This is a genomic window from Pseudomonas sp. H3_D04, from assembly GCF_054669175.1.
This window is the reverse complement of the sequence record NZ_CP162801.1, coordinates 1-113,161: the sequence shown is the minus strand read 5'-3', so window position 1 is coordinate 113,161 and position 113,161 is coordinate 1. Positions and strand designations below refer to the sequence as shown.

The window sequence follows — 113,161 nt, the reverse complement described above, 5'->3', positions numbered from 1 at the left end:
AGTGCAGTTCCCGTACCACGTCGATTCCATCGGCGAAACCGGCGCGCTTAAAGTCTTCACCACCCGTCCAGACACCCTGATGGGCGCGACTTACGTCGCCGTGGCCGCCGAACACCCGCTGGCCACCCTGGCCGCGCAGAACAACCCTGAGCTGCAAGCGTTCATCGCTGAATGCAAAGGCGGCAGCGTTGCCGAAGCCGACGTCGCCACCCAAGAGAAAAAAGGCCTGCCGACCTCGCTGTTCGTCGAGCACCCGCTGACCGGTGAAAAACTCCCGGTGTGGGTCGCCAACTATGTGCTGATGCACTACGGCGATGGCGCGGTGATGGCGGTTCCGGCTCACGACGAACGTGATTTCGAGTTCGCCACCAAGTACAACCTGCCGATCAAGTCCGTGGTGCGCACCAGTGTAGGTGATACCAACCCGGCTCCATGGCAGGACGCTTACGGCGAGCACGGCACGCTGATCAACTCCGGCGAGTTCGACGGCCTCGACTTCGCTGGCGCGTTCGACGCCATTGAAGTTGCGCTGATCAAGAAAAACCTCGGCGCCTCGCGCACCCAGTTCCGCCTGCGCGACTGGGGCATCAGCCGTCAGCGCTACTGGGGCTGCCCGATCCCGATCATCCACTGCACCACCTGCGGTGATGTGCCGGTCCCGGAAGATCAACTGCCTGTGGTACTGCCGGAAGACGTGGTGCCGGACGGCGCGGGCTCGCCATTGGCGCGCATGCCTGAGTTCTACGAGTGCGCTTGCCCGAAATGTGGCGCACCGGCCAAGCGTGAAACCGACACCATGGACACCTTCGTCGAGTCCTCGTGGTACTACGCCCGTTACGCCTCGCCACACTATGAAGGCGGTCTGGTTGAAAAATCGGCGGCTGACCACTGGTTGCCGGTGGATCAGTACATCGGCGGTATCGAACATGCCATTCTTCACCTGCTGTACGCGCGTTTCTTCCACAAGTTGATGCGCGACGAAGGCCTGGTGAGCTCCAACGAGCCGTTCAAGAACCTGCTGACCCAGGGCATGGTGATCGCCGAGACTTACTACCGTCGTGAAGCCAACGGTGCTTACACCTGGTTCAACCCGGCGGACGTCGAACTCGAACGCGACAGCAAGGCCAAGGTCATCAGCGCCAAGCTGATTGCAGACGGTCTGCCGGTGGAAATCGGCGGCACCGAGAAGATGGCCAAGTCGAAGAACAACGGCGTCGACCCACAGTCGATGATCGACCAGTTCGGCGCCGACACCTGCCGTCTGTTCATGATGTTCGCCTCGCCCCCTGACATGAGCGCGGAATGGTCCGACTCTGGCGTCGAGGGTTCGCACCGTTTCCTCAAGCGCGTCTGGCGCCTGGCTCAAGCCCACGTCACTCAGGGTTTGCCGGGCAAACTGGACGTCGCCAGCCTGAACGACGAGCAGAAAGCCATTCGTCGTTCGATCCACCTGGCCATCAAGCAGGCCAGCCACGACGTCGGCCAGAACCACAAATTCAACACCGCCATCGCCCAAGTGATGACGCTGATGAACGTGCTGGAGAAAGCCGCACAAGGCACCGAACAGGATCGCGCACTGGTTCACGAAGGTCTGGAAGCCGTGACGTTGCTGCTGGCTCCGATCACCCCGCACATCAGCCACGAGCTGTGGCATCAACTGGGTCACGCTGGCCCGGTGATCGATGCCGGTTGGCCGGTGGTGGACGAAACCGCGCTGGTGCAGGACAGCCTGACGCTGGTCATCCAGGTCAACGGCAAGCTGCGCGGCCAGATCGAAATGCCGGCGACCGCGACTCGCGAAGAAGTCGAAGCCGCTGCCCGGGTCAACGAGAACGTGCTGCGCTTCGTCGACGGCCTGACTATTCGTAAAGTGATTGTAGTGCCCGGGAAACTGGTCAATATCGTCGCCAGCTAAAATTGGATCAGGCGCCAGGTGAGCCTGGCGCCGAGTAAAACCTTTCGGGCCGCACGATCGGCCCACATGGTTTCAAGGGGAGCAACAAGATGATCAAACGCAATTTGCTGGTGATGGGCCTCGCGGTCCTGTTGAGCGCCTGCGGGTTCCAGCTGCGCGGCACCGGCACCAATGAAATGGCGATCAGGGAGCTCGATCTGAGCGCCCGCAACGCCTACGGCGAAACCGTGACGCAATTGCGTCAGGTATTGCAAAGCAGCGGCGTCAAGGTTTACGCCGGAGCGCCGTACAAGCTTGTGTTGACGGATGAGCAGGAAAGCCAGCGCATCCTCAGCTACGCCGGTGCCGGCCGTACTGGCGAGTATCAGGTGAGCACCGTGCTGAGCTACGACATCCGGGGTGCGCAAGGCCTGCCGCTGCTGAGCGACAAGCTCGAAGTGCAGAAGATCTTCATCCACGACGGCAACAACCTGGTGGGTTCCGACCAGGAAGCGAATACGGCTCGCACAGAAACCCGTCGCGAGTTGGTTCAACGCATGATGCTGCGCCTGTCACAACTCACGCCGACTCAGTTGGATCAGTTGCAACAGACCGCCGACGCCAAGGCAAAAGCCGAAGCCCAGGCACTGGAAGCGGCGCAGAAAGCTGAAGCGGAAACCCCGCGTCAGTCGCCTATCGAAATCCCGCAGCAATAAGACTTACGGGGCGCCCAGGCGCCCCGTTCGCCCTTTCTTATGAAACTCGCCCCCGCCCAACTCGCCAAACACCTGCAAGGTGCCCTCGCGCCGGTCTACGTCATCAGCGGCGATGACCCGCTGCTGTGCCAGGAAGCCGCCGACGCCATTCGTGCCGCCGCTCGCCAACAGGGTTTTGACGAACGCCAGGTTTTCGCCGCCGACGCCAGTTTCGACTGGGGGACGTTGCTGCAAGCCGGTGCAAGCATGTCGCTGTTCGCTGAAAAGCGCCTGCTGGAGCTGCGCTTGCCCTCCGGTAAACCCGGCGACAAAGGTGCCGCTGCCTTCATCGAGTACTGCTCGCGCCCGGCGGAAGACACGGTGCTGCTGATCAGCCTGCCCAAACTGGATGGCAGTGCGCAGAAAACCAAGTGGGGCAAGGCGCTGGTCGAAGGGCAGCAGACGCAGTTCGTGCAGATCTGGCCGGTGGATGCCAACCAGTTGCCGAGCTGGATTCGTCAACGGCTATCCCAGGCCGGGCTTTCCGCCAGCCAGGACGCCGTGGAACTGATTGCCGCGCGGGTCGAAGGCAACCTGCTGGCCGCCGCCCAGGAAATCGAAAAGCTCAAGCTGATGGCCGAAGGTGGCCAGATCACCGTCGAAACCGTGCAAGCAGCAGTGGCCGACAGTGCGCGCTTCGATGTGTTTGGCCTGACCGACGCGATTCTCAACGGCGAAGCCGCCCATGCCCTGCGCATCCTTGAAGGGTTGCGGGGTGAAGGCGTCGAGCCACCGGTGATTCTCTGGGCGCTGGCCCGGGAGCTGCGTCTGCTGGCCAACCTTTCGCTGCAATACAGCCAGGGTGTACCGCTGGACAAAGCCTTCAGCCAGGCTCGACCGCCGGTCTGGGACAAGCGCAAACCGCTGATGAGCAAAGCCCTGCAACGCTATCCGGCACAACGCTGGGCGCAGTTGTTGCTGGAAGCGCAGCGGATTGATGCGCAGATCAAGGGTCAGGCTGCCGGGTCACCGTGGATGAGTTTGAGTCGGTTGTCGTTGTTGATGGCAGGCCAGAGATTGTCGCTACCCGCCGAGTGAGCTTTCCGAACGCATAACGGCCATTCGCGGGCAAGCCCCGCTCCTACAGGCCTCAGTCGGCCCATCATTATGTGTACGACTCCAACCTGTAGGAGCGAGGCTTGCCCGCGAACGCATCCGAAAGGTCCTACGCAATGTGGGGACTAGACAGAACCCCAACTTCAGCAGATTATTTCCCCCGCAAAACCCACTCAATCGAGAGATCTGATCATGAGCAAAAAGCCATCCAAGCATGGCCCCAACAAGGCCAAATCCATCATCGCCCAGCCACTGTTCCGCAGCCGTCAGGAACGAGCCGGCAAGGGCAAAGGCAGCTACCGCCGCGAAGCCTTCCAGTCTAATAGCTGGGAGGCTTCTTACTTTCTGGCGGCCTGAAAGGCAAGCCATCGCTCAACATGTTAAGGTCTGCACCTGATTCGTATTCCCTGGACCTGTGCATGCCCCTTTGTATTTCCCGTCGTTGGCCCCTGCGCCAACTGATCGCTGCCTCCAGCCTCATTTTGCTTGTCGCCTGCGCGGAAAAACCGACCGCCGCCGACGCCCAGCCGCTTCAGACCCTTCCCGTATCGACAGCCCCTGCGGTCATTCCGCCCGTGGTGCCGACCGGTGAAAACCTCGACCTCCAGCCCACCCAGACCTTCGCCGAATGGCAGGCGGGTTTCCGCAAAGACGCGCTAACCGCCGGCATCCGCGCCGATCTCTTCGACCGCGCCTTCGCCAATGTCAGCCTCGACACCAGCGTGATCCGCGCCGATCGCAGCCAACCCGAGTTCTCCCGCCCGGTGTGGGAATACCTCGACGGCGCCCTGTCGCCGCTGCGGGTACGCAAAGGTCAGGCGCTGGTCGGCCAATACGCTGACATTCTGCAAAGCATCGAGCAGCGCTACGGCGTTGATCGCCAGGCCTTGGTGTCGGTGTGGGGCATGGAGAGTAATTTCGGGCAGTTCCAGGGCAACAAGTCAGTGATCAACTCCCTGGCGACCCTGGCCTACGAAGGCCGGCGTCCGGGCTTTGCTCATGCGCAACTGATCGCCGCCCTGCAAATCCTGCAACAAGGCGATATCGAACCGGAGAAAATGCTCGGTTCCTGGGCCGGCGCCATGGGTCAGACCCAGTTCATCCCGACCACCTTCAACACCCACGCCGTGGATTTCGACGGTGACGGCCGCCGCGACATCTGGGGCAGCCCGGCCGATGCGCTGGCCTCGACGGCGCACTATCTGCAAAGCTCCGGCTGGCAGAAAGGTCAACCGTGGGGCTTTGAAGTGCAGCTACCAGGCAGTTTCAACTACGTCCTGGCCGACGGCACGATTCGCAAGAGCGTCGCCGAATGGCAACAGTTGGGGGTCTCGCTGCCTAATGGCGCCCAGGTTCCGGCAGGTTCCGAACACCTGTCCGCCGCCCTGCTGCTGCCGGCCGGTTATCGTGGCCCGGCGTTCCTGGTGCTCGACAACTTCCGCGCAATCCTCAAGTACAACAACTCGTCGTCTTATGCATTGGCGGTGAGCCTGTTGTCCGAGCGTTTCAGTGGCGGCGGCCTGATCAATGGCACGTGGCCAAAAGATGACTTGCCGTTGAGCCGCACTGAGCGAATCGAACTGCAAAGCCTGCTGAGTGCGCAGAATTACGATGCGGGCACGGCTGACGGGATCATCGGCGCGAACACTCGCAAAGCGATCCGCAGTGCCCAGCAGTCGTTTGGTTGGCCGGCGGATGGGTATCCGACGCACAAGTTGCTTGAAGGCCTGCGTAACCGCTAAAAAGCTTCGCGGGCAAGCCTCGCTCCTACGGGATCACACTATCCTGCAGGAGAGAGGTTTGCCCGCGAAGACTTACTGACAGGCGCTATCGCACTACCGCTTGACGACCACATCCTGTTCCAACACCAATTCCTTCTTCCCCGCATCCAGCCGAACCAGCGCGCCCATCGGCAACGTCAGGTTCGGATCGCAATGCCCGCTGCGCCACCCTGCCAATACCGGTATCCGCAACGGCTCGAACGTCTGCTTGAGCAACCGCTCCAGCGCAACCGTATCAACCCCCGCCACATCGCCCACCAGCACGCCGCGCAACTTGCCCAGCGTACCGGCCAGGCGCAGATGAGTCAGCAAGCGGTCGATGCGATACAGCGGTTCGTTGATGTCCTCAATGAAAAGAATGACGCCTTCAGCCTCCATCTCAAATGGCGTGCCCATGGTTGCGGCAATCATCGACAGATTGCCCCCCAGCAACCGCCCGTGAGCGATGCCGGGCTCGATCGTGGTCAGCGGCCAGGCCACCGGGTGCGAAAGCACACTGCCCGCCTTCACCTGCCCTCTGAGCATGTTGAAAAACGAAGACTCGGTCGGTTTTTGCTTCTCTCCCAGCAAATCGGCATTAAGCAGCGGACCATGAAAGGTCACAAAACCGGCGTAACGGCTGATCGCCACGTGCAGCGCAGTGATGTCGCTGTAGCCGATAAACGGCTTGGCGTTGTTTTGCAGCAATTCGAAATCGATGCGATCGAGCAGACGCGGCGTACCGTAACCGCCCCGCAGGCAAATGATCGCGTCGACTTCCGTGTCGGCGAACGCGGCGTGCAAGTCATTGAGCCGCACGTCGTCGCTGCCGGCCAGGTAGCCATCCTGTTCGTACACCCCGGGAAATATCCGCAGCGCATAACCGCGAGCGCGCATCCAGGCAACGGCTTTATCGGTGTCCAGCCCGGCAGGCCCGGCGGGCGCAATCACGCCGATCAGCCCTTCCGAGGGCAAGGCCGGAACGGCTGAGTGAGGAAACAGCGTGTGGGTCGGTCGAACAGTCATCCATGAATCTCCCTGCGTGAAAAGCTTCAGCACACAGTAGTCAGGAACGGGGACAAACAGAAGAGGATCAATCGCCCCGCAGGTTGCAGGAAAAGACGGTTGCGGCCGTAGGCACGGCCAACAAAAACGCCCGCAAGGCTGAAAAGCCTTACGGGCGCTTTATTACAGAGACGACATCAATTCAGCTTTGACCAGCTTCGCCTGCTCGTCGGCGTGGTACGAGGAACGCACCAACGGGCCGGAAGCGACGTTTTTGAAGCCCATTTTGTAGCCTTCCTCGGCGAACCAGGCAAAGGTATCCGGATGCACAAAACGCTCCACCGGCAAGTGACTGCGCGACGGTTGCAGGTACTGGCCGAGGGTCAGCATGTCGATGTCGTGTTCGCGCATGCGCTTCATGACTTCGATGACTTCTTCGTCGGTTTCGCCCAGGCCCAGCATCAGGCCGGACTTGGTCGGAATGTGCGGCATCATCTGCTTGAAGCGTTGCAGCAGGGTCAGCGACCACTGGTAATCCGAACCCGGACGCGCAGCCTTGTACAGGCGCGGCACGGTTTCCAGGTTGTGGTTGAACACATCCGGTGGCTCGGCGGCGGTGATTTCCAGCGCAACGTCCATACGGCCACGGTAGTCCGGGACCAGAGTTTCGAGCTGCACGTTCGGCGACAGTTTGCGGATCTCGCGGATGCAGTCGGCAAAGTGCTGGGCACCGCCGTCACGCAGGTCGTCGCGGTCGACCGAGGTGATCACCACGTACTTGAGTTTCAGGTCGGCGATGGCGATGGCCAGGCTTTCCGGCTCATTGACGTCCAGAGGCTTCGGACGACCGTGGCCAACGTCGCAGAACGGGCAGCGACGGGTGCAGATGTCGCCCATGATCATGAAGGTCGCGGTGCCGCCGGAGAAGCACTCGCCGAGGTTCGGGCAGGACGCCTCTTCGCACACGCTGTGCAGCTTGTGTTTGCGCAGCAGGGCCTTGATGCGGTCGACTTCCGGCGAAACCGGGATGCGCACGCGGATCCAGTCAGGTTTTTTCGGCAGTTCGGTGGTCGGAATGATCTTTACCGGGATACGTGCAACCTTCTCGGCGCCGCGCAGCTTGACGCCGGCTTCAACCTTGGCACGCGGGGCCGGACGCTCGGTAACATCCAGCGTCGGGATCATGGTTTGCACTGCATCAGTAGTCATATCAGTCGATTCCGCCCGTTAGGGTCGTCTGCTCAGCATAGTCGAGGTGTTTGACGAGCTGCGCGCGCAGCCGGGCACTTACCTCGGCAAATTCAATCGATCCTGCGTGATCGCTCAGCTGGGTCATCGCCAGCCCGGCGTAGCCGCAGGGATTAATCCGTCGAAACGGTTCCAGGTTCATGTCCACGTTCAGGGCCAGGCCATGAAAGGAACAACCGTGGCGGATCCGCAGACCCAGGGACGCGATTTTCGCTCCATTGACATAGACACCCGGCGCATCAGGCTTGGCCGCTGCGGTCACGCCATAGCTGGCCAGCAGCTCGATCAGGCAGTGTTCCATGCGGGTGACCAGGTCACGCACGCCGAAACCCAGTTTGCGCACGTCGAGCAACAGGTAGGCCACCAACTGGCCGGGACCGTGGTAAGTCACCTGACCACCGCGATCGACCTGCACCACCGGGATATCCCCCGGCAGCAGCAAGTGCTCGGCCTTGCCGGCCTGGCCCTGGGTGAACACCGGCGGGTGTTCGACCAGCCAGATCTCGTCCGCGGCATTGCTGCCGCGTTCGTTGGTGAAGCGTTGCATGGCATGCCAGACCGGCTCGTAAGCCATCTGGCCGAGCTCGCGAAAGCCCAGCGTGCCAGACATCACAGCACCATGTGCACGAAACCGGTAGCCCGCAGTTCGCTGTTGATGTCGTACAGCTGGTCTTGACCGGTGGCGATGATGTGCAACTGGATGGTGGTGTACTTGCCGTTGCTGCTCTGGCGTTCGTCCACCCTTTCATCGTTGATCGTTGCGTGCTTCTTAACGATATCGATGATCTTTTGCTTGATGTCCACAATGGTGTCGCCGATCACTTTGATCGGGTAATCATTGGAAGGAAATTCGATCTTTGGCGCCTTTACTTCGGTATCTGTCATGGCGTAACGGCCTCGTAAGCCGTGGCAACGGACATGGCCCCGCTCCGGATTGGAACGGGGCCATGCAAGTCCACACTAATTCAGTTGAACAAGCCGTAGAAGAATAGACGGATGCTATCCCACATGCGGCGGAAGATACCACCCTCCTCGACAGCGTCCAGGGCGATCAGGTCGGCGCTATGCACCACTTTGTCGTCCAGTTTCACTTCGACTTTACCGATTACGTCGCCCTTGGCGATAGGCGCAACCAGTTGCGGGTTCATGGTCATGCTGGCGGCGAGCTTTTTCAGCTGGCCTTTTGGCAGGGTCATGGTCAGGTCTTCAGCCAGGCCGGCCTTGACTTGATTGGTGCTGCCTTTCCAGACAGGGGCCTGAGCCAGCTCGGCGCCTTTCTGATAGAAGGTCTGGGTTTCGAAGAAGCGGAAACCGTAGGTCAGCAGCTTCTGGGTTTCAGAAGCACGGGCCACTTCGCTGTTGGTGCCGAACACCACGGCGATCAGGCGCATGCCATCACGTACAGCCGAAGACACCATGCAGTAGCCGGCTTCGTCGGTGTGACCGGTTTTCAGACCGTCGACAGTCTTGTCACGCCACAGCAGCAGGTTGCGGTTAGGCTGCTTGATGCCGTTCCAGAAGAACTCTTTCTGCGAGTAGATCGCATAGTGAGCCGGGTCTTCGTGGATGATCGCGCGAGCCAGCACCGCCATGTCGTGAGCCGACGAGTAGTGCTCAGGGTTCGGCAGACCGGTCGGGTTCATGAAGTGGCTGTTGGTCATGCCCAGATCGGCCACGGTTTTGTTCATCATGTCGGCGAATGCGTCTTCGCTGCCGGCGATGTGCTCGGCGAGCGCAACACTGGCGTCGTTACCCGACTGGATGATGATGCCGTGCAGCAGGTCGCTGACAGTGACTTGCGAACCCACCTTGATGAACATCCGCGAACCGCCGGTACGCCAGGCGTTTTCGCTGACGGTCACCGGATCGTTTTCACCGATCTGGCCACGACGGATTTCCAGGGTCGCGATGTACGCGGTCATCAGCTTGGTCAGGCTGGCCGGTGGCAGACGCTGGTCACCGTTGTTCTCGACCAGCACGTTGCCGCTGCTGGCGTCCATGAGTACGTAGGATTTAGCGGCCAGTTGTGGTGGCGACGGCATCATCTCGACCGCGAACGCGGCAGGCGAGAGGAGCAGCGGGACTAGCAGACACAGGCGTTTGGCAAAGGTGGTGATGTTCATCCGTCTCTCGAAATCGCTAATGGAAACTGCCCGAAGGCAAAACTAATCAGATGGCCTTCTAACGGGCCATCGCGTGTTCAGTTGCTCACTCAGAACCCTTGCCGGGCTTTTGTTCTTCAACGAGCCAACAACCAGGTCCACCCCCCAAACCGCAAGCGAACCGTCAATCAAGTACTACGTATTATTCGGCGGTGACCACGCTCGGCGAACCGAGATTGGCCAGGCGCACACTGTTCTGCACTTGCTGGATTTCACCCGGCGAACCGATCGGCCCCAGGCGCACCCGATGCAGCGTCTGTTGATTACGCACGATCGAGCTGATGAACACCGGAGCGCTCACCATCCCGCTGAGCTTCGATCTCAGGAGTTCTGCAGCGTCCGGGTTGGCGAACGCGCCCACCTGCAGATACTGGCCAGAGGCTGGTACAGAAGCGTTTTTTTTTGCATCAATCTGCACGGGCACCACGGCTGCCGCGTGTTGCTGCGGCGGTGGCGTCCATTGCTCGACGGTGCCCGCCGAAGCGGTAATCGTCGGCGCGGCATTTTGCGCTACCTGCGGTTCGTTGAGCATCAAAGGCGCCGGACGGCCCTTTTGTGCCCACCACTGTTGCGGATCGATACCCTCGACCTTCACCCGTGCGGTGCCGGTTTCGGCGTAACCGAGTTTTTTCGCGGCGGCGTAGGACAAGTCGATGATGCGGTCCGAGTAGAACGGCCCGCGGTCGTTGACCCGCAGGATCACGCTCTTGTGGTTGTCCAGGTTGGTCACCCGGACGTAACTCGGCAGTGGCAATGTCTTGTGGGCGGCACTCATGCCGTACAGGTCGTACACCTCGCCATTGGCGGTGTTCTGACCGTGGAATTTGGTGCCGTACCAGGACGCCGTGCCCGAGGCGACGTAGGTCTTGGATTCTTGCAGCGGAAAGTAAGTCTTGCCCAGCACGGTGTAAGGATTGGCTTTGTAAGGACCGGAGTGCAGGGTCGGCGTGGCATCCGGGATGCGCGATACGTCGACGTCCCACCATGGCGCGCCGTCTTTGTGCGCACGGTTGATGTCCAGGCCAGGCGTTGCGCGCACGGCCGTTGAAGTCTTTTGCGTCGGCGCGCGGCTGGTCGAACAACTGGCGACCAGCACCGCCAACGCGGCGAATGCCATCAGCTTCAGGGGTTTATTCATAGGCAATGCCCGCATTACTTGACGCCCCGTGCTTGGACCAGCTGTTCAGACAGTTGATGTACCGCCATGGCGTACATCACGCTGCGGTTATATCGCGTGATTGCGTAAAAATTCTTCAGGCCCATCCAGTACTCCGGGCCATTGTCACCTTCCAGGCGGAAAGCCGTGACCGGCATATCATCGCGCAGCGCATCATGACTCGACCAGCCCAAGGCTCGCAACTCCCCGACCGTTTTAGTCGGCTCGATGCCTGTCGTCAAACCTTCATCCACTTGCTCGCCACGCACATCGGCGCGACTGACCACCGGCTCGCCGGCGACCCAGCCGTGACGCTTGAAATAACTGGCGACGCTGCCGATGGCATCGTCCGGGTTGGTCCAGATATTAATGTGGCCGTCACCGTCGAAGTCCACCGCATAGGCGCGAAAGCTGCTCGGCATGAACTGCGGCAAACCCATGGCGCCTGCATAAGAGCCTTTGAGAGTCAGCGGATCGACCTGCTCCTCACGGGCCAGCAACAGGAACTCACGCAACTCCTTGCGGAAGAATTCGGCACGGGGAGGATAGTCGAAACCCAAGGTCGACAAAGCGTCGATTACCCGGAAATTGCCGGTATTGCGGCCGAAAAAGGTCTCAACCCCGATGATCGAGACGATAACCTGAGCCGGCACGCCATATTCCTGCTCGGCACGGGCCAGTACCGCTTCGTGCTGACGCCAGAAGTCCACACCACGGGCGATGCGCGCGTCGGTGATGAACATCGGGCGATATTCGTTCCACTGCTTGACCCGCTCGGCGGGTTTCGAGATCGCGTCCAGAATCGACTGCTTGCGCTCGGCTTCGCGGAACACGCCCATCAGCTGTTCACCGGCAAAACCGTAGTCGCGGGTCATTTCACCGACGAATTCGGCCACCTGGGGTGAACCTTCGTAATCGCCGGCCAACGCGTCCTGCGTTGTGCCAAGGATGCTTACCAGGCCGACCCATGGCGCGTATCGAGTCGCCCAGCCGCGCATTACTTGCATTGACATCTTCACCTTATTCAAACCTGTGCGATCCACTTACGATGGGTATGGATCGACATCAAAACCCCAAACGCTGACAGCAGCGTCACCAGCGAAGTTCCTCCGTAGCTAATGAACGGCAACGGCACCCCCACGACCGGCAACAGGCCACTGACCATACCGATGTTGACGAAAACGTAAACAAAAAACGTCATGGTCAGGCTGCCCGCGAGCAATTTGCCGAACAATGTCTGGGCCTGGGCGGTTATCACCAGCCCACGACCGATCAACAACAGGTAAATCAACAGCAGTGCGCAGATGCCCACCAGGCCGAATTCTTCGCCCATCACCGCAATAATGAAGTCGGTGTGGCTTTCCGGCAGGAAGTCCAAGTGCGACTGAGTGCCGAGCAGCCAGCCTTTGCCGAACACGCCGCCGGAACCGATGGCGGCTTTCGACTGAATGATGTTCCAGCCCGTGCCGAGCGGATCGCTCTCGGGATCAAGGAACGTCAGGACGCGCTGCTTCTGGTAGTCGTGCATCACGAAGTACCACATGGCCACAGACACCGGCACGGCGGCAGCAATCACGCTGAGAATCCAGCGCCAGCGCAACCCGCCCATGAACAAGACGAAGGCGCCACCGGCGAGAATCAACAGCGAAGTGCCGAGGTCCGGCTGACGCACGATCAGGATGAAGGGCAAGCCGATCAGGAACAGACTGACCCCCACATGCTTGAGCTGCGGCGGCAACGTGCGCTTGGACAAGTACCAGGCGATGGTCGCCGGCATCAGGATCTTCATGAACTCCGAAGGCTGGAAACGGATCACCCCCGGGATGTTGATCCAGCGCGTGGCGCCCATGGCGTTGTGGCCCATGACGTCCACCACCACCAGCAACAGCACGCCGATCACGTAACCGACCGGCACCCAACGCGCCATGAATCGCGGCTCGAACTGGGCGATGACGATCATCGACACCAGGCCGATGCCGAACGAAGTGGCTTGCTTGGCCAGCAGGTCCCAGCTCTTGCCGCTGGCCGAATACAGCACGAACAGACTGCCGGCGGCGAGGGTCAGCAGCAGGATCAGCAACGGGCCGTCGATGTGCATGCGTTGCAACAGCGTCGCACGGCGACGCATCACATCCTCACTGGAGAGAATGCGATCGAAATTACTCTTCACGGGCCGTAGCCTCCGCACTGATAGGGCTGGCGTATTCGGCCTTCAACCGACCGTCCTGGTCCAGAAGCCAGGCGTCCATGATCTGACGCACCACAGGCGCTGCGACGCCGGAACCGGACTCGCCGTTCTCGACCATCACCGACACCACGATTTGCGGGTTGTCAGCCGGTGCGAAGCCGACGAACAAGGCGTGGTCACGATGGCGCTCCTGAACCTTGGAGCGGTCGTACTTCTCGCCCTGCTTGATCGCGACCACCTGGGCCGTACCACTTTTGCCCGCGATGCGGTATTGCGCACCGATCGCCGCTTTGCGCGCCGTACCCCGGGCACCGTGCATCACCTGCTGCATGCCATGGTTGACCTTGGTCCAGTCGGACGGGTCGCGCAGGATGATGTCCGGCATCGGGTTGTCATCCTTCGGCCGCTCGCCTTCGACGGTCTTGGCCAGGTGCGGACGGTTCCAGACACCCTTGCTCGCGACCAGCGCTGTGGCTTGGGCCAATTGCAAGGGCGTTGATTGCATGTAGCCCTGACCAATCCCGAGAATCAGCGTTTCGCCCGGGAACCAGGCCTGACGCCGGGTTGCACGCTTCCACTCACGTGTTGGCATCAGCCCCGGCGACTCCTCGAACATGTCCAGCGAAACCTTCTGGCCGATACCGAACTTGCTCATATACGCCGACAGCCGATCGATCCCTAGTTTGTGAGCCAGATCGTAGAAATAGGTGTCGTTGGACCGCATGATCGCCGTGTCGAGGTCCACGTAGCCGTCACCGGTACGGTTCCAGTTACGGTATTTGTGGTCATAGTTGGGCAGCTGGTAGTAGCCGGGGTCGTACACCCGACTTGATGCAGTCACGACACCGGCATCCAGGCCGGCAATCGCCACCGCCGGCTTGATGGTCGAACCCGGCGGGTACAAACCGCGCAGCACGCGGTTGAACAGCGGCCGGTCGATGGAGTCGCGCAGCTCGGCATAGGCCTTGAAGCTGATGCCGGTGACGAACAGGTTCGGATCGAAACTCGGCGCACTGACCATCGCCAGCACCTCGCCGGTTTTCGGATCGAGAGCCACCACGGCGCCACGACGACCGCCAAGTGCGGCTTCGGCGGCTTCTTGCAATTTGATGTCCAGGCTCAGGACGATGTCCTTGCCGGGAATCGGATCGGTACGCTTGAGCACGCGCAATACGCGGCCGCGAGCGTTGGTTTCGACTTCTTCGTAGCCCACCTGACCGTGCAGCTCCGGCTCGTAGAAACGCTCGATGCCGGTTTTGCCGATGTGGTGCGTGCCGCTGTAATTGACCGGATCGAGAGACTTCAGCTCTTTCTCGTTGATCCGCCCCATGTAACCCACCGAGTGCGCAAAGTGCGGGCCCTGCGGGTAGTGACGCACCAACTGCGCGACCACTTCCACGCCCGGCAGACGGAACTGATTCACCGCGATACGGGCGATCTGTTCCTCAGACAGCTCGAACAGGATCGGCACCGGCTCGAACGGACGACGCCCCTGACGCATGCGCTTCTCGAAGATCACCCGGTCCTCGGGCGTCAGCTCCAGCACTTCGACGATCACGTCGAGCACTTGCTGCCAGTCACCGGACCGTTCGCGGGTCATGCTCAGGCTGAAGCTGGGCCGGTTATCGGCCACCACCACGCCATTGCGGTCGAAGATCAACCCGCGGGTCGGCGGAATCGGCTGTACGTGGACGCGGTTGTTTTCCGACAGGGTCGAGTGGTACTCGTACTGAATCACCTGGAGGAAATACAGCCGCGCGATCAGCACGCAGATCAGCAACACCACCGCAATAGCCCCGAACACGACGCGGCCACGCACCAGACGGGCGTCTTTTTCGTGGTCCTTGATGCGGATCGGCTGGGGCATGAGGGCAGAACTACTTGTGGTAAGGGTGGCCGGACAGAACTGTCCAGGCACGATACAGCTGTTCACCGATCAGAATCCGCACCAGCGGGTGCGGCAACGTCAACGGCGACAACGACCAGCGCTGATCGGCCCGCGCACAGACTTCCGGCGCCAGCCCTTCGGGGCCGCCGACCATGAAGTTCACCGTGCGCGAGTCCAGCCGCCAGCGATCGAGCTCGACCGCCAACTGCTCGGTGCTCCAGGGCTTGCCGTGGACTTCCAGGGTCACAACACGCTCATTCGGCCCGACCTTGGCCAGCATGGCTTCGCCTTCCTGACGGATGAAGCGCGCCACGTCGGCGTTCTTGCCACGGGTGTTGAGCGGTATTTCCACCAGTTCCAGCGCCAGCTCGGACGGAAGACGCTTGGCATATTCATGCCAGCCTTCTTCCACCCACTTGGGCATGCGGGAGCCGACGGCGATCAGTCGCAGTCGCACAGCGGTCCCTTATTGCTGGTCTTTGTTGAGCTTGACGAAGTGCTCATGGGTGTTTTCCGGGCTGTGGTGAGCCGCGTTCAGAGCACGGCTCTGCTCTGCACCGGACCACAGACGCTCGAGGTCGTAAAACTGACGAGCCGAGGCGGTCATCATGTGCACGATGACATCATCCATATCCAGCAGCACCCAGTCGCTGTCGCCCTTGCCTTCTTCACCCAGTGGCTTGACGCCCAGGGCTTTGACGGCTTCGCGAACCTTGTCCAGCATCGCGCCGATCTGGCGGTTGGAGGTACCGGTCGCGATGATCATGTAGTCAGTGATGCTCTGCTTTTCACGAACGTCGATGACCTGGATGTCCTGGCCCTTCACGTCTTCCAGGGCGGCTACGGCCACCTTGACCAGCTCGTCACCTTTCAGAGGTTCAGTGGTGAGAACCGGCTCAGGCAGCGGGGCGCTTTTGAACGTGCCTTTGCGCTTTACTTTAGTTACGTCTTTGTTCGTCATATAAAACTCGTTTTGCTCGTATGTTCGGGCGCTTCAATACACGTCATTACGTGCCTGGAAGCGTGCCCTCTTTTCAGTTCGACGCACGGTAGAGACCGTGCGCATCGATGTAGGCCAGGACCGCGTCGGGCACCAGGAAACGTACCGACTTACCGCTGGCCAGCAGTTGACGGATCTGGGTGGCGGATACCGCGAGCGGCGTCTGCCAGACGAATGCAATCTGTCCGCTCGGCCCTTTGAGGGCCAGCGGGTCGCTCACCGAGCGTGCCGCCAACAGATTGCGCAAGGCATCCGGCGGTTCGCTGTCGGCATCCGGGCGTTGCAGCACCAGGATGTGGCAATGCTGGAGCAACTCTTCCCAGCGGTGCCAAGTGGGCAGGCCGCAAAATGCGTCCCAGCCCAAAAGTAGAAAAACCTGGTCAGAGACGGCCAGTTCGGCGCGCATCAGTTCCAGGGTGTCGATGGTGTAGGACGGTTTGTCCCGCTGCAATTCGCGGGCGTCCACCACCAACGGCGCCACACCGGCCACCGCGCACTCGACCATCGCCAGACGGTCCTTTGCCGACACCTGCGGCGTACCGCGATGCGGCGGCCTGGCACTGGGTGTCAGGCGTAACTCATCGAGCGACAGCGACTCGGCGACTTCCAGCGCACCGCGCAAATGGCCGATGTGCACCGGGTCGAACGTCCCGCCCAGCACGCCAATGCGTCTTGGCGCAGGCTCGCTGGCAGTTTGCGGTGCTGACGGTTTGAGGTCGCCCAAGTCAGACCGACGCCTGGCCGCGCAACTGGCCATCACCGACCACGATGTACTTCTCGCAGGTCAGACCTTCGAGACCCACCGGGCCGCGGGCGTGCAGCTTATCAGTAGAAATGCCAATCTCGGCACCCAATCCGTATTCAAAGCCATCGGCGAAGCAGGTCGGCGTGTTGATCATCACCGATGACGAATCGACCTCCGCCACAAAACGCCGGGTGTCGGCGAGGTTTTCGCTGACGATCGAGTCGGTGTGATGCGAACCGTACTGATTGATGTGTTCGATCGCCTGGTCCAGCCCGTCAACGACGCGGATCGAAAGAATCGGCGCCAGGTATTCGGTGTTCCAGTCTTCTTCACTGGCCGCCACGGCATCGATGATCGCCCGGGTACGTTCGCAACCGCGCAGTTCGACGCCTTTTTCGCGGAACTGTGCAGCCATCGACGGCAGGAAATCCTTGGCAACGGCTTGATCCACCAGCAGCGTCTCCATCGCACCGCAGATGCCGTAACGGTAAGTCTTGGCATTGAAGGCGATGCGCTGGGCTTTCGGCAGATCGGCGTGGGCGCTGACGTAGACGTGGCAGATGCCGTCCAGGTGTTTGATCACCGGCACGCGGGCATCGCGGCTGACGCGTTCGATCAGGCCACGGCCACCACGGGGCACGATGACGTCGACGTATTCCGGCATGGTGATCAACGCGCCAACGGCCGCACGATCGGTGGTTTCGACCACTTGCACCACGGCAGCCGGCAGCTCGGCTTCGGCCAGGCCGCGCTGGATGCAGGCGGCAATGGCGCGATTGGAATTGATTGCCTCGGAACCGCCACGCAGGATCGTCGCGTTGCCCGACTTCAGGCAAAGGCTCGCGGCGTCGATGGTTACGTTCGGCCGGGATTCGTAGATGATCCCGATCACGCCCAACGGCACGCGCATCTTGCCGACCTGGATGCCCGACGGCCGATAGCTCATGTCGCGAATCGCGCCGACCGGGTCCGGCAGTGCCGCCACCTGACGCAAACCGACGATCATGCCGTCGATGCGCTCCGGGGTCAGCGCCAGACGCTCAAGCAATGCCGGCTCAAGACCATTGGCGCGGCCTGCGGCCAAATCCAGTTCATTGGCAGCCGTCAGCTCGGCGCGTGCAGCGTCCAGCGCATTGGCAGCCGCCTGCAACGCGCGGTTCTTCTGCGCAGTGCTGGCACGGCCAATGACGCGAGAAGCCTCGCGGGCGGCGCGACCCAGGCGGGTCATATAGTCAAGAACGGACTCAGTCATGGTCTGTGGGGGTCTTTGCTAAGGTCTTGGTAAAGAGTAAAGCGGCAGATTATAGCTGTCGCGTCCCGGGACTAACAGCGGTGACGGGCGGATGGTCGAAATGGAGGGCAATTTGCCGACGTTCAGCCGGGATTAAGCTGCACATTGTTATCATCACGACTCAATCAGCCTTGATAAACACCGTTCATCATGTCCAACCTGACTGTTCGAGCGTCCGCTGCACGCCTGCCCATGGGGCTCCCGGACGCATTTTTTGACCGCGATGCGCAAACCCTGGCCCGGGATTTACTGGGCAAGGTCATCCGTCACAGGGTCGGCGACCTGTGGCTGAGCGCCCGGATTATCGAAACCGAAGCCTATTACTGCGAAGAAAAAGGCAGCCACGCGTCCCTCGGCTACACAGAAAAGCGTAAGGCTTTGTTTCTGGATGGCGGGCACATCTATATGTATTACGCCCGCGGCGGTGATTCCCTGAACTTCAGCGCCCAGGGGCCGGGCAACGCGGTGCTGATCAAATCTGCCTATCCGTGGGTCGACGAGCTAAGCGGGCCAGCGAGCCTGGCGCAGATGCTGTTGAACAATCCCGACGCCCAGGGTCGTCCTCGCCCGACGCAAAAGCTCTGCGCCGGGCAGACGTTGTTGTGCAAGTCGCTGGGGTTGAAGGTGCCCGTCTGGGATGCCAAGCGTTTTGACCATGATGTGTTGCTGGTCGAAGACGTCGGCCCGGCGCCAGCTCAGATCATCCAGACCACGCGCCTGGGCATTCCCCACGGACGCGACGAACATTTGATGTATCGCTTCGTCGATGCGGCTTTCGCGCCATATTGCACGCGGAACCCGCTGCGACGGGGGCAGGTCGAAGGTCGCGATTATTTTTTGCTGACTTGAAGATGGAAAATCCCTGTGGGAGCGAGCCTGCTCGCGATAGCAAGTATCAGGCGACATCGGTTTCGAATGTCAGTCCGCTATCGCGAGCAGGTTCGCTCCTACAGGGGACTTGTGGTGCCTGGAAGGTTGCGTGCGCGCCTTTCGAGCCCAATTGAACATCAGAGGGAGTTGTTTTTATGGGCCCATGGCTCGATAGCGTGACCGGTTGGCTGGCGGCTAACCCGCAATGGCTGGCCGCGGCGGTGTTCATCGTGGCATTCGTGGAGTGCCTGGCGATTGCCGGGCTGATTGTGCCCGGCACGGTGTTGCTGTTCGCCGTGGCGGTACTGGCCGGCAGCGGGGCGCTGTCATTGAGCGAAACGCTATTGCTGGGGTTTACCGCTGGCGTGCTGGGCGACATCGTTTCGTACTTCATCGGTCGACATTTTCACCAGAATATCCGGCGCCTGCCGGGGTTACGCCACCATCCGGAATGGATCGCCGGCGCCGAGGCGTATTTCCAGCGATACGGTATTGCCAGCCTGTTGGTCGGACGTTTTATCGGCCCGCTACGCCCGATGCTGCCGATGGTTGCCGGGATGTTCGACATGCCGTTCCCGCGTTTCGCCGCTGTAAGTTTGCTGGCCGCCGCGGGCTGGAGCGTCGCTTACTTACTGCCTGGCTGGGCCACGGGCGCAGCGATTCGCTTGCCATTGCCCGACGGGTTCTGGCCTGAGGCAGGGATCGTCGCCGGCAGCATTGCGGTAATGATCGGCTTGAGCGTGACCAGCAGCCTGCGCCGCCATCGCCACGCCACCGCCTATATAGCCGGCCTCGGCCTGTTAATTCTGGCAGGGCTGTTTATCGGCTACCCGCACCTCACCGCGCTCGACCAAGGCGTGATGACCCTGGTGCAGGAACATCGCAGCCCGATGCTCGATGAACTGGCCGTCACCTTCACGCTGATCGGCGAATTCCGCAACATGCTGGTGTTCAGCGCCCTGCTGACCGGCTTGCTGTTGCTCACCCGGCAGTGGCGCCAGGCGATTTTCGCCGGTGGCACCCTGCTCTTCACCGCGCTCGGCAACACGTTCACCAAACAATTTTTCGCCCGCGTGCGCCCGGAAGTACTGAGCGATCCACTGACCAGCTACAGCATGCCCAGCGGCCATGCATCGGGCGCCTTCGCGTTGTTCCTGACCCTCGCCGTGCTGGCCGGTCGCGGTCAGCCGCCGCGGATGCGCCTGACCTGGTTGCTGCTGGGTTGTTTGCCGGCCCTGACAATCGCCCTGTCCCGGGTGTACCTGGGCGCACATTGGCCAACGGATATATTGGCCGGTGCGATGCTGGCGGCGTGCGTGTGTGCCGCCAGCTTGTGGCTGAGCCAGCGCCAGACACCGCTCAATGCCATGCCACCCAAGATCTGGTGGCTGGTATTGCCGGCGATGGTGGCGTTGTTCGGGTTCTTTGCATTGCGACATTTGCCGAATGCAATGTTGAGATATGCGTATTAGGCTGTTGCCTGATGAGGTACACGCCATCAGCTTGCAAAACTGATGGCGTTTTTTTATTTGCGCTCCTCACCCGGCTTATCAACAATCTTGATCACGAAGTTGACGGGATCATTGTTGAACGCATCATGCTTGGAGGTATTAGGATCAACATCTTTAAAATGCACTTTCCCCTTGTCGTTTGCCAGATAGAGCGGCCGACCATTAAGCTCACTCACGAGCTGCACATACCCTGGACCGGCAGCAAAATCATCAAAACTCGCTTGGTCCACCCCATGCTTACGTATCGAAAACCTGGCACCTTCCGAAGCGCTATTCATATATAGATGACGGGTTCCGACATTAACCGTCAAATGACCACCTTCATAGGCGCCTCGAATAACGGCCAGCACTTCATACTTGCCAGCCTTGGGCACAAACTTCAACAATAGAGGCTTATCATCCTCATGATCGGCGAGCGTCAGAATACTTGTGCTGTCGTCACTCGCCAATGCCACCTCCACGTCCAGGCGTTCGCGCCGGGTGATTCGCGGGTCACGCAGCCTAAGCTTCAGGCGCTGCTGGTTGAGCACCACCGGCGTGCCGTTGACGTAAAGGTTAGCGGTAAATGCACTGCTTTGATTTTCCAGGGACATCAATCACCTCAAGATGCTGTTCACTCAATTTTTTTTCAGCAAGACGCGCAAAACCCAGTCCGTTGCCGAATAGTTTATAAGTCGTGTACTAAAGAGCCGTCGGAGCGTTTGAAGTATCGACGGCAGTACCGGAGACTGGAAGTTTTACGCGCTTGCGCTTACGTCGAGCGACAACCATTGAATCGGCATAGTAAGCAGCGGCATCAATAATATTAGCCGTATTCGGATCGTTGCTCGCGTGCTTTAAAATATAGCGCCCGGCAATATCATCCCAGAACATCCATTCATCTTCATATAGCGTCATAACCACATCCATATAGTTAACCGTTATCCGCTCCATGCGAATAACTGCAAACTACTGACTGAGCTTTACGAAGACAATAGTGGCGAACCGAAGAACTTAATACAAAGTACAACTAGGCAAACAACTCACCTTGCAACTCGTCCAACAGCGCCTGGATCGCATCCAGCCGCTGCTGGGGATCATCGAGTTGCAGCAGGTCGATCTTGTCCACTTCGGCAAACGGCAGCAGATAGGCCAGCTGATTGGCCAGTGACTGTTGCCCGGTCGCTTCGGTGCCCATGTTCAAGGCTTCGACCATCGGGTGTTCGGCCAATGCCTTGAGCAGGGCGACCAGGTCCGCATCCTCATCCTGCAGCGGCTGTTCAGGTTCGTCTTCCAGCCACTCGACGTCAGCGACGGTCAATTGATCGCGCTGTACCTCGGTGCGCAACACATGAAAACGCCGTCCGCCCTGCACGCGAATGCCCAGCAGGCCATTGTCCTGTTGTTTGAAATCAGTGATCAACGCTTCGCAGCCGACCAGCGCATAGCCCGCAGGTGCGATGCCCACTTCTTCGCCGTCGAGAATGCACACAACGCCGAAGCCGACGCCCTTTTTCATGCAACTGCCGATCATGTCCAGGTAGCGCGCCTCGAAGATCTGCAAGTCGAGGATGCAGCCAGGAAACAGCACAGTGTTCAGCGGAAAAAGAGGCAAGTTCATAGACATATCCTTAAACCACCATCGACACCGCCAACGGCAGGAACACCGCCGTGGCCACGCCCATCAGACTCATCGCCAGCGCCGCGAAAGCGCCGCATTCTTCACTTTCCTGCAAGGCCACCGAGGTGCCGACCGCATGGGCGGTCATGCCCAGCGCCATGCCCCGGGCTTCAGGGCTGTGCACGCCCAGCCGGGTCAGCATACCCGGACCGAAGATCGCACCGATCACGCCGGTGATCAACACGAACACCGCGGCCAACGCCGCGACACCACCGATCTGCTCAGCCACCAACATGGCAATCGGCGACGTCACTGACTTCGGCGCCATCGTCATCAGGATCATGTGTTCGGCGCCAAACCACCAACCCAGCAACACGCCCATGCCCGTGGCAACCACGCCGCCTATCACCAGCGTAGTAAAAATCGGCCAGAACAACTGCCGAATGCGTCGCAGATTGAGATACAGCGGCACTGCCAGCGCAACGGTCGCAGGTCCGAGCAAGATGCTGAGGATCTCGGTGCTCTTGCGGTACTCGACAAACGTGATCCCACAGACCGTCAGCACACCGATCACCAACAGCATGGAGACCAGCACCGGTTGCAGAAAGATCCAGCGGGTTTTTTCAAAGGCTGCCAGCACCAGTTGATAAGCGCCCAACGTAATGCCGAGGCCGAACAACGGGTGATGAATCACCGAGTCCAGCGCACCCTGCCAATCGAGGATCATGAGCGATCTCCGCGATGGGCATGACGCTTGACCATGCGCTGCATCAGCACCCCGACAAACGCCATGGACAGCACCAGCGACAACACCAGCGCGCCGGCAATGGCCCAGAAGTCTGCGGCGATGTCCTTGGCGTAAACCATCACGCCCACGGCCGGCGGCACCAACAGCAAAGGCAAATAACGCAGCAGGCTGCTGGCGGCCAGGTTCAACGGCTCGCCGACTTGCCCGCGCGAAATCAGGTACACCAGCAACAGCAGCAGGCCGACAATCGGCCCGGGCAGTACCGGTAAAAACAAATGGTTGATGGCTGTGCCCAGCAATTGGAACAGCACCAGCCAGGTCAGGCCACGTAACAACATCCAGCATCTCCCGCACGCGCGCCCCACCAAAAAGGGGCCGGGCATTATAAGCACGTCAACGCTATGGATCGGCATTCGCCAAAAGCATGGTCAGTTGACCGGAGCAATTTGCCATGTTGATCTAAAGTGGTTCACAGGGAGGCCAAATCCCCCCACTCGAAAAACTATAAATCCGATGAAACCCAAGGAGAGTCTCAATGCCCTATGTTCCCGTTGCAGAGCTCAAAGATTATGTCGGCAAGGAACTCGGACGTTCCGAATGGCTCACCATCGATCAGGAGCGCATCAACCTGTTCGCAGAAGCCACAGGCGATTATCAGTTTATTCACGTCGACCCGGTCAAAGCCGCGCAAACGCCATTTGGCAGCACCATTGCACACGGATTCCTGTCACTGTCGCTGATCCCGAAACTGATGGAAGACATCCTGATCCTCCCTCAAGGGGCGAAGATGGTGGTCAACTATGGCCTGGACAGCGTGCGCTTCATCCAGCCAGTAAAGGTCAACTCCAGGGTTCGGCTCAAGGTCGACATGAACGAAGTCATCGAGAAAAAACCCGGCCAATGGCTGCTCAAAGCCACCGCCACGCTTGAAATCGAAGGCTCGGACAAACCGGCGTATATCGCCGAGCCGCTGTCCCTCTGTTTCGTCTGACACAGGTCTGATTGCGAAACAGCTCACGCTGTTTCGCGCCGTGTCTCTGCCGTGTCTCTATAAATGCGACACATAGCTGCGGCATACTCCGTCGCATAATTGCCCGGATCCCGCTATGCGCTCACTTGCACTCCTCGCCCTGACCCTGTTGCTCACCGCTTGCGGCGATGGCGAATCGCTGCTGCCCCCGGATGCCCGCTTGCCGGACGGCGGGCGCTATCGCGGTGATCTGGTCAACGGCTTGTTGCAAGGCCAGGGCCGCATCGACTACCCCAACGGCAGCTGGTACGCCGGCGAGTTCGACAAGGGGCAATGGCATGGCCAGGGCGAATGGCATGGCAGCAACGGCGAAGTCTATCGGGGCCAATTCAATCAAGGCCTGTTTGACGGCAAGGGCACACTGACCACCAGCGGCAGCAGCTACACCGGCGGATTCAAACTCGGCCGCCGTGACGGTGAAGGCACGCTAAAAGAAAACGCGATGACCTATCGCGGTGAATTCAAGGCCGATCAATATTCAGGGCTCGGGCGTCTCGAACTCGACGACGGCAGTTCCTACCAGGGCCAGTTCGCCAACGGCAAACCCAACGGTGAAGGCCAGCGCGGCGACGCCAGTGGCAATCAGTTCACCGGGCACTTCAAGGACGGTCAGCTGGAAGGCAACGGGACCTTCAACAGCGCCGACGGCGACATCTATGTCGGCGGCTTCAAGAACAATCAACTGCACGGCAAGGGCCGCTACGAAAACGCCGACGGCGATGTCTGGCTGGGCCAGTTCAAGGAAGGCTCGCTGAACGGCAAGGGCGAGTTGATCGGCGCTGACGGCAGTCATTACATCGGCCAGTTCAGCGACTGGCGCTTTACCGGCCAGGGTCGATTGAACCTGCCCGACGGCAGCTTCTACATCGGCCAGTTCGACAATGACAGCTACTCGGGGCGCGGCACCCTGGTGCTCACCGACGGCACAGTGCAAAGCGGAACGTGGGTCAATGGCCAGCGTGTTCGCGATGCCGACGGCAAGTTGCTGCCCGACACCCTGGAGCTCGGCTTGCTGGCCCAGGGCCGGTTACTCGATGACGCTCTGTCCAACGTGCCAGCCTCGACCCCGATGGTCGAGCTGTACACCTTGACCCTGGGCGGCGACGGCAAGCAGAGCGTGTTCCTGCGCGAGTCCGATTACGTCAGCAACATGCTCAGCAGCCGCTTCGGCGCCTTCGGCCAGATCCGCCTGGTGAACCATCGCGATCACCTCGTAGACCGGCCGATGGCCACCCGGGAAAACCTGCGCCGCGCCGCAATGACCCTGGCCGAACGCAGTGGCCCGGAAGACTTGATCTTCATCTACCTGACCAGCCATGGCAGCAGCGAACATGAACTGGTGCTCGACCAGCCGCGCATGGAACTGGCCGACCTGCCGGCCGACGAACTCGCCGCCGTGCTCACGCCCTTGAAGAACCGCGACAAGATTGTGGTGATTTCGTCCTGCTATTCCGGCGGCTTCATCCCCGCGCTCAAGGATGAACGCACGCTGATCATGACCGCCTCGCGCGCTGATCGGGTGTCCTTCGGTTGCTCGGAAGAAGCCAATTTCACCTACTTCGGCGACGCGCTGTTCGCCCAGGCGCTGAACCAGACCGACGACCTGGAACATGCCTTCAAGCTGGCCAAGGCCACGGTGGCAGAGCGTGAACTCGCTGACGGCTTCGAGGCCTCTGAACCGCAGCTCTGGGCGCCGAAAACGGTCCTCTCGCACTGGCAACTCTTGCGCAAACAGCAGGCACGAAAAGCGCTACAAAGTGTCTCTATCAGCAGCAAGGATGCAAAGAGCAACTAAGCTGAACAGTATCAAGGGGGAAACACTATGTACTTGACGCCTCAGCATGTACTGCTTGCCGGAGCTACCGGGTTGACCGGCGAACATCTGCTTGATCGCCTGCTCAATGAGCCAACGATTTCAAGGGTACTGGCCCCCTCACGCCGGCCACTGGCCGAGCATCCCCATCTGGAAAACCCGGTCGGCGACGCGGCGGCGTTTCTGCCGCAACTGAACGGTCGCGTCGACATCGCCTACTGCTGCCTCGGCACCACAATCAAGCAGGCTGGCTCCGAACAAGCCTTTCGTGCGGTCGACCTGGACATGGTGGTGGCGTTCGCCAAACGTGCACGTGAAATGGGTGCCCGGCACCTGATCGTGATCAGTGCCCTGGGGGCCGATCGCAGATCCTCGATTTTCTACAACCGGGTCAAAGGCGAGATGGAGTACGCATTGCGCGCGCAGGACTGGCCGCAGCTGACCATTTGCCGACCTTCGTTGTTGCTGGGCGATCGACTGGAACCGCGCACGGCCGAGCAACTCGTCGGGCCGTTGTCGCGCTTGATCCCTGGCAAGTACCGCGGCATCGAAGCCTGCCAACTGGCTCGCGCCATGTGGAGACTGGCGCTGGAAGAGCAGGATGGGGTACGGATTGTCGAATCGGATGAACTGCGCAAGCTAGGCAAATAATTCTTTGGTGTCTGAGAGGGCGCCTTCGCGGGCAAGCCTCGCTCCTACACAGGCAACGGAGAACCTGTAGGGCGAGGCTTGCCCGCGAAGGGCGCACACCGATTCAAAGCCGAACGCTACAACCCGCCCGTCGCCTGGAAACTCACCCCGATCACCGTCAGCAATGACAACGGCAATAACAGCGTGTCGAGCAACGCGCTGGCCGGCAGGTCGACGCCGGGGTAGCTCGGCGCTTCGGCGCCGAACCGGTCCATCGCGCAACAACCGCCATTCATGGCATACAAATCCAGGCGCGTCCCCGCGTACACCACTGGCGCCCCAGGCTTGGCCGCGTCCAGCGTACGCGCCGTGGCGCAGCCCCCCAATTGCAGGGCCAGCAGAACAATCAGCAGCTTATTCATCGCTGCTCAAATGGTGTTCGCCCCAGCGCGGCAGCATGTCTTGCGGGATGTTCAGCAGATTGAGAATCCGCGCCACGACAAAGTCGATCAAGTCATCGATCGTCTGCGGCTGATGATAAAAGCCCGGCGACGCCGGCAATATCGTCACGCCCATGTTCGACAGCTTGAGCATGTGTTCCAGATGAATGCTCGAATACGGCGCTTCACGCGGCACCAGAATCAGCTGGCGACGCTCTTTCAACGTCACGTCGGCAGCCCGCTCGATCAGGTTGTTGCAGGCACCGGTCGCGATCGCCGACAACGTCCCGGTGGAACACGGCACCACCACCATCGCCGCGGGCGCACCGGAACCCGAGGCCACTGGCGACATCCAGTCTTCCTTGCCGTACACCTTGATCTGCCCGGCGGCCGCACCGGTGTATTCAGTGAGGAAAGCCTGCATCGTCTGCGGTTTGGCCGGCAGCGTGACGTCAGTCTCGGTGGCCATCACCAGTTGCGCCGCCTTGGAGATCAGGAAATGCACCTCGCGGTCTTCGCGGATCAGGCAGTCGAGCAGACGTAAACCGTACTGGGCGCCCGAAGCGCCCGTCATCGCGAGGGTGATGCGTTCCGGGCCGTTGTTCATTGCAGCGCCTCGGCGAGTTTGCCGTGCAGGCCGCCGAAGCCGCCGTTGCTCATGATCACCACGTGGGTGCCGGGCTGGGCCTGGCTCTTCACGCGCTCGATGATGCCTTCCAGAGAGTCGCTGACGATCGACGGCACCGTGCACAACGCGGCGGTCGCGCCCAGGTCCCAACCGAGGTTGGCGGGGGCATACCAGATCACTTGATCGGCATCGACCACGCTTTCCGGCAAGCCGTCGCGGTGAGCGCCGAGCTTCATGGAGTTGGAGCGCGGCTCGATGATCGCAATCAACGGCGCATCACCGATGCGTTTGCGCAGGCCGTCGAGGGTCGTCGCAATGGCCGTCGGGTGGTGAGCGAAGTCGTCGTAGATGGTAATGCCGCGAACCTCGGCGACTTTCTCCATCCGGCGTTTCACGCTTTTAAAGGCGCTCAATGCAGCGATGCCCATCGACGGTACAACGCCGACGTGGCGAGCAGCCGCCAGGGTGGCCAGGGCGTTGGCGACGTTGTGCTGGCCGGTCATGTCCCAATCGACGACGCCTTGGGCGACGCCTTCGAACATCACTTCGAACCTGGAGCCGTCTTCGCTCAGCAGCTTGACCTGCCACTGACCGCCGGCACCGGTGGTTTGCACCGGAGTCCAGCAGCCCATCTCGATGACGCGCTGCAACGCTGGCTCGGTGGTCGGGTGAATCACCAGGCCTTCGCTCGGGATGGTTCGCACCAAGTGGTGGAACTGCCGCTCAATGGCGGGCAAATCCGGGAAGATGTCGGCGTGATCGTATTCCAGGTTGTTCAGAATGGCCGTGCGCGGGCGGTAGTGAACGAACTTGGAGCGCTTGTCGAAGAACGCGCTGTCGTACTCGTCGGCTTCGATGACGAAGAACGGTGTGTCACCCAGACGCGCCGACACCGAGAAGTTCTGCGGCACGCCGCCGATCAGGAAGCCCGGGCTCATGCCCGCGTGCTCCAGGACCCAGGCAAGCATGCTGCTGGTGGTGGTTTTACCATGGGTGCCGGCGACGGCCAGGACCCAGCGACCTTGCAGCACATGGTCGGCCAGCCATTGCGGGCCGGAGACGTAGGGCAGGCCTTTGTTCAACACGTATTCGACGGCCGGGTTGCCGCGCGACATGGCGTTGCCGATCACCACCAGATCCGGCGCCGGATCGAGCTGGGCGGGGTCGTAGCCTTGGGTCAACTCAATGCCCTGCGCTTCAAGCTGAGTGCTCATCGGCGGATAGACGTTGGCATCGGAGCCCGTCACGTGATGGCCCAGCTCTTTGGCCAGAACCGCCATCGAACCCATGAAAGTGCCGCAGATACCAAGAATATGAATATGCATAGTCGACCTCGTAAAACATGGCCGCAGGTTAGCGTAGGGTGGGAAAATTCGCACCTTTGTTTCGGGTCAACGCAAAACCCGCAGGAGCGAGGCTTGCCCGCGAAGGCCATAACACGATTCCGCCAGTACACCGCGTAATCGTTCTTCGCGGGCAAGCGTCACTCCTACAGTGTGACGGCGTGCCTAGCGGGCGATGCCGTGTTTGCGCAGTTTTCGATAGAGGGTGTTACGGCTGACGCCGAGCTGCTCGGCGGTATGGGTCATGTGCCAACGGGTCTGCTCCAGCGCATTGAGCAACGCCAGCCGCTCGGCATCGTCCAGCGGATGTTCGGAAGTCTCTTCAACGGCCACAACCGGCACCGGTCGAACCTGACGAATCATCACCGGCAAATCCTCCAGCCCGATCCGCCCGTCGTCACACAACGCTGCCAAGGTGCGCAGCACATTGCGCAACTGCCGCACGTTCCCCGGCCAGGCGAAACCCAGCAAGGCTTGCCGGGCCGGCTCATCGATCAGCACCGTCTCTGCGCCCGCTTCCTCGGCCAGCAGAAAATCAAGCAACTGCGATTTATCACTTCGCTCACGCAACGCCGGCAATGCGATCTCCAGCCCATTGAGCCGGTAATACAAATCCTCGCGAAAGCTGCCGTCCTGCACCCGCTCCAGTAAATGGCGGTGAGTGGCGCTGATGACCCGCACATTGACCGACTCCGGCTCGCCGCCAATCGGCACCACCTGACGATCTTCCAGCACCCTTAATAGCCGGGTTTGCAATGCCAACGGCATGTCGCCGATTTCATCGAGGAACAGTGTGCCGCCGTCCGCCTGCTGCAACTTGCCGCGCATGCCTTCCTTGCGCGCGCCGGTAAAGCTGCCGCCGCGATAACCAAACAGTTCGCTCTCGATCAGGCTTTCAGGGATCGCTGCGCAGTTAAGGGCGACGAAGGCCTTGTCGGCCCGCTGGCTGGCCTGATGCACGGCTTTGGCAAAGGCTTCTTTGCCGGAACCGGTTTCGCCATTGATCAACAGCGGCACGTCTCGCTCGAAAACTCTCAAGGATTTGCGGAAATCTTCCTGCAACGCGGCATCGCCCAGGCAGATGCCCGACAGGCGCGGACGCTCGGCAATTGTCGGACCTGGCACCACCGGCACCGGAATGCTGCGCGGCTGCCCGCGCAACACGGCAAACAGACTCCGCCCATCACGGGTGCGCAACGGCCAACTGGCGCTGGCGTTGACACTGGCGCGGCCGAGCAAGTCATCCAGCGAGCAATCGAAAAACGCCTCCACCGGCTTGCCCAGCAATCCACCGCGAATATGCCCCAGCAAGTTCAGCGCACTCTGGTTGACCGCGCTGATCCGCCCTTCCCCGTCGAACGCCAGCAAGCCTTCGCTGAACAGCCCGACGGATTCGGCTTGCAGGTGAAAGCGCAGCAACCATTGATTGTCGAAGTAGCGCAGGAAATAGCAGCTCTCGATCATCTTCGCCGAGAGATTGACCAGGGCCATGGTGTGGAACTGGCTTTGACGTGAGACTTCGTGACGCGCCGAGGACACATCGAGGACCGCCAGCAGCTCGCCGTGAGGGTCGAACACCGGGCTCGCCGAGCACGTCAGGCCGGTGTGGCGGCCGCGAAAGTGTTCATCCTGGTGAATGGTCAGCGACTGGCGCTCCACCAGGCAGGTGCCGATGCCGTTGGTGCCTTCGCAGGCTTCGCTCCAGTCGGCGCCAAGCCACAGGCCGGCGCGCTCGAAGATTTTCCGTTCGGCCGGTGCGGTGACGCAGTTGAGGATCACCCCACGGGCGTCGGTGAGCAGCACGGCGTGGCCGGCGCCGGAAAGTTGCTGATGCAGACTGGTCATTTCGCTGCCGGCAATGTGCAGCACTTGCTGCAAGCGTTCGCGGCTTTCCAGCACCCGGCCGTGTTCCAGCACCGTCGGCGCCATCGTCAGGGCCGGGTCGAGGTGATAATCCTCAAGGCAGCGCAGCCATGAACGGGCAATGGACGGGTCGCTGCCAGGACCGTGCAGGTGGGATTTGCCCTGGGTGACGGTCAAGACTTGTTGGGCATGGCGACTCAAATGGTTGTCGTGCATTTCTTATTGTTCTCTCCGAGAGCTGTGCTGAACCCCATCAAGGGCTGACACACATCTTGTGGCCCAGCATCCTCCAGCCATCGGCGCATTGCAATGCTGGCAAGACCGCCCGGTCACAAGCTGTGCCACAAGCGGTACAAAGTGTCACGAGGGCTGTACCGGAATCGTCACAGGCGCCATCCGCCTGTCCGACATAAACAACGCAAGACCTTGATTTGCCTGACCTGCAGGGCAGTGGCCCGACCTTTGCTCTACGCTTATAGCAAGCGCACATGCGCTCTCCCTTATAAGCACAAAAAGCCAAGGAGAAATCACCATGCGTTACGCTCACCCCGGTACTGAAGGCGCTATCGTTTCGTTCAAGAGCAAATACGGTAACTACATCGGCGGCGAGTTCGTCGCGCCTGTCAAAGGTCAGTACTTCACCAATACCTCGCCCGTGAATGGCCAACCAATTGCCGAATTCCCGCGCTCCACGGCCGAAGACATCGACAAAGCCCTGGACGCCGCCCACGCCGCTGCCGATGCCTGGGGCGCCACGTCCGCCCAGGCGCGCTCGCTGGTGCTGCTGAAAATCGCCGACCGCATTGAACAGAACCTGGAAATCCTGGCAATCACCGAATCCTGGGACAACGGCAAAGCCGTGCGTGAAACCCTCAACGCCGACATCCCGCTGGCCGCCGACCATTTCCGCTACTTCGCCGGTTGCATCCGCGCCCAGGAAGGCAGCGCCGCCGAGATCGATGGCAACACCGTGGCCTATCACATCCACGAACCGCTGGGCGTGGTCGGGCAGATCATCCCGTGGAACTTCCCGATCCTGATGGCCGTCTGGAAACTCGCCCCGGCCCTGGCCGCCGGTAACTGCGTGGTACTCAAGCCTGCCGAGCAAACCCCGCTGGGCATTACTGTGCTGATGGAGCTGATCGGCGACCTGCTGCCGCCCGGCGTGCTGAACGTCGTTCAAGGCTTTGGCAAAGAAGCCGGCGAAGCCCTGGCCACCAGCAAACGCATCGCCAAGATCGCCTTCACCGGCTCGACCCCGGTCGGCTCGCACATCATGAAATGCGCCGCCGAAAACATCATTCCGTCCACCGTGGAGCTGGGTGGCAAGTCGCCGAACATCTTCTTCGAAGACATCATGAAGGCCGAACCTTCCTTCATCGAAAAAGCCGCTGAAGGCCTGGTGCTGGCGTTCTTCAACCAGGGCGAAGTCTGCACCTGCCCTTCCCGCGCGCTGGTGCAGGAGTCGATCTACGACGACTTCATGAAAGTGGTGATGAAGAAAGTGCTGTCGATCAAACGTGGCGACCCGCTGGACACCGACACCATGGTTGGCGCCCAGGCGTCCGAGCAGCAATTCGACAAAATCCTGTCGTACCTGGAAATCGCCAAGGGCGAAGGCGCCGAGCTGCTGACCGGCGGCAAGGTGGAAAAACTCGAGGGCAACCTGGCGACCGGGTATTACATCCAGCCGACCCTGCTCAAGGGCACCAACAAAATGCGCGTGTTCCAGGAAGAAATCTTTGGCCCGGTGGTGAGCATCACCACCTTCAAGGACGAAGCCGAAGCCCTGGCCATCGCCAACGACACCGAGTTCGGCCTGGGTGCCGGCCTCTGGACCCGCGACATCAACCGCGCCTATCGCATGGGCCGCGCCATCAAGGCTGGTCGTGTGTGGACCAACTGCTACCACCTGTACCCGGCGCATGCCGCGTTCGGTGGTTACAAGAAGTCCGGCGTCGGCCGTGAAACCCACAAGATGATGCTCGATCACTATCAGCAGACCAAAAACCTGCTGGTGAGCTACGACATCAATCCGTTGGGCTTCTTCTAAACCGACTGTCGCAGGCAAGCCACTCTCCTTGTGGGAGTGAGCTTGCCTGCACATTGGGCCTTCGCTCCCACCCGGCAACCACGCCGGTCAAAAACAATAAGAACAGGTGAAACCTATGCCTAGCGATCAAGCCAGCGTGCAGCCGGCTACCTCCTCGGTCGACTTTGAAAAAGTCGGCTCCGACTATTTCCAACAACGGGAACTGAAAAAAGGTGCAGCAGGCTGGGTCCTGCTGGTGGGTCTGGGCGTGGCCTACGTCATCTCCGGCGATTACGCGGGTTGGAACTTCGGCCTGGCCCAGGGTGGCTGGGGCGGCATGTTTCTCGCCACGTTACTGATGGCGACCATGTACCTGTGCATGTGCTTCTCCTTGGCGGAACTGTCGTCGATGATCCCTACCGCGGGTGGCGGCTATGGTTTTGCCCGTAGCGCATTCGGACCGTGGGGCGGTTTTCTGACCGGCACCGCGATCCTGATCGAATACGCCATCGCTCCGGCGGCGATCGCGGTGTTTATCGGCGCCTATTGCGAGTCACTGTTCGGCATTGGTGGCTGGATGATTTACCTGGCGTTCTACATCATCTTTATCGCCATTCACATTTTCGGGGTCGGCGAAGCCCTGAAACTGATGTTCGCTATCACCGCCATCGCCGCGCTGGCATTGGGCGTGTTCCTGGTGTCGATGGTGCCGCACTTCGACGTCGCCAATCTCCTCGACATCCCGGTGACTGACGCCAAGGGCGCCAGCAGCTTCCTGCCTTTCGGCTACGTCGGCGTGTGGGCGGCAATTCCTTACGCGATCTGGTTCTTCCTCGCTGTCGAAGGCGTGCCGTTGGCAGCAGAAGAAACCAAAAACCCGAAACGCGACCTGCCCCGCGGCTTGATCGGCGCCATGCTGGTGCTGGTGAGCTTTGCCCTGCTGATTCTGGTCATCGGCCCGGGCGGTGCGGGCGCCAATGCACTGCTGACCTCGGGCAATCCGTTGGTCGAAGCATTGAGCAAGGCCTATGGCGGCTCGACCTGGATGGGCCACTTCGTCAATCTGGTGGGCCTGGCCGGGCTGATTGCCAGTTTCTTCTCGATCATCTACGCCTATTCGCGACAGATCTTCGCACTGTCCCGCGCCGGCTACCTGCCGCGCAAACTGTCAGAAACCAACAAGAGCAAGGCGCCCGTACTGGCTCTGATTATCCCCGGCATCATCGGATTCGGCTTGTCACTGACCGGTCAGGGTGACTTGCTGATTCTGGTAGCGGTGTTCGGTGCGACCATTTCCTACGTCCTGATGATGGCGGCGCACATCACACTGCGCATTCGACGCCCCAAAATGGATCGGCCCTATCGCACGCCCGGCGGTATTTTCACCTCCGGTGTAGCGTTGGTGCTGGCTTGCATCGCCGTAGTAGCGGGTTTTCTGGTAGACCCACGCGTAGTGATTGGCGCTGCGATCATCTATGGAGTGTTAATTGCTTACTTTGCTTTCTACAGTCGGCATCACTTGGTAGCAGGCACGCCCGAAGAAGAATTCGCGGCCATTCAGAACGCTGAAAAAGCCCTGCACTAACGGCCAGAAATTACGGCGCAGGCCCTGTCTGCGCCGTCACGGAGAATCTGTATGGCAAGTTTTGCTCACACGGTCGGCGCCCTGACCTTCCGTTTCGACAGCCTCAAGGACGTCATGGCCAAGGCCAGTCCGGCGCGCTCCGGGGATTTTCTGGCCGGCGTCGCCGCCCTCAACGATGGCGAGCGCGTAGCGGCGCAAATGGCCCTGGCTGACATTCCGCTGACTCACTTCCTGCAGGAAGTACTGACTCCCTATGAGGCTGATGAGGTCACCCGACTGATCATCGACACTCACGACAAACATGCGTTCATGGCCGTCAGCCACCTCACCGTCGGCGGCTTCCGCGACTGGCTGCTGAGCGACGCGGCCGACGAACAGAGCCTGCGCGCCCTGGCGCCCGGGCTGACCCCGGAGATGGTCGCCGCTGTCTCGAAGATCATGCGTGTGCAGGATCTGGTGCTGGTGGCGCAAAAGATTCGCGTGGTCACGAAATTCCGCGGCACGATGGGCTTGCGCGGGCGTTTATCCACGCGCCTGCAACCCAACCATCCCACCGACGAACCGGCCGGCATTGCGGCGAGCATTCTCGACGGCCTGCTGTATGGAAACGGGGACGCGATGATCGGCATCAATCCGGCCACCGACAGCATCGCGTCGATCTGCGCCATGCTGGAAATGCTCGACGCAATCATTCAGCGCTACGAAATCCCGACCCAGGCCTGTGTGCTGACCCACGTCACCACCTCCATCGAGGCGATCAATCGCGGGGTTCCGCTGGACCTGGTGTTCCAGTCGATCGCCGGCACCGAAGCGGCCAACGCCAGTTTCGGCATCAACCTGAATGTCCTGCAGGAAGGTTACGACGCCGGGCTGAGCCTGAATCGCGGCACCCTGGGCCAGAACCTGATGTATTTCGAGACCGGCCAGGGCAGTGCCCTGTCAGCCAACGCCCACCACGGCATCGATCAACAGACCTGCGAGACCCGTGCCTACGCTGTGGCGCGTCATTTCAAGCCGTTTTTGGTCAACACCGTCGTAGGATTTATCGGCCCGGAATACCTCTACAACGGTAAACAGATCATCCGCGCCGGCCTTGAAGATCACTTCTGCGGCAAGCTGCTCGGCGTACCGATGGGCTGCGACATCTGCTACACCAACCACGCCGAAGCCGATCAGGATGACATGGACACCCTGCTAACCCTGTTGGGCGTCGCCGGGATCAACTTCATCATGGGCATCCCCGGCTCCGATGACATCATGCTCAACTACCAGACCACCTCGTTCCACGACGCCCTTTACGCCCGCCAGACCCTGGGCCTGAAACCGGCGCCGGAGTTCGAACAATGGCTGGCGAGAATGGGCATCCTGACCCAGGCGGATGGCAAGATTCACTTCGGCGACAGCCTGCCGCCGGCCTTCCGTCAAGCCATGGCGCAATTGGGATGAGCGTTGAAATGGATAAACCACCTGTTGACCCAGAGAATCCGTTGCTGGAACTGCGTCGCCTGACCCCGGCGCGGATTGCCCTGGGCCGCACCGGCACCAGCATGCCGACCAGCGCGCAACTGGATTTCCAGTACGCCCACGCACAAGCCCGGGATGCGGTGCACTTGCCGTTCGATCATGCCGGGCTCAGCTCGCAACTGGCCGAGGTCGGGCGCGAGAGTTTGCTGCTGCACAGCGCCGCCACGAACCGGGACACTTACTTGCAGCGCCCTGATCTGGGGCGAAAGTTGAGCGATGAATCGGCGCAGACCCTGCGCGAATACGCGCAGGCGAACCCGGGTGGCGTGGATCTGGTGATCGTGGTCGCCGATGGCTTGTCGGCGCTGGCCGTTCATCGCCATACCTTGCCGTTTCTGGCGCGGATGCAGGAGCAAATCGAGGCTGAAGGCTGGTCCGTTTCACCGGTGGTGCTGGTGGAACAAGGGCGGGTCGCGGTGGCCGACGAGATTGGCGAACTGCTCGGCGCAAAAATGGTGGTGATCCTGATCGGTGAACGCCCGGGTCTCAGTTCGCCGGACAGTCTGGGTTTATATTTCACCTACAATCCAAAGGTCGGGCTGACGGACGCCTACCGCAATTGCATCTCCAATGTCCGGCTCGAGGGCCTGAGCTACGCAATGGCGGCACACCGCTTGCTGTACCTGATGCGCGAGGCTTGCCGCCGCCAGCTGTCGGGGGTCAATCTGAAGGACGAAGCCCAGGTTCAGACGCTGGAGTCGGACGCAGGTGCGGACATGAAAGGTAATTTCCTACTGAGCCCGCCGAATGCCTGAACCGTTTCCGCATTGCGTTTCTGTTCCGGTTTCAGGCAGGATCGATGCACGGCTGCCCGAGTGAAGAACCGTTCGCCGTCAGAGCACGTGAAGACAGCCACTTGAAGACGAGACCTATCGATGCGGATTATTCAAGCGACCCTCGAACACCTGGACCTGCTGACCCCGTTGTTCGTCAAATATCGCGAGTTTTATGGCTCCTTGGCTTATCCAGACTCCTCCCGGGCATTCCTTGAGAAACGTCTGCGCCGCAAGGAATCGGTGATCTATCTGGCGCTGGCCGATGACAAAGACAAGCTGATGGGTTTCTGTCAGTTGTACCCGAGCTTTTCCTCCCTTTCGCTCAAGCGCGTGTGGATCCTCAACGACATCTATGTCGCCGAAGACGCCCGCCGCCAGCTGGTGGCCGACAACCTGATTCGCACCGCGAAGAAAATGGCCAAGGAAACCAATGCCGTGCGCATGCGCGTTTCCACCAGCAGCAACAACGAAGTGGCGCAGAAAACCTACGAATCCATCGGGTTCAAGGAAGACACCGAGTTCAAGAACTACGTATTGCCGATCAGCGACGAGCTCTGATCCTGACTTCTGTGATGAGGGAGCGCGCTCGTTCATCACAGAAAGGGTTATTTATTGTCACCAGACTTCCGGCCGCGCCATAGACATCCCCCGCTACAATCTCGACGCGCGTTTCACCACTCAGCCCGTATAATGCCGGCCTTTTCGGCTTGTAAGAAAAACTACACTCGTCTGTAGGCTTTCGCGAAGTCATCCGCACAGGCCTGCTGAGTCCGGCCGTCACCACAGGTGCCCCTCCATGGATTTCAACCCGATCGACCTTATCCTGCATCTCGATGTTTACCTCGATTTGCTGGTGAACAACTACGGGCCATGGATCTACGCCATCCTGTTTCTGGTGATCTTCTGCGAAACCGGTCTGGTGGTGATGCCCTTCCTGCCGGGCGATTCGCTGCTGTTCATCGCGGGCGCCGTTGCGGCCGGCGGCGGCATGGACCCGGTGTTGCTGGGCGGTTTGCTGATGCTCGCAGCGATCCTCGGTGACAGCACCAACTATGTCATCGGCCGAACAGCGGGCGAACGCCTGTTCAGCAACCCGAACTCGAAAATCTTCCGTCGCGACTACCTGCAACAGACCCACGATTTCTATGACAAGCACGGTGGCAAGACCGTGACCTTGGCGCGCTTCCTGCCGATCATCCGCACCTTTGCGCCGTTCGTCGCCGGCGTCGCCAAAATGCCTTACCCGCGCTTCTTTGCCTTCAGTGTCCTCGGCACCATTCTGTGGGTCGGCGGTCTGGTGACCTTGGGTTACTTCTTCGGCAACGTGCCGTTCATCAAGAAAAACCTATCGCTGCTGGTGGTGGCCATCATCCTGCTGTCGCTGGTACCGATGATCATCGGCGTGGTCCGCAGCCGTTTCGGCAACGCCGCGTCCAAAACCCAATCGCGCTGACCCGCGATGTGGTCCCTGAGCGCCTGGCGTCGCCGGCGCATCCTGGCCAGACACCCGATTGCCGACGACGTGTGGCAGCGGGTGCGCCATCACTTGAGTTTTCTTGACGGCATCAGCGCCGCCGAAGACCAATGGCTGCGTGAAGCCTGCGTGCTGTTTCTGGAAGATAAACACCTGACCGCCCTGCCCGGCGTCGAACTCCATCAGGAACAACGCCTGTTGCTCGCCGCTCAAGCGCAACTGCCACTGCTGCACCTGGGCGATCTGAACTGGTATCAGGGTTTCCACGAAATCGTCCTCTACCCCGACGACTTCCTCAGCCCCCAACGGCATCGCGATGCCAGCGGTGTCGAACACGAGTGGGATGGCGAACACAGCGGCGAAGCCTGGCAGCAAGGCCCGATCATCCTTGCCTGGCCCGGCGTGATGGCCAGCGGCGGCTGGGAAGGCTACAACCTGGTGATCCACGAGCTCGCGCACAAACTCGACATGCTCAACGGCGACGCCAACGGCTTGCCGCCGCTGCACCCCGACATGCGGGTCAGCGAGTGGGCCAAGGTCATGCAACACGCCTACGACGACCTCAATCGGCACCTTGACCGCAATCCGGACGCCGAAACGGCCATCGATCCCTATGCGGCGGAAAACCCCGCCGAATTCTTCGCCGTCACCAGCGAATACTTCTTCAGCGCTCCGGATTTGCTGCACGAGGCGTATTCTCAGGTCTATGAGCAACTGAAGCTGTTTTACCGCCAGGACCCACTGGCCCGGCTACGGCAACTTCTGGCCGAGAACCCGGTCTATCAGGCACACGACTAGTGCCCAGCCTCACCGATACTGTTGCTCTTTGACGAGTGGTCGTTGTGGTCAGGCAAGGCGCCGCGACGAGTCATAGCTGGCTATGGCGAGGAGCGGCAACGCAGCATGACCGCAACGGACGCCGTCAAAAAGCAACAGTATCGGTGAGGCTGGGCACTCGGGTCTACACGACCTCTGGCACATAGCAACGGTGGCGGAATATGCCTATAATCGCCGCCACTTTTTGGTCAATCCGGCCAAGTGTTTTTGGTCAACTAACGGGGGCACCGCCCAATGAGCTACAGCAAGATTCCGGCTGGCAAAGACCTGCCGAACGACATCTACGTCGCGATCGAGATCCCGGCCAACCACGCGCCGATCAAGTACGAAATCGACAAAGACAGCGATTGCCTGTTCGTTGACCGTTTCATGGCCACCCCGATGTTCTACCCGGCCAACTACGGTTACATCCCGAACACCCTGGCCGACGACGGTGACCCCCTCGACGTGCTGGTCGTTACCCCTTACCCGGTAGCGCCAGGCTCGGTGATCCGCGCTCGTCCGGTCGGCATCCTGAACATGACCGACGACGGCGGCGGCGATGCCAAAGTCATCGCGGTTCCACACGACAAGCTGTCCCAGCTGTACGTCGACGTGAAGGAATACACCGACCTGCCCCCCCTGCTGATTCAGCAGATCGAGCACTTCTTCGCGAACTACAAAGATCTCGAAAAAGGCAAATGGGTGAAGATCGAAGGCTGGGCCGGTGCAGATGCCGCTCGCGACGCCATCACCAAGTCGGTTGCTGCCTACAAAGGCTGAGACGCCACTGGCCTCGCGCCTGTGACGACTTGAAAAAAACCCCGGTTGATCCGGGGTTTTTTGTGGGCGTCTATCAAGGGCCTTTTAAACGCAGCGTTTAATTTCAGAACGCTACGTTTTTTCTTGTTTAATTTGTTCCAAATACGTCTTACATCCGGTCGTAAACTTCCCTCGAAATTTGAACGGCTCGTTTATTCAAAGCCTGGCGCAGCAGCCGTAGACTCGTGTTTATGAAAAAGAACACTAGCGGCCCACGGTTTAAAGCGCTCCTCGAAAAAGCGAAAATAACGACGACAGGATTTGCCGCTTTCTTCGACACGGAGCCGCAAAATATCCATAACTGGTACACCCGCGGTGTGCCCGCCTACCGCATGGAAGAGGTCTCCAGATTACTCTCGGTAAACAGTGACTGGCTCAAAACAGGTGAAGGCCCACAAGACTCCAAACACCTGCGCCTTCTCGACGAGGCCGGCAACACCTTCGACGCCCAGGCCATTCGCGGCATCTACACGGTGGTCGAGCCCTCCGACGTCAAACTGCCCCTCTTCAAGGAACTCCCCATCGCCCCGGGGTCCTGTAAAACCCACGTCGCCGAAGACCCCGGCCAATTCATCCGTCTGCCCAAAAGCCACCTCGACTCCCTGGAAATCAAATACACGGATGTCTTCTGCGTCCACATGATCGGCAACGGCATGGGCGAGCGCATTGAGGACGGCTCCACCCTCGCCATCGACCGAGGACTGACCAAAGTGATTGACGGGGAAATCTATGCCATCGAGCACGACGGGATGCTGCGAATCAAATACCTGCACCGGATGCCGGGCAACGCCCTGCGGCTGCGCAGCTACAACAAAGCTGAACACCCGGATGAAATCTTCAATGCCGAGCAGATTGATAAGCAGAACATCAGGGTGTTGGGGTGGGTGTTCTGGTGGTCGACCCTGAACAAACGGCGGCCGGCGGTGCCATTTTTGTAGCACCGCGCCGTATTCATCGCGAGCGCTCCCACAGGCACTGCGCAATCCATGTGGGAGCGAGCCTGCTCGCGGTGAGGGCGGAACATTCACGCTAAAATTCCGGCCGGGTCACTTAATCCCGAACTCCAATAGCTCTAAGGCGCACACCACACTGGGAATTCCCCAAAAAAATCAGTATGCTGCGCCCCACATTTGCGCATCACCCCGCCCCGCGGCTCTGATCGCACCGACAAGGCAGATGACTTTCTCGCCGAGTCCCACAGCCGGACGCAAGATCCGGGTGTACGTTTTGAAGGCTGGTGAGGTTTACCAAAAATGAACCAAGCCAGTCCCCGAGAAGCCGGCCACAAGCCGGCTTTTTAATGCCCGGAAAAAGTAAATAGTGCAGCAAGCTGCTGCACAATTCCTCACGGATAACTAAACCCCTTAACCAACGTCAACTCCCCCACCGCCCGCATCGGCACCAGGAACGTCTCCATCTTCTCATTCGGCGTCCCTTCCTCCGTAATCACCGTCACCTGCGCCGTCGTCAGCGCTTGAACCGCCTCTTCCTGCCCGTCCTCATCACTCCGATACCCACCCCCGAAGTAATTCACATAGACGAGGTATTGGCCTTTGATTGGCGCCGGCATGGCGAAGATTTCCGGGCCGTATCCCGTCGTCACGTCGACATCGAGCGCAGCGCCATTGGGAACAGCGCGGTCGCCGTACCAGATGTGGGCGCCATCAGGCGTGATGAGGTGCAGGTCCAGATCCGTCCCATCGCTGTCCCACGCCAGCAGCACGCGCAACTTGGCCGGCGTAGCCCCACCACTGACATTAAGAAATTGCGTCCGAGCCCGTTGCTGCCCATCAGGGCTGCGAACTTCAACGCTGTTGCTGCCATTGGGAAACGAGAACGGTCGATCAAAACGCCCAGACGGATCAATCTTCAGCGGCATGCTGACGCCGTTGACGATCAACCGCCCAGGCTCACTGGACTTTGGCGTGGCTTTGATCTGCCCGGTGATACGGGCGGTATTGGCTTGGCCGACCGGCGTGTTCACCGAGGAGGCTGGATAGTTAACGGTTTGACGAAAGGTTTCACCTTCACCTTCGGACGCGCCAGTGCGCCAACCACCAACGGGCGTATTGAGTTTCACGCCACTCTCAGCCGCAAAAACTGCGGGCAATACACAAAAAGAACAAAGGAACAGGAAGACCTGTGGATAACGGAGTTTCATGGCCTATTCCAGCAAGAGGTGGCGGGCGAGCCCTTCGATGTAGGTTTCATCCTGGCCGTTGGGGTGTGCTTCGAAGGCCAGGTGCAGGTATTCGTGGGTCAGGTCGAGACGGTCTTGCAGTGACAGCACGCCGCGCACGTAAATGCGCTGGCGTTCGCGGTCGACGTAGGGGCGGCCGAAGGCCAGGCGGCAGACGGCGAAAGTGCTGACGTCGTTGTAGCCGACCTCGCTTTCCAACTGCGCACGCCAGCCGCGGCGTTGCTTTAGTAGCCAGTCTTGCGCGGCGGGCAGAGCTTCGCAGGAGGCGACGGGGTTGTCCCAGCGGCTGAGGCTGGCGCGTGGGTAGGCGTGCAGCAGGATGGCGTCGTAGCGCTGGCCAGCGTTGGCTTGTTCGATGGCGTGCTGCCAGGAGAGTTTGTCCGGACCGGGTTGGTCGGAGTGATAGGTGACGCTGGTGCCGGCGAGGACGAGGTCGCTGGTCCAGGCGGCGATGTGACGTGACTCGGCGGTGGCCGGGCGTGGGGCGACGCGTTGGCGGTTGCTGCTGTCGTCGATGCTCAGGCAGTCGCCATGACGGGTGGCGTTTTGCAGCAGATAGGTTCTGATCGCGATGGCCAGGGCTTTGGCGGCTTCAATGGGTTCGGGTTTGGCTTCCCTTTGCAGGACGCGGGCGACGTATTCTTCACGGTCGAGTCGAGCGACGAGTTTGCCCTTCAGCAAAAACAGTTCGCCGTCGCTGTGGATATCCAGTTGATTGCCATTGGCGAATTCGACGCGATAGTCGCCCAGCAGAGGCCCGGAAGAAACAACCCGATCCCCCGCAAGAACACGCTCGATCGGATAACGGGAAAACAGACCGACTTCGACGCAACGTCCCGCATCCAAAGGCCACTCAACCGGCAACACAGAAGCCAACACCCCACCGTAGTGACGCAAGACCATTTGACTGGTCCCCCGGCCGCCCGCCCAGATCGGCGTACCGTCCGCCGTCCATCCGGCAAACCCGCCCTGACGCGACGCAGGGTCCTGATCGCCCAACCAGCTCCAGGTTTTCACCCGCAACCGGCCACCGAGTTCGCCCACGACATTGCCGTCAGCGGCGCTTAGCACCACATCGAGCAACACACGCCGCGCCTGGTCCTGCGCCGGCATCACGGCCAGCACTTTCAGCAATTCAGCCACGGAAACTCGCGTAGAAGGCTGCAACGAAGGTAGGTTCAGCAACCATTCCGGCGCCTGCCGTGCTTGCCAATATTCCCGCCAGCCAGCCTCAGAAATACCCAACCGCGCAGGCTCAAAGTACAAGCCACATGACTTCACCAACGCCTGATCGCGCTCGATCTTGCCGCCAGCAGCGCAGCAATACACTTCCTCTTTCGACTGCCCGCGACACTCGTAAGCGGGCTCACGAGCGCCGGTGTCCACCAGCCAGCCGTACACAAACAATTTCCACAAACTACCGAGCGGTGCCTGCACATCAGCAGGCAATGGCTCACGTGAAATCACTTGAGTCTGGCTTAACGAAATCAACTCACCCTTGAAGCCCAGACGCAGCGGCTCCTCCTGCGCTGTCGCCAGCGCAGGGATCAAACACAGCAGCCACCAGACCTGCGGTCGGGTCATGTCAGTTGACCGTGACCTGGCCGAGGGCCGGTTTCTGTTCCTGGGCTTGATGCTGCGGCGCGTAGACCTGAGTGAAACGCACCGGCGGCAGGTTGAATTGGCCTTTCTGCGAGAAGCGCACCAGATGACGCAGGCGCAGCTCGCCGCTCAAGGCATCGACTGGAATCGCATAAGCCATCTGGCCCGGCTCGAAACGCGCTTTCTCCAGCGCGGTCGGCTCGGTGCCGGCCTTGCCCATGAGCTTGATGCCCCACGTCGTGCGTTCGACATCGGCGCCCGGTGGCAGCGGCACTTCGAGCATGCCGTAGCGCAGCGGTTTGGCGGCTTTGCTGGTGATGATCACTTCGTCCAGGTACAGGCTGTCGCTGGACAACGGCTGGGTGCCGACGGCTTCCAGTTTGAAGGTGAAGGCTTCGTCACCCGGCACCAGGCGCGACAGGCGACGGGTGATGGTCACGGCCATCGGATCGACCGGTGGTTGTTTGGTCTGGAAGCTCAATGCCGCTCGCAACGGACGTTCTTGCGTCCCGGTCAGCGACAACACCGCCGGTACGGGTGAAGCGCCCTGCCACGTCCAGTACATTTCACCGGTAGCACCGTGTTGTTTTTTCCAGCCTTCACCCGGCGCCAGTGCGATGGTGGGCGAGGCCTGCTCGATGCTGCGTTGCAACCAGGTCAGCGCCAGAGCGCGCTCCAGAGTCGATTGCTGCGGCAGCAAACGCTGCAACAACGCTTGCGCACGAGCCTGATCGAAGGGTTGTAGCGACAGGTTCAAGGCTTCGGCAAATGGCTGAGAACTGACCGCCAACCGCTGCTGGGCATCCGGCAGTTGACGATTGAATGCGTCCGGCAGAGTCACCTTCGATTGCTTCGCCAACGAGGCAGTCAGCGCACGAGCAGCCGCCAAGCCAAGCGCCGAATCAGGATCGCTCATGACAAGGCTGTCCTCGCCATCTTCCATCAGATTCGCCGCGCTGCCCTCGCCTGCTTTCGCCAGGTCATCCATCAACCCACTGAGCAAGGTGTTGACCGGCAATTGCATCTGCCTGGCGAACGAAAGAATCAGCGCCCGCTGCAGCAACGGCGTGTTTTTCGCCTGCTTGGAATACACCTCCAGCACCCGCTGCCAATGCTCCGGCGGCAGGCTCAGTTCCAGCGCTTTGCTGGCGTGCCAGTCGGCGTAATAGGCGTAGGCAGTGAGGAACGCATCCGGCTCGCCGGCCATGCCCCACCAGGTGAAACTCGCCGACGGCCCGGCCATTTGCACCAGGCGCAGACGGCTGTTTTGCATGATCAGGCGCAAGCGATCGCGGATCTGCGGGTTCGACGACAAGGTCGGGTACGCAATGCTCAATGGCAGCAAACGACTCGCGGTTTGTTCGACGCCACCGTACGGATAGCTCAGCAAATCATCGAGCGCCGAACGGAACAGCGCTTGCGGACTGTCATCCAGACGCAGACGAATATCCGTCGCGTCCGCCGGCAAGGTCAGCGGCGTATCACCGCTGGCCACGTCCAGGCTTTGGCTTTGCGTGACCTGCCAGCCTTCGCCGGTCGCGGTCAGGCGCACGGCGAGGGCGTCGGCGGTTTTGCCGTCCTGCACCAGTTCGGCGGTCCACTCGCCGGAGGTCAACGCGAACGCCGGCAGTGCGATGTAGTTGATGCCATTGTTCAGGGTCACCGGCACGCGCTGTTCGGCGCCGCCGTAATGGATCACCAACTCGGCCTTGACCGGTTTTTCCGCCTGACTGAAGGCGAACACACCGAGATCCGGTTTGTCGCCATTGCGGAATTGGGTCGGGCCGCTCCATTTCAAGTACAGCTGTTTCTCCGAGCGCAGGAATTGCTTCTTCTGCCCGACCTGGCCGTCATCGGCAATGGCTCGGGCAGTGATGCGCCAGCGGGTCAGCGAGTCCGGCATCTTGAAGGTGAAGCGGGTTTTGCCGTTGGCGTCGGTGATCAACTCAGGTTCCCACGCGGCGGTGTCGACGTCTTCCCGGCGCGGCCGTTCCAGCACTTTCACGCCACGCTCGCTGCGGTTGGCTTTACCCGGTGCACCGGGGCTGCCCGGCAACGCAACGTCGTAGCTGATGAACGACAAGCTGGCGCTGGTACGCACGTTGTTGCGGCGTGGGTGGTAGAAGAATTGGTCGATGGTCGGCGCGACTTCCGGTTGCAGCGCGTAGACCATTTCATCGACCACGCTGACCGTCAGGTGTGCCGGAATCGGCTTGCCGGCGAACTGGGTAGTCAGGTCCACCGACACGGTATCGCCCGGCTGATACGCCTCTTTATCGGTGGCAATGGCCACGTCGATCTGCGGCGCGATCACCTTGATGCCGGCGTTCTGGAAGCTGTACTGACCGCCCTTGGTGTACAGCACCGAGAAGGTCAGGTTCGGCGCGAAAGTGTCCTTCACCGGGATGCGCGCGCGGTATTGGGTGTCGCTGAGTTTTTCCATCTTCAGCCAGTCGCCGCCCTTGGACAGCAACGCTGTGGACTCGACCTTGTCACGCTCCAGCGACAGCAATGCATCGCTGACTGGCTCAGGGAAAGTGATCAGCGCCAAGGCTTCGTCGCCCGCCTTGTACTCGGGCTTGTCGAGGACGATTTCCACAGTGCCGGGCACGGCTTTGACGCCATCGCCGGTCACCGAATGGCCGGTGGCGCCGACGACTCGGCCATGGTCATCCTTCAACGTCAGGTTGTAGGTGCCTGGACGGTCGAAGGCCAAGGTGAAGCTTTTATCCGTCGTGGCGAGTTTGCCTTCGCCAGTGCTCTGATCCTCCAGACGTACCCAAACGTAGCTGCCCGGCGTGACGGCTTTGGCCTGCTCGCTGCCACCCTCATTCAAATAGCTGAACGCAACCTTGTCACCCACTGCGCTGAAGCGCTGCGGTGCACTCAAGCGGAAACTCGCGGCGCCACGGTCGATGAGGATTTCCTTGGTGGTCTTGACCCGGTACGCCGCGCCATCGCTGGCAAACACGGTGAGCATGTATCGGCTCGGTTTCTCGGCGGCCGGCAGGTCGAGGGTCGCGTTGCCTTTGCTGTCGGTGGTCAGTTCGGTGCTGGTCAGCTCCACCGGGAATTGCCCGAGGTATTGCAGTTCGTTGTCGACCATCGACAGTTGCTGGGCGCGCAGACTCAGGCTCAATTTTGCGTTCGCCACCGGTTTGCCGTCCGGGTACAGCAGCACCAGGCTGCCCTTGACCGGTTCGCCGGTGCGGTAATCCTGCTTGGCCAGGTTCAGCGAGATTTCGAAGTGCGGCTTGATGTATTCGGCTACGCGGAAAGCGCTGCTGTAGGCCTGGTCCTTGTAGCTGAAACGCAGTTCATAACCGCCGGCCACGGCGTTATCCGGCAACTGGAATCGGCCTTGGGTGCCAGCCTTGGAGTCAAGCTTCAGCGCCAGCGATTGCAGCGCCGTGCCGGTGGCATCGAGTACGGTCACGTTGACGTCGGCAGCGGTCGGTGCCACGGAATCCCGGGCGTTCTTGAACTCGCGACCGACGATTTTCAGCGACACCCAATCCCCCGGCCGATACAGCGGCCGGTCGGTGAAGGCATAGAGTTTGGTGTCGTAGATTTCGCTGTCGTAGTAGAAGTTCTCGGAGACAAACACCCCACCCTCTTCGTCCTCGCCAATCACGAACGAACGCTCGGGGCTGACGTGTTTCAGGCGCAGCAAACCATCGGCATCGGTGGCGCCGCTGCTCATCACGCCGAGGCCATCGGTCCACAGCACATTGACCTTCGGCACCGAACTGCCTTCGTGCTTGCGCGCAGCCCAGACCACCAGTTCATCACCGGCAATCTTGCTCACGGCCACAGTGTTGGAAACGAACACCATGGTGGTCGCACGGTACTTGCCGATCAGCGCTTCCACCAGGTACAGACCGGGTTTCAAATTGCCCAGCGGAATGTAAACGTTGCCCGGCGCGACGCTGACGAACTCACTGGAAGAACCGGCCAGATTCACACCGGTTGGCGGCTGGATCGGTTTGGCTTGCCACAGCGGATAACGGAACTGGCTGACCACCGGCAAACCCGGAATCAGCGCGAATTGCGGCTGAGCGTCGTAAGGCGTGGGCGCGGCAATCGCGCTGCCCATCTTCAGCTCCGGCACTTCCTCGGTGACTTGTTTGCGTGACTCGTAGGAAAACGCCCGCTGCATCACCCGACGGGATTTTCGATACCAGTTGTCCCACAGGTACGCGAGCGTATTCGACAGGCCTTCACCCTTGAACTGACCGTCGCTGACCACGCGGTGCAGGTTCTTCTGGCGCTTGAGGAAATCCAGCGGTTTGTCGATGCGGTACACGCGAATGTCGGCGCCGCCATAGGGCTCCATGCGGAAACGACGGTAATCGCGACCCGGCGCTTCGAGACGCACCATCGCCTGTTCGTCACTGGCGAAACTGCTGTCCGCCAGCAGGAAAAAGCTTTCACCGGCCACTGGCGTGTAGCCGCTCGGCTCGACGGTGTCTTCGGCGTTGACCGCCGAAAACGGCAGCACCAAAACCAACAGCAGAGGCAGGAAACGCAACATGCGGGCACCGATCATTGGGAGAGAAAGTTCAGTCGATAGACGCCGATGAAGTTGGGGTTGGCTGCGTCGGGTATCCATCGGGTGTCCTTCCATGTCATGAGTTGCTGCAGGCTCGCGGAACGCATGCCGTTGTCAGTGGGGGTGGTGGTGCCGGTGTGATAGGCAATGAAGCGGCCCATCCAGATCATCAGGTGCTGGTCGTCGCCCTGATCGAAAAACATCAGGTCGCCGGGTCGGGCTTGCGCCAGATCGCGACCGACCAGATGGCTGTTGAACTGAATCAACTTGATCGCGTTGACGTACGGCCCGACCTTGCCGCCGCCCTGCTGCCACTGCTGGGCGAGGCTGCGTTGGGCCTCGCTCAATTGCAGCTCCGGCGGCAGGTAGCGGTTGCTCAGGCCATTGCTGCGCAGCCATTTGTCGTCATGGACTTTCAGCGCTTCGTTGGCGGCGAAGCGCACCAGTCCGGCGCAGTCCTGCTGATACCAGCGCGGGCTGGGGCCTTGGGTCAGCTGCTCCTGGGCGATGCGCACGAACCAAGCGCGAAACACCTGGGACTGCTGCGGATCCAGCGCTGCGGCTTCTCCAGCAAACGCGCGACTGCCCAGCAACATCGCCAGCAGGCCGAGGCCTCGGATAAGTGCGGTCACAGCGCTTTCCACTCCAGCGGCAGCCACTGCCAATGGCCGTCAGGCTCGCTGCCTTCGGGCAAAGTCAGGGCGTACTTGCCATAGCCGCCAAGCTTGCGCAGTTTCGGGATCAAGTAGGTTTGCGCGGCGTTGTAGAACACCGGCTCCATGTCCTGCGGCAGGCTGTCGAGGGTTTCCTGCTGCATCAGTTGCGCCATGGATTCCGGGCCGAAGTAGACCGGCATCAGCAGGTCTTTCGGCACCACATCAGCCATCGGCGGGAAACGTTTGTCGAGGGTGCCGAGGGCCTTGTCCACGAGCTTGTCATCGAGGGAGAACAGCAACGTCGAACCGTGACGCGCCAGGCTGACTTTCATGAACGCCTTGCCGGTGATCGCGTCAGGGTTCTCGGCGTCCTTGGCTTTGTAGGGACCGAAGTTGGAGCTGACCTGGCGCTGCCACTGATGGCTTTGGCCTTCCTGTTTCTCGACCACCGGGAACGCGTGTTCTTCGACGTTGCCTTCATAGGCGCCAACCATCGAGCCGAACAGGTTGCCCAAGTCACCGTCGAGTTTGGCGCTGTCGTCGTCATTCAGGCTGGCCACCAGCAACGGCGTGTACAACCGCGAATCGGCGTACCAGCACAGCCCGGCGGCCCCGGCCATGTGTTCGGTCAGCGCCTGGGCGACGGATTCTTCGGCGCCGAGTTTCACCAGCAGCGGTTTCTGCTGTTCGGTGGCGAGCGGCAGGGCCACGCAAGCGCTGGCGCCCATTGGCATGGCTTGCCAGATCGGCTTGAAATCGAAGTCCGGCTGGTTGTCCAGTTCGTCCATGGCGAGGAAGCTGTGCCAGCCCTTGTCGTCCATGTCGAAGCGCAGGCCGGCGAAATTCGGGATGAAACGCTGGTAACCCATGGCCAGGACGCTCGCGTTGACCGACAGGCGTTGTTTCACCTCGGGCACGCGCGGTGGCAGGCCGAAGGCTTCGGGGAACAGTTTGTCACCGTTGAGCAACGCAGCGATGGACTGGGTCGAGACGCTGCCCGGTTCTTCCGAAGCTCCGCCTTCTGAATCGTAGAGTTTGGTCGGGTTGGACAGCACCACCAGTTTGTCGCCATGGGAGGCGAACAGCAGCGCCTTGCTGGCGTTGTAAGTGAGTTGATAAAGCGTCACATCGTCGGTGCCGACTTTCACTGTGGCGACGGTGGTCAGCTGCGAATCATCCAGCGCCACTTTCGCCAGCGGCTCCAGCACCTTGGCCAGCCCACCGCGATCCATCACCAACAAAAAGTCTTTCAGACGGCCGTCCGCCCCACGCCACAACGCCACATCCGCCGGTTGATCGAAGAGCTGCTCGATCAAACTGTCCTGCAACTTCAGGTCATGTTCGTAAATGATCCGCCGCAGACTGCCGATCAGGCCGAGGCGATCCGCATGCGCTTCGTAATAGAAGACGAAATCCTCGGTCAGGGTTTCCTTGAGGAATGGCACCGCCAACAAGTCTTTGGGCAATTGGCTCAGGGAATGGGTTTCGAGCAGACCGTCCGGGCGGCTCATGCCCAGCTTGTCGCTGGCCAGTTCGGCCGGTGGCGTCTTGGGTTTGTGCATGAACCAGCCCAAGCCGGCCGCGACGCCGGCGACCAGACACAGCCCGATCACAACGGCCGGCCAGCGGCGAGGAGTTTTGGCAGCTGGCGTTTCGGCGGCCGGAGAAACAGTGTTATCGCTCATGTTCACAAAACCCGATGTCATCCGTGGAGCGGGATGCTTAATAGTTGAAAGTCTTGACCAGCAGCAGGTCACCGATGGCCCGCAGGGGCACGATGAAGGTCTCGCGTTTTTCGTCGACGGTATTTTCGTTGAGCACCAGGTTGATCTGCGAGGTGATCACCTCGTTCTGGTTGCTGGTCTCCTCGAAGTTATAGCCGCCGCTGCCGAAGTTGCCCCAATAGTTCACGTAAACCAGATAGGTGCCATGCATCGGCGCGGTCATGGTGAACATTTCCGGGCCGGGGCCATCGACGCCGTCCGGATCCAACCCGCCGCCATTGCTCATCGCCGGGCGAGCCCAGAACGCGTGTTGGCCGTCGGGGGTAATGATGTGCAGATCGAGTTCGGCTTTCGGGTCATCCCAACCCAGCACCACGCGAATCCGCGCCGGGGTGCGCAGGTTGTTGGCTTCATAGAATTGAACGCGCTTGAGCGATTTGCCTTCAGAGCTGCGCACTTCGACGCTGTTGGAACCGGCGCCGAACGCATACGGCCGGGCGAATCGCCCCTGGTCGTCGGTGTACAGATTCAGGGGATTGCCGTTGACGGCCAGCGTATGAGGCCCGCGTTGCGTGCCGATGGCCTTGAGCTGGCCTTGGATCATCGTGCGATTGCGCTGCACGCCCCGGTCGATGGGCGGCGTCGGATAGGCGACTTGAGGATATTCGCTGCGGTCCAGCAGGCCGTTGAAGCGCCAGCCGCCGACCGGCTCCGACAACTCAGCCGTCGGCTCGGCCCAGGCAGCGGTCGCGCAGACCAACGCCATCAGCACCAGAAGAAATGAACGCATGTGACGCCTCCTGCCATGCATAACGAAACCTTGCACCCGATCCTCGGCGCGTTACAGATCCTGAAACTGCGTTTCGTCAGAAAGACCCGTGACTATTGGGTCGTAGAAGGCGCGAAGGTTAGCCATTTGGCGGTTTTTTAACAATCGGATACATCTATATTTGCGGTAGGAATCACGCTCATTTGGGTCCGTGAGCCGAATAGCGAGTTTATTCGGCTCACGAAATGAGCCGAATAATCCCCATCACTCACAGAAGCGACATTCCTTTGTGGCGAGGGAGCCTGCTCCCGCTCGGCTGCGCAGCAGTCGTAAATGGCTGAATGCGGTCTTCTTGAAAAAACCTGGGTAAATGGTTTTGGGGCTGCTGCGCGACCCAGCGGGAGCAAGCTCCCTCGCCACAAGGGGTGTTTTCAACTTGCGATCAAGGCTCAAAAACCCGCCCTCATTTGCCCATACCCCCCATGTCTGCTAGTGTCGCGCCGGTTTAACGTCAACCGGAAATAGCCGCCATGGCCCGCAAAAAAGCTGCACTGGATTTCGAACAATCCCTCGCTGACCTGCAAACGCTGGTTGAGCGACTGGAGAACGGCGAATTGTCGCTGGAAGACTCGCTGACGGCTTTCGAGCAGGGCATCGGTCTGACCCGCGATTGCCAGGCGGCGCTGGCCCAGGCCGAGCAAAAGGTTCAAGTGCTGCTCGAGCGTGATGGCGAGCTGGCCGAGGAACCCTTCGACGCGGATCAGCCGGAATGATTGCTGCGTATTCGGCGACCAGCCAGGCCCGCGTCAACGCTGCACTGGAAACCCTGTTCAACGCACCGAGCCCTGAGCTCGCGCGGTTGTACGAAGCCATGCGCTACAGCGTGATGAATGGTGGCAAACGGGTTCGCCCGCTCCTGGCCTACGCCGCGTGCGAAGCGCTCGGTGGCAAGGCTGAGCAAGCCAACGGCGCGGCCTGCGCGGTGGAGCTGATTCACGCGTATTCCCTGGTACACGACGACCTGCCAGCCATGGACGACGACGATCTGCGTCGCGGCCAGCCGACCACTCACAAAAAATTCGATGAAGCCTGCGCGATCCTTGCCGGTGATGGCTTGCAGAGCCTGGCGTTCAGCGCCCTGCTCGACCCGCGCCTGAGCACGTCGGACGCTGCTCTCACCTCCGACCACCTCCGCCTGCAGATGGTCAGCGCCCTGGCATTGGCGGCAGGCCCGGCCGGCATGGTCGGCGGTCAGGCCATCGACCTTGGTTCGGTCGGTCTGAAACTTGACCAAAAAGCCCTCGAAACCATGCACCGGCACAAGACCGGCGCGCTGATCGAGGTCAGCGTCAAACTCGGCGCCCTGGCCAGCGGCCGTGCCGAGAAGGACGAACTGAAGTCCTTGCAGACTTATGCACAGGCCATCGGCCTGGCGTTCCAGGTGCAGGACGACATTCTCGACGTCGAAAGCGATACCGAAACCCTCGGCAAACGCCAGGGTGCCGACATCGCGCGCGACAAACCGACCTACCCGGCCCTGCTCGGCCTCGACGCGGCCAAGGCCTACGCCCTGGAACTGCGCGATCAGGCCCTGCACGCACTGCGACCGTTTGACGCGGCAGCCGAGCCGTTGCGCGATCTGGCCCGCTACATCGTCGAGCGGCGCAGCTGACGGCGTATCCGCCAAGTTAAAAGCAACGCGTGGGCAGGGGGCGATGCATCAGGTAAACTGCCGCATCTTTTATACCTATAACGATTCGCCTGATGCCCACGACGTTTCATGAGATTCCCCGCAAGCGCCCGACCACGCCCCTGCTCGACCGTGCCAACACGCCGGACGGCCTGCGCCGGTTAGGCGAAGCCGAGCTGGAAACCCTGGCCGATGAGTTGCGCCTGGAATTGCTCTACACGGTCGGTCAGACCGGCGGGCATTTCGGTGCCGGCCTGGGCGTCATCGAGCTGACCATCGCGTTGCATTACGTCTTCGACACCCCGGACGACCGGCTGGTGTGGGACGTGGGTCATCAGGCCTATCCGCACAAAATCCTCACCGGCCGTCGCGAGCGCATGGGCACCCTGCGCCAAAAGGACGGCGTCGCCGCCTTCCCGCGTCGTTCCGAGAGCGAGTACGACACCTTTGGCGTAGGCCACTCCAGCACATCGATCAGCGCAGCGCTGGGCATGGCGATTGCCGCCCGCCTGCAGAACAGTGATCGCAAGGCCATTGCCGTGATCGGCGACGGCGCACTGACCGCGGGCATGGCCTTCGAGGCGCTGAACCATGCGCCGGAAGTGAACGCCAACATGCTGGTGATCCTCAACGACAACGACATGTCGATCTCGCGCAACGTCGGCGGGCTGTCGAACTACCTGGCGAAGATCCTTTCCAGTCGCACTTACGCCAGCATGCGTGAAGGCAGCAAAAAGGTCCTGTCGCGCCTGCCCGGCGCCTGGGAAATCGCCCGTCGCACCGAAGAATATGCCAAAGGCATGCTGGTTCCCGGCACGCTGTTCGAAGAGCTGGGCTGGAACTACATCGGCCCGATCGATGGCCACGACCTGCCGACCCTGATCGCCACCCTGCGCAACATGCGCGATCTGAAAGGCCCGCAGTTTCTGCACGTCGTCACCAAGAAAGGCAAAGGCTTTGCCCCGGCGGAAATCGACCCGATCGGTTACCACGCCATCACCAAGCTTGAGCCCGTTGATGCGCCGGCCGCTGCACCGAAGAAATCCGGTGGGCCGAAGTATTCCGGCGTGTTCGGCGAATGGCTATGCGACATGGCCGCCTCTGATCCGCGTTTGGTGGGCATCACCCCGGCGATGAAAGAAGGCTCCGACCTGGTGGCGTTCAGCGAGCGTTTCCCGCTGCGTTACTTCGACGTGGCGATTGCCGAGCAACACGCCGTGACCCTCGCCGCCGGCATGGCCTGCGAAGGCGCGAAACCTGTTGTGGCGATTTATTCGACCTTCCTGCAACGCGGTTACGATCAACTGATCCATGACGTCGCGGTACAAAACCTCGACGTGCTGTTCGCCATCGACCGCGCAGGGCTGGTGGGTGAAGACGGCCCGACCCATGCGGGCAGCTTCGACCTGTCGTTCCTGCGTTGCATCCCCGGCATGCTGGTGATGACCCCGAGCGACGAAAACGAATTGCGCAAAATGCTCACCACAGGTCACCTGTTCAACGGCCCGGCGGCGGTGCGTTATCCGCGCGGCACCGGCCCGAATGCAACGATCGAGAAAGACTTGCAACCGATTGAAATCGGCAAAGGCGTGGTTCGTCGCCAGGGCAGCAAAGTCGCCCTGCTGGTGTTCGGTGTGCAACTGGCCGAGGCGCTGAAAGTCGCCGAGACGCTGGATGCAACCGTGGTCGACATGCGTTTCGTCAAACCGCTGGATGAAGACCTGGTTCGCGACATTGCCGGCAGCCATGAGTTACTGGTGACGATCGAAGAGAACGCGATCATGGGCGGCGCCGGTGGCGCGGTCAGCGAGTTCCTGGCGCGTGAAAACATCCTCAAGTCGATGCTGCATCTGGGCTTGCCGGACAGTTACGTCGAGCACGCGAAGCCTGCGCAGATGCTGGCCGAGTGCGGGCTGGATGAGGCCGGGATCGAGGCTTCGGTTCGCCAGCGCCTGCAACTACTCAACATCTGAACAAATGCAAAACCCCTTGTGGGAGCGAGCCTGCTCGCGATAGCGGTCTGCCAGTCACCTCTTCTTTGACTGACACACCCTCATCGCGAGCAGGCTCGCTCCCACATTGGTTTTCTGTGCCTTTCAAAATTGTGTTCGCTTTAAAGCGCCAACGGATTACCGATGAAACTCTCCCCCCTCGCCCTGACGCTGACCCTGCTGCCGGCCGGCCAACTCCTGGCCGACACCTTCGAACGCGATCAAGCCCTGAAACTCCCCGAAGTGCTGATCAGCGCCAACCGTCAGGTCGAAGCGCGTAACGACAGCAGCGCCGCCAACACCGTTTTCACCCGCGACGACATCGACCGCCTGCAACCGGGCAGCGTCACGGACTTGCTGAGTCGTGTACCCGGCGTGCAAGTCGTGCAAACCGGCGGGCGCGGCAGTCTGCCGGGGATCTACATTCGCGGCACCCAGTCAGCGCAGAGCCTGGTGCTGGTGGACGGCCAACGCATCGGCAACTCAACCTCCGGCGACAGCAACCTGCAACACATCAACATCGACCAGGTCGAGCGCGTGGAAGTGCTGCGCGGCTCCCGTTCGGTGATTTATGGCAGTGATGCGATTGGCGGCGTGATCCAGATTTTCACTCGCCGTGGTGGCGAACAAGGCTTGCAACCACGTATGCACATGGGGTTTGGCAGCCATCAGACCTGGGAGCGCAGCCTCGGATTATCCGGTGGCGATGAGAAAACCCGCTTCAACCTCGGCGCCAGCCTCGATGAAACCGCCGGGATCAACCGCACCCACGAGTCCTATCCCAGCGACGGCGATCATGACGAATACCGCAACAAATCGGTCAGTCTGAGCCTGAGCCATGCCCTCACCGACGACATCGAAATCGGCGCCAACCTGCTGGATAACCGCGGCAAAAGCGAGTTCGACAATCCATTCGGGCGCTTCGACACGACGACCTTCGAATCGCTCCAGCAGCAGCCTTACAGCGACTTTGCCGTGAGCAGCATCAGCAGCTATGTCGATGCCCGGGTCAACGACATCTGGAAAACCCGCGTCGAATTCGGTCACAGCGAAAACCGCGAGAAGACCCTCGACAAACTCAGCGATGAACGCAGCGTGTTCAACACGTACCGTGATTCGGTGAACTGGCAGAACGACCTGACGCTCAATGAGCGCAACAGCCTGATTCTCGGCGGCGACTGGTACGAAGACCGGATCAACAGCAGCACCCCGTTCGACGAGGACAGCCGTTGGAACCGCGCAGCGTTTATCCAGCATCGCTACCAGGCGGACAGTTTCTCCACGGAACTGGGTCTGCGCCGGGACCAGAACCAGCAGTTTGGCGGCCAGAACAGCTGGAGCGGCACCTTCGCCCTGCCGCTGAACCCGGACAACGACGTATTGCTAACCTACAGCGAAGGTTTCCGCGCACCGACCTTCAATGACTTGTACTACCCGGACTTCAGCAACCCGGACCTCAAGCCTGAAACCTCGAAAAGCTACGAGCTGCAATGGCGCAGTCAGTTGACCGAGACCAGTCGTCTCGAAACTTCGCTTTATCGCACGGACCTTGAAGACGCGATTATTTTTGGCAGCAACTCACGGCCACAGAACGTGGCTTCGGCTCGGATCAACGGGTTCGAAGCGGCTCTGAAACAAGAACTGTTCGGCTGGCAGAGCAACCTCGGCGTGGCGATCATCGACCCGAGGGATCGCGACAGCGGCCATACCCTTGCCCGTCGTGCGCGGCGCACCTTGAGCCTGGACCTGGATCGTCAGTTCGACCGGTTCGGCCTCGGCGCCAGCTGGCAAGCGGTGAGCAGCAGCTATGACGACTTGAACAATCAACAGCCGTTGGGTGGCTATGCCCTGCTGGGGTTGCGCAGCAACTGGGAATTGAATCGCGAGGTCAAGCTTGAGCTGAAAGTCGATAACCTGCTGGACAAGGGCTATAGCCGGGCGTTGTACACCCATGATGGCAGTCAGTATGGGTATCGCGAGGAAGGTCGGACTTGGATGTTTGGGGTGACCTGGACGCCTGGACTCTGAATGTGCGGTGTTCGGGCGGGCCTCTTCGCGGGCAAGCCTCGCTCCTACAAGGATCACCCCGGACCTGTAGGAGCGAGGCTTGCCCGCGAAGGACGCACCTTGGTCTTAGCGGTCGGGCGCGATGACCTGGCAAAGTTTGGACGTCGCCTCGATCATCTGCCCACTCGGCCGCTCCAACCCCTTGTCCGTCACCAACAGCAACCGCCCCTGCGCCACCGCCGCCACCTGCGGCCAGGCTTTCCACGCCTCCAGCTGCGCCTGATCACTGGCCAGAATCACGTCGGGATTACGCTGCAACACCGCCTCGACGCTGACCTGCGGCGCCGGCAATGTCAGGTCGGCGAATACATTGCGCGCCCCGCACACCTCCAGCGCATCACTGATGATCTGCCCGCCGCCAACGGTGTACAGCGGCCGATCCCACACCTGATAAAACACCCGCAACGGTTGATCCCGGCGATATCGCTGGCGCAGCACATCCAGGCGCTGGCGTAATTGCGCGGCCAATGAAACGCCACGCTCAGGCCGACCGAGTTGCGTGGCAATCGATTCGATCTGCGCAGTCAGTTGTTCGAGGTTGTGGGGTTCGGCGACATACGTAGGGATGTTCAGGCGCTTGAGTTGTTCACGCTGGGCCGGGCCAACGCTGCCGGGCCAGAGCAGAAGTAAATCGGGTTTCAGGCTGAGCAACTGCTCCATATCCAACTGGCCATAGCGGCCAACCGATGGAAGCCCGTTGAGTTCGGCAGGACGTTCACCGGCATCCAGCACGCCGACCAGAAGGTCCGCGGAGCCCAGTTCGACAACGATTTCAGACAGAGACGGCGCGAGGCTGACAACGCGCTCAACAGCGCAGGCCATGCCGCTGCCGGCCAGCAGCATCAGCGCCAGCCAGAAGCGATACATCAGCCGAGTTGACGCGGGATACGGTAGAGGTAGAACAGCACGGTGGTCGACAGCGCCAGCAGCACCAACGGCACCGCTTCAAGGCCGACGAACACCGCCAACGCACCGATCCAGGCCGGCAGGCTCGCAACCAGCAACGCCGTGCGGCGCTTGGCGGCCAGGGTAATCCAGGCGGCGGGTTCTTCCGGGGTGTCGAGGGCTTTCTGGGTGGCGATCAATGCGTGCTTGTAGCCACCAAAAAACTTCAGGCTGACAAACATCGAGGCGACACCAGCGATGAAAAACGGCATCGCCAGCACCGGCAGGAGCGCCTCGCCCTGGCCGAACACGCCATTGATCACGAACAGGGGCAGCAGGGCCAGAGCCAGGTATTGCCACCAGTTGAAGGACAATCGCCGCCGTACTTGACCGCGCGTCACGCCCGGTCTGCCTCGCCCTGATGCTCGTTGCCCATCATGTGGTCGAGCTTGCTGGCCTTGGTGGCCAGGTAGAGTTTGTTGTGCGGATTGTGACCGGTGTGCAACGGCACACGCTCGGCGACCACGATGCCCATGTCGGTCAAGGCTTTGACCTTGCGCGGATTGTTGGTCATCAGGCGCAGGGATTTCACGCCCAGGTGTTCCAGCATCGGCAGGCACATGGCGTAGTCACGCTGGTCGGCGGCGAAGCCCAGACGTTCGTTGGCTTCAACGGTGTCGGCACCGCCATCCTGCAACTCATAGGCGCGGATCTTGTTCAGCAAGCCGATGCCACGGCCTTCCTGGCGCAGGTAAAGCAACACGCCACGACCTTCACGGGCGATGGCCTGCAAGGCGGCCTCAAGCTGCGAGCCGCAGTCGCAACGCTGGCTGAACAAGGCGTCGCCGGTCAGGCATTCGGAGTGCAACCGACCCAGTACCGGGGCACCGTCGGCGAACTCACCCAGGCTCAGCACCACGTGCTCGCGTCCGTTCTCTTCGTCGAGAAAGCCGTGCATGGTGAATTGCGCAAAAGGCGTTGGCAGCTTGGAAGCGGCGACAAAAACGACAGGCACCGGTGTGCTCCTGATCAATGAGTACTGGAGTTTCGCAGAGGCGGCATTGTAACAGCAGGTTCCTACAGACGCTTAGGCTGAATTATGGGGCATAACGATCAAAAAGTTAGATCTCAGGTCCGCCCAAGCACCCTGTGGGAGTGAGTCTGCTCGCGACAGCAGTGTGTCGGAACACCGATCTTTAACAGATAGTCGCCATCGCGAGCAGGCTCACGCCCACAGGAAATCATCAGTGCCACAGGGACTTGTGTTCATTTCGAATCGAACGGATAGGGTTGTTTCCAGCGTTCGAAGATCGGTTTCAACCGGCCGCTTTTCACCAGCAACTCCATGCGCTCATCGAACAGCGCCATCAACGTCCGAGCCTTGGGCGTATCGGCGAAGCACAGGTACAGCGGCAATTCCGCGATGTGGGTGCGACGAAACTTCGAAGGATCCTTGGCCCACTTGAGGACATAGTCGACTTCGGTCAGCGCATCGATGTAGTAGTCGGCGCGGTTGTGGGTCAGCATCGACAGAATCCCGGTGCGCCGGATGACTTCGTTATAGCGCTGCACGTTGGGCAGGTAATCCTGGTAGTCGTAGCCGCGGACCCAGGCCAGTCGATAGTTGCCCAGCGTCTCCAGGGTCGGTGCCGGATTGCTTGCCAGGCCCAGGGCGTAGATGTGATCGGTATCGAAGTTCCAGCGCGGATAAAGCAGATCGCTGTTTTCGTTGCGGTAGGAGCCGACACAGGCATCCACTTCGCGGAGTTGCGCCAGGCCTACGGATCGGGTGTAAGGCTCGGTGCGGATGTCCAGTTTGACACCGGCCGGCTCGAACACTTCCCGCAGTACGTCCCAACCCAGGCCATGACCGTCAGCGGCGGTGTAGTCTTCCCAGTCTTCGCTGGCCAGATGAATCACGGACGGCGTCGTCGTGGCATCGCCCGCTCGGACGATCGAGCAAAACATGGCGAACACCATCACAACCCACCAGCGCCGAGCCATCCCTAGTCCCCTGTCTCGCCCGTCAGGCGAAAATCCACACCAGCCCTTGCATGGCCAACCACGCAAACACGCCTGCCAATACGTCATCGAGCATGATCCCGACGCCACCGTGCACATGCCGGTCGATCCAGTGAATCGGCCAGGGCTTGAGAATGTCGAAGAAGCGGAACACCAGGAACCCCGCCAGCAACCAGTACCAGCCTTCCGGTACCAGCCACAGGGTGATCCACATCCCGACCATTTCGTCCCAGACGATGCCTTCGTGGTCGTGCACCCGCAAATCGTCGGCAACCTTGCCGCACAGCCAGAAGCCGAACAGCATGGTGATGCCGAGCATCAGCCAGTAACCCCAGTCGGGCAGCATCTGCCACAACGGGATAAAGGGTAGCGCAACTAACGAACCCCAGGTGCCCGGTGCCTTTGGCAAGGTGCCCGAGCCGAAGCCGAACGCCAGGAAATGCCAGGGATTGCGCCAGACCGAAGGCGGTACGAATTCCGCCGGGACCTGTTTGGGATGATCTGTCACGGTGTCTCCCGAAAATGTTGATAGCCCCGGGTTTGCGGGGTGATGTCCTGTCCATCGGCGTCCAGCAGTACCACGCCCTGCCCGGCCTCTACCCTGCCGATCACATGGATCGGCCAGCCGGCGGCCAGCAACGCGGGCAACTCGACGGACGGTAGGGTGAAGGCCAGCACGTAATCGTCCCCGCCGCTCAACGCTGCCGCTTCGGCGCCCGATTGGCCGAGGAAGGCCACTAAAGCGTTCGACAGCGGCAATCGGTCCCGTTCAACTTGAATGCCGACCTTCGACGCCAGGGCAATATGCCCGCAGTCAGCGAGCAGGCCGTCGGAGATATCCAGCGCCGACGTGGCTTTGCCGCGTAGCGCCTGGCCCAACGCCAGCTGCGGCCGCGGCGACCAGTAATGGGCCAGCAATGGATCAGCGATGGCGGCGTCAGCCGTCCGCTGCCCCAGCACCAGCGGCAAGGCACCCGCTGCATTACCCAACTCACCGCCCACGCAGAGCAAATCGCCGGGCTGCGCACCGCTGCGGGTCAACGCCTTGCCGGCCGGCACACGACCAAACACGGTCATGGTCAGGCTCAGCGGCCCACGCGTGGTATCACCGCCCACCAGCGCCACGCCACAGTGCTGCGCCATGACGTTCAAACCACGGGCGTAAGCGTCCAGCCAATCGGCGGTCACCGTCGGCAAGGTCAGGGCAAGGGTAAAGGCAACGGGGGTGGCGCCCATGGCGGCCAGATCACTGACGGCCACAGCCAGCGAACGCTGACCGAGCAGAAAAGGGTCGCAAGGCTCTGCGAAATGCACGCCGGTAACCAGCGTGTCGGTGGAAATGGCCAACTGCTCCCCGGGGGGAACAGCGAGCAAGGCGCAGTCATCACCGATCCCGAGGGCAACGCCTTCGCCGCCTTGCGCACAAGGCGCGGCGGCGAAGAAATTGCGGATCAGCTCAAACTCGCCCATGTGGCAGCTATCAAGCGCCGATTAGCGCTTGAACGCCTTCACTTCAGCTTCACGCAGACGCGGGGCCAGCTTGTCGAGTACGCCGTTGACGAATTTGTGGCCATCGGTGGAACCGAAGACTTTCGCCAGCTCGATACCTTCGTTGATCACAACGCGGTACGGCACGTCGACGCGCTTGAGCAGTTCCCAGGTCGACAGGCGCAGAACAGCCAGTTCAACCGGGTCCAGCTCTTCGATGGTGATGTCCAGGCACGGCGTCAGTGCAGCGTCGATTTCAGGCTTGTTGGCCGGAACGCCGTGCAGGATGTCGTGGAAGTACGCGGCATCGACATCGCTGAAATCGTTATCGACCCGAAACTGCGCTTCGATCTCGTTCAGCGACTGCTTGGCCATGTGCCATTGGTACAGCGCTTGGGTCGCGAGCTGACGGGCTTCGCGACGCTTGACGCTTTTCGATGGCTTGCCGGCATCCGCAGGCTTTGGATCGCGCGGGTTGAAACGATCACTTTCGTCGCTAATCACTTGGCCTCCAACTGCGCCAGCAGGCTGACCATTTCCAGAGCGGACAGGGCAGCTTCGGCGCCTTTGTTACCGGCCTTGGTGCCGGAACGTTCGATGGCTTGCTCGATGGAATCAACGGTCAGCACGCCAAATGCGACTGGAACGCCGAACTCCATGGACACCTGGGCCAGGCCCTTGGTGCATTCGCCCGCCACGTATTCGAAGTGCGGAGTACCGCCACGAATGACCGCGCCCAGGGCGATGATTGCCGCGTACTCGCCCTTCTGAGCGACTTTCTGCGCAACCAGCGGGATTTCGAAGGCGCCAGGCGCGCGGATGATGGTGATGTCGCTTTCGCTCACGCCGTGGCGAACCAGGGCATCAACTGCACCGCTGACCAGGCTTTCAACGACGAAGCTGTTGAAGCGGCCCACTACCAGAGCGTAGCGGCCTTTAGGGGCGATGAAGGTACCTTCGATGGTCTTCAGGGTCATTCGTTAGATCTCTTAAAGAGCCGGGACGCGTTTTCTACGCATCCCTCGGTGATGTGTTAGCCGCGAATCAAGGACTGGAAACAACCGGTCATTATTCGGAGGGCACGTATTCTACAACTTCCAGATCGAAACCGGATATCGCATTAAATTTCATTGGCGCAGACATCAAGCGCATTTTGCGCACGCCCAGGTCCCGAAGGATCTGCGAACCGGCACCGACGATGCTGTAGGTGGTCGGTTTTTTCACGATGGCCTGATCCGCGGTTTCACGGATGTGCGCCAGCAATACGTCGCCATCCAGCGGGTGACCGAGCAACAGCACCACGCCGCTGCCGGCCTCGGCCACCGCGGCCATGGCGGCGCGCAGGCTCCAGCGGCCCGGTTGCTTGACCATCAACAGGTCGCGCAGCGGGTCCATGTTGTGCACGCGAACCAGGGTCGGTTCTTCGGCGCACACGGTGCCCAGGGTCAGGGCCATGTGCACGTCACCTTCCACGGAATCACGATAGGTCACCAGGTTGAACTGGCCCAGTTCGCTGTCCAAAGGCTGCTCGGCAATCCGCTGAACGGTACGTTCGTGGATCATCCGGTAGTGAATCAGGTCGGCAATGGTGCCGATCTTTATGTTGTGTTCGGCCGCGAAGGCTTCGAGCTCGGTGCGACGGGACATGGTGCCGTCGTCGTTCATCACTTCGCAGATCACGCCGCTTGGCTCGAAACCGGCCATGCGCGCCAGGTCGCACGCCGCTTCGGTGTGGCCAGCGCGGGCCAGGGTACCGCCGGCCTGGGCCATCAGCGGGAAAATGTGGCCGGGGCTGACGATGTCTTCAGCCTTGGCGTCTTTCGCCGCAGCCGCTTGCACGGTGCGTGCGCGGTCGGCAGCGGAAATACCGGTGGTCACGCCTTCGGCCGCTTCGATGGACACGGTGAACTTGGTGCCGAAGCCGGAACCGTTGCGCGGCGCCATCAAGGGCAGCTTGAGCAGCTCGCAACGCTCGCGGCTCATCGGCATGCAGATCAGGCCACGGGCGTGCTTGGCCATGAAGTTGATGTGTTCGGCCTTGCAGCACTCGGCGGCCATGATCAGGTCGCCTTCGTTCTCGCGGTCTTCGTCATCCATGAGGATGACCATCTTGCCTTGGCGGATGTCTTCAACCAGTTCTTCGATGCTATTGAGCGCCACAAGGCACCCCCTTGGGTCAGGATTTGAGGTAGCCGTTGGCGGCCAGAAAGCTTTCGGTGATGTTTCCGGAGGTTGGCTCTGCGGCCTTGTCGCCCAGCAACAGGCGCTCCAGATAACGTGCCAGCAAGTCAACTTCAAGGTTTACCCGGCGACCTGGCTGGTATGACGCCATGATGGTTTCGCTCAGGGTGTGCGGAATGATCGTCAGCATGAACTCGGCGCCATCGACCGCGTTCACGGTCAGGCTGGTGCCGTCGACGGTGATCGAACCTTTATGGGCAATGTACTTGGCCAGGTCTTTCGGCGCACGGATGCGGAATTCCACGGCGCGCGCATTCTCGGTACGGGAAACCACTTCACCCACGCCATCGACGTGACCGCTGACCAGGTGCCCGCCGAGGCGAGTGGTCGGGGTCAGGGCTTTTTCCAGGTTCACCGGGCTGCCGCTTTTCAGGTCGTTCATGGCGGTGCAGTCGAGGGTTTCGCGACTGACGTCCGCCGCAAAACCGTTACCCGGCAGCTCAACCGCCGTCAGGCACACGCCGTTGACCGCGATGCTGTCGCCCAGTTTGACGTCGCTCAAATCGAGCTTGCCGGTTTCTACGTGGACCCGCACATCACCGCCTTTTGGGGTCAATGCACGAATACTGCCGATGGATTCGATGATGCCGGTAAACATGGAGTTCTCCTCGAGAACAGGGCCGTCGCTTGGCGCAGGCCGGGAATTATACGCTCGCCGCTGGCGCAGGAATGGCGATGACTCGCCAGTCATCGCCAACCGCGCGAATTTCGGTGATTTTGAGCTCAGGCGCATCCTTCATTTGCGCGATCGGCCAGTCCAGCAGCGGCCGAGCCGAGGAGCCGAGGAACTTGCCGGCGATGAAAATCTGGAATTCGTCCACCAGACCTTGCTGGGCAAAAGCCCCGGCCAGACGCGGGCCTGCCTCAACCAACACTTCGTTAACCCCGCGATTGGCCAGTTCGACCAGCAATTTGCGCAGGTCAACCAAACCATCGTCGCCCGCCACGATCAGGCATTCCGGGCCGTTCGCGTACTGCTCTTCAATCGCCATGCAGGTGGCGACCAATGCCGGACCGGCCTTGAAAAACGGTGCATCCAGCGGCACTCGCAGACGGCCGTCGATCAGCACGCGCAGCGGCGGACGGCTCATGGCCTGGGCCGTTTGTTCGGCATCCAGGCCCAGCTCATCGGCACGCACGGTCAAGCGGGCGTTGTCCGCCAGCACCGTGTCGGCGCCGGTCAGCACCACGCTGGCCTGCGCCCGCAGGCGTTGCACCGCCGAACGTGCGGCCGGGCCGGTGATCCATTGGCTCTCGCCGCTTTCCATTGCCGTGCGACCGTCCAGGCTCATGGCCAACTTGACCCGCACGAACGGCAAGCCGTGTTCCATGCGCTTCAGGAAGCCTTCATTAAGCTTGCGCGCCTCGCCTTCCAACACGCCACTTTCGATGGCGATGCCGGCCTGGGCCAGGCGCTGCATGCCGCGACCGGCCACCGACGGGTTCGGGTCCTGCATCGCTGCGACAACCCGCGCAAGGCCGGCATTGACCAGCGCGTCGGCGCAAGGCGGCGTATGGCCGTGGTGGCTGCACGGTTCGAGGGTCACGTAAGCGGTGGCACCTCGGGCCTTGTCGCCTGCGGCACGCAGGGCGTGGACTTCAGCGTGGGGCTCGCCAGTGCGCACATGCCAGCCTTCGCCGACAATCTGCCCGTCACGCACGATCACGCAGCCAACGCGAGGATTGGGGTGTGTCGTGTAATGGCCTTTGCGCGCCAGTTCCAGGGCGCGGGCCATGTAATGGGCGTCGAGGATGGCTTGTTCGGGGGACGTGGTCATTCTTTCACCGGCTCACGGGCCAGGCGATCGATCTCTTCCCGGAACTCGTTGAGGTCCTGGAAGCGCCGATACACGGAGGCGAAACGAATGTAGGCGACTTCGTCGAGCTTTTGCAGCTCGGCCATCACCAGTTCACCGACCACGAGGGATTTGACCTCGCGCTCGCCGGTGGCGCGCAGTTTGTGTTTGATATGCACCAGCGACGATTCGAGGCGCTCGACACTCACCGGGCGCTTCTCCAGCGCACGCTGCATGCCCGCGCGAAGTTTTTCTTCATCGAAGGGCTGACGGCTACCGTCGGTTTTGATCAGGCGCGGCAACACCAGTTCGGCGGTCTCGAACGTCGTGAAACGCTCGCCGCAGGCCAGGCATTCACGCCGGCGGCGCACCTGTTCGCCCTCGGCGACCAGACGCGAGTCGATGACCTTGGTGTCGTTGGCACCGCAGAAGGGACAGTGCATGGTGGCAGGCAACAAAAAAAGGGAGGGCCATGGTAGCGCATCCCCGTGGCAAGACAAGACATAGGGTTTACGGTATACAGACTGGCTATAGAGCTTGATCCATGGATTTCACCTTGCTGGAGCCGCAAATGTCCCTAAGACCACTCGTATTGCTCAGTGTTTTCAGCCTGCTGGTGGCCTGCAGCAGCGATGCGCCCAAGCCCCAGCCGCCAACACCAGGGCCCGCCCCACAGGCCGCGCAGAAAAAAGCCAAGGAGTCCGCCAACCTCGGCCCGCTGCCCGCCTATCAGCGTGAATTGAGCGGCACCCTGCAAGGCATACCGGCCGGCGCCGAAGTTGAACTGGCGCTGCTGGTGATCGATGCCCAGGACCGCCCGCAACAATTGCTCGCCAGTTCGAGCCTGATCGGCACCAATCAGCTTCTGCCGTTTCACCTGCGCTTCAACCCGGAATCGTTCCCTGCCGGCGTTCGCGTTGAATTGCGCGGTCGCGCCAGCCAGTCCGGCCAGTTGATTTTGCACCTGCCTTCGCAGGTCATTACCCAGCCGACGACCCAGGCCTTGGGTCAGCTGCAATTCGTCAAAGCCCCATGATTGCACCGCTCGACCTGCAACGGGCGTTGGGTGAATTGCTCGGTGATGCGCAGCTTGTGCCTGTTGCGTTGCCCGATACCGAGCTGAAACTCTGGCTGATCGACGGCGATAACATGGACCGCGCGTTCAGCCCGGAAGAAACCCGGCGGATTCTGCATGAACCGCCCTACTGGAGTTTCTGCTGGGCCAGCGGCCTGGCGGTTGCCCGCTATCTCGCCGCATTCCCTGAATGGGTCGAAGGCAAGCGGGTGCTGGATTTCGGTGCTGGCTCCGGGGTGGCGGGGATTGCGGCAGTAAAGGCCGGCGCGCTGGAAGTGGTGGCCTGTGACCTCGACCCGCTGGCGATTGCCGCGTGTCGGGCGAATGCTGAACTCAATGGCGTACACCTCAACTACTCGACGGATTTTTTCGCCGAAGCGGATCGGTTTGATCTGATTCTGGTGGCCGACGTTTTGTATGACCGGGCGAATCTGCCGTTGCTCAATGAGTTTTTGAGCCGGGGCCAGGAAGCGTTGGTGGCGGATTCGCGGGTAAGGGATTTCAGGCATCCGCTCTATCAACGTATCGAAATGCTGGAAGCGATGACCCTGCCGGATCTGGCCGAGCCTGAAGAGTTTCGGCATGTGAGCCTCTACCACGCGCGGCGCGGCTAAAAGCTTCGCGAGCAAGCTTCGCTCCCACAGGTTCGGCGTCGGTCTTCAAATCGGCGTGGGCCTGTAGGAACGAGCGGTGCGACGATCCGACTTGCCCGCGAAAGCGCCCTGTCAGACCGCCCACACTTTCAGCGATACCCTGCCAAGCCTTATAGTTGCCCCATTCACGCTTTTACGAGATCCCCCATGAGTCAGGAAACGCCGTACATCTTCGACGCCACGACCGCCGATTTCGACCAGTCGGTGATCGAGAACTCTTTCCACAAACCGGTGCTGGTGGATTTCTGGGCCGAATGGTGTGCGCCGTGCAAATCGCTGATGCCGCTGCTGCAAACCATTGCCGAGAGCTACCAGGGCGAATTGCTGCTGGCCAAGGTCAACTGCGATCTCGAACAGGACATCGTCGCCCGCTTCGGCATTCGCAGCCTGCCGACCGTGGTGTTGTTCAAGGACGGTCAGCCAGTGGACGGTTTTGCCGGTGCGCAGCCTGAGTCCGCCGTGCGGGCGATGCTTGAGCCTCATGTGCAAATGCCGCCCCCCGCAGCGGCCGATCCATTCGAACACGCCCAGGCCCTGTTCGACGACAGCCGTTTCGCCGATGCCGAAGCCGCGCTCAAAGTGCTGCTGGGCGAAGACAACACCAACGCTGCGGCCTTGATCCTCTACGCCCGTTGCCTGACGGAACGGGGCGAACTGGGCGAAGCGCAAACCGTGCTCGACGCAGTGAAAAGCGACGAGCACAAAGCGGCACTGGCCGGCGCCAAGGCGCAAATCCAGTTCCTTGGCCAAGCCAAGGATTTGCCGGATGCCGCAGACCTGAAAGCGCGCCTGGCGAAAAACCCGCAGGACGATGAAGCGGTGTATCAACTGGCGATCCAGCAACTGGCCCGCCAGCAGTACGACGCCGCGCTGGATGCGCTGCTGAAGCTGTTCGTCCGCAATCGCAGCTACAGCGAAGGCTTGCCGCACAAGACCTTGCTGCAGGTGTTCGAATTGCTGGGCAATGATCACCCGTTGGTGACCACCTACCGCCGCAAGTTGTTTGCTGCGCTTTATTAACCTGCGTTGATCCAGCTATAGAGCGGCGTATCCCCGCCGCTCGACACCTTCACATCCGCGCAATGACGCAAACGCACCAGCAAGCGCTTACCCGACGCCGCGCTGCCGGTCAGCCCTTCCAACTGATCCAGCAGATCCGGCCCGCTCAATTGCCCGGCCTTGCGCAGCAAATCCTTGGCGATTTGCCACAGCGCATCATCCTGATTCACCGGCTTGGCCGGGGCGTCACTGGCCTCAGGCTTGACCACCTGCAACTGCGCACCAAGCCGCGCCCAATCGCCGTCGTCCATCTCCAGCGTCAAATCCACCGGCCAGTCGCCGATGCTTCCGCGTATACGCAACATAAGTCTGCTCCTGCACATTTCTGACGAGCATGCTCCCATGTGACTTGCGCAACGCCAAGCAGACGGTCAAACTCCCCCGCACTTTCGTTATAAGATTACATAACAAACTCTTCATTTTACTTTCGGAGACCCGCCATGCGCCGTCTGCTGCTCGCTCTGCCGTTCGCCCTGTTGCCGCTGACCGTCGCCCACGCGGCTGAAGAACATGATCATGACCATGAACACGGCAGCCTCAGCGCCCACGAACATGGCGTCGGTCGCCTGAATGCAGCGCTGGACGGTCAGACCCTGGAGCTGGAACTGGAAAGCCCGGCGATGAACCTGGTGGGCTTCGAACACGCTGCCACCACTGACGCCGACAAGGCCAAAGTGGCCGCCGCTCGTGCGCAGCTTGAGAAACCGTTGGCACTGTTCAACCTGCCGAAAGCCGCCGGTTGCGTAGTGGCGACCAAGGAACTGGAAAGCCCGTTGTTCGGTGACAAGCCGGATGCTGATGACGATCACGATGCCAAAGACGAACATCATCACGACCACAGCGAAATCCACGCCCATTACCAATTCACCTGCTCAGCCCCGGGCGCGCTGAAAACCCTGGACCTGGCCAATATCTTCAACACTTTCCCAGCCACTCAGAAGATTCAGGTACAGCTGATCAGCCCGAGCGGGCAGCAAGGGGTTGAAGTGACGGCCAAGGCTGCCGCTCTCAAATTCTGAATTCACCACCGCCCCTGTAGGAGCGAGGCTTGCCCGCGAAGGCATCCTAATAGTCAACATCTCTGTTGAATGAGATGGCCTCTTCGCGGGCAAGCCTCGCGCCTACAGGGATCGGTGTTGGATGTGACATTGAGACAAGTACCCAAAACCCATGAAATCGGCGCTATGACCCAAGCACTCATCGAACTGTCCGACCTTGGCTTCAGCTGGCCCGGTCACCCGCCGCTGCTGGACATCCCGGCGTTTCGCCTGGAGCCCGGCGAAACCCTGTTCCTCAAAGGCCCCAGCGGTAGTGGCAAGACCACCCTGCTTGGCCTGCTTGGGGGCGTTCAGAAACCCGATCGCGGCAGCATTCGCCTGCTGGGCCAGGAGCTGACCGAACTCGGCGCCGGCGCGCGTGACCGCTTTCGCGTCGATCACACCGGCTATATCTTCCAGCAGTTCAACCTGCTGCCGTTTCTCTCGGTGCGCGAGAACGTCGAGCTGCCCTGCCACTTTTCCAAACTGCGCGCCGAGCGGGCGAAACAGCGCCACGGCAGCGTCGACCAGGCCGCCGCCACTTTGCTGGCTCACTTGGGCCTGAAGGATGAAAGCCTCCTGAGCCGCCGTGCCGATTCGCTGTCCATCGGCCAGCAGCAACGGGTCGCCGCCGCGCGCGCGTTGATTGGTCAGCCGGAGCTGGTGATCGCCGACGAACCGACCTCGGCCCTGGATTACGACGCTCGCGAAAACTTCATTCGCCTGCTGTTCGCCGAATGCCGTGAAGCCGGCTCGAGCCTGTTGTTTGTCAGCCACGATCAAAGCCTCGCGCCGCTGTTCGATCGCCACCTGTCGCTGGCCGAACTCAATCGCGCCGCCACCCCGTTCGAGGTCTGAGATGTATTTGTTTCGTCTAGCCCTGGCCAGCCTGGCTAACCGCCGCTTTACCGCGATCCTCACCGCGTTCGCCATTGCCCTGTCGGTCTGCCTGCTGTTGGCCGTGGAACGGGTGCGCACCGAAGCCAAGGCCAGTTTCGCCAGCACCATCAGCGGCACCGACCTGATCGTCGGCGCGCGTTCCGGTTCGGTGAACCTGTTGCTGTACTCGGTGTTCCGCATCGGCAACGCCACCAACAACATTCGTTGGGACAGCTTTGAACATTTCGCCAACAACCCGAAAGTGAAGTGGGCGATCCCGATGTCCCTCGGCGATTCCCATCGCGGATATCGGGTGATGGGCACCACCGAGGCGTACTTCGAGCATTACCAGTACGGCCATCAACAGCACCTCGAACTGGCCGACGGCCGCGCTTTCGCCAGCGATCCGTTCGAAGTGGTACTCGGCGCCGAAGTGGCCGATGCGCTGCATTACAAGCTCGGCGGCAAACTGGTGCTGGCCCATGGCGTGGCGGTGATCAGCCTGGTCAAACACGACGACAAACCATTCACCGTGGTCGGCATTCTCAAACGCACCGGCACCCCGGTGGACCGCACGCTGCACATCAGCCTCGGCGGCATGGAAGCGATTCACGTCGACTGGCACAACGGCGTGCCGGCCCAGGGCAAAGGCCGGATCAGCGCCGATCAGGCACGCAACATGGACCTGACGCCACAAGCGATCACCGCCTTCATGCTCGGCCTCAACAGCAAGATTTCGACGTTCGCCGTGCAGCGCGAGATCAACGAATTCCGTGGCGAGCCGATGTTGGCGATCCTCCCCGGTGTGGCGCTGCAAGAGCTGTGGAGTTTGATGAGCACGGCGGAAAAAGCCTTGTTCGTGGTGTCGCTGTTTGTGGTGCTGACCGGTTTGATCGGCATGCTCACGGCGATTCTCACCAGCCTCAACGAACGACGGCGCGAGATGGCTATTCTGCGCTCGGTCGGCGCCCGGCCCTGGCACATTGCGACTTTGCTGGTGCTGGAGGCGTTTGCCTTGGCACTGGCCGGCGTAATGGCCGGGCTGGGGCTTTTGTATGTGGGCATCGCCCTCGCCCAAGGCTATGTGCAAGCCAATTACGGTTTGTACCTGCCACTTGCCTGGCCCAGCGAGTATGAATGGACGCTGCTCGGTGGCATCCTGATCGCCGCGTTGCTGATGGGCAGCGTGCCGGCGTGGCGCGCGTATCGCCAATCCCTGGCCGATGGCCTGTCGATCCGACTATGAGGACGTTAATGATGCCCCGCGCTCTGCTTGCGCTGTTGATGCTGGTCGCCCTGCCGCTGTGGGCGGCCGAGCCGAAAGAGCTGACCTGGTCGGAAATGATCCCGCCGGACGCCGCACCGGAAGTACCGAACATGACACCGCTGCACGACCTGTCGCAGATGAGCAGCGCGCTGGAATCGGCGCCCGCCGCCAGACAAGACATGCCCAATGCACCTGTGGTGAAAAACCTCGACGGGCAGAACATTCGCTTGCCGGGTTACATCGTGCCGCTGGAAGTGAGCGAGGAAGGTCGCACCACGGAGTTTTTGCTGGTGCCGTATTTCGGCGCCTGCATCCATGTGCCGCCACCGCCGTCGAACCAGATCGTGCACGTGAAAAGCGAAGTGGGCGTGAAGCTGGATGAGCTGTATCAGCCGTACTGGATCGAGGGCGCGTTGCAGGTCAAAGCGTCGACCAGTGAGCTGGCGGACGCGGGGTATCAGATGGAGGCGGACAAGATTTACGTGTATGAATTGCCGGAGTGAATCCGGCGATTCTGTATTGCTTGATCGATAGCTATCGCGAGCAGGCTTGCTACCACAGGGGATCACCAAATCTCTGTGGGAGCGAGCCTGCTCGCGATGAGGCCATCTGCCGCACAACAAAAACAAGGCCATCACTGTTTCATTGAGCTGAGTCAAAAGACCGTATCAGACGCCTCCGTACCATTGGACATCGAATATTTTTAACGTCCTTTGGAGCTCCTATGCACAAGTCCTTGCTCAGCGCTTCGCTGTTTGCCGTCGCGCTCGCAGCCCCGCTCGCTTACGCCCACGAAGCCGGTGACATCCTGGTTCGTGCCGGTGCAATCACCGTCAACCCGAAAGCCGACAGCTCCAGCGTCAAGGTCGATCAAGGCCCTCTGGCCGGCGCCGACCTGGGTGGCAAGGCGACCATGAGCAGCGACACGCAACTGGGTCTGAACTTCGCTTACATGATCGACAGCCACTGGGGGATCGAACTGCTCGCCGCCTCGCCATTCGAGCATGACGTGAAGATCAAAGGCACCGCCCTGGGTGCAGCCAACGGCAAACTCGGCACCCTGAAACACCTGCCGCCAACCCTGAGCGTTGTGTACTACCCACTGGACGCGAAGTCTGTATTCCAGCCATATGTCGGCGCCGGCATCAACTACACCTGGATCTACGACGAGCACGTCGGCAGCGAAGCACAAGCCAACGGCTTCAGCAATTTCAAGGCGGATAACTCTTGGGGCATGGCGTTTCAGGTTGGTGCTGACTACATGATCACCGACAACATCATGCTCAACGCCCAGGTGCGCTACATCGACATCGACACCACGGCGACCGTGGAAAACAACGCCGTGGCGCCGGGTACTCGTGCCAAGGTCGATGTGGACGTCGACCCGTTCATTTACATGGTTGGCCTGGGTTACAAGTTCTAAACCCACACACACAAAAAAGGCGCCTCGAAAGGCGCCTTTTTCATGATCGTTCCCACGCTCCGTGGTGGGAACGATCTATCGTCCCAACAACCGCGCCAAACCAACATTCATCGGCGTCTGCTCAGGGTAAGTAAACCGCTCCAGCAACCGCCGATTGTTCGCTCGCGAGTGGCGGATGTCACCGGAACGTGCCGGGCCGTAACTCACCGGGGGCAATTGACCGACCACCACCTCCAGCGCCTCAAGCATTTGCTTGAGAGAAGTTGCCTGGTTCCAGCCAACATTGACCGCGCCGACTTCGACCTGCGGTTGCTCGATGGCTTGCACCAACAAATCCACCAAATCTTCAACGTAGACGAAATCGCGTGTCTGCTCGCCATCGCCAAACACGGTGATCGGCAGGCCTTTCTGCGCGCGTTCGCTGAAAATACTGATCACGCCGGAATACGGCGAGGATGGATCCTGACGCGGGCCGAAAATGTTGAAGAAGCGGAAAATCACCGGCTCCAGACCATGCTGGCGACGGTAGAAATCGAAGTAATACTCGCTGGCCAGTTTGTCCGACGCATACGGTGTCAATGGCGCCTTGGGCGTGTCTTCATCGATCGACTCGCCTTCGCCATTGTTGCCGTAGACCGCCGCGCTGGAGGCGTACAGCACTCGCTTGACGCCAGCCTGACGCATGGCTTCGCAGACATTCAGCGAGCCGATGAAATTGCTGCGGTGAGTCTTCACCGGATCGTCCACCGAGGCCTGCACTGACGCCACCGCGGCCAGATGCGCCACGGCGCTGCAACCGAGCATGGCCTGGGCCACCAGCGCAGCATCGGCGACGTCACCCACAACGAGTTCGACCTTGGGATTGTCCAGCGGCAGGTTGCTGCGTTTGCCGGTGGACAAGTCATCAAGAATTCGCACCGAATGGCCTTTGGCAAGCAAGGCATCGGTCAGGTGCGAGCCGATAAAACCGGCGCCGCCGGTGATTAAAACAGGGCCGTCAGCCATGGCGATAGAACCTATCCAGTAAGCCCGGGAGTGCCGCGCGCCAGGCGCGGGGCTTGATTCCGAAGGTGTGCAGTATTTTCTTGCAGGCCAGCACCGCGTGTTGCGGCTCTTCGGCGGCGTCCGGGCGCGCGGCGTGAGCCTGGGCGGTCGGCGCTTCGATGGCCAGCGGATGCAGGCTGCGGGCTTCGGTCAGGATCGCCTGCCCCAGCGCCAGCGGCGTGGTCGCCTCATGCCCGGCGTAATGATAGGTACCCCACAGCGGCGCCGCACAATCGAGCTGCTTGAGTACCGAAATGATCACCCGCGCCGCGTCGTCGACCGGTGTCGGGTTGCCCCGGCGGTCGTCGGCCATCAGCAATTCTTCAGGCTGTTCGGCGCGACCGAGGAAGCGCCCGAGTGTGCCGTCGGGGCTGTCATCGAGCAGCCAGCCGAAACGCAACAGCACGTGTTGCGGGCAGGTAGCGCGCACGCTTTGTTCGATCCGCCACAAGGCCTGACCGCGCAAGCCCAATGGCACCGGTTCGTCTTTTTCGCTGTAGGCGGTCGCCCGGGAGCCGTCGAACACGCGATAGCTCGACGGTTGCAGCAGCACGATGTTGTGATGCTGGCACAGTTCGGCCAGACGCTCGATCGCCCGCTCCTGCCCGGCCAGACGCTGTTCGCTAACCGTCTCCGCCTGAAACCAGTCGAAGTAGTAGGCGAGATTGATCAACGCGTCCGGGCGGGTGTCGTCGAGCAGTTGCGTCAGGCTCGCGGCATCCCAGCCGTCTTGCGGTGGGCGGGGGGCGAGGAAACCGATGTCTTCCTCCGCACCGAGGCGAATCAGCGCCTGCCCAAGGGCATTTCCGCCGCCCAGTAACATAAGGCGCATTCGCATAGAGTCAGCAGGCCCAGTCTGATTGGAACGATGGCTTTATCGACAGCGCCCGTGGGCGATGTCGTTGATAGTTGCCGGAATCGTTGCATTTTGCGGGTTTAGTGCGCAACCGTCATCCGTAAAGTGTAGATCCCCGGGATTTGTGGTGCCTGTCCCGACCCCATCGCGAGCAGGCTCGCTCCCACAGGGGGCTGCGGCGCACACAAATCCAATGTGGGAGCGAGCCTGCTCGCGATGAGGCCATTGGAAACAATGAAGGTCTTGAGCGGTACTTGCATCTTCAGTCCCCCACCCGCATAAATTACCCAATGAATCTGCCCATCCCCACGGACGCGGCCCTGGCAGGCTTCCACCCCGCCGTCAGCGCCTGGTTCAGCAATACCTTCCCGACGGTCACCGCCGCCCAGGCCCGGGCGTGGCCGTTGATCCGCCAGCACCGCTCGACCCTGATCGCCGCGCCCACCGGGTCCGGCAAAACCCTCACGGCCTTCCTCGCGGTCATTGACGACCTGGTCCATCGCGGCCTGGAAAATGAAGGCGGGTTGCCTGACGAAACCCTGGTGGTCTACGTCTCACCGCTCAAAGCCCTGTCCAACGACATCCAGATCAACCTGCAAAACCCGCTGGCCGGCATCACCGAGCAATTACGCGTCATGGGCCTGCCCGAATTGCAGATCAACACCGCCGTGCGCACCGGCGATACGCCGCAAAAAGACCGCTCGGCCATGCGCCGAACAGCGCCGCACATTCTGGTGACCACCCCGGAGTCCCTCTACGTGCTGCTTGGTTCCGATTCCGGCCGGCAGATGCTCGGTACCACGCGCACGGTGATCGTCGACGAAATCCACGCCATCGCCGCCAGCAAACGCGGCAGCCATCTGGCCTTGAGCCTCGAACGATTGCAGGCGCTGTGCGCGGTCCCGCTGATGCGGATAGGCCTGTCTGCCACGCAAAAACCCATCGAAGCGGTCTCGCGCTTCCTTGTGGGCCGTGACCGCGAGTGCGAAATCATCGACATCGGTCACGCCCGCCCGCGGGATCTGGACATCGAAGTGCCGCCAGTGCCGTTGTCCGCCGTGATGGCCAACGATGTCTGGGAACGGGTCTACGACCGCCTCGCTGCCCTTGCCCGCGAACATCGCACCACGCTGATTTTCGTCAACACCCGACGCCTGGCCGAGCGCCTGAGCCGGCACTTGAGCGAACGCCTCGGCAAGGAGGCCGTCGCCGCGCACCACGGCAGCCTGGCCAAGGAGTTTCGCCTCGACGCGGAACAGCGGCTCAAGCGCGGCGAGCTGCAAGTGCTGATCGCCACGGCCTCGCTGGAACTGGGGATCGACATTGGCGACGTCGACCTGGTGTGCCAGATCGCCTCGCCGCGCTCGATTGCCGGTTTTCTGCAACGGGTCGGCCGCTCCGGGCACCAGGTCGGCGGCACGCCCAAGGGCCGTTTGTTCGCCACCACCCGCGATGACTTGATCGAATGCGCCGCCCTGCTCGACTGCGTGCGCCGTGGCGAACTCGACACCCTGCAGATTCCCAAGGCGCCGCTGGATGTCTTGGCGCAGCAGATCATCGCCGAAGTCAGCTGCCAGGAATGGCAGGAGCAGGCCTTACTGGAGATGTTCCGCAAAGCCTCGCCCTACGCCGACCTCGACGAAAAGCATTACCAGGCGCTGCTGAATATGCTCGCCGAGGGCTACAACGGTCGCCAGGGGATTCGCAGCGCCTACCTGCACCGCGACGCCGTGACCCGCACGTTGCGCGGTCGTAGGGGCAGCAAACTGACGGCGGTGACCAGCGGCGGAACGATTCCGGACAATGCCGATTACAGCGTGCTGCTGGAGCCTCAGGGGCTGAACATCGGCAGCGTCAACGAAGACTTTGCCGTGGAAAGCATCGCCGGGGATATCTTCCAGTTGGGCAATACGTCGTACCGGATCCTGCGCGTCGAAACCGGCAAGGTCCGGGTCGAAGATGCTCAGGGCCAGCCGCCGACCATTCCGTTCTGGCTTGGGGAAGCACCGGGACGCAGCGCTGAATTGTCATTCGCCGTCGCGCGCCTGCAAGCGCAGCTCGATGACCTGCTCGGCGCCACACCGGGTAACTTGCAACCGGCCATCGACTGGCTGACCGACACCCTCGGCCTGAACCTCGCCAGCGCCGAGCAACTGGTGGATTACCTGGCCCGCGCACGCCTGACATTGGGCGCCCTGCCCTCGCAAGACACGCTGCTGATGGAACGGTTTTTCGACGAATCCGGCGGCACGCAACTGATCATCCACTCGCCGTTCGGCAGTCGCATCAACCGCGCCTGGGGCCTGGCCTTGCGCAAGCGGTTCTGCCGCACCTTCAACTTCGAATTGCAGGCCGCCGCCAGCGAAGACGCAATCGTGCTGTCGCTGTCCACCAGCCACAGCTTCGAACTCGACGACGTCTGGCGCTATGTTCACAGCAACACCGCCGAGCACCTGTTGATCCAGGCGATACTCGATGCGCCGCTGTTCGGCGTGCGCTGGCGCTGGAACGCCGGGGTCGCACTGGCGCTGCCGCGTTACACCGGAGGGCGCAAAGTCGCGCCGCAGATCCAGCGCATGAAAAGCGAAGACCTGATCGCCAGCGTGTTTCCCGATCAGATTGCCTGCGTGGAAAACCTCGCCGGTGAACGCGAAGTGCCCGAGCATCCGTTGGTGGAGCAAACCCTCGACGATTGCCTGCACGAGGCCATGGACAGCGAAGGCTGGCTGGCACTTTTGCGGCGTATGGAAAGCGGCGACGTCCGGCTGATCAGCCGCGATTTGCCGGCGCCCTCGCCGCTGGCAGCAGAAATCCTCAGCGCCCGCCCCTATACCTTTCTCGACGATGCGCCGCTGGAAGAACGCCGCACCCAAGCGGTGCTCAACCGGCGCTGGACCGACCCGCAGTCCACCGACGACCTCGGTGCGCTGGATGCCGAAGCGATTCAAGCGGTGCGCGACGAAGCCTGGCCAGCCCCGACGGGCGTCGATGAAATGCACGAAGCCTTGATGAGCCTGGCGTGCATCACTGATGCCGAGGCACAAGCCAATGCGCATTGGCTCGACTGGCTCAACGTCCTCGCTGCAAGCGGTCGCACCAGCCGTTTGCAGCTCAATGCCGGGCAATCGCTGTGGTTGGCGTTGGAGCGTCTGACCTGCCTGCGGGCGATTTATCCACAGGCAGATTGGCTGCCTCCGCTGGAGGCGCTACCGGGATTTGATGAGGTCTGGGAAACGGACGAAGCCGTGCTGGAAGTGATTCGCGCGCGGCTCAGTGCGTTTGGCCCACTGCCGTTGCAAGCGATTGCCGAACCTTTGGGATTGCCGGCCATTGAAGTCACCCAAGCGCTGGCGCAACTGGAGCGCGAAGGTTATGTGCTGCGTGGTCAATTCACCCCTGGCGCCATCGAGGACGAATGGTGTGAGCGGCACCTGTTGGCGCGGATTCACCGCTACACGGTCAAGCGCCTGCGGCGGGAAATCGAGCCGGTGGCGTTGCAGGATTTCATGCGCTTTCTGTTCGACTGGCAGCACTTGTCCGCCGCGACGCAAGGCCAGGGCAACGCGGTGCTGCCGGCCATCGTCGCGCAGTTCGAAGGCTATCCCGCTGCCGCTTCAGCCTGGGACAGCGACATTCTGCCGATGCGGATCAAAGGCTATTCGGCAAGTTGGCTGGACGACCTGTGCCGCAGCGGCAAGCTGGTCTGGACCCGCCTGACCGCACGCAACAAGACGGCCGGCACGGCGTTGCGCAGTACACCGATTCTGCTGCTACCGCGCAGCCAGGTCGGGTTGTGGAGCAGCCTGACCGAGCAGACCCCGGTCAACGAACTGTCGCCCAAGACGCAAAAGGTCTACGAAGCACTCAGCCAACATGGCGCGCTGTTTTTCGATGAGCTGATTCACGAGGCGCACCTGCTGCGCACCGAGCTGGAAATCGCCTTGCAGGAACTGGTCGGCGCCGGACTGGTGAACGCCGACAGTTTCGCCGGCCTGCGAGCGCTGATCACCCCGGCCAGCAAACGACAGAACCGCAGCAGCCGACGTGGGCGTGGAGCGTTTGTCGGCGGGATGGACGATGCCGGGCGCTGGGCCTTGCTGCGACGTGGTCCTACCGCGCCGGTTGTGGATAACAAGCGCCCGACGCCGACGCCGAGCGACACCCTGGAACACATCGCCATGACGTTGCTGAGACGCTACGGCGTGGTGTTCTGGCGCTTGCTGGAACGGGAAGCGGATTGGTTGCCGAGTTGGCGGGAATTGCTGCGCACATTCCATCGGCTGGAGGCGCGGGGGGAGATTCGCGGTGGGCGCTTTGTCAGTGGCTTGGCCGGGGAGCAGTTTGCGTTGCCTGAGGCGATACCGTTGCTGCGCGAAGTCCGGCGCCGGCCGCATGACGGGAGTTTGATCGCGGTGTGCGGGGTTGATCCGCTGAACCTTGCCGGGACGTTACTGCCCGGAGCGAAGGTGCCGGCGTTGGCGAGTAATCGGCTGGTGTATCGAGATGGGTTGCCGGCGGCGGCCGAGATTGCTGGCAAGCAGGTTTTCTGGGTCGAGCTGGATCAGCAATCGGCTGCTGAATTACACAGCAAGCTGATCCGCCACAATCCCCTGTAGGAGCGAGGCTTGCCCGCGAAGAACGAAGACACTGTTCTACTGATACACCGCGGTGCGCCCTTCGCGGGCAAGCCTCGCTCCTGCAAGGTTTGCGGTGTTATTGAGTACGCGGCTGATCCGGTAACAACACCGGCGAATTCTCCGGCGCCGGCCCGTCGTCTTCCTGCCCGGCCATCGCCTGCCTCGGCATCAAAACCTGCTGTGGATAAGTCTGCGCGAAATGCACGCACGGGCTGTTATCCACAAGCTTCTTCAACCGTTGGTTAAATGCCCGGCTCACCGCATATTGCCCCCCCGACACCGTGCGGAACTGCGCCGTCAGCACCACGCCGTTGAGGTCCATTTTGTCGACGCCAAACACATCCAGCGGCCCTTGCAGGTTGTACTTGAGAAACGCGTCCTCGCGGATCGAATCCCCCGCCTCACGGATCAGTTCGATCGCTTTGTCGACATCGGTGTCGTAGGTGAACTGCACCGAGAAAAACGCATAGGCAAACTGCCGCGATTGGTTGGTCACGGCCTTGATCTGCCCGAACGGCACCGAGTGCACGAAACCCTTGCCGTCCCGCAGGCGCAAGGTGCGGATGGTCAGGCCTTCGACCGTCCCGGCATGGCCGGAGTCGAGCACCACCCAGTCGCCGATCGACAGCGTGTCTTCGATGATGATGAACAACCCGGTGATCACGTCCTGCACCAATTGCTGCGAACCAAAACCGATGGCCAGGCCGACCACCCCGGCACCCGCCAGCAACGGCGCAACGTTGATCCCAAGGTTGGCCATGGTGGTAATTGCGCAGATCACCACCAGGATGATTTTGATCGCGTTGCGCAGCAGCGGCAGAATGGTTTTGACCCGCGTACTCGGCTGCGTCGTGCGTTTGTTGACCGGCGGTTTCAGCGCTTCCTGGATCGCCGTATCGAGCACCACCCACAGCAACCAGGTCACCAGAAAGATCAGCCCCATGCTGCTCAACGAATCACTGATTGCCCGCCCTACCTTGTTTTGTTCGGCGAATTCGAACAGCGACACGCCCCAGATCCGCCCAAGGATTTCGATGAAAGCCACGGCCATGATGATTCGTAGCAGCGCATGCAGCAGACTGAGAAAACGCTCCTTGTAAGCGCTGCTGCGCTGGATCGCTTCAACCTGGCGCGACTTGAACATGTGCTGGAAAATTGTGCTGAGAAACACCGTGGCGATCAGCAGGATAGTGGTGAACAACGCACAGCGCAGCGCCTTCTGATTGTCATCGCCGACGCCGAGCAGGTTGATCGCCGAAACCATCACCATCAGCAGGATCGGCCAGTACCAGAGCCCGGAAAAGATCCGCAGGGATTCCTGCAGCGACGGCTGTTTGAGGCGCTGGGCCAAGGGCCGGTTACGGATCAGATGCGCCACCGGGCGCCTCAATCGAATCACCAATAAGCCGAAGATGATCGAGACGAAAAAACCGGTGAGCACGGCAGCGCTGCTGGTGATGTTACCGCCCAGTTGCCGGGCGATCTGCGGGCTGGTCAGCGCATCGCTGAGCGCGGCAAGGAAACCGATCAGGAACAGCGGTCGTGGGCAGAAATCGCGGATGATCTGCACTGCCGTGCGCTTGTGGCCGGTGTTGAACATGACAATCACGCAGAGCAGCATCGAGGTCGAAAAAATGCCGCTGCTGGTGGCGTAGGCGAAACACAGCGCCAGCGCACGGCCCACCGAGGCAGGCAGGAAATGGCTGACGTAAAGGGTCAACGGCAAGCAGATCAGGGCCGGTAGCGTGTAAGGCAACACATAATTGAGCAGATCCTGACTGCGCTGGCGGGTTCGCAGAAAGCGGCCCTGGTTCAAGCGTTTGGCGAGTATCCCACCGAGCACGGTGAGCAAGGCAAAGCTGCCGAGCCAGACGCCGGACAACATCAGGAAGTCGCCAATCACGCTCCAGCCGGAACGGTTAGAAGGTCGATTGACCAGTTTGTCCACCTCATTCGCCGCCCGGTCCGCCCGCAGGCGCCAGGCATCGACCAGGTCTTCGTTGAGGTCGAGCTTGTCCTGAACGTCGTCGATGCTGGAGCTGATGGCCCCGAGCAGGCCGCCCTGGACCAACGGTTCAGGCGTAGCAGGCTCCTCGGCAGCGGCGGGAACACCCGGCAGCGTGACGGCTTCCAACTCGTTGCTGCCCAGAAACAGCAACGCCCCCAGCAGTATCGCGGTCTTGAACTTGAGCAAAACGGGAAGCTCCTTGGGAAGGGTCTGTAAGGAACTGATCGGGAAATGGCGGGCAAGTTCGGTTTTCACCCCGAGATAACGGCCAGCAAGTTCCCCTATGGCGAGGGAGCTTGTTCCCGCTGGGGTGCGAAGCGCCCCCCAAAAACCTGCAAACCTGGCTCCTCAGATACAGCATGCGATATGGCATTTGCGACTGCTGCGCAGCCGAGCGGGAGCAAGCTCCCTCGCCACAGGGTTTCATTTGCCCGCGAGATATTTGACCTGCACGCAAATATCAAATGCCCACCCCTCTATTTTTCCGCACAACCCAAACCCCGACACTGCGCTCCATCAATCAAACCCACCGGAGTTGCAGTCATGCCCATTGCCTTGCTCGCGCTGACCCTCAGCGCCTTCGCCATCGGGACGACCGAGTTCGTCATCGTTGGCCTGTTACCCACCATCGGCGCCGACCTCGGCGTCAGCCTGCCGTCCGCCGGCCTGCTGGTCAGTCTCTACGCCCTGGGCGTCGCCATTGGCGCCCCGGTGCTGACCGCCCTCACCGGCAAAGTCCCGCGCAAATTGCTGCTGTTGTCGCTGATGGTGCTGTTCACCCTTGGCAACCTGCTGGCCTGGAAAGCCCCCGGCTACGAATCACTGATCCTGGCGCGGATCGTCACCGGCCTCGCCCACGGGGTGTTTTTCTCGATTGGCTCGACCATCGCCACCAGCCTGGTGCCAAAGGAAAAAGCCGCCAGTGCGATCGCTATCATGTTCACCGGCCTGACCGTGGCGCTGGTCACCGGCGTACCGCTGGGAACCTTCATCGGTCAGCATTTCGGCTGGCGTGAAACCTTCCTCGCCGTGTCCGCCTTGGGCGTGATCGCCTTTATCGGCAGCCTGCTCTACGTGCCGAAAAACATCGCCCACAGCAAACCGGCTTCGCTGTTGCAGCAATTGCAGGTGCTCAAGCAGCCACGTCTGCTGCTGGTGTACGCCATGACCGCGGTCGGTTACGGCGGCTCGTTCATCGCTTTTACCTTCCTGGCGCCGATTCTCCAGGACATCTCCGGCTTCAGCGCCAGCACGGTCAGCCTGGTGTTGCTGGTCTACGGCATCTCGGTGGCGGTCGGCAACATCTGGGGCGGCAAACTGGCGGACAAGCGCGGCCCGATCAGCGCCCTGAAAATCATCTTCGCCTTGCTCGCGGCGGTGCTGTTCGTGTTGACCTTTACCGCTGGCAACCCATGGCTGGCGCTGGCTACCGTGCTGGTCTGGGGCGCAGTCGCGTTCGGTAACGTGCCGGGGCTGCAAGTCTATGTGGTGCGTCAAGCCGAACATCACACCCCGCATGCGGTGGACGTGGCGTCGGGGCTGAACATCGCGGCCTTCAACCTTGGCATTGCCGGTGGCGCGTGGGGTGGCGGCTTGATCGTGGCTCACATGGGCCTGATCCATACCGCCTGGATTGGCGGGCTGGTGGTGTTGGCGGCCTTGGCGCTGACAGCGTGGAGTGGACGTCTTGACCGACTCGGCCCGGTCTACGCCGAAAGCACGACCCGCATCGTCGCCGGACACTAACCCCACAGAAGGTCGGTATGGTTTTCCGGAACGCACACCGTCCGTAGCCCCGTCGAAACTTTCTCGGTTGCCCCACGGTCATCAAAAGACAGAGGCAACCGAGGACCATTAGACGGGAGGCGATATGGCGGCGATTCACATTGGTATTTCAGGCTGGCGCTACACACCCTGGCGGGGAGGTTTCTACCCGAAGGGGCTGACCCAGAAGCGCGAATTGCAATTTGCGTCCCGGGCGGTCAACAGCATCGAAATCAATGGATCGTTTTACGCCCTGCAACGGCCTGAGCGTTACGCCCAATGGTACGCCGAAACCCCGGCGGACTTCGTGTTCAGCGTCAAAGCCCCACGTTTCATCACCCACATCAAGCGTCTGCGGGACATTCATACACCGCTGGCGAATTTCTTTGCCTCCGGGATTCTGGAGCTGAAAGAGAAACTCGGCCCGATCCTCTGGCAGTTTCCGCCCAACTTCAAATTCGATGTCGAGTTGTTCGAAAGCTTCCTCAAGCAATTACCCCACGACACCCAGCAAGCAGCCGCCCTCGCCCGCCAGCACGATTCGCACCTGCACGGCCCCGCCAGCATGAAGGCGTACAAGAAAAAGCCCCTGCGCCACGCCGTTGAAATCAGAAACGAGAGCTTTATTGATCCAGCGTTCGTGCGCCTGCTCAAGCGCTACAACGTGGCCTTGGTTATCGCCGATACCGCCGGAAAATGGCCGTACCGCGAAGACGTCACCAGTGATTTCGTCTATCTGCGCCTGCACGGTGCCGAAGAACTCTATGCCAGCGGCTACACCCCTGAGGCGCTGGAACGCTGGGGCGAACGGATCGACGCCTGGAACCATGGCCAGCAACCGGCCGATCCGCAGCTGATTGCACCTGGGCAAAAGCCGAAAGCACGCAAGTCCCGGGAAGTGTTCTGCTATTTCGACAACGACATCAAAGTCCGCGCGCCTTTCGATGCGCGGCGTTTGCTTGAGCACTTCCACCTCGACAAAGACCTCGCCACCCGTCCCGGTGAACCGGTCGCCGAAGGAGTGCTGTCATGAGTATTTCCGAACCGGTCGGCAGTACCGACGAACAGCAACCCGTCATCACCGCCGTGCGCCGTTTCACCGTACTGACGGTCAACACCCACAAGGGGTTCACCGCGCTCAATCGGCGTTTCATCCTACCGGAATTGCGCGAAGCGGTACGCAGTGTGTCTGCCGATGTGGTGTTTTTGCAGGAAGTCCACGGCACCCACGAAGACCATCCGCAGCGGTACGACAACTGGCCGACGATGCCGCAGTACGAATTCCTCGCCGACACCCTGTGGCCACAATTTGCCTACGGCCGTAACGCGGTGTACCCGGCGGGTGATCACGGTAATGCGCTGCTGTCGAAGTTCCAGATCATTCGCCATGACAACCTCGACGTATCGATCAGCGGCCATGAGAACCGCGGCATCCTGCATTGCGTGCTGCGCCTGCCGGGCGATGGCCTGGAAGTGCACGCCATTTGCGTGCATCTGGGGCTGCGTGAGAGCCACCGCACGGAACAACTGAAGTTGCTGGCGCGACGCCTCGAAGACCTTCCGGTCGACGCCCCGGTGATTGTCGCCGGCGACTTCAACGACTGGCGCCAGCGTGCCGATGCGTTGCTCAAGCCCTGTGGCCTGCGCGAGGTATTCGCCGAGCACCACGGCAAACCGGCGCGCAGTTTTCCAGCGCGACTCCCAGCGCTACGCCTGGACCGCATCTATGTGCGCAACCTCAAGGCCAGCCGTCCGCAAGTGCTGGCGGCACGTCCCTGGTCACACCTTTCCGACCACGCACCGCTGTCGGTGGAGATCGAGCTATGAGCAGCGCCCCGATGGAAAAAGCCACCGTTGAACACGTGCCGACTACCCCGCCGGTGCGTGAGCCCGGCGTGGTCGACGTCGAATACGGCTGGCAGGGCAACAACCTCGTGGAAATGCTGGAAAACGGCGAAGCCTATTTCCCGCGAGTGTTCGAAGCCATGCGCCAGGCCAAGACTGAAATACTCCTGGAAACCTTCATTGTGTTCGAGGACAAGGTCGGCAACGAGCTGCAGCAAGTGCTGGTCGAAGCCGCGCAACGCGGTGTACGGGTCACCGTCAGCCTCGACGGGTTTGGCTGTGGCGAGTTGAGCAACGGCTATCTCGCAACGTTGAGCGAGGCCGGCGTTCGCCTGCAAATATTCGATCCGGCGCCCAAGCTTCTGGGGATCCGCACCAACTGGTTCCGACGTCTGCACCGCAAGATCGTGGTGGTGGACGGCACGATCGCGTTCATCGGCGGGATCAACTTTTCCGCCGACCATCTGGCCGATTTCGGCCCCGAGGCCAAGCAGGATTACTCGGTTGAAGTGCAAGGCCCGGCGGTGGCCGATATCCATCACTTCGCGCTGCTGCAATGTGGCCGCCCGGCCCGCGCCAAATACTGGTGGCAACGCCGCCGGCAGCGACGCTCGGAACTGGCCTTCAGCGACCACGACGGCCAGGTTCGCCTGGTGTACCGCGACAACGGTGACCACCGGACGGATATCGAAGAGGTTTACCTTCAGGTGCTGCGAAGCGCCCAACGCCGGGTCGTGATCGCCAACGCCTATTTCTTTCCGGGTTACCGCTTGCTGCGCGAAATCCGCAACGCCGCTCGTCGTGGCGTCGACGTGCGCCTGATTCTGCAGGGGCAACCGGACATGATGGTGGCCAAACTGGCTGCGCGCATGACCTACGACTATTTGCTCAAGTCGGGCGTGCAGATCTTCGAATATTGCGAACGCCCGCTGCACGGCAAAGTCGCGCTGGTGGATGAGGACTGGAGCACCGTCGGCTCAAGCAATCTCGACCCGTTAAGCCTGTCGATGAACCTGGAAGCCAACGTGTTGATCCGCGACCGAGCCTTCAACCAAGATCTGTTCGAACGGCTTGAGGTGCTGAGCAATAACCACTGCAAAGCCATGTCAGCGGACACGTCGCCGCGCGGAAGGATCTGGCACATGACCGTCGGCTTTCTGGTGTTTCACTTCCTGCGTCACTTCCCGGCATGGGCCGGTTGGCTGCCTGCGCATAAACCACGCCTGAAACCCTTCACCCATCCGGCCGGGAGTGACCACCATGAACCGCGTTGAAGCGCACTCGGCACCTCAAGACGGCAGCACAACACCTGTCCCGGAAAAGAAGACACGCTGGAGCCGCTGGAAAAAACCGCTGACGATGCTGTTTTTCCTGGCGCTGATCGTGCTGCTGACGATGCTTGCCCAGCGCATCGAATGGGACGAAGTGTTCCACACCCTGGCCAATTTCAAGGTGCGCACGCTGATCATTGCGTCCGGCCTGACGCTGGTGAGTTTTCTGGTGTATGCCTGTTTTGATCTGATCGGCCGCACCTACATCCGCCAGGACCTGACCTGGAAACAGATCCTGCCGGTGGGGATCATCAGCTACGCCTTCAACCTGAACCTGAGCGCGTGGGTCGGCGGGATTGCCATGCGTTATCGCCTGTATTCGCGGCTAGGGGTGAGCAAAAGCAACATCGCGAAAATCCTCGGGCTGAGCCTGGCGACCAACTGGTTCGGCTACATGGTGATTGCGGGCGCCGTGTTCAGCAGCGGACTGGTCAGAATGCCGCCGGGCTGGAAGTTGAGCAGCGGTGCCTTGCAAGTTGTGGGCGTGTTGTTACTCCTGGTGAGCGCGGGATATCTGGCGGCGTGCCAGTTCTCCAAACGTCGGGAATGGGCGATACGCGGGGTGGAAATCAACCTGCCGTCCTTGCGCATGGCGATGCTGCAACTGGCCCTCGGAGCGCTGAACTGGTCGCTGATGGCGGCGGTGATCTTCACGTTGCTGCCGAGCAAGCTGGATTACCCATTGGTGCTGGGCGTGTTGCTGATCAGTGCGATTGCCGGGGTGATCACGCACATTCCGGCCGGGTTGGGTGTGTTGGAGGCGGTGTTTGTGGCACTGCTGCAACATGAAGCGTCGCGGGGGAGCCTGGTGGCGGGGTTGCTGGCTTATCGGGCGATCTATTTCATCTTGCCGTTGCTGATTACGTTGGTGATGTATCTGGTGGTGGAGGCCAAGGCGAAGTCGCTGCGGATTGCCAAGAAACCTTCCTGAGATTGTTGGGGAGGCGGATGACGCTTTCGCGGGCAAGCCTTCGAAAGCGTCCGCAAACCCACCACTCATTTCGACTGAATAATGCTCAACCGCTCACCCACGACCATCTCGGTAATCCAGTCCACCAGGATCGAGGTGTAGGCCTGTTGTGAAACCGGCTCGCTCAACGCGTGATCGGCGCCGTCAATGATCCGGTGCGTCAGCGAATGCGTCTGCTGGCACGCAGCGCGGTAGCTCATGATCGTCGCGTGAGGCACATAGTCGTCGGTCTCGGACTCCACGAGCAGCACATCCCCGGTGAATTGCGAGCACGCATGCAGCGCACGATTGCTGTCGGCGCGTACCAGCGTGTTGCGGTAATCGCGCAAATCAGCCTTGTCCAGTTCACGCTTGGGCGTATGCCATTGATCGTCGCGATACAGCGCCGGCACCCGCAGCGCCAGCCAGCGCACCGGGCGCAATGAAGTCAGTATCGAGGCCAGATAACCGCCATAACTGGTGCCGACCACCGCAATGGCGGAGGTGTCGAGCGCCGGGTGGGCGAGCAAGCGGTCGTATGCCGCCAGCAGGTCGCGCAGGTTGTCTTCGCGCGTTACGCGAGTAAGCGGGATGCCGGTGCCGCCGGTGTGCCCGCGCAAGTCGAACGTCAGGCACACGCATCCCAGACCGGCGATGCCTTTGGCCCGCTCCAGGTCTCGCTCCTGGCTGCCGCCCCAACCGTGCACAAACAACACGCCGGGGACTTTCGATTTGGGGCTCAGAAAGGTCCCGCTCATCTGTTCATCGTCGATGTCGATCTGAATGGTTTCGCTTCTAGCCGTCATAGGATTTGACCGTCACGTACTTGAGAAGAAAGTCACTGTTTTCCGCGGGCCCCCGATACACCTCAATGGCGTCCGGCGGCAGCGGTTGGTCGATGTAGGTTTCCACTGAAGACACGCGAATCGCGCGCATCCCCGGGTTGTTGACGAAGCTCTGCAACGCGGCCACTTCGGCGCTGCTGGCACCGCCCATGCGCCAGGACTGTTCGAGCACGCCGCTGCGCTGTTTGCCACTGCTGTCCAGGCCTTGGGCGATGTCATAGTTGCGGCGCGAGGCGTAAAAACCGGGATAGGCCTCGTCCGCGGCGCTGTCGAACACTTGCGCTTGCCGGATCGCCAGTTGCACATCGTCAGGCAGGTCCAGTTTCAGCAGGTCTTCGTAATACCCCTGCACCACCAGCAGATTGGAACCTCCATAAACCTGCTCGCCCTGACCGTCTTCGGTCAAGTATTGATCACCGCAATAACTCAGCACCTTATCGCCGATAAAACTCTGGCCAACACTGTGGGTGACGACGTTGTCGAGATCCTGTTCAAGCACCACGCCTTCGCTGAACAGTGCCCTGGCATCGGGGCGAGCCAGAACTTCGTCGAACTGGTCGAGGCTTTTGATCACTTCCTGCCCACGTCCGGCGCAGGCATGAATCGGCTTGATGCGGATCGGGCCGGTGTAAAGCAAATGCTCTGCGGCCGGCCGCGCATCGTCGAGCGAGAACACGCTGAGGCCATCGAGCACGACGTTGCGCACACGTTCGGAAAACAACGGAGACCAGCCTTGCGGGGCGTGCGCATGTTGATTGCGCAACCCGTGGCTGATGGCTTTGGTGCAGATGAAATCGTGGTCGACGTAACCGCCCCACAGATCTTCCGGCCCGGTGACGCCCAATGCCCGGGCGGCAGCGACGCCGACCAGGGTCTGGGTCGGCAAGAGATAAAGATCTCGACCGTTGTGAAGTCCGGGGTCGTAGCTGCCACCGAACTTGAGCCCCAGAATGTGCGCCAGCCAACGGGCCAGCGCGTGATTGGTGTCGACTTCGTGCTGGGGCGCCTCGGGGCGGACCGAGTGGGCGACTACCAGTTTCTTGCGGTTTGTTGGGGTCATGCGTCCCCCTTCAATCGGCTTTTGATGAATGTAGTTGAAGGGGTGCAGAGATCAAGCCATCGAGGGTTGGATAGAAAAGGGTTTCAAATCAGGCAGTTGCTACGAAAGTGATGGCACTGAGCCTGTTTTATTCTGCACGAAGGGTTTTTCTACCCCTGCATTTTGCACGACCCAGGCCTTGCACTGAGCCAATGCGGGAGAGAGCCTGCTCGCGAATTCGGCGTAGGTCAGCCTGCATCTAAGTCACTGGCATTGCGCCTTCGCGAGCAGGTTCGCTCCCACATTTGGCTTGGCGGTGATCTGGCTACCGCGTGACAGCTGCACCCGGCGTCACGCCAAACCGCGCCCGGTAATCACTTGGCGCCAGCCCGGTGATTTTCTTGAAGGTCGCGCGAAACGCACTGGGGTCTTGATAACCCACGGTCCACGCAATGTGATCGATGGTGCCGTTGGTGAATTCAAGCATTTCCCGAGCCTTGCCAACCCGCAGATGCTGGCAGTACTCGGTGGGTTTCAACCCGGTCGCTGCGCGGAAACGGCGCAGGAACGTGCGCTCTTCCAGCCCCGCCCGCTCGGCCATCGCCGTCAGCGATACATCGGTGGCCCCGGTGCTTTGCAGCCAGTGCTGAACCTTGAGAATCGACGCATCGCCGTGGCTGAGAATCGGTGAAAAATTGCTGCCGCACTCACTCGCGCTGTCGCTGTGTTCCACCACCAGAAAACGCGCGGTGCCGGTGGCAATGCTCGGGCCGAGCAGGCGGTCGACCAGGCGCAATCCCAACTCGGACCAGGCCATCAACCCGGCGGTGGTGATCAGGTCGCCGTCGTCGACGATAGGGGTATCGGCCTTGAGCTTGATGGCCGGGTAACGCTCGGCGAAGGTTTTGGCCGAGGTCCAGTGGGTGGTGGCGCTGCGGCCGTCGAGCAAGCCGCTTTCCGCCAGTAGAATCGAGCCCACGCAGACGCCGCCGAGGGTCGCGCCCCGGGCGTGTTGCTGACGCATCCAGTGGATCAACGCCTGCGGTGCCTGACCTTCGGAAAATCCGGCAATCGATGGCGGAATCAACACCGCCACCAAGGCGCGCTCGGGCCCGGGATGACTGTCGTACACCCGCTCGGGCGCCTGCTCGCCATCAACTTGCCAATGGCTGACCCGCAGCAGCGGCAATTGCGCAGCCTGATGCTCGGCGGCAATCCGGTTCGCCACCCCGAACAGGTCCGTCAACCCGTGCACCGCCGCCATCTGCGCGCCGGGATAAATCAGCACGCCGAGTTCGACGATTGCCCTTTCTGCGTCCATTGTCAGTTTTCCCCCTTCTATTGTCGGTGCGGCCAATCCTCGGAAGGCCTGCCACGGACAATACTTCTTTCCACGCCCAACCCACACATTTCGAGGAATCAGGCATGGCCAAGCAAGCACTCATCGTAGTCGATATCCAAAACGACTACTTCCCTCAAGGCAAGTGGCCGCTGGTCGGCGCCGACGCTGCCGCCGACAACGCCGCCCGTCTGCTCAAAGCGTTTCGCGACGCGGGTGATTCGGTGGTGCACATCCGCCACGAATTCACCTCCGAAGAAGCCCCCTTCTTCACCCCGGGTTCCGAAGGCGCGAAGCTGCACCCCAAAGTTCTGAACCGTGCCGATGAGCCGGTGGTGCTCAAGCACTTCGTCAACTCGTTTCGTGAAACCGAACTGAAATCGATCCTCGACGAGCAAGGCATCAAGGAATTGGTGGTCGTTGGCAGCATGAGCCACATGTGTGTGGACGGCATCACCCGCGCCGCCGCGGACTTTGGCTACACCGTCACGGTGATCCACGACGCCTGCGCCTCACGCGATCTGGAATTCAACGGCGTTACGGTGCCCGCCGCCCACGTTCACGCCGCCTTCATGTCGGCCCTGGGTTTCGCCTATGCGAGCGTGATTTCCACTGATGAATTCCTGGCGGCTAACCACTAACCACATAACGTATTGATCAAATTCCAAAAAGGGCCCGCCGCGTTTTAGCGCTGCGGGCCTTTTTCATGGAGCGGAAAATGTATGACAAAAAATCTCACGCGTGAGCTATTGAGCGTGGCAAAAATTGCCTGTAGTGTTTCTCACGCGTGAGTTTTTCACAACGAGGTCAGCCCCATGAAAAGCAGCTCTCCATCGAGTCCTCCCACAGGGCCCGATACCGATTCGGCAAGCCGCAAGGGAGAGCGCTCCAAACCGTCCGCGAAAAAACCATCGAGCTTTTACATGAAGCAGATGCGCGCGGGCCTGGGTGCCGCCGGTTATGTGAAACACGAGACTTGGGTGCTTCCCGAAAACCGAAGCCTGCTCAAGCAGATGGAGAAACAGCTTCGCCAACCGATTCTGGCTGGCTCATTCATGTCGGAGAATTACATGAGCGCAGGTACAAACTGGAACATCGACCGCCTCTTCAGCGCCCTTCAAGCCCTGGACGAAGTGGTTTCAAACGACATCACGCTTTCTCTCGTTCAAGGCTCCGAGTCCAGCATCAAGCTGGAAATGAACGACTTCGGTGGCTTGCCGATTTACATCGCGGTGGTGGGCGAACAGATCATCGTCGACACCGTTCTGGTCGACATCGAGTCCATCAATGACGTACCGGCCTTCAATGACGCCGTGCTGCGCAGCCGGGAGATGTTCCCGCTGTCCTCGATCGGTATCGAGTCCATGCCGAACGGGCAGATTGTCTACAACATGTTCGGCGCTCTGAGCTCCGACTCCAGCCTGACGAACATCGTGACCGAGGTCAAAACCCTGGTCGACAACGTCCAGCGCGCCAGCGAAGCCTTCGAACGTTTCTTCAATTAATTATTCGGGAACAGGAAATATCCAATGACTCAGTCCATCTGGAGCAAATTGTTCACCGCGCTGCGTGGCGGTGCCAACGAAGTCGGCGAATCGATCGTCGACCAACAGGCCCTGCGCATCCTCGATCAGGAAATTCGCGATGCGGACAGCGCCCTGGCCAACGCCAAGCGTGAGCTCGTCACCATCATGGCCAAGCACAAACTGTCGGCTGACCGCGTCAGCGAGTACAACGCCAAGATCAAGGACCTGGAATCCAAGGCTCTGGCCGCCATCCAGGCCAACCGTGAAGACCTGGCCCTGGAAGTGGCCGAAGCCATTTCGACCCTGACCAACGAGCTGGACGTCGAGCAAAAGCAGGCCACCGAGTTTGGTGGTTACGCTGAAAACATGCGCAAAGACATCACCAAGGCTGAAAGCCGCATCAAAAGCCTGCGCCAGCAAGTGGACATGGCCAAGGCGCGCGAAAGCGTACAGAAAGCCCAGGTCAGCGCTTCGATTGCCAGTGGCGGCGCCAACGGCAAGCTGGAAACCGCCGTCGGTACGCTGAACCGTTTGCAGGCCAAGCAGCAGCAACGCGCCGCTGAACTGGAAGCCCAGGACCAATTGGCCGATGCGTCGACGGGCACTGACCTGGAACGCAAACTGCGCGATGCCGGCATCACCCCGGACGCAGGCAGCGCCAATGCGATCCTGGAGCGCCTGAAGCAAAAATCGGCCGAATAACCGACTCTCGAGTCGAACGCATAACCTGTGGGAACTAGCCTGCTAGCGATTGCGGTTTGTCAGAAAACATTGATGTCGACTGACACTCCCCCTTCGCGAGCCGGCTCGCTCCCACATGGAATGCGCTGAACTGACAGACATTCAACTGTCGAGGTCAAGGATGGATGCCCTGAAGGGTTTCAAGACAATCGCAGGCCTGGCGCTCTTCATGGTCGCGTTGCAACTGTTCAACGTCGCGACCGGCTACAGCCTCATGGCCTTCGGTTTGATCCCGAGAACCGTGCACGGTCTGCTCGGCATCATCACCTCGCCTTTCCTGCACGCTTCCTTTGCGCACCTGAGCGCGAACCTGATTGCCTTTTTGATTCTGGGTACCCTGGTCATCATCGAAGGACTCAACCGGTTCATTGCGGTCAGCGCGATCATTATTCTGCTGGGCGGCGCGCTGGTCTGGCTGTTCGGCTTTGCAGGCGTACACATCGGCGCCAGCGGCTGGGTGTTCGGACTGTGGGCATACCTCTTGTCCCGCGCCTGGTTCCACAGGAGCTGGGGCAACCTGATAACAGCCGGCGTCGTGGCCCTGCTCTACGGCGGTCTGATTTTTGGCTTCCTGCCTCGCCAGGGTGTTTCCTTCGAAGGCCATCTGTTTGGTGCACTCGCCGGATTTATTGCAGCCAAGGTACTTTTCTCGGCGCCGCGCAACAGGTTTAATGCCGCCGGTTGAACGCACTTGCGCAGTCAGACGCCGAGGCGATGACGTCGCCAGGAACAAGTACCCACGGAGTCAGGGACGAAATGTCGATTTTCCTTTTATTGCGCATGTATGCCTCGTCCCTCTTCCACCGTTTCGGCTGGGCAGGCCTGGTCATTGCCTTGGGCGTACACCTGACCACGGCGTATCTGGGCCTGGTGTTACTGGGCGAACAACACCTCACCGCGCCCGCCACGTTTACTTACTTCTATCTGACCACCACACTCACCGTCGGTTATGGCGATCTCGCGCCGCAGACAGCGGCGGGACGGATATTCGTGGCCACCTGGGTCATGCTCGGGGGCATTGCGCTGCTGACGGCAGCCATCGGCAAAACCACCAGCAGCGTCATCGATGCATGGAGAAAAGGCATGAAGGGCAAAGGCGATTTCACCGGCAAGGTCGGCCATACGGTTCTCATCGGCTGGGAAGGCGCGTCCAGCGAACGGGTCATTGAGTTGTTGCTCCAGGACGAAACCTCGAACGACAACCTGATCGTCATTTGCGATTGCACCCTTGAAGAAAACCCGATGCCGGGCAAAGCGAGCTTCATCAAAGGTGAAAGCCTGTCCTCCGTGGCCTTGTTGCTGCGCGCGGGCGTTCCCGGTGCCGAGCGCGTTCTGGTGCGAACCCATTCAGACGACCTGACCCTGGCCACCGTGCTGGCGGTCAATCAACTGCAGCCTGTCGGGCATGTGGTCGCCCACTTCAATGACAGTGAAATCGCTGCGCTCGCCAGCGCCTACGCGCCCAGCCTGGAATGCACTTCCAGCATGGCCATCGAGATGTTGGTGCGCGCCTCGCAGGATCCGGGCTCGTCAGTGGTCATCAATGAACTGCTGTGCGTGGGCCAGGGCGCCACTCAATACCTGATGAAACTGCCCGAGGCCTTTGAAGCGACGTTTGGCGATCTGTACACACGGATGAAAGAACATCACAACGCCACGCTCATCGGCTATCGCGCCAAAGGCGCCCGACAACCGTCGATCAACCCGCCCGGCGCCACACGCGTTGAGGGCGGCGAGCTCTTCTACATCGCCTCCACTCGCCTCAAGGAAATCTCCAATGGGATGGTTTAAACAGTTGATGGGGCTTGAGGCCCCGAACGCGACGACAGAGTCGAAATGGACCGCCAGCGAATCCCTGCCCGTCACCGGTCCGCTGGACCTGGCATTGGGCAAAGGCGTGATGTTCGACACCACCCTGAAATTGTTGCTCGACGGCAACACCACGGTGACCATCCCGGGCTCGCAGCAGATCTGGAGCAACGGCACCGTCGATCTCGGGCAGTCGACCTGGCTGTCACGCTACTACATGAACGAGGAAGACTACTGGCTGCAGGTGCATACCACCGGCGAAATCGCCGGGCAGGTTGAGTCGGTGATCCTGTTCAATTACCTCAGTTACATCACCATCAGCAGTGAAGCGGAGTTGCGCCGATTGGCCGGTCCGCAAAGCCTGATCGGGCTGCCGACCTACACCCACAACGGCGTCGAATACACCCGCGAATGGGGCACCGAGAATGGCCAGACAGAATTGGTAAGGCTGAGCGAACAGCTGAAAAACCCGGAGGAGTCCTACGGCATCGAGCACCGTTCGATGCTGTACGCCCGCGAAACCGGCCTGACCGACCGCCGGGAATTCCTGCTGTTTTCCGTCGAGGAAGACGCCGAAGGCACCATCAGCTTGAGCACGTCGCAGGGCATTTCGCTGTACACAACCGACCTGAATACGTTCTAAAAAAGGAAGCAGTCCATGCTAGAAGCACTCTCTATCTCCTTGAACAAAGCCGCCGTGTTCGGGTTTGTTTCGTACATCCTCGGCGCCGCGGTATTGTTCGCACTGTTCCAGTTCATCTACACCCGCATCACCCCGCACAAGGAATTCGAACTGATCCGGTCCGGCAACGTAGCCGCTGCGATCGCCCTCGGCGGGGCCATCATCGGTTTCGCCATTCCGGCGAGCAACGTGATTGCGTACTCGATCAGCATCCTCGACTTCGTTGTCTGGGCGGTCATTGCAGCCCTCGTTCAATTGCTGGCATTTCTGGTGACCAGCCTGGTGCTCAAAGGCACCTCCGAGCGCATCAAGAAAGGTGAAATCGCGGCGGGCATCTACGTGGCAGCCGTGGCCATCAGCGTCGGCATGTTGAACGCCGCGTGCATGACTCCTTCCCAGAACTGATTGCGCCCGGAGATCCCGATGAAACGAAGCAAGTACGTTCAGCTTTCGCTGGCAGCGTCGGTCGCCATGGCGATATCAGGCTGCGGACCGACGGAAAAAACCTACGCGGTGCAGAAGAAGTACAACTTCCAGTCCGTTCAGCAGTGTGCCGATGAAAAGCTCCCGGTGGACGTGTGCTCGGACGCCTACATGACGGCCATGGCCGAGCATCGCCGCATTGCGCCGGTGTACGACAGCCAGGCGGATTGCGATGCCGACTTCGTCGCCGACTGGTGCCAACAGGATTCCGCCGGCAAGTTCATCCCCAAGCTCGGCGGCTTCGAACTGACCGCTGATGGCCAGGTGACGCAATCCCAGGTGGACGCGGCCAAGGCTCAATTACCCGCCTCGGAAGCGGCAAACACGGGTGGCTCGGGCTTCTCCACCAGCAGCCTGCTGACCGGCCTGCTGATCGGCAACATGCTGAGCAGCAACCGCAACAGTTACTACTCCGAGCCGGTGTACCGCTATCGCGATGACCGCGGCAGCTACTCGAACTCGACGCTCAGCCAGCGGATTGCCAAGGGCTCGACGTTCACCAAGTCCAATCAGGCAAGGTACGGCAGCAGCAACTACGCCGACTCGGTTCGCTCTTCTACCAGCAAGCCGGTCTCCGTTGCCTCGTCCACCTCCCGTGGCGGCTTCGGCAGCAAGGCCAGCGCACGCAGCGGCTGGGGCGGCGGCGGATCGAGCAGTTAAGGAAACCGGGCCATGAAGAAGATCCATTGCGCAGAGCGTCCTGACTGGAAACAGACCGCCGAGAATCTCGGCTTTCTGTTCCACACCATCGACAACGAACCCTACTGGGATGAGAGCGCGTATTACCAGTTCTCGCTCAAGCAGATCGAGAACGATCTCGAAGACCCGACCACCGAGATCCATGGGATGTGCATGGACCTGGTGGCCCGCGTGGTTCAGAGCGAGGAGTTGCTGGAGCGCCTGAGCATTCCCGCGCCATTCTTCGACATGGTGCGCACCTCATGGCTCGAAGGTCACCCGCACCTGTACGGGCGCATGGATTTCTCCTACAACGGCACCGGGCCCGCCAAGTTGCTGGAACTCAATTACGACACGCCGACCAGTCTGTATGAGGCGGCGGCGTTTCAGTGGGGCTGGCTGGAGCAATGCATCGAACGCGGCTTGCTGCCCAAGCATGCCGACCAGTTCAACAGCATCGACACAAAACTGCATCAGGCCTTCGCTCAATTGCAGCTCAAGCAACCCTTCTATTTTGCCTCGATGAAAGACTCGGTCGAAGACAAGGGCACCACCGACTACCTGCGGCTGGTGGCGGAAAAGGTCGGCATCGAATCACGCCACATCGATATCGAAGACATCGGCCTGACCAGTGACGGACGTTTCGTCGACCTCGAAGATCGCTGGATCCCTCACCTGTTCAAGCTGCACGCCTGGGAGTTCATCTTCCACGAGCCCTTCGGTGCAGCGATTGCCCAGAGTGATACGCAATTTTTCGAACCGGCCTGGAAATCCATCATCTCCAACAAAGGCATCCTGCCGCTGTTGTGGGAATTCAACAAAGGTCACCCGAACCTGCTCGCGGCGCACCTGGATACCGAGCCGGGCAAAGCCGTACCAAAAGGCTGGGTGCGCAAGCCGTTCTTCTCCCGGGAAGGTGCCAATATCGAGCTGCAAACTGCTGACGGCCTGATCGTGAAAGAGGACGGCCCCTACACCGATGCGCCGTTTATCCTTCAGGAGTTCGCGCCGCTTCCGCAGTTCGGCGACAGCTTTACGTTGATTGGCTCCTGGGTAATCGGCGATCAGGCGGCGGGGATCGGTGTACGTGAGGACAACAGCTTGATCACCAAGGATTCGAGCCGGTTCTTGCCGCATCTGATACTCGACTGACCGCTCCATCGCCCACTAAAAAGGCCCGGTGAGGACATATCGACAGACGCCCGCAAGACTTATGGCTGAAATGCCGGATAATGGCGGCCATTCGTTTAGCCGTTATTCTGGTAATCCCCCATGGAAATCAAGGTCAACTTTCTCGACAACCTTCGACTTGAAGCCAAGTTCGACGACTTCACGGTGGTGGCCGATCAACCTATCCGCTACAAGGGCGATGGCTCGGCGCCGGGTCCGTTCGACTACTTCCTGGCGTCGTCGGCGTTATGTGCGGCGTATTTCGTGAAGTTGTACTGCGACACTCGCAGTATTCCCACCGAAAACATCCGCCTGTCGCAGAACAACATTGTTGACCCGGAAAACCGCTACAACCAGATTTTCAAGATCCAGGTCGAGTTGCCTGCGGACATCTCCGACAAGGACCGCCAGGGCATCCTGCGTTCCATCGACCGTTGCACCGTGAAAAAAGTGGTGCAAGCCGGGCCTGAGTTTGTGATCGAAGAGGTGGAAAACCTCGACGCCGATGCCCAGGCGTTGCTGATGCCTGCTTCTACCTCAGAGGCGAGCACCTATATCGCGGGCAAGGATCTGCCACTGGAGCAGACCATCGCCAATATGTCGGCCATTCTGGCGGACCTGGGCATGAAGATTGAAATCGCCTCGTGGCGCAATATCGTGCCCAACGTATGGTCGCTGCATATCCGCGATGCACACTCGCCGATGTGTTTTACCAACGGCAAGGGCGCAACCAAGGAAGGCGCACTGGCGTCGGCGTTGGGCGAGTTTATCGAGCGACTCAACTGCAACTTCTTCTACAACGACCAGTTCTGGGGCGAAGAGATCGCCAACGCGCCGTTTGTGCATTACCCGGACGAACGTTGGTTCAAGCCTGGCCGTAAAGATGAACTGCCGAGCGAAATACTCGACGCGCACTGCCTGAAGATTTACAACCGCGACGGCGAGTTGCGCGGTTCCCACCTGATCGACACCAACTCGGGCAATGAAGAACGCGGCATCTGCGCGCTGCCCTACGTGCGCCAGTCGGACGGCGAAGTGGTGTATTTCCCGTCCAACCTGATTGAAAACCTGTTCCTGAGCAACGGCATGAGTGCCGGTAACACGCTGGCCGAAGCCCAGGTGCAGTGCCTGTCGGAGATCTTCGAGCGCGCGGTAAAACGCGAAATCATCGAAGGTGAATTTGCCCTGCCGGATGTGCCCGCCGATGTGCTGGCGAAGTACCCGGGAATACAGGCCGGTATACAGGCGCTGGAAGAGCAAGGGTTCCCCGTATTGGTGAAGGATGCGTCCCTGGGGGGGAATTCCCGGTGATGTGCGTCACGTTGATGAACCCGCGTACCGGCGGCGTGTTCGCCTCGTTCGGCGCGCACCCGAGCCTGGAAGTGGCGCTGGAACGCAGCCTGACCGAATTGCTCCAGGGCCGAAGCTTCGAAGGCCTCAACGACTTGCCCCAGCCGACGTTTGAAGGTCATGCGGTGACCGAGCCGAATAACTTCGTCGAGCACTTCATCGATTCCAGCGGCGTGGTGTCGTGGCGCTTCTTCAGTTCCAAGTCGGACTACGAATTCGTAGAGTGGGACTTCTCCGGCCAGGGTGAAAACTCGAATGCCGAGGAAGCCGCGACCTTGTTCGGTATTCTCGAAGGCATGGGCAAGGAAGTGTACATGGCGGTCTACGAGCATATCGGCGCGACGGCATGCCGCATCCTGGTCCCGGACTATTCGGAAATCTATCCCGTGGACGACCTGATTTGGGATAACACCAACAAAGCGCTGTTCTTCCGCGCCGATATCCTGAACCTGCATCGCCTGGACGACGAAGAACTGCAAGCGCTGGCTGAGCGCCTGGTGGAAAGTGAGCTGGACGACTACACCGACATCACCTCCCTGATCGGCATCGAGTTTGACGACAATACCGCGTGGGGTCAGCTGACAATCCTGGAGTTGAAACTGCTGATTTATCTCGCCTTGCAGCAATTTGAAGAGGCCAAAGAGGCGGTGGAGATGTTCCTGCAGTACAACGACAACACGGTTGAGCGCGGCTTGTTCTACCAAGCTGTCAACGCGGTGCTGGAGATGAAGCTGGACGAAGACCTGGAGCTGGAAGACTACGAGGCCAATTTCCGTCGGATGTTTGGTAACGAACGGATGGATGCAGTGATCGGCTCGGTGGACGGCAGTGTACGCTTCCATGGTTTGACGCCGACCAGCACCAAACTGGAGGGGCTCGACAGGCACCTGCGGTTGATCGAAAGCTACAAGAAGCTGCACTCGGCACGGGCCAATGTGACCCCGTTGGCCGGTTAACAGCGGCAACAAAAAAGCGAAGCCATATGGCTTCGCTTTTTTTTGTCTACGGTTCTGAAAAACTGCGGATCAGAACGGGATATCGTCATCAAAGCTGTCGAAATCCGGAGCCGGTTGTGGCGCTGCCTGCTGTGGAGGCGGAGCCTGACGCGACTGCTGCGGTGCTGACTGCTGCGGGCGCGGAGCCTGCTGGCGTGGAGCCGGGGCGGACTGCTGGTAGTTATTGCCCCCGCCTTGTTGGTCGCCCTGCTGTGGACGGCCGCCGAGCAGTTGCATGGTGCCTTGCATGTCGACCACGATTTCGGTGGTGTAACGCTTGATACCGTCTTTTTCCCACTCGCGGGTCTGCAGCTTGCCTTCGATGTAGACCTGCGAACCTTTACGCAGGTATTCACCGGCGATCTCGGCCACCTTGCCGAACATCGAAACACGGTGCCATTCAGTCTTCTCGACCTTCTGACCGGTTTGCTTGTCGGTCCACTGTTCGCTGGTCGCCAGACTCAGGTTGGTCACGGCGTTACCGTTAGGCAAGTAGCGAACTTCGGGATCCTGGCCGCAAGTGCCGACCAATATGACTTTGTTAACCCCACGGGCCATAACGTTCTCCTAGGCTACGCACGCTGCCCCGGCCGGGTTGTTCACCAGGCGCTCAAGGGTGGTGCGATCCAATAGTTCTGTGTCCAATTTGATGTAAATCGCCGCTTCATCAGCAACGATTACCGCATCTGTTACCCCTACGACGGCCTTCAGGCGGTCAACCAACCCCGCTTCGCGGATCGCCTCGGGCGACAGCGGCAAGCGCAGACTCGTCACGTAGGGAGGTTCGCGCATGGTAACAGCAAAGGCCAGCCAAAGTGCAGCCAGGCCGGCGCATCCGAGGAATACGACCGACAAACCGCCGTGCTGGAACATCCAGCCGCCGAGGATCCCCCCCAGCGCCGAACCGAGGAACTGGCTGGTGGAATAAACCCCCATCGCCGTACCTTTGCCGCCCGCCGGTGAAACCTTGCTGATCAGCGATGGCAACGAAGCTTCCAGCAAATTGAAAGCGGTAAAGAACACCACCGTCCCGATCACCAGAGCCCGCAGGCTGTCGCCGAACTGCCAGAAGAATAGCTCAGTGAGCATCAGCGTCAGCACTGCGCCCAATAAAACTCGTTTCATTTTGCGTTTCTTCTCGCCGTAGATAATGAACGGGATCATGGCGAAGAAGGAGATCAGCAGCGCGGTGAGGTAGACCCACCAGTGCTGCTCTTTGGGCAGCCCGGCTTTTTCCACCAGGGCCAGGGGCAATGCAACGAAGCTCGACATCAACATCGCGTGCAACACAAAAATGCCAAGGTCCAGGCGCAGCAGGTCCGGGTGCTTTAGCGTCGGCATCAGCGCCGAACGGGCGACGCCGGACTCACGGTGCTGCAACGGTCCGGTGGAACGCGGCACCATGAACATGACGATCACGATGCCGAACAGCGCCATGCCGCCCGTGGCGAGGAACAACCCCGACAGGCCGAAGGCGCGGGTCAACAGCGGCCCGACAACCATGGCCACTGCGAAGGACAGACCAATCGTCATGCCGATCATGGCCATGGCTTTGGTCCGGTGCTGCTCGCGGGTCAGGTCTGAAAGCAACGCCATCACTGCGGCGGAAATAGCCCCGGCGCCTTGCAGGATGCGTCCGGCGATGACGCCCCAGATCGAATCGGCATTGGCTGCCAGCACGCTACCGAGGGCGAAGATGATCAGCCCGAGGTAAATCACCGGACGACGGCCGATGCGGTCGGAAATGAAGCCGAAAGGAATCTGAAAGATTGCCTGGGTCAGGCCGTAAGCGCCAATCGCCAGTCCGATGAGGGCCGGGGTCGCTCCTGCCAGATCCATCCCATAGGTCGCCAGTACCGGCAACACCATGAACATGCCAAGCATACGGAAGGCGAACACCAGGGCCAGCCCGCTTGCTGCGCGGGTCTCACTGCCACTCATGCGTTCGCTGTGGGGATCGTGCATGGAAAAACCTCATGTGAACCGGCGGCGATTCTACCAGTCCCATCGATTGACGGGGTATATCGCGACGCTTTGACGCGCTCCGCTGACAGACTCTTCATGTAAGACACAACTCCGCTCGTTTGATAGTGTGCATCCATCCAGTATTTGGCCGTATACTCCTACGTTTTCGACGCCCGCCAAGCGAGGCCACTTTGGACAAGATCCTGATTCGTGGGGCCCGAACCCACAACCTGAAGAACATCGACCTGACCCTGCCACGGGACAAACTGATCGTCATCACCGGCCTGTCCGGATCCGGCAAATCGTCCCTGGCGTTTGACACGCTGTATGCCGAAGGCCAACGCCGCTATGTCGAATCACTGTCGGCCTATGCCCGGCAGTTTTTGTCGATGATGGAAAAGCCTGACGTCGACACCATCGAAGGTTTGTCGCCAGCCATTTCCATCGAACAGAAATCGACCTCGCATAACCCGCGCTCGACGGTCGGCACCATCACCGAAATCTACGACTACCTGCGCCTGCTGTACGCACGCGTGGGTATTCCACGTTGCCCGGATCACGACATTCCGCTGGAAGCGCAAACCGTCAGCCAGATGGTCGACCTGGTCCTCGCGCAACCGGAGGGCAGCAAGCTGATGCTGCTGGCCCCGGTGATTCGCGAGCGCAAAGGCGAACACCTTTCGGTCTTCGAAGAACTGCGCGCCCAGGGCTTTGTCCGGGCCCGGGTCAACGGCAGGATCTGCGAACTGGATGAGCTGCCGAAGCTGGATAAGCAAAAGAAGCACTCGATTGATGTAATAGTCGACCGCTTCAAGGTCCGCGCCGATCTGCAGCAGCGCCTGGCCGAGTCGTTCGAAACCGCGCTGAAACTGGCGGACGGGATCGCACTGGTCGCGCCGATGGACGACGAGCCCGGCGAAGAGATCATCTTCTCCGCGCGCTTCGCCTGCCCGATTTGCGGCCATGCGATCAGCGAGCTGGAACCCAAGCTGTTCTCCTTCAACAACCCCGCCGGCGCTTGCCCGACCTGCGATGGCCTGGGGGTCAAGCAGTTCTTCGACATCAAGCGTCTGGTGAACGGCGAGTTGACGCTGGCCGAGGGCGCTATTCGCGGCTGGGACAGGCGCAACGTCTATTACTTCCAGATGCTCGGGTCGCTGGCTTCGCACTACAAGTTCAGCCTGGAAGTGCCGTTCAACGACCTTTCGGCGGATCAGCAGAAATTCATTCTGCATGGCAGCGGTTCGCAAAACGTCGACTTCAAATACCTGAACGACCGCGGCGATATCGTCAAACGCTCGCACCCGTTCGAAGGCATCGTGCCGAACCTGGAACGCCGCTATCGCGAAACCGAGTCGGCTTCAGTGCGTGAAGAGCTGGCCAAGTTCCTCAGCACCCAGCCCTGCCCGGACTGCCGTGGCACGCGCTTGCGTCGTGAGGCGCGGCACGTCTGGGTGGGCGAGAAGACGCTGCCGGCGGTGACCAATCTGCCGATTGGCGATGCTTGCGAGTATTTCGGCATACTGAAGCTCACGGGCCGTCGCGGTGAAATCGCCGACAAGATTCTCAAGGAGATCCGCGAGCGCCTGCAGTTCCTGGTCAACGTAGGCCTCGACTATCTTTCGCTGGATCGCAGTGCCGACACGTTGTCCGGCGGTGAAGCTCAGCGGATTCGCCTGGCCAGCCAGATTGGCGCCGGCCTGGTGGGGGTTCTGTACATCCTCGATGAGCCGTCGATCGGTCTGCATCAACGTGATAACGATCGGTTGCTCGGCACACTCAAGCACCTGCGCGACATCGGCAACACGGTGATCGTGGTCGAGCATGACGAAGACGCTATTCGCCTGGCCGACTACGTGGTGGACATCGGGCCGGGCGCGGGGGTCCACGGTGGGCATATTGTTGCCGAAGGGACGCCGGCCGAAGTGATGGCGCATCCTGATTCGTTGACCGGCAAGTACCTGTCGGGCCGAGTAAAGATTGCCGTTCCAGCCAAACGCACACCGCGCAACAAGAAGTTGTCACTGTCGCTCAAGGGCGCTCGCGGTAACAACTTGCGCAATGTCGACCTGGACATTCCGATAGGTCTGTTGACGTGCGTGACCGGTGTGTCCGGCTCGGGCAAATCGACGCTGATCAACAATACGCTGTTTCCCTTGAGCGCTACGGCACTCAACGGTGCAACGACGCTTGAGGCGGCCGCCCACGACAGCATCAAGGGACTGGAGCATCTGGATAAGGTCGTCGATATCGACCAGAGCCCTATCGGCCGAACGCCGCGCTCCAATCCGGCGACCTACACCGGGCTGTTCACGCCGATTCGCGAACTGTTCGCCGGCGTACCAGAATCACGCTCACGCGGTTATGGTCCGGGACGCTTCTCCTTCAACGTGAAGGGCGGACGCTGCGAAGCGTGTCAGGGCGATGGCCTGATCAAGGTGGAAATGCACTTCCTGCCGGACATCTATGTCCCGTGCGACGTCTGCAAGAGCAAGCGTTACAACCGCGAGACTCTGGAAATCAAGTACAAGGGCAAGAGCATCCACGAAACCCTCGAGATGACCATCGAGGAAGCGCGGGTGTTCTTTGACGCGGTTCCTGCGCTAGCGCGCAAGCTTCAGACATTGATGGACGTAGGTCTGTCCTACATCAAGCTGGGGCAATCGGCGACGACGTTGTCGGGCGGGGAAGCCCAAAGGGTGAAGCTCTCCCGTGAACTGTCCAAGCGCGATACCGGCAAGACGCTGTACATCCTCGACGAACCAACCACTGGCTTGCACTTCGCGGATATTCAGCAATTGCTCGACGTACTGCATCGACTGCGCGACCACGGCAACACTGTGGTGGTGATCGAGCACAACCTGGACGTGATCAAGACCGCCGACTGGTTGGTGGACCTGGGGCCGGAAGGCGGCTCCAAGGGCGGCCAGATCATTGCGGTTGGTACCCCGGAGGAAGTGTCCGAGATGAAGCAATCTCACACCGGCTTCTACCTCAAGCCGCTGCTGGCTCGCGACAAGGCCTGAATCGGGCCCACGAAAAAGCCCCTGTCACTTCATCGGTGACAGGGGCTTTTTTGTATAGGGAGCAATCAGGCGTGAGATTGCAGGTAGTTCTCAAGACCGATCAACTTGATCAGACCCATCTGCTTTTCAAGCCAGTAGGTGTGGTCTTCTTCAGTGTCATGCAATTGAACCCGCAGCATCTCGCGGCTGACATAGTCCTGGTGTTGCTCGCAGAGTTTGATGCCCTTGCAGAGCGCGGCGCGGACTTTATATTCAAGTCGCAGGTCAGCGGCGAGCATGTCCGGCACAGTGGTGCCAACATCAAGGTCGTCCGGACGCATGCGCGGCGTGCCTTCGAGCATCAGAATCCGACGCATCAGGGCATCAGCGTGCCCAGCCTCTTCTTCCATCTCGTGGTTGATGCGTTCGTAGAGCTTGGTGAAACCCCAGTCCTCATACATCCGCGAATGGACGAAATACTGATCACGCGCCGCCAGTTCGCCGGTCAGCAACGTGTTGAGGTAATCGATTACGTCTGGGTGCCCTTGCATCGCCCTACATCTCCCTGCATGAAAGTCTGTAGTTTGAACCAAGGCGACTGTTTGGTCACTCCGTTTACGCGATAAAAGCGAAGATATTCTGAGAAAAGTGGTTCAAATAACGCAAAAACCGCCCAAATGAGGGCGGTTCTGCTTCTCGTTTAGACTTCGTTAAGCTGTACACCCAACGCCTTTGCAATTGCTTCTCCATACGCCGGATCGGCCTTGAAGAAGTGCTGCAATTGACGATCAATCACATCACCGGAAACGCCGGCCATGGCTCCGGCAATGTTGTTGGTCAGCAGCGCTTTCTGCTCGTCACTCATGAGTCGGAACAGAGCACCGGCATGGCTGTAGTAGTCGGAGTCTTCACGATGATCGTAACGATCAGCGGCACCGCTCAATGCCAACGGTGGCTCAGCGTAGCGAGGCGCTTGTTTCGGCGAATCGACGTAGCTGTTCGGCTCATAGTTAGGTGCTGCACCGCCATTGCTGCCGAATGCCATCGAACCATCACGCTGATAGCTATTCACCGGGCTGCGGGGCGCATTCACCGGTAGTTGCTGATGATTGGTGCCAATGCGGTAGCGGTGCGCGTCGGCATAAGCGAACACGCGGCCCTGGAGCATGCGGTCCGGAGAAAGACCAACGCCCGGGACCATGTTGCTCGGGCCGAATGCCGCTTGCTCGACTTCGGCAAAGTAGTTTTGCGGATTGCGATTGAGCTCCAGCTCGCCGACTTCGATCAGCGGAAACTCTTTCTGCGACCAGGTTTTGGTCACATCGAACGGGTTCTCATAGTGCGCCGCGGCCTGAGCCTCGGTCATGATCTGAATGCACACACGCCATTTCGGGAAGTCACCGCGCTCAATCGCCCCGAACAGGTCACGCTGCGCGTAATCCGGATCGGTACCGGCCAAACGTGCCGCTTCTGCAGGCGCCAGGTTTTTGATGCCTTGCTGAGTCTTGTAGTGCCACTTCACCCAGTGCCGCTCGCCATTGGCGTTGATCAAGCTGTAGGTGTGGCTACCAAAGCCGTGCATGTGACGATAGCCGTCAGGAATGCCACGGTCGGAGAACAGAATAGTGACCTGGTGCAGCGCCTCAGGCGAGTGCGACCAGAAGTCCCACATCATCTGCGCACTTTTCAGATTGCTCTGCGGCAGACGCTTTTGGGTGTGGATAAAGTCCGGAAATTTCAACGGATCACGGATGAAGAACACGGGCGTGTTGTTGCCGACGATATCCCAGTTACCTTCCTCGGTGTAGAACTTCAGGGCAAAGCCACGCGGATCGCGCTCGGTATCGGCCGAACCCCGTTCGCCGCCAACCGTAGAAAAGCGCAGGAACGTCGGAGTTTGTTTGCCGACCGATTCAAACAGTTTGGCGCTGGTGTACGGGGTGATGTCGCGAGTGACAGTAAACGTGCCGTAAGCACCCGAGCCCTTGGCGTGTACACGGCGCTCAGGGATGTTCTCGCGATTGAAGTGGGCAAGCTTTTCGATCAGGTGAAAGTCGTCGAGCAGCAGCGGGCCACGAGGGCCGGCGGAACGGGAATTCTGGTTGTCGGCGACAGGAGCGCCACTGGCGGTGGTCAGCGTTTTATTTTGACTCATGCGATCTCTTCCTCTGTCAGTCTTTAACTGCCGGCTATCGGCTGAGGGGGAGTATTGATCAGGAACGTTACAGCTACAAATTCATTGCGTTGCGACTATCGATAGAAAATTACTAATTACCTTTCTATTCATGCATTGATGGCAATGCTTTTCGAGCGCGCACAAAAAACCGGGCACTAGGCCCGGTTCTTCGTTTCAGACTGACGTCTTACTCAGCGGATACAGCTTCACCACCGGCAGGACGATCAACCAACTCGACATACGCCATAGGCGCGTTGTCGCCAGTGCGGAAACCGCACTTGAGGATGCGCAGGTAGCCACCCTCACGGGTAGCGTAACGCTTGCCCAGGTCGTTGAAGAGCTTACCAACGATAGCTTTCGAACGAGTACGGTCGAAAGCCAGACGGCGGTTAGCCAGGCTGTCTGTCTTGGCCAAAGTGATCAGCGGCTCAGCAACGCGACGCAGTTCTTTAGCTTTTGGCAGTGTAGTTTTGATCAGCTCGTGCTCGAACAGCGACACCGCCATGTTTTGAAACATGGCCTTGCGGTGCGAGCTGGTGCGGCTCAGGTGACGACCACTTTTACGATGACGCATGGTTCATTCCTTACCAAACACAACGTTCGGTGATTACGACGATCAGGCAGTCGCCTTGTCGTCCTTCTTAAGACTTGCAGGCGGCCAGTTGTCGAGGCGCATGCCGAGGGACAGACCGCGGGAGGCCAGAACGTCCTTGATTTCAGTCAAGGATTTCTTGCCAAGGTTCGGAGTCTTCAACAGCTCTACTTCGGTACGCTGAATCAGGTCACCGATGTAGTAGATGTTTTCCGCCTTAAGGCAGTTAGCCGAACGTACAGTCAGTTCCAGATCGTCAACCGGGCGAAGCAGGATCGGATCGATCTCGTCTTCCTGCTCGATAACCACTGGCTCACTGTCACCTTTGAGGTCGACGAACGCAGCCAGCTGCTGTTGCAGAATGGTTGCAGCGCGGCGGATAGCCTCTTCAGGATCCAGGGTACCGTTGGTTTCCAGATCAATAACCAGCTTGTCCAGGTTAGTACGCTGCTCGACACGGGCGTTTTCCACCACGTATGCGATACGGCGAACCGGGCTGAACGAAGAGTCAAGCTGCAAGCGACCGATGCTGCGGCTTTCGTCTTCATCGCTCTGACGCGAGTCTGCCGGTTCATAACCACGACCACGAGCTACGGTGAGCTTCATGTTCAGGGCGCCGTTAGACGCCAGGTTAGCGATTACGTGATCGGGGTTAACGATCTCGACATCATGATCCAGCTGAATATCGGCAGCGGTAACCACCCCCGAACCCTTCTTCGACAAGGTCAGCGTAACTTCGTCACGACCGTGCAGCTTGATAGCCAGACCTTTAAGGTTCAACAGGATTTCAATTACGTCTTCCTGTACGCCTTCGATGGCGCTGTACTCATGGAGCACACCGTCAATCTCGGCCTCGACTACTGCACAGCCGGGCATTGAGGACAACAGGATGCGTCGCAGCGCGTTGCCCAGGGTGTGGCCGAAACCACGCTCGAGAGGCTCGAGAGTGATCTTGGCGCGGGTTGGACTGACAACCTGCACATCAATATGGCGGGGTGTCAGGAACTCATTTACCGAAATCTGCATGGATGCACCTATTTTCTAGCCCTTACTTGGAGTAGAGCTCGACAATCAGGCTTTCGTTGATGTCGGCGGACAGATCACTGCGAGCAGGAACGTTCTTGAAAACGCCCGACTTCTTCTCAGTGTCTACTTCTACCCATTCTACGCGGCCACGTTGGGCACACAGATCGAGAGCTTGGACAATGCGAAGTTGGTTCTTTGCTTTCTCGCGAATCGCGACCACGTCACCAGCACGAACCTGGTAGGACGGTACGTTTACGGTCTGACCGTTAACGCTGACGGATTTGTGCGATACCAGCTGACGGGATTCGGCACGAGTAGAGCCAAAACCCATACGGTATACAACGTTGTCCAGACGGCATTCGAGCAGTTGCAGCAGGTTTTCACCGGTTGCACCTTTCTTGCCAGCAGCTTCTTTGTAGTAGCCGCTGAATTGACGCTCGAGAACGCCGTAGATACGACGGACCTTCTGCTTTTCACGCAGTTGGGTGCCGTAATCGGACTGGCGACCGCGGCGTTGGCCGTGGATACCAGGTGCTGCTTCGATGTTGCACTTCGATTCGATCGCGCGCACGCCGCTCTTCAGAAAGAGATCGGTGCCTTCGCGACGAGCGAGTTTGCATTTTGGACCAATGTAACGAGCCATTCTTTACAATCTCCTGGATTACACGCGGCGCTTCTTCGGCGGACGGCACCCGTTGTGCGGGATTGGCGTCACGTCGGTGATGCTGGCGATCTTGTAGCCACAGCCGTTCAAAGCGCGGACTGCAGATTCACGACCTGGGCCTGGACCTTTGACGTTAACGTCGAGGTTTTTCAGACCGTATTCCAGCGCAGCTTGACCAGCACGTTCAGCAGCTACTTGAGCAGCAAACGGGGTGGACTTGCGGGAACCGCGGAAACCCGAACCACCGGAGGTAGCCCAGGAAAGAGCGTTGCCTTGACGGTCGGTGATGGTCACGATTGTGTTGTTAAAAGATGCATGGATGTGGGCGATGCCATCAACCACTGTCTTTTTAACTTTTTTACGAGGACGAGCAGCAGGTTTAGCCATGATTAATTTCCTGTCGATTCGCTGGGGCGATTACTTGCGGATCGGCTTACGCGGACCTTTACGGGTACGCGCGTTAGTCTTGGTACGCTGACCGCGCACTGGAAGACCACGACGATGACGCAGACCGCGATAGCAACCGAGGTCCATCAAACGCTTGATTTTCATGTTGATTTCGCGACGCAGGTCACCTTCAGTGGTGAACTTCGCCACTTCGCCACGCAGCTGTTCAATCTGCTCGTCGCTCAGATCCTTGATCTTTGCGGCTGGGTTTACCCCAGTCACTGCACAGATCTTCTGCGCAGTAGTGCGACCAACACCATAGATGTAGGTCAGCGAGATAACAGTATGCTTGTTATCTGGAATGTTAACGCCTGCAATACGGGCCATTCAGTGGGACTCCAATTGACAGCTACCTACGCCCCGGAAGCCAAGAAATAGGGCGCGAGATAATATCGCTGTAATAACAAATAATCAACCCGGTAGCGCACTAGCTACCGGGCTTGAAGCACAATCACACTCAGCCTTGGCGCTGTTTGTGACGCGGTTCCGCGCTGCAAATTACTCGAACAACACCTTCGCGGCGAATAATCTTGCAGTTGCGGCACAGCTTTTTCACCGATGCACGAACTTTCATCACCAACTCCTCGAACCTTATGGGTACTCAGCGCAACATGCCGCTGCCGTAACCCTTCAGGTTGGCTTTCTTCATCAGGGATTCGTACTGGTGCGAAACGAGGTGCGATTGTACTTGGGACATGAAGTCCATCACAACCACGACGACGATCAGCAACGAGGTCCCGCCAAGGTAGAACGGAACGTTTGCTGCAACCACCAGGAACTGGGGCAACAGGCATACGGCCGTCATATATAGAGCACCGAACAGGGTCAAACGAGTCAGAACGCCATCAATGTAGCGCGCAGACTGCTCACCTGGACGGATGCCCGGAATAAAGGCACCGGACTTCTTCAGGTTTTCCGCTACGTCTTTCGGATTGAACATCAACGCCGTATAGAAGAAGCAGAAGAAAATAATCCCTGCACTAAACAGCAGAATATTCAACGGCTGACCAGGAGCGATCGACTGCGAGATGTCCTGCAGCCAGCCCATACCTTCAGACTGACCGAACCAGGTACCCAACGAAGCCGGGAACAGCAAAATGCTGCTCGCGAAAATGGCCGGAATAACACCGGCCATGTTCACCTTCAACGGCAAGTGGCTAGTCTGCGCAGCAAAGACCTTACGACCCTGCTGACGCTTGGCGTAATGAACAGCAATACGACGCTGACCACGCTCAATGAACACCACAAAACCGATAATCGCTACTGCCAGCAAACCGATGGCAACCAAGGCAAAAATGTTGATATCACCCTGACGCGCAGACTCGAAAGACTGCCCGATCGCTCTCGGAAGACCGGCGACGATACCTGCGAAAATCAACATCGAGATACCGTTGCCAACACCACGCTCAGTAATCTGCTCACCCAGCCACATCATGAACATCGCACCAGCCACAAACGTGGATACCGCGACGAAATGGAAGCCAAAGTCACCAGTGAACGCAACGCCCTGCCCCGCCAGACCAATGGACATGCCAATTGCCTGAACGAGAGCGAGGACGACAGTGCCGTAGCGGGTGTACTGGGCAATCTTGCGACGCCCAGCTTCACCTTCCTTCTTCAACTGCTCCAGCTGCGGGCTGACGGCTGTCATCAGTTGCATGATGATCGATGCCGAAATGTACGGCATGATCCCCAGTGCAAAGATACTCATCCGCTCCAGCGCGCCGCCGGAAAACATGTTGAACAAGCTAAGAATGGTCCCCTCATTCTGTCGAAACAGGTCCGCGAGTCGGTCCGGGTTGATACCTGGAACCGGGATGTGTGCGCCTATTCGGTAGACGATAATCGCCAGGAACAGAAAACGCAGACGAGCCCAGAGTTCAGACATACCGCCTTTGCCGAGCGCAGAGAGAGCACCTTGCTTAGCCATTTATTCCTCGAACTTGCCGCCAGCTGCTTCGATAGCCGAACGCGCACCTTTGGTGGCGCCGATTCCCTTTCCGATGGTAACAGCGCGAGTAACTTCGCCGGACAGCATGATTTTCACACGCTGTACGTTGACGTTGATCACGTTGGCATCTTTCAGGGACTGCACAGTGACGATGTCGCCTTCCACTTTAGCCAGCTCGGACAGACGCACTTCTGCGCGGTCCATGGCCTTCAGGGAAACGAAACCGAACTTTGGCAGGCGACGATGCAGCGGCTGTTGACCGCCTTCAAAGCCTGGAGCAATGGTGCCACCGGAGCGGGAGGACTGACCTTTGTGGCCACGGCCACCGGTCTTGCCCAAACCACTACCGATACCACGGCCCGGACGATGCTTTTCGCGACGGGAACCCGGCGCTGGACTCAGATCATTGAGTTTCATCGATTAACCCTCGACACGCAGCATGTAGTAAGCCTTGTTGATCATCCCGCGATTCTCGGGAGTATCAAGTACTTCTACAGTGTGACCGATGCGACGCAGACCCAGACCCTTAACGCACAGTTTGTGGTTAGGGATGCGGCCGGTCATGCTTTTGATCAGCGTAACTTTAACGGTAGCCATGATCAGAAGATCTCCTTGACGCTTTTGCCACGCTTGGCGGCAATGGATTCAGGAGACTGCATAGCTTTCAAACCTTTGAAAGTGGCGTGAACCACGTTTACCGGGTTAGTCGAGCCGTAGCACTTGGCCAGAACGTTCTGAACGCCAGCAACTTCGAGGACAGCACGCATAGCGCCGCCAGCGATGATACCGGTACCTTCAGAAGCAGGCTGCATGTACACCTTCGAAGCGCCGTGACCGGACTTCATTGCGTACTGCAGAGTGGTGCCGTTCAGATCAACTTGGATCATGTTGCGACGAGCAGCTTCCATTGCCTTCTGGATCGCAGCAGGCACTTCACGTGACTTGCCACGGCCGAAGCCAACACGCCCTTTACCATCACCTACCACGGTCAACGCGGTGAAAGTGAAGATACGGCCGCCTTTAACGGTTTTGGCTACGCGGTTAACTTGAACCAGCTTCTCAATGTAGCCTTCGTCGCGCTTTTGGTCGTTATTTGACATAACTTAGAACTCCAGCCCAGCTTCACGAGCAGCATCAGCCAGCGCCTTGACGCGGCCGTGGTACTTGAAGCCAGAGCGGTCGAAAGCCACCTGCGAGACGCCAGCGGCTTTTGCACGCGTAGCGACCAGCTGGCCAACCTTAGTGGCCGCGTCGATGTTGCCAGTGGCGCCATCACGCAGTTCTTTATCCAAAGTCGAGGCAGATGCCAGGACTTTGTTGCCGTCGGCCGAAATGACCTGGGCGTAGATGTGCTGCGACGAGCGGAACACGCAGAGACGCACGACTTCGAGTTCGTGCATTTTCAGGCGTGCTTTGCGAGCGCGACGCAGTCGAGTAACTTTTTTGTCGGTCATTTGCTATGCCCTACTTCTTCTTGGCTTCTTTACGACGGACGACTTCGTCCGCGTAGCGCAC

General features: G+C 60.3%; 110 protein-coding genes and 1 pseudogene (1 of these 111 cut by a window edge). 49 read left to right on the top strand and 62 right to left on the bottom strand.

Translation table 11 applies throughout. From position 1 onward, the window contains the following. The 5 genes from leuS to AB4N91_RS00535 all read left to right on the top strand — a co-directional run. Positions 1 to 1,915 carry the 3' portion of a leucine--tRNA ligase gene (gene leuS / locus AB4N91_RS00555; protein ID WP_010467376.1) on the top strand. The gene continues 692 nt to the left of window position 1, outside the view, so the window shows 1,915 of its 2,607 coding nt (coding positions 693-2,607); the start codon falls outside the window, past its left edge; it ends in the stop codon at positions 1,913 to 1,915. A gap of 89 nt (positions 1,916 to 2,004) precedes the next feature. After that, on the top strand, positions 2,005 to 2,610 hold the full coding sequence (locus tag AB4N91_RS00550) for an LPS-assembly lipoprotein LptE (RefSeq protein ID WP_077749947.1): 606 nt from the start codon (positions 2,005 to 2,007) through the stop codon (positions 2,608 to 2,610). A 39-nt stretch (positions 2,611 to 2,649) separates the two neighbouring features. Then, positions 2,650 to 3,687, top strand: a complete 1,038-nt coding sequence (holA, locus tag AB4N91_RS00545) for a DNA polymerase III subunit delta (RefSeq protein ID WP_010467374.1) — start codon at positions 2,650 to 2,652, stop codon at positions 3,685 to 3,687. A gap of 210 nt (positions 3,688 to 3,897) precedes the next feature. Further along, positions 3,898 to 4,062, top strand: coding sequence for an alternative ribosome rescue factor ArfA (gene arfA / locus AB4N91_RS00540; protein WP_003176285.1), 165 nt, complete (start codon positions 3,898 to 3,900; stop codon positions 4,060 to 4,062). Between the two features lie 62 nt (positions 4,063 to 4,124). Further along, positions 4,125 to 5,447: a lytic murein transglycosylase gene (locus AB4N91_RS00535; RefSeq protein WP_083375688.1), complete on the top strand. Its 1,323-nt coding sequence runs from the start codon at positions 4,125 to 4,127 to the stop codon at positions 5,445 to 5,447. A 93-nt stretch (positions 5,448 to 5,540) separates the two neighbouring features. Here AB4N91_RS00535 and AB4N91_RS00530 read toward each other — a convergent pair whose 3' ends face one another. The 13 genes from AB4N91_RS00530 to AB4N91_RS00470 form a co-directional block, all read right to left on the bottom strand. Continuing rightward, positions 5,541 to 6,491, bottom strand: coding sequence for a S66 peptidase family protein (locus AB4N91_RS00530; protein ID WP_077749945.1), 951 nt, complete (start codon positions 6,489 to 6,491; stop codon positions 5,541 to 5,543). Between the two features lie 162 nt (positions 6,492 to 6,653). Next, positions 6,654 to 7,679, bottom strand: coding sequence for a lipoyl synthase (gene lipA / locus AB4N91_RS00525; RefSeq protein ID WP_010467371.1), 1,026 nt, complete (start codon positions 7,677 to 7,679; stop codon positions 6,654 to 6,656). Between the two features lies 1 nt (position 7,680). After that, positions 7,681 to 8,328 (bottom strand): lipoyl(octanoyl) transferase LipB, encoded by a 648-nt coding sequence (gene lipB, locus AB4N91_RS00520; RefSeq protein WP_010467370.1) that lies wholly within the window; start codon positions 8,326 to 8,328, stop codon positions 7,681 to 7,683. Then, positions 8,328 to 8,603, bottom strand: a complete 276-nt coding sequence (locus AB4N91_RS00515) for a DUF493 domain-containing protein (protein ID WP_010467369.1) — start codon at positions 8,601 to 8,603, stop codon at positions 8,328 to 8,330. Before AB4N91_RS00515 ends, lipB begins: the two co-directional genes overlap by 1 nt. Positions 8,604 to 8,683: 80 nt before the next feature. Further along, entirely contained in the window at positions 8,684 to 9,841 is a 1,158-nt protein-coding gene (locus AB4N91_RS00510) for a D-alanyl-D-alanine carboxypeptidase family protein (protein WP_010467368.1), read from the bottom strand. 181 nt (positions 9,842 to 10,022) lie between these two features. Further along, positions 10,023 to 11,033: a septal ring lytic transglycosylase RlpA family protein gene (locus tag AB4N91_RS00505; RefSeq protein WP_083375685.1), complete on the bottom strand. Its 1,011-nt coding sequence runs from the start codon at positions 11,031 to 11,033 to the stop codon at positions 10,023 to 10,025. Further along, on the bottom strand, positions 11,033 to 12,043 hold the full coding sequence (gene mltB / locus AB4N91_RS00500; RefSeq protein WP_010467366.1) for a lytic murein transglycosylase B: 1,011 nt from the start codon (positions 12,041 to 12,043) through the stop codon (positions 11,033 to 11,035). Before mltB ends, AB4N91_RS00505 begins: the two co-directional genes overlap by 1 nt. A 17-nt stretch (positions 12,044 to 12,060) precedes the next feature. Next, positions 12,061 to 13,164 carry a rod shape-determining protein RodA gene (gene rodA, locus AB4N91_RS00495; RefSeq protein ID WP_049870746.1) on the bottom strand — a complete coding sequence of 368 codons (1,104 nt, stop codon included), beginning with the start codon at positions 13,162 to 13,164 and terminating at the stop codon, positions 12,061 to 12,063. 31 nt (positions 13,165 to 13,195) lie between these two features. Beyond that, the gene (mrdA, locus tag AB4N91_RS00490) at positions 13,196 to 15,091 is read right to left on the bottom strand and encodes a penicillin-binding protein 2 (protein WP_010467364.1); all 1,896 of its coding nucleotides are present in this window, start codon (positions 15,089 to 15,091) and stop codon (positions 13,196 to 13,198) included. Between the two features lie 10 nt (positions 15,092 to 15,101). Next, positions 15,102 to 15,569: a 23S rRNA (pseudouridine(1915)-N(3))-methyltransferase RlmH gene (gene rlmH / locus AB4N91_RS00485; protein WP_007937439.1), complete on the bottom strand. Its 468-nt coding sequence runs from the start codon at positions 15,567 to 15,569 to the stop codon at positions 15,102 to 15,104. A gap of 9 nt (positions 15,570 to 15,578) precedes the next feature. After that, the gene (gene rsfS, locus AB4N91_RS00480; RefSeq protein WP_010467363.1) at positions 15,579 to 16,073 is read right to left on the bottom strand and encodes a ribosome silencing factor; all 495 of its coding nucleotides are present in this window, start codon (positions 16,071 to 16,073) and stop codon (positions 15,579 to 15,581) included. Between the two features lie 73 nt (positions 16,074 to 16,146). Beyond that, positions 16,147 to 16,836, bottom strand: a complete 690-nt coding sequence (gene nadD / locus AB4N91_RS00475) for a nicotinate-nucleotide adenylyltransferase (protein ID WP_162179689.1) — start codon at positions 16,834 to 16,836, stop codon at positions 16,147 to 16,149. A gap of 1 nt (position 16,837) precedes the next feature. Next, a complete protein-coding gene (locus tag AB4N91_RS00470; RefSeq protein ID WP_424479849.1) occupies positions 16,838 to 18,109 on the bottom strand; it encodes a glutamate-5-semialdehyde dehydrogenase in 1,272 nt (423 codons plus the stop codon). 189 nt (positions 18,110 to 18,298) lie between these two features. Between AB4N91_RS00470 and AB4N91_RS00465 the strand changes: the two genes are divergently transcribed. Beyond that, positions 18,299 to 18,997 carry a DNA-3-methyladenine glycosylase gene (locus tag AB4N91_RS00465; RefSeq protein ID WP_460112020.1) on the top strand — a complete coding sequence of 233 codons (699 nt, stop codon included), beginning with the start codon at positions 18,299 to 18,301 and terminating at the stop codon, positions 18,995 to 18,997. Positions 18,998 to 19,173: 176 nt separating this feature from the next. Beyond that, entirely contained in the window at positions 19,174 to 20,490 is a 1,317-nt protein-coding gene (locus tag AB4N91_RS00460; protein ID WP_010467359.1) for a bifunctional DedA family/phosphatase PAP2 family protein, read from the top strand. Between the two features lie 53 nt (positions 20,491 to 20,543). On the opposite strand, the gene AB4N91_RS00455 is transcribed toward AB4N91_RS00460, so the two are convergent. The 5 genes from AB4N91_RS00455 to AB4N91_RS00435 form a co-directional block, all read right to left on the bottom strand. Then, positions 20,544 to 21,122, bottom strand: a complete 579-nt coding sequence (locus AB4N91_RS00455) for a hypothetical protein (protein ID WP_145308858.1) — start codon at positions 21,120 to 21,122, stop codon at positions 20,544 to 20,546. 88 nt (positions 21,123 to 21,210) lie between these two features. Continuing rightward, the gene (locus AB4N91_RS00450) at positions 21,211 to 21,426 is read right to left on the bottom strand and encodes a hypothetical protein (protein WP_102594344.1); all 216 of its coding nucleotides are present in this window, start codon (positions 21,424 to 21,426) and stop codon (positions 21,211 to 21,213) included. Positions 21,427 to 21,538: 112 nt separating this feature from the next. Continuing rightward, entirely contained in the window at positions 21,539 to 22,129 is a 591-nt protein-coding gene (locus tag AB4N91_RS00445) for an LON peptidase substrate-binding domain-containing protein (RefSeq protein ID WP_460112019.1), read from the bottom strand. Between the two features lie 10 nt (positions 22,130 to 22,139). Beyond that, complete coding sequence (locus tag AB4N91_RS00440; protein ID WP_077749938.1) at positions 22,140 to 22,856, bottom strand: LrgB family protein; 717 nt, start codon at positions 22,854 to 22,856, stop codon at positions 22,140 to 22,142. Beyond that, a complete protein-coding gene (locus AB4N91_RS00435) occupies positions 22,853 to 23,215 on the bottom strand; it encodes a CidA/LrgA family protein (RefSeq protein WP_010467354.1) in 363 nt (120 codons plus the stop codon). The genes AB4N91_RS00440 and AB4N91_RS00435 overlap by 4 nt, the downstream gene beginning before the upstream one ends. Before the next feature lie 197 nt (positions 23,216 to 23,412). Between AB4N91_RS00435 and AB4N91_RS00430 the strand changes: the two genes are divergently transcribed. The 3 genes from AB4N91_RS00430 to AB4N91_RS00420 all read left to right on the top strand — a co-directional run bounded on the left by AB4N91_RS00430 (position 23,413) and on the right by AB4N91_RS00420 (position 26,371). After that, positions 23,413 to 23,868: a MaoC family dehydratase gene (locus tag AB4N91_RS00430; protein WP_010467353.1), complete on the top strand. Its 456-nt coding sequence runs from the start codon at positions 23,413 to 23,415 to the stop codon at positions 23,866 to 23,868. 115 nt (positions 23,869 to 23,983) lie between these two features. Continuing rightward, positions 23,984 to 25,702 carry a C13 family peptidase gene (locus AB4N91_RS00425; protein WP_427701528.1) on the top strand — a complete coding sequence of 573 codons (1,719 nt, stop codon included), beginning with the start codon at positions 23,984 to 23,986 and terminating at the stop codon, positions 25,700 to 25,702. A gap of 27 nt (positions 25,703 to 25,729) precedes the next feature. Next, positions 25,730 to 26,371 carry an oxidoreductase gene (locus tag AB4N91_RS00420; RefSeq protein WP_010467351.1) on the top strand — a complete coding sequence of 214 codons (642 nt, stop codon included), beginning with the start codon at positions 25,730 to 25,732 and terminating at the stop codon, positions 26,369 to 26,371. 116 nt (positions 26,372 to 26,487) lie between these two features. Here AB4N91_RS00420 and AB4N91_RS00415 read toward each other — a convergent pair whose 3' ends face one another. The 4 genes from AB4N91_RS00415 to AB4N91_RS00400 all read right to left on the bottom strand — a co-directional run bounded on the left by AB4N91_RS00415 (position 26,488) and on the right by AB4N91_RS00400 (position 30,840). Then, positions 26,488 to 26,772 carry a YceK/YidQ family lipoprotein gene (locus tag AB4N91_RS00415; RefSeq protein ID WP_083375680.1) on the bottom strand — a complete coding sequence of 95 codons (285 nt, stop codon included), beginning with the start codon at positions 26,770 to 26,772 and terminating at the stop codon, positions 26,488 to 26,490. Next, on the bottom strand, positions 26,765 to 27,397 hold the full coding sequence (gene ubiX, locus AB4N91_RS00410; protein WP_010467349.1) for a flavin prenyltransferase UbiX: 633 nt from the start codon (positions 27,395 to 27,397) through the stop codon (positions 26,765 to 26,767). The genes AB4N91_RS00415 and ubiX overlap by 8 nt, the downstream gene beginning before the upstream one ends. Next, positions 27,394 to 28,743, bottom strand: coding sequence for a UDP-N-acetylmuramate:L-alanyl-gamma-D-glutamyl-meso-diaminopimelate ligase (gene mpl / locus AB4N91_RS00405; protein WP_083375679.1), 1,350 nt, complete (start codon positions 28,741 to 28,743; stop codon positions 27,394 to 27,396). Before mpl ends, ubiX begins: the two co-directional genes overlap by 4 nt. Before the next feature lie 183 nt (positions 28,744 to 28,926). Then, positions 28,927 to 30,840, bottom strand: a complete 1,914-nt coding sequence (locus tag AB4N91_RS00400; protein WP_282412059.1) for a sigma-54-dependent Fis family transcriptional regulator — start codon at positions 30,838 to 30,840, stop codon at positions 28,927 to 28,929. Positions 30,841 to 31,156: 316 nt separating this feature from the next. Here AB4N91_RS00400 and exaC point away from each other — a divergent pair, with 316 nt between their 5' ends. From exaC to AB4N91_RS00355, 9 genes are all read left to right on the top strand, one after another. Further along, positions 31,157 to 32,677: an acetaldehyde dehydrogenase ExaC gene (gene exaC, locus AB4N91_RS00395; RefSeq protein ID WP_460112017.1), complete on the top strand. Its 1,521-nt coding sequence runs from the start codon at positions 31,157 to 31,159 to the stop codon at positions 32,675 to 32,677. Between the two features lie 115 nt (positions 32,678 to 32,792). Next, positions 32,793 to 34,241: an ethanolamine permease gene (gene eat, locus AB4N91_RS00390; protein ID WP_172791776.1), complete on the top strand. Its 1,449-nt coding sequence runs from the start codon at positions 32,793 to 32,795 to the stop codon at positions 34,239 to 34,241. Between the two features lie 51 nt (positions 34,242 to 34,292). Beyond that, positions 34,293 to 35,687: an ethanolamine ammonia-lyase subunit EutB gene (locus AB4N91_RS00385; RefSeq protein WP_460112016.1), complete on the top strand. Its 1,395-nt coding sequence runs from the start codon at positions 34,293 to 34,295 to the stop codon at positions 35,685 to 35,687. Between the two features lie 8 nt (positions 35,688 to 35,695). Continuing rightward, positions 35,696 to 36,520, top strand: coding sequence for an ethanolamine ammonia-lyase subunit EutC (eutC, locus tag AB4N91_RS00380; RefSeq protein ID WP_178113294.1), 825 nt, complete (start codon positions 35,696 to 35,698; stop codon positions 36,518 to 36,520). A 120-nt stretch (positions 36,521 to 36,640) separates the two neighbouring features. Beyond that, positions 36,641 to 37,099 (top strand): GNAT family N-acetyltransferase, encoded by a 459-nt coding sequence (locus AB4N91_RS00375; protein ID WP_010467342.1) that lies wholly within the window; start codon positions 36,641 to 36,643, stop codon positions 37,097 to 37,099. A gap of 238 nt (positions 37,100 to 37,337) precedes the next feature. Next, complete coding sequence (locus AB4N91_RS00370) at positions 37,338 to 37,994, top strand: DedA family protein (protein ID WP_010467341.1); 657 nt, start codon at positions 37,338 to 37,340, stop codon at positions 37,992 to 37,994. A gap of 6 nt (positions 37,995 to 38,000) precedes the next feature. Continuing rightward, on the top strand, positions 38,001 to 38,813 hold the full coding sequence (locus AB4N91_RS00365) for a M90 family metallopeptidase (RefSeq protein WP_154914148.1): 813 nt from the start codon (positions 38,001 to 38,003) through the stop codon (positions 38,811 to 38,813). 273 nt (positions 38,814 to 39,086) lie between these two features. After that, entirely contained in the window at positions 39,087 to 39,614 is a 528-nt protein-coding gene (ppa, locus tag AB4N91_RS00360; RefSeq protein WP_008052339.1) for an inorganic diphosphatase, read from the top strand. A 230-nt stretch (positions 39,615 to 39,844) separates the two neighbouring features. Then, positions 39,845 to 40,591, top strand: coding sequence for a S24 family peptidase (locus AB4N91_RS00355; protein WP_154914156.1), 747 nt, complete (start codon positions 39,845 to 39,847; stop codon positions 40,589 to 40,591). Positions 40,592 to 40,998: 407 nt separating this feature from the next. Here AB4N91_RS00355 and AB4N91_RS00350 read toward each other — a convergent pair whose 3' ends face one another. Genes AB4N91_RS00350 through AB4N91_RS00325 form a run of 6 tightly spaced genes read right to left on the bottom strand, consistent with a single transcriptional unit; the run spans position 40,999 to position 51,177 of the window. Further along, entirely contained in the window at positions 40,999 to 41,814 is an 816-nt protein-coding gene (locus tag AB4N91_RS00350) for a YfaP family protein (RefSeq protein WP_154913605.1), read from the bottom strand. A gap of 3 nt (positions 41,815 to 41,817) precedes the next feature. After that, positions 41,818 to 43,437: a DUF2300 domain-containing protein gene (locus AB4N91_RS00345; protein WP_154913607.1), complete on the bottom strand. Its 1,620-nt coding sequence runs from the start codon at positions 43,435 to 43,437 to the stop codon at positions 41,818 to 41,820. A gap of 1 nt (position 43,438) precedes the next feature. Continuing rightward, positions 43,439 to 48,004: an alpha-2-macroglobulin family protein gene (locus AB4N91_RS00340; protein ID WP_460112685.1), complete on the bottom strand. Its 4,566-nt coding sequence runs from the start codon at positions 48,002 to 48,004 to the stop codon at positions 43,439 to 43,441. After that, on the bottom strand, positions 48,001 to 48,603 hold the full coding sequence (locus AB4N91_RS00335; protein ID WP_186353740.1) for a DUF1175 domain-containing protein: 603 nt from the start codon (positions 48,601 to 48,603) through the stop codon (positions 48,001 to 48,003). The genes AB4N91_RS00340 and AB4N91_RS00335 overlap by 4 nt, the downstream gene beginning before the upstream one ends. A 32-nt stretch (positions 48,604 to 48,635) precedes the next feature. Then, on the bottom strand, positions 48,636 to 50,348 hold the full coding sequence (locus tag AB4N91_RS00330) for a DUF2138 domain-containing protein (protein WP_460112015.1): 1,713 nt from the start codon (positions 50,346 to 50,348) through the stop codon (positions 48,636 to 48,638). A 37-nt stretch (positions 50,349 to 50,385) separates the two neighbouring features. After that, positions 50,386 to 51,177, bottom strand: a complete 792-nt coding sequence (locus AB4N91_RS00325; RefSeq protein ID WP_077749229.1) for a YfaP family protein — start codon at positions 51,175 to 51,177, stop codon at positions 50,386 to 50,388. A 15-nt stretch (positions 51,178 to 51,192) separates the two neighbouring features. On the opposite strand from AB4N91_RS00325, the gene AB4N91_RS00320 reads away from it, so the two are divergent. The 5 genes from AB4N91_RS00320 to AB4N91_RS00300 all read left to right on the top strand — a co-directional run bounded on the left by AB4N91_RS00320 (position 51,193) and on the right by AB4N91_RS00300 (position 56,865). After that, positions 51,193 to 51,318: a hypothetical protein gene (locus AB4N91_RS00320; protein ID WP_255311815.1), complete on the top strand. Its 126-nt coding sequence runs from the start codon at positions 51,193 to 51,195 to the stop codon at positions 51,316 to 51,318. Between the two features lie 368 nt (positions 51,319 to 51,686). Further along, a complete protein-coding gene (locus AB4N91_RS00315) occupies positions 51,687 to 51,929 on the top strand; it encodes an exodeoxyribonuclease VII small subunit (RefSeq protein WP_007894317.1) in 243 nt (80 codons plus the stop codon). Continuing rightward, positions 51,926 to 52,828 carry a polyprenyl synthetase family protein gene (locus AB4N91_RS00310; protein ID WP_010467332.1) on the top strand — a complete coding sequence of 301 codons (903 nt, stop codon included), beginning with the start codon at positions 51,926 to 51,928 and terminating at the stop codon, positions 52,826 to 52,828. The genes AB4N91_RS00315 and AB4N91_RS00310 overlap by 4 nt, the downstream gene beginning before the upstream one ends. A 92-nt stretch (positions 52,829 to 52,920) precedes the next feature. Then, positions 52,921 to 54,819 (top strand): 1-deoxy-D-xylulose-5-phosphate synthase, encoded by a 1,899-nt coding sequence (gene dxs, locus AB4N91_RS00305; protein ID WP_010467331.1) that lies wholly within the window; start codon positions 52,921 to 52,923, stop codon positions 54,817 to 54,819. Between the two features lie 162 nt (positions 54,820 to 54,981). Next, positions 54,982 to 56,865, top strand: coding sequence for a TonB-dependent receptor domain-containing protein (locus AB4N91_RS00300; protein ID WP_460112014.1), 1,884 nt, complete (start codon positions 54,982 to 54,984; stop codon positions 56,863 to 56,865). A gap of 105 nt (positions 56,866 to 56,970) precedes the next feature. On the opposite strand, the gene AB4N91_RS00295 is transcribed toward AB4N91_RS00300, so the two are convergent. The 12 genes from AB4N91_RS00295 to nrdR form a co-directional block, all read right to left on the bottom strand. Beyond that, a complete protein-coding gene (locus AB4N91_RS00295; RefSeq protein ID WP_154501864.1) occupies positions 56,971 to 57,771 on the bottom strand; it encodes a cobalamin-binding protein in 801 nt (266 codons plus the stop codon). Continuing rightward, positions 57,771 to 58,190 carry an MFS transporter gene (locus AB4N91_RS00290; protein WP_077749232.1) on the bottom strand — a complete coding sequence of 140 codons (420 nt, stop codon included), beginning with the start codon at positions 58,188 to 58,190 and terminating at the stop codon, positions 57,771 to 57,773. The genes AB4N91_RS00295 and AB4N91_RS00290 overlap by 1 nt, the downstream gene beginning before the upstream one ends. After that, positions 58,187 to 58,804, bottom strand: coding sequence for a GTP cyclohydrolase II (gene ribA / locus AB4N91_RS00285; protein WP_027924335.1), 618 nt, complete (start codon positions 58,802 to 58,804; stop codon positions 58,187 to 58,189). Before ribA ends, AB4N91_RS00290 begins: the two co-directional genes overlap by 4 nt. A gap of 251 nt (positions 58,805 to 59,055) precedes the next feature. Beyond that, positions 59,056 to 59,793: a substrate-binding periplasmic protein gene (locus AB4N91_RS00280; RefSeq protein ID WP_460112013.1), complete on the bottom strand. Its 738-nt coding sequence runs from the start codon at positions 59,791 to 59,793 to the stop codon at positions 59,056 to 59,058. A 22-nt stretch (positions 59,794 to 59,815) separates the two neighbouring features. After that, the gene (locus tag AB4N91_RS00275; RefSeq protein WP_008033735.1) at positions 59,816 to 60,319 is read right to left on the bottom strand and encodes a phosphatidylglycerophosphatase A family protein; all 504 of its coding nucleotides are present in this window, start codon (positions 60,317 to 60,319) and stop codon (positions 59,816 to 59,818) included. Next, positions 60,316 to 61,281: a thiamine-phosphate kinase gene (thiL, locus tag AB4N91_RS00270; RefSeq protein ID WP_010467325.1), complete on the bottom strand. Its 966-nt coding sequence runs from the start codon at positions 61,279 to 61,281 to the stop codon at positions 60,316 to 60,318. The genes AB4N91_RS00275 and thiL overlap by 4 nt, the downstream gene beginning before the upstream one ends. 21 nt (positions 61,282 to 61,302) lie before the next feature. Continuing rightward, positions 61,303 to 61,803, bottom strand: coding sequence for a transcription antitermination factor NusB (gene nusB / locus AB4N91_RS00265; protein ID WP_077749235.1), 501 nt, complete (start codon positions 61,801 to 61,803; stop codon positions 61,303 to 61,305). Continuing rightward, the gene (gene ribH, locus AB4N91_RS00260) at positions 61,800 to 62,276 is read right to left on the bottom strand and encodes a 6,7-dimethyl-8-ribityllumazine synthase (RefSeq protein WP_003185938.1); all 477 of its coding nucleotides are present in this window, start codon (positions 62,274 to 62,276) and stop codon (positions 61,800 to 61,802) included. The genes nusB and ribH overlap by 4 nt, the downstream gene beginning before the upstream one ends. Positions 62,277 to 62,367: 91 nt before the next feature. Beyond that, positions 62,368 to 63,459 (bottom strand): bifunctional 3,4-dihydroxy-2-butanone-4-phosphate synthase/GTP cyclohydrolase II, encoded by a 1,092-nt coding sequence (gene ribBA, locus AB4N91_RS00255; RefSeq protein ID WP_010467323.1) that lies wholly within the window; start codon positions 63,457 to 63,459, stop codon positions 62,368 to 62,370. A 16-nt stretch (positions 63,460 to 63,475) separates the two neighbouring features. Further along, positions 63,476 to 64,138 carry a riboflavin synthase gene (locus AB4N91_RS00250; RefSeq protein ID WP_010467322.1) on the bottom strand — a complete coding sequence of 221 codons (663 nt, stop codon included), beginning with the start codon at positions 64,136 to 64,138 and terminating at the stop codon, positions 63,476 to 63,478. Positions 64,139 to 64,184: 46 nt separating this feature from the next. Then, on the bottom strand, positions 64,185 to 65,318 hold the full coding sequence (gene ribD / locus AB4N91_RS00245; RefSeq protein WP_154913619.1) for a bifunctional diaminohydroxyphosphoribosylaminopyrimidine deaminase/5-amino-6-(5-phosphoribosylamino)uracil reductase RibD: 1,134 nt from the start codon (positions 65,316 to 65,318) through the stop codon (positions 64,185 to 64,187). Beyond that, positions 65,315 to 65,779, bottom strand: coding sequence for a transcriptional regulator NrdR (gene nrdR, locus AB4N91_RS00240; RefSeq protein ID WP_003228656.1), 465 nt, complete (start codon positions 65,777 to 65,779; stop codon positions 65,315 to 65,317). The genes ribD and nrdR overlap by 4 nt, the downstream gene beginning before the upstream one ends. Before the next feature lie 128 nt (positions 65,780 to 65,907). Between nrdR and AB4N91_RS00235 the strand changes: the two genes are divergently transcribed. From AB4N91_RS00235 to trxA, 3 genes are all read left to right on the top strand, one after another. Continuing rightward, positions 65,908 to 66,372, top strand: coding sequence for a YbaY family lipoprotein (locus AB4N91_RS00235; protein WP_042932997.1), 465 nt, complete (start codon positions 65,908 to 65,910; stop codon positions 66,370 to 66,372). Further along, complete coding sequence (locus AB4N91_RS00230) at positions 66,369 to 67,025, top strand: class I SAM-dependent methyltransferase (protein WP_154913621.1); 657 nt, start codon at positions 66,369 to 66,371, stop codon at positions 67,023 to 67,025. Before AB4N91_RS00235 ends, AB4N91_RS00230 begins: the two co-directional genes overlap by 4 nt. Before the next feature lie 186 nt (positions 67,026 to 67,211). Continuing rightward, entirely contained in the window at positions 67,212 to 68,084 is an 873-nt protein-coding gene (gene trxA / locus AB4N91_RS00225; RefSeq protein WP_077749238.1) for a thioredoxin, read from the top strand. Here the strand turns inward: trxA and AB4N91_RS00220 are convergent. Beyond that, entirely contained in the window at positions 68,081 to 68,428 is a 348-nt protein-coding gene (locus AB4N91_RS00220; protein WP_010467317.1) for a hypothetical protein, read from the bottom strand. The genes trxA and AB4N91_RS00220 overlap by 4 nt on opposite strands. Before the next feature lie 135 nt (positions 68,429 to 68,563). On the opposite strand from AB4N91_RS00220, the gene AB4N91_RS00215 reads away from it, so the two are divergent. The 5 genes from AB4N91_RS00215 (at position 68,564) to AB4N91_RS00195 (ending at position 72,729) form a co-directional block, all read left to right on the top strand. Then, entirely contained in the window at positions 68,564 to 69,142 is a 579-nt protein-coding gene (locus AB4N91_RS00215) for a DUF2796 domain-containing protein (RefSeq protein ID WP_460112012.1), read from the top strand. Between the two features lie 165 nt (positions 69,143 to 69,307). Then, the gene (locus tag AB4N91_RS00210; protein WP_010467315.1) at positions 69,308 to 70,018 is read left to right on the top strand and encodes an ABC transporter ATP-binding protein; all 711 of its coding nucleotides are present in this window, start codon (positions 69,308 to 69,310) and stop codon (positions 70,016 to 70,018) included. 1 nt (position 70,019) lies between these two features. Next, entirely contained in the window at positions 70,020 to 71,285 is a 1,266-nt protein-coding gene (locus tag AB4N91_RS00205; protein ID WP_460112011.1) for an ABC transporter permease, read from the top strand. 11 nt (positions 71,286 to 71,296) lie between these two features. Further along, a complete protein-coding gene (locus tag AB4N91_RS00200) occupies positions 71,297 to 71,809 on the top strand; it encodes a DUF3299 domain-containing protein (RefSeq protein ID WP_042932995.1) in 513 nt (170 codons plus the stop codon). A gap of 221 nt (positions 71,810 to 72,030) precedes the next feature. Next, positions 72,031 to 72,729 (top strand): OmpW/AlkL family protein, encoded by a 699-nt coding sequence (locus AB4N91_RS00195; protein ID WP_010467312.1) that lies wholly within the window; start codon positions 72,031 to 72,033, stop codon positions 72,727 to 72,729. 75 nt (positions 72,730 to 72,804) lie between these two features. On the opposite strand, the gene AB4N91_RS00190 is transcribed toward AB4N91_RS00195, so the two are convergent. Continuing rightward, positions 72,805 to 73,734 (bottom strand): NAD-dependent epimerase/dehydratase family protein, encoded by a 930-nt coding sequence (locus AB4N91_RS00190; protein WP_010467311.1) that lies wholly within the window; start codon positions 73,732 to 73,734, stop codon positions 72,805 to 72,807. Continuing rightward, a complete protein-coding gene (locus tag AB4N91_RS00185; RefSeq protein WP_010467310.1) occupies positions 73,727 to 74,611 on the bottom strand; it encodes a sugar nucleotide-binding protein in 885 nt (294 codons plus the stop codon). Before AB4N91_RS00185 ends, AB4N91_RS00190 begins: the two co-directional genes overlap by 8 nt. A gap of 308 nt (positions 74,612 to 74,919) precedes the next feature. On the opposite strand from AB4N91_RS00185, the gene AB4N91_RS00180 reads away from it, so the two are divergent. Continuing rightward, on the top strand, positions 74,920 to 79,245 hold the full coding sequence (locus tag AB4N91_RS00180) for a DEAD/DEAH box helicase (protein ID WP_460112010.1): 4,326 nt from the start codon (positions 74,920 to 74,922) through the stop codon (positions 79,243 to 79,245). Between the two features lie 97 nt (positions 79,246 to 79,342). On the opposite strand, the gene AB4N91_RS00175 is transcribed toward AB4N91_RS00180, so the two are convergent. Continuing rightward, positions 79,343 to 81,460: a mechanosensitive ion channel domain-containing protein gene (locus AB4N91_RS00175; RefSeq protein WP_010467308.1), complete on the bottom strand. Its 2,118-nt coding sequence runs from the start codon at positions 81,458 to 81,460 to the stop codon at positions 79,343 to 79,345. 357 nt (positions 81,461 to 81,817) lie between these two features. Between AB4N91_RS00175 and AB4N91_RS00170 the strand changes: the two genes are divergently transcribed. The 5 genes from AB4N91_RS00170 (at position 81,818) to AB4N91_RS00150 (ending at position 87,145) form a co-directional block, all read left to right on the top strand. Beyond that, positions 81,818 to 83,020: an MFS transporter gene (locus AB4N91_RS00170; protein WP_077749244.1), complete on the top strand. Its 1,203-nt coding sequence runs from the start codon at positions 81,818 to 81,820 to the stop codon at positions 83,018 to 83,020. A gap of 124 nt (positions 83,021 to 83,144) precedes the next feature. After that, on the top strand, positions 83,145 to 84,071 hold the full coding sequence (locus AB4N91_RS00165; RefSeq protein WP_010467306.1) for a DUF72 domain-containing protein: 927 nt from the start codon (positions 83,145 to 83,147) through the stop codon (positions 84,069 to 84,071). Next, positions 84,068 to 84,865 (top strand): endonuclease/exonuclease/phosphatase family protein, encoded by a 798-nt coding sequence (locus AB4N91_RS00160; RefSeq protein ID WP_083375657.1) that lies wholly within the window; start codon positions 84,068 to 84,070, stop codon positions 84,863 to 84,865. The genes AB4N91_RS00165 and AB4N91_RS00160 overlap by 4 nt, the downstream gene beginning before the upstream one ends. Beyond that, complete coding sequence (clsB, locus tag AB4N91_RS00155) at positions 84,862 to 86,157, top strand: cardiolipin synthase ClsB (protein WP_083375656.1); 1,296 nt, start codon at positions 84,862 to 84,864, stop codon at positions 86,155 to 86,157. Before AB4N91_RS00160 ends, clsB begins: the two co-directional genes overlap by 4 nt. Further along, positions 86,144 to 87,145, top strand: a complete 1,002-nt coding sequence (locus AB4N91_RS00150) for a lysylphosphatidylglycerol synthase domain-containing protein (RefSeq protein ID WP_102593804.1) — start codon at positions 86,144 to 86,146, stop codon at positions 87,143 to 87,145. Before clsB ends, AB4N91_RS00150 begins: the two co-directional genes overlap by 14 nt. A 65-nt stretch (positions 87,146 to 87,210) precedes the next feature. Here the strand turns inward: AB4N91_RS00150 and AB4N91_RS00145 are convergent, their stop codons facing one another. The 3 genes from AB4N91_RS00145 to AB4N91_RS00135 form a co-directional block, all read right to left on the bottom strand. Then, positions 87,211 to 87,969 (bottom strand): alpha/beta hydrolase family protein, encoded by a 759-nt coding sequence (locus AB4N91_RS00145; protein ID WP_010467301.1) that lies wholly within the window; start codon positions 87,967 to 87,969, stop codon positions 87,211 to 87,213. Next, positions 87,959 to 89,068, bottom strand: a complete 1,110-nt coding sequence (locus tag AB4N91_RS00140) for a DUF3182 family protein (RefSeq protein ID WP_427700407.1) — start codon at positions 89,066 to 89,068, stop codon at positions 87,959 to 87,961. Before AB4N91_RS00140 ends, AB4N91_RS00145 begins: the two co-directional genes overlap by 11 nt. A 304-nt stretch (positions 89,069 to 89,372) precedes the next feature. Further along, positions 89,373 to 90,368, bottom strand: a complete 996-nt coding sequence (locus AB4N91_RS00135; protein WP_010467299.1) for a GlxA family transcriptional regulator — start codon at positions 90,366 to 90,368, stop codon at positions 89,373 to 89,375. 104 nt (positions 90,369 to 90,472) lie between these two features. Here AB4N91_RS00135 and AB4N91_RS00130 point away from each other — a divergent pair, with 104 nt between their 5' ends. The 10 genes and pseudogenes from AB4N91_RS00130 (at position 90,473) to AB4N91_RS00085 (ending at position 99,781) form a co-directional block, all read left to right on the top strand. Beyond that, complete coding sequence (locus tag AB4N91_RS00130) at positions 90,473 to 91,027, top strand: cysteine hydrolase family protein (protein WP_154913632.1); 555 nt, start codon at positions 90,473 to 90,475, stop codon at positions 91,025 to 91,027. Positions 91,028 to 91,309: 282 nt separating this feature from the next. Then, entirely contained in the window at positions 91,310 to 91,891 is a 582-nt protein-coding gene (locus AB4N91_RS00125; RefSeq protein WP_010467297.1) for a YjfI family protein, read from the top strand. Positions 91,892 to 91,915: 24 nt separating this feature from the next. Next, positions 91,916 to 92,614: a PspA/IM30 family protein gene (locus AB4N91_RS00120; RefSeq protein ID WP_010467296.1), complete on the top strand. Its 699-nt coding sequence runs from the start codon at positions 91,916 to 91,918 to the stop codon at positions 92,612 to 92,614. Between the two features lie 160 nt (positions 92,615 to 92,774). Continuing rightward, positions 92,775 to 93,338: a rhomboid family intramembrane serine protease gene (locus tag AB4N91_RS00115; protein ID WP_077749252.1), complete on the top strand. Its 564-nt coding sequence runs from the start codon at positions 92,775 to 92,777 to the stop codon at positions 93,336 to 93,338. A gap of 71 nt (positions 93,339 to 93,409) precedes the next feature. Further along, positions 93,410 to 94,444, top strand: coding sequence for an ion channel (locus AB4N91_RS00110; protein ID WP_077749253.1), 1,035 nt, complete (start codon positions 93,410 to 93,412; stop codon positions 94,442 to 94,444). After that, on the top strand, positions 94,431 to 95,105 hold the full coding sequence (locus AB4N91_RS00105) for a DUF2491 family protein (RefSeq protein ID WP_460112009.1): 675 nt from the start codon (positions 94,431 to 94,433) through the stop codon (positions 95,103 to 95,105). Before AB4N91_RS00110 ends, AB4N91_RS00105 begins: the two co-directional genes overlap by 14 nt. 15 nt (positions 95,106 to 95,120) lie before the next feature. Further along, positions 95,121 to 95,549 carry a DUF350 domain-containing protein gene (locus tag AB4N91_RS00100; RefSeq protein WP_010467290.1) on the top strand — a complete coding sequence of 143 codons (429 nt, stop codon included), beginning with the start codon at positions 95,121 to 95,123 and terminating at the stop codon, positions 95,547 to 95,549. An 18-nt stretch (positions 95,550 to 95,567) separates the two neighbouring features. Beyond that, the gene (locus AB4N91_RS00095) at positions 95,568 to 96,287 is read left to right on the top strand and encodes a DUF1190 domain-containing protein (RefSeq protein ID WP_010467288.1); all 720 of its coding nucleotides are present in this window, start codon (positions 95,568 to 95,570) and stop codon (positions 96,285 to 96,287) included. Between the two features lie 12 nt (positions 96,288 to 96,299). After that, positions 96,300 to 97,457, top strand: coding sequence for a glutathionylspermidine synthase family protein (locus AB4N91_RS00090; RefSeq protein WP_010467286.1), 1,158 nt, complete (start codon positions 96,300 to 96,302; stop codon positions 97,455 to 97,457). A gap of 120 nt (positions 97,458 to 97,577) precedes the next feature. Continuing rightward, a pseudogene (locus AB4N91_RS00085) lies at positions 97,578 to 99,781 on the top strand (OsmC domain/YcaO domain-containing protein). A 69-nt stretch (positions 99,782 to 99,850) separates the two neighbouring features. Here the strand turns inward: AB4N91_RS00085 and AB4N91_RS00080 are convergent. After that, positions 99,851 to 100,378, bottom strand: coding sequence for a single-stranded DNA-binding protein (locus AB4N91_RS00080; protein WP_010467282.1), 528 nt, complete (start codon positions 100,376 to 100,378; stop codon positions 99,851 to 99,853). Positions 100,379 to 100,387: 9 nt separating this feature from the next. Then, complete coding sequence (locus tag AB4N91_RS00075) at positions 100,388 to 101,785, bottom strand: MFS transporter (protein WP_083375648.1); 1,398 nt, start codon at positions 101,783 to 101,785, stop codon at positions 100,388 to 100,390. Between the two features lie 191 nt (positions 101,786 to 101,976). Here AB4N91_RS00075 and uvrA point away from each other — a divergent pair, with 191 nt between their 5' ends. Further along, entirely contained in the window at positions 101,977 to 104,811 is a 2,835-nt protein-coding gene (gene uvrA, locus AB4N91_RS00070) for an excinuclease ABC subunit UvrA (RefSeq protein WP_010467278.1), read from the top strand. A gap of 65 nt (positions 104,812 to 104,876) precedes the next feature. Here the strand turns inward: uvrA and bfr are convergent, their stop codons facing one another. From bfr to rplR, 13 genes are all read right to left on the bottom strand, one after another. Continuing rightward, complete coding sequence (bfr, locus tag AB4N91_RS00065) at positions 104,877 to 105,341, bottom strand: bacterioferritin (RefSeq protein ID WP_010467276.1); 465 nt, start codon at positions 105,339 to 105,341, stop codon at positions 104,877 to 104,879. Positions 105,342 to 105,490: 149 nt separating this feature from the next. Then, positions 105,491 to 106,945 carry a catalase gene (locus tag AB4N91_RS00060; protein WP_145310039.1) on the bottom strand — a complete coding sequence of 485 codons (1,455 nt, stop codon included), beginning with the start codon at positions 106,943 to 106,945 and terminating at the stop codon, positions 105,491 to 105,493. Between the two features lie 208 nt (positions 106,946 to 107,153). Continuing rightward, positions 107,154 to 107,540 carry a 50S ribosomal protein L17 gene (rplQ, locus tag AB4N91_RS00055; protein ID WP_008145500.1) on the bottom strand — a complete coding sequence of 129 codons (387 nt, stop codon included), beginning with the start codon at positions 107,538 to 107,540 and terminating at the stop codon, positions 107,154 to 107,156. Between the two features lie 42 nt (positions 107,541 to 107,582). Continuing rightward, the gene (locus AB4N91_RS00050; RefSeq protein WP_003176403.1) at positions 107,583 to 108,584 is read right to left on the bottom strand and encodes a DNA-directed RNA polymerase subunit alpha; all 1,002 of its coding nucleotides are present in this window, start codon (positions 108,582 to 108,584) and stop codon (positions 107,583 to 107,585) included. 22 nt (positions 108,585 to 108,606) lie between these two features. Beyond that, positions 108,607 to 109,227 carry a 30S ribosomal protein S4 gene (gene rpsD, locus AB4N91_RS00045; protein WP_003210056.1) on the bottom strand — a complete coding sequence of 207 codons (621 nt, stop codon included), beginning with the start codon at positions 109,225 to 109,227 and terminating at the stop codon, positions 108,607 to 108,609. 18 nt (positions 109,228 to 109,245) lie between these two features. Next, positions 109,246 to 109,635, bottom strand: coding sequence for a 30S ribosomal protein S11 (gene rpsK / locus AB4N91_RS00040; protein ID WP_002555466.1), 390 nt, complete (start codon positions 109,633 to 109,635; stop codon positions 109,246 to 109,248). A 30-nt stretch (positions 109,636 to 109,665) separates the two neighbouring features. Beyond that, positions 109,666 to 110,022: a 30S ribosomal protein S13 gene (rpsM, locus tag AB4N91_RS00035; RefSeq protein WP_003186020.1), complete on the bottom strand. Its 357-nt coding sequence runs from the start codon at positions 110,020 to 110,022 to the stop codon at positions 109,666 to 109,668. 130 nt (positions 110,023 to 110,152) lie between these two features. Beyond that, positions 110,153 to 110,269 (bottom strand): 50S ribosomal protein L36, encoded by a 117-nt coding sequence (rpmJ, locus tag AB4N91_RS00030; protein ID WP_002555468.1) that lies wholly within the window; start codon positions 110,267 to 110,269, stop codon positions 110,153 to 110,155. A gap of 27 nt (positions 110,270 to 110,296) precedes the next feature. Beyond that, positions 110,297 to 111,625 carry a preprotein translocase subunit SecY gene (gene secY, locus AB4N91_RS00025; protein ID WP_007896784.1) on the bottom strand — a complete coding sequence of 443 codons (1,329 nt, stop codon included), beginning with the start codon at positions 111,623 to 111,625 and terminating at the stop codon, positions 110,297 to 110,299. Beyond that, positions 111,626 to 112,063 carry a 50S ribosomal protein L15 gene (gene rplO, locus AB4N91_RS00020; protein WP_010467269.1) on the bottom strand — a complete coding sequence of 146 codons (438 nt, stop codon included), beginning with the start codon at positions 112,061 to 112,063 and terminating at the stop codon, positions 111,626 to 111,628. 3 nt (positions 112,064 to 112,066) lie between these two features. Beyond that, positions 112,067 to 112,243: a 50S ribosomal protein L30 gene (rpmD, locus tag AB4N91_RS00015; protein WP_003186033.1), complete on the bottom strand. Its 177-nt coding sequence runs from the start codon at positions 112,241 to 112,243 to the stop codon at positions 112,067 to 112,069. Positions 112,244 to 112,245: 2 nt separating this feature from the next. Next, a complete protein-coding gene (gene rpsE / locus AB4N91_RS00010; protein ID WP_007943782.1) occupies positions 112,246 to 112,746 on the bottom strand; it encodes a 30S ribosomal protein S5 in 501 nt (166 codons plus the stop codon). A gap of 3 nt (positions 112,747 to 112,749) precedes the next feature. Then, positions 112,750 to 113,100: a 50S ribosomal protein L18 gene (gene rplR / locus AB4N91_RS00005; RefSeq protein ID WP_003186037.1), complete on the bottom strand. Its 351-nt coding sequence runs from the start codon at positions 113,098 to 113,100 to the stop codon at positions 112,750 to 112,752. Positions 113,101 to 113,161 lie beyond the last annotated feature (61 nt).

Excerpts from the sequence above, each read along its gene's own strand:
- ppa (WP_008052339.1), top strand. The coding sequence starts at position 39,087 with ATGAGCTACAGCAAGATTCCGGCTGGCAAAGACCTGCCGAACGACATC.
- AB4N91_RS00280 (WP_460112013.1), bottom strand. The coding sequence starts at position 59,793 with ATGGCTCGGCGCTGGTGGGTTGTGATGGTGTTCGCCATGTTTTGCTCG.
- AB4N91_RS00455 (WP_145308858.1), bottom strand. The coding sequence starts at position 21,122 with ATGTCCCTGGAAAATCAAAGCAGTGCATTTACCGCTAACCTTTACGTC.
- trxA (WP_077749238.1), top strand. The coding sequence starts at position 67,212 with ATGAGTCAGGAAACGCCGTACATCTTCGACGCCACGACCGCCGATTTC.
- AB4N91_RS00250 (WP_010467322.1), bottom strand. The coding sequence starts at position 64,138 with ATGTTTACCGGCATCATCGAATCCATCGGCAGTATTCGTGCATTGACC.
- AB4N91_RS00450 (WP_102594344.1), bottom strand. The coding sequence starts at position 21,426 with ATGACGCTATATGAAGATGAATGGATGTTCTGGGATGATATTGCCGGG.
- AB4N91_RS00130 (WP_154913632.1), top strand. The coding sequence starts at position 90,473 with ATGGCCAAGCAAGCACTCATCGTAGTCGATATCCAAAACGACTACTTC.
- rpmJ (WP_002555468.1), bottom strand. The coding sequence starts at position 110,269 with ATGAAAGTTCGTGCATCGGTGAAAAAGCTGTGCCGCAACTGCAAGATT.
- AB4N91_RS00510 (WP_010467368.1), bottom strand. The coding sequence starts at position 9,841 with ATGAACATCACCACCTTTGCCAAACGCCTGTGTCTGCTAGTCCCGCTG.
- AB4N91_RS00320 (WP_255311815.1), top strand. The coding sequence starts at position 51,193 with ATGCATAACGAAACCTTGCACCCGATCCTCGGCGCGTTACAGATCCTG.
- AB4N91_RS00220 (WP_010467317.1), bottom strand. The coding sequence starts at position 68,428 with ATGTTGCGTATACGCGGAAGCATCGGCGACTGGCCGGTGGATTTGACG.
- AB4N91_RS00060 (WP_145310039.1), bottom strand. The coding sequence starts at position 106,945 with ATGAGTCAAAATAAAACGCTGACCACCGCCAGTGGCGCTCCTGTCGCC.
- rsfS (WP_010467363.1), bottom strand. The coding sequence starts at position 16,073 with ATGACGAACAAAGACGTAACTAAAGTAAAGCGCAAAGGCACGTTCAAA.
- AB4N91_RS00315 (WP_007894317.1), top strand. The coding sequence starts at position 51,687 with ATGGCCCGCAAAAAAGCTGCACTGGATTTCGAACAATCCCTCGCTGAC.
- rpsM (WP_003186020.1), bottom strand. The coding sequence starts at position 110,022 with ATGGCCCGTATTGCAGGCGTTAACATTCCAGATAACAAGCATACTGTT.
- dxs (WP_010467331.1), top strand. The coding sequence starts at position 52,921 with ATGCCCACGACGTTTCATGAGATTCCCCGCAAGCGCCCGACCACGCCC.
- exaC (WP_460112017.1), top strand. The coding sequence starts at position 31,157 with ATGCGTTACGCTCACCCCGGTACTGAAGGCGCTATCGTTTCGTTCAAG.
- mltB (WP_010467366.1), bottom strand. The coding sequence starts at position 12,043 with ATGCAAGTAATGCGCGGCTGGGCGACTCGATACGCGCCATGGGTCGGC.
- holA (WP_010467374.1), top strand. The coding sequence starts at position 2,650 with ATGAAACTCGCCCCCGCCCAACTCGCCAAACACCTGCAAGGTGCCCTC.
- bfr (WP_010467276.1), bottom strand. The coding sequence starts at position 105,341 with ATGCAAGGGCACCCAGACGTAATCGATTACCTCAACACGTTGCTGACC.
- AB4N91_RS00330 (WP_460112015.1), bottom strand. The coding sequence starts at position 50,348 with ATGAGCGATAACACTGTTTCTCCGGCCGCCGAAACGCCAGCTGCCAAA.
- lipA (WP_010467371.1), bottom strand. The coding sequence starts at position 7,679 with ATGACTACTGATGCAGTGCAAACCATGATCCCGACGCTGGATGTTACC.
- AB4N91_RS00435 (WP_010467354.1), bottom strand. The coding sequence starts at position 23,215 with ATGTTGTTACGTGGCCTGACCTGGCTGGTGCTGTTCCAATTGCTGGGC.
- AB4N91_RS00465 (WP_460112020.1), top strand. The coding sequence starts at position 18,299 with ATGTCCAACCTGACTGTTCGAGCGTCCGCTGCACGCCTGCCCATGGGG.
- AB4N91_RS00345 (WP_154913607.1), bottom strand. The coding sequence starts at position 43,437 with ATGACCCGACCGCAGGTCTGGTGGCTGCTGTGTTTGATCCCTGCGCTG.
- thiL (WP_010467325.1), bottom strand. The coding sequence starts at position 61,281 with ATGGGCGAGTTTGAGCTGATCCGCAATTTCTTCGCCGCCGCGCCTTGT.
- AB4N91_RS00420 (WP_010467351.1), top strand. The coding sequence starts at position 25,730 with ATGTACTTGACGCCTCAGCATGTACTGCTTGCCGGAGCTACCGGGTTG.
- AB4N91_RS00470 (WP_424479849.1), bottom strand. The coding sequence starts at position 18,109 with ATGACTGAGTCCGTTCTTGACTATATGACCCGCCTGGGTCGCGCCGCC.
- AB4N91_RS00400 (WP_282412059.1), bottom strand. The coding sequence starts at position 30,840 with ATGCACGACAACCATTTGAGTCGCCATGCCCAACAAGTCTTGACCGTC.
- AB4N91_RS00160 (WP_083375657.1), top strand. The coding sequence starts at position 84,068 with ATGAGTATTTCCGAACCGGTCGGCAGTACCGACGAACAGCAACCCGTC.
- AB4N91_RS00210 (WP_010467315.1), top strand. The coding sequence starts at position 69,308 with ATGACCCAAGCACTCATCGAACTGTCCGACCTTGGCTTCAGCTGGCCC.
- rpsD (WP_003210056.1), bottom strand. The coding sequence starts at position 109,227 with ATGGCTCGTTACATTGGTCCAAAATGCAAACTCGCTCGTCGCGAAGGC.
- AB4N91_RS00115 (WP_077749252.1), top strand. The coding sequence starts at position 92,775 with ATGGATGCCCTGAAGGGTTTCAAGACAATCGCAGGCCTGGCGCTCTTC.
- rpsE (WP_007943782.1), bottom strand. The coding sequence starts at position 112,746 with ATGTCAAATAACGACCAAAAGCGCGACGAAGGCTACATTGAGAAGCTG.
- AB4N91_RS00460 (WP_010467359.1), top strand. The coding sequence starts at position 19,174 with ATGGGCCCATGGCTCGATAGCGTGACCGGTTGGCTGGCGGCTAACCCG.
- AB4N91_RS00200 (WP_042932995.1), top strand. The coding sequence starts at position 71,297 with ATGCCCCGCGCTCTGCTTGCGCTGTTGATGCTGGTCGCCCTGCCGCTG.
- AB4N91_RS00295 (WP_154501864.1), bottom strand. The coding sequence starts at position 57,771 with ATGTATCGCTTCTGGCTGGCGCTGATGCTGCTGGCCGGCAGCGGCATG.
- mrdA (WP_010467364.1), bottom strand. The coding sequence starts at position 15,091 with ATGCCCCAGCCGATCCGCATCAAGGACCACGAAAAAGACGCCCGTCTG.
- rodA (WP_049870746.1), bottom strand. The coding sequence starts at position 13,164 with ATGCGTCGCCGTGCGACGCTGTTGCAACGCATGCACATCGACGGCCCG.
- AB4N91_RS00135 (WP_010467299.1), bottom strand. The coding sequence starts at position 90,368 with ATGGACGCAGAAAGGGCAATCGTCGAACTCGGCGTGCTGATTTATCCC.
- AB4N91_RS00425 (WP_427701528.1), top strand. The coding sequence starts at position 23,984 with ATGCGCTCACTTGCACTCCTCGCCCTGACCCTGTTGCTCACCGCTTGC.
- AB4N91_RS00140 (WP_427700407.1), bottom strand. The coding sequence starts at position 89,068 with ATGACCCCAACAAACCGCAAGAAACTGGTAGTCGCCCACTCGGTCCGC.
- AB4N91_RS00120 (WP_010467296.1), top strand. The coding sequence starts at position 91,916 with ATGACTCAGTCCATCTGGAGCAAATTGTTCACCGCGCTGCGTGGCGGT.
- AB4N91_RS00185 (WP_010467310.1), bottom strand. The coding sequence starts at position 74,611 with ATGCGAATGCGCCTTATGTTACTGGGCGGCGGAAATGCCCTTGGGCAG.
- nrdR (WP_003228656.1), bottom strand. The coding sequence starts at position 65,779 with ATGCACTGTCCCTTCTGCGGTGCCAACGACACCAAGGTCATCGACTCG.
- AB4N91_RS00535 (WP_083375688.1), top strand. The coding sequence starts at position 4,125 with ATGCCCCTTTGTATTTCCCGTCGTTGGCCCCTGCGCCAACTGATCGCT.
- mpl (WP_083375679.1), bottom strand. The coding sequence starts at position 28,743 with ATGCATATTCATATTCTTGGTATCTGCGGCACTTTCATGGGTTCGATG.
- clsB (WP_083375656.1), top strand. The coding sequence starts at position 84,862 with ATGAGCAGCGCCCCGATGGAAAAAGCCACCGTTGAACACGTGCCGACT.
- AB4N91_RS00515 (WP_010467369.1), bottom strand. The coding sequence starts at position 8,603 with ATGACAGATACCGAAGTAAAGGCGCCAAAGATCGAATTTCCTTCCAAT.
- AB4N91_RS00350 (WP_154913605.1), bottom strand. The coding sequence starts at position 41,814 with ATGAAACTCCGTTATCCACAGGTCTTCCTGTTCCTTTGTTCTTTTTGT.
- rplR (WP_003186037.1), bottom strand. The coding sequence starts at position 113,100 with ATGACCGACAAAAAAGTTACTCGACTGCGTCGCGCTCGCAAAGCACGC.
- AB4N91_RS00110 (WP_077749253.1), top strand. The coding sequence starts at position 93,410 with ATGTCGATTTTCCTTTTATTGCGCATGTATGCCTCGTCCCTCTTCCAC.
- AB4N91_RS00340 (WP_460112685.1), bottom strand. The coding sequence starts at position 48,004 with ATGATCGGTGCCCGCATGTTGCGTTTCCTGCCTCTGCTGTTGGTTTTG.
- arfA (WP_003176285.1), top strand. The coding sequence starts at position 3,898 with ATGAGCAAAAAGCCATCCAAGCATGGCCCCAACAAGGCCAAATCCATC.
- AB4N91_RS00095 (WP_010467288.1), top strand. The coding sequence starts at position 95,568 with ATGAAACGAAGCAAGTACGTTCAGCTTTCGCTGGCAGCGTCGGTCGCC.
- AB4N91_RS00205 (WP_460112011.1), top strand. The coding sequence starts at position 70,020 with ATGTATTTGTTTCGTCTAGCCCTGGCCAGCCTGGCTAACCGCCGCTTT.
- AB4N91_RS00150 (WP_102593804.1), top strand. The coding sequence starts at position 86,144 with ATGAACCGCGTTGAAGCGCACTCGGCACCTCAAGACGGCAGCACAACA.
- AB4N91_RS00445 (WP_460112019.1), bottom strand. The coding sequence starts at position 22,129 with ATGAACTTGCCTCTTTTTCCGCTGAACACTGTGCTGTTTCCTGGCTGC.
- rplO (WP_010467269.1), bottom strand. The coding sequence starts at position 112,063 with ATGAAACTCAATGATCTGAGTCCAGCGCCGGGTTCCCGTCGCGAAAAG.
- AB4N91_RS00180 (WP_460112010.1), top strand. The coding sequence starts at position 74,920 with ATGAATCTGCCCATCCCCACGGACGCGGCCCTGGCAGGCTTCCACCCC.
- AB4N91_RS00080 (WP_010467282.1), bottom strand. The coding sequence starts at position 100,378 with ATGGCCCGTGGGGTTAACAAAGTCATATTGGTCGGCACTTGCGGCCAG.
- AB4N91_RS00170 (WP_077749244.1), top strand. The coding sequence starts at position 81,818 with ATGCCCATTGCCTTGCTCGCGCTGACCCTCAGCGCCTTCGCCATCGGG.
- AB4N91_RS00215 (WP_460112012.1), top strand. The coding sequence starts at position 68,564 with ATGCGCCGTCTGCTGCTCGCTCTGCCGTTCGCCCTGTTGCCGCTGACC.
- AB4N91_RS00375 (WP_010467342.1), top strand. The coding sequence starts at position 36,641 with ATGCGGATTATTCAAGCGACCCTCGAACACCTGGACCTGCTGACCCCG.
- AB4N91_RS00325 (WP_077749229.1), bottom strand. The coding sequence starts at position 51,177 with ATGCGTTCATTTCTTCTGGTGCTGATGGCGTTGGTCTGCGCGACCGCT.
- rplQ (WP_008145500.1), bottom strand. The coding sequence starts at position 107,540 with ATGCGTCATCGTAAAAGTGGTCGTCACCTGAGCCGCACCAGCTCGCAC.
- AB4N91_RS00430 (WP_010467353.1), top strand. The coding sequence starts at position 23,413 with ATGCCCTATGTTCCCGTTGCAGAGCTCAAAGATTATGTCGGCAAGGAA.
- AB4N91_RS00415 (WP_083375680.1), bottom strand. The coding sequence starts at position 26,772 with ATGAATAAGCTGCTGATTGTTCTGCTGGCCCTGCAATTGGGGGGCTGC.
- lipB (WP_010467370.1), bottom strand. The coding sequence starts at position 8,328 with ATGTCTGGCACGCTGGGCTTTCGCGAGCTCGGCCAGATGGCTTACGAG.
- AB4N91_RS00370 (WP_010467341.1), top strand. The coding sequence starts at position 37,338 with ATGGATTTCAACCCGATCGACCTTATCCTGCATCTCGATGTTTACCTC.
- AB4N91_RS00075 (WP_083375648.1), bottom strand. The coding sequence starts at position 101,785 with ATGCACGATCCCCACAGCGAACGCATGAGTGGCAGTGAGACCCGCGCA.
- AB4N91_RS00195 (WP_010467312.1), top strand. The coding sequence starts at position 72,031 with ATGCACAAGTCCTTGCTCAGCGCTTCGCTGTTTGCCGTCGCGCTCGCA.
- secY (WP_007896784.1), bottom strand. The coding sequence starts at position 111,625 with ATGGCTAAGCAAGGTGCTCTCTCTGCGCTCGGCAAAGGCGGTATGTCT.
- AB4N91_RS00365 (WP_154914148.1), top strand. The coding sequence starts at position 38,001 with ATGTGGTCCCTGAGCGCCTGGCGTCGCCGGCGCATCCTGGCCAGACAC.
- AB4N91_RS00505 (WP_083375685.1), bottom strand. The coding sequence starts at position 11,033 with ATGCGGGCATTGCCTATGAATAAACCCCTGAAGCTGATGGCATTCGCC.
- AB4N91_RS00530 (WP_077749945.1), bottom strand. The coding sequence starts at position 6,491 with ATGACTGTTCGACCGACCCACACGCTGTTTCCTCACTCAGCCGTTCCG.
- AB4N91_RS00550 (WP_077749947.1), top strand. The coding sequence starts at position 2,005 with ATGATCAAACGCAATTTGCTGGTGATGGGCCTCGCGGTCCTGTTGAGC.
- AB4N91_RS00125 (WP_010467297.1), top strand. The coding sequence starts at position 91,310 with ATGAAGCAGATGCGCGCGGGCCTGGGTGCCGCCGGTTATGTGAAACAC.
- AB4N91_RS00335 (WP_186353740.1), bottom strand. The coding sequence starts at position 48,603 with ATGTTGCTGGGCAGTCGCGCGTTTGCTGGAGAAGCCGCAGCGCTGGAT.
- eat (WP_172791776.1), top strand. The coding sequence starts at position 32,793 with ATGCCTAGCGATCAAGCCAGCGTGCAGCCGGCTACCTCCTCGGTCGAC.
- ribD (WP_154913619.1), bottom strand. The coding sequence starts at position 65,318 with ATGACCACGTCCCCCGAACAAGCCATCCTCGACGCCCATTACATGGCC.
- ubiX (WP_010467349.1), bottom strand. The coding sequence starts at position 27,397 with ATGAACAACGGCCCGGAACGCATCACCCTCGCGATGACGGGCGCTTCG.
- AB4N91_RS00165 (WP_010467306.1), top strand. The coding sequence starts at position 83,145 with ATGGCGGCGATTCACATTGGTATTTCAGGCTGGCGCTACACACCCTGG.
- AB4N91_RS00235 (WP_042932997.1), top strand. The coding sequence starts at position 65,908 with ATGTCCCTAAGACCACTCGTATTGCTCAGTGTTTTCAGCCTGCTGGTG.
- rpsK (WP_002555466.1), bottom strand. The coding sequence starts at position 109,635 with ATGGCTAAACCTGCTGCTCGTCCTCGTAAAAAAGTTAAAAAGACAGTG.
- AB4N91_RS00355 (WP_154914156.1), top strand. The coding sequence starts at position 39,845 with ATGAAAAAGAACACTAGCGGCCCACGGTTTAAAGCGCTCCTCGAAAAA.
- ribH (WP_003185938.1), bottom strand. The coding sequence starts at position 62,276 with ATGACCCTGAAGACCATCGAAGGTACCTTCATCGCCCCTAAAGGCCGC.
- AB4N91_RS00230 (WP_154913621.1), top strand. The coding sequence starts at position 66,369 with ATGATTGCACCGCTCGACCTGCAACGGGCGTTGGGTGAATTGCTCGGT.
- AB4N91_RS00105 (WP_460112009.1), top strand. The coding sequence starts at position 94,431 with ATGGGATGGTTTAAACAGTTGATGGGGCTTGAGGCCCCGAACGCGACG.
- AB4N91_RS00190 (WP_010467311.1), bottom strand. The coding sequence starts at position 73,734 with ATGGCTGACGGCCCTGTTTTAATCACCGGCGGCGCCGGTTTTATCGGC.
- AB4N91_RS00385 (WP_460112016.1), top strand. The coding sequence starts at position 34,293 with ATGGCAAGTTTTGCTCACACGGTCGGCGCCCTGACCTTCCGTTTCGAC.
- AB4N91_RS00440 (WP_077749938.1), bottom strand. The coding sequence starts at position 22,856 with ATGATCCTCGATTGGCAGGGTGCGCTGGACTCGGTGATTCATCACCCG.
- AB4N91_RS00310 (WP_010467332.1), top strand. The coding sequence starts at position 51,926 with ATGATTGCTGCGTATTCGGCGACCAGCCAGGCCCGCGTCAACGCTGCA.
- AB4N91_RS00300 (WP_460112014.1), top strand. The coding sequence starts at position 54,982 with ATGAAACTCTCCCCCCTCGCCCTGACGCTGACCCTGCTGCCGGCCGGC.
- AB4N91_RS00100 (WP_010467290.1), top strand. The coding sequence starts at position 95,121 with ATGCTAGAAGCACTCTCTATCTCCTTGAACAAAGCCGCCGTGTTCGGG.
- rpmD (WP_003186033.1), bottom strand. The coding sequence starts at position 112,243 with ATGGCTACCGTTAAAGTTACGCTGATCAAAAGCATGACCGGCCGCATC.
- eutC (WP_178113294.1), top strand. The coding sequence starts at position 35,696 with ATGGATAAACCACCTGTTGACCCAGAGAATCCGTTGCTGGAACTGCGT.
- AB4N91_RS00050 (WP_003176403.1), bottom strand. The coding sequence starts at position 108,584 with ATGCAGATTTCGGTAAATGAGTTCCTGACACCCCGCCATATTGATGTG.
- AB4N91_RS00090 (WP_010467286.1), top strand. The coding sequence starts at position 96,300 with ATGAAGAAGATCCATTGCGCAGAGCGTCCTGACTGGAAACAGACCGCC.
- AB4N91_RS00145 (WP_010467301.1), bottom strand. The coding sequence starts at position 87,969 with ATGACGGCTAGAAGCGAAACCATTCAGATCGACATCGACGATGAACAG.